The 115,343-nt window shown below is 40.0% G+C and carries 99 protein-coding genes, 3 pseudogenes and 2 riboswitches (2 of these 104 running past the window's edge); of the genes and pseudogenes, 25 read left to right on the top strand and 77 right to left on the bottom strand.

The annotated features are described in order from the left end of the window. The 6 genes from LC455_RS17105 to LC455_RS17080 all read right to left on the bottom strand — a co-directional run. Positions 1-132, bottom strand: the 5' end (the start) of a protein-coding gene (locus LC455_RS17105) for a hypothetical protein (RefSeq protein ID WP_223592547.1). The gene continues 2,379 nt to the left of window position 1, outside the view; 132 of the gene's 2,511 nt are visible here — the first part of the coding sequence; it begins with the start codon at positions 130-132; its stop codon lies beyond the left edge, outside the window. Between the two features lie 180 nt (positions 133-312). Next, on the bottom strand, positions 313-1,875 hold the full coding sequence (locus tag LC455_RS17100) for a response regulator (protein WP_223592546.1): 1,563 nt from the start codon (positions 1,873-1,875) through the stop codon (positions 313-315). Then, entirely contained in the window at positions 1,868-3,634 is a 1,767-nt protein-coding gene (locus LC455_RS17095; protein WP_223592545.1) for a cache domain-containing sensor histidine kinase, read from the bottom strand. Before LC455_RS17095 ends, LC455_RS17100 begins: the two co-directional genes overlap by 8 nt. A 5-nt stretch (positions 3,635-3,639) precedes the next feature. Next, positions 3,640-4,269 (bottom strand): YesL family protein, encoded by a 630-nt coding sequence (locus tag LC455_RS17090; RefSeq protein ID WP_223592544.1) that lies wholly within the window; start codon positions 4,267-4,269, stop codon positions 3,640-3,642. Positions 4,270-4,532: 263 nt separating this feature from the next. Continuing rightward, positions 4,533-5,213, bottom strand: a complete 681-nt coding sequence (locus LC455_RS17085) for a helix-turn-helix domain-containing protein (RefSeq protein ID WP_223592543.1) — start codon at positions 5,211-5,213, stop codon at positions 4,533-4,535. Between the two features lie 421 nt (positions 5,214-5,634). Next, positions 5,635-6,915: an alpha/beta hydrolase-fold protein gene (locus LC455_RS17080; protein ID WP_223592541.1), complete on the bottom strand. Its 1,281-nt coding sequence runs from the start codon at positions 6,913-6,915 to the stop codon at positions 5,635-5,637. A 319-nt stretch (positions 6,916-7,234) separates the two neighbouring features. Between LC455_RS17080 and LC455_RS17075 the strand changes: the two genes are divergently transcribed. Next, the gene (locus LC455_RS17075) at positions 7,235-7,927 is read left to right on the top strand and encodes an aspartate/glutamate racemase family protein (protein ID WP_223592539.1); all 693 of its coding nucleotides are present in this window, start codon (positions 7,235-7,237) and stop codon (positions 7,925-7,927) included. A gap of 104 nt (positions 7,928-8,031) precedes the next feature. Here LC455_RS17075 and dgoD read toward each other — a convergent pair whose 3' ends face one another. The 7 genes from dgoD to LC455_RS17040 form a co-directional block, all read right to left on the bottom strand. After that, entirely contained in the window at positions 8,032-9,180 is a 1,149-nt protein-coding gene (gene dgoD, locus LC455_RS17070) for a galactonate dehydratase (RefSeq protein WP_223592537.1), read from the bottom strand. 35 nt (positions 9,181-9,215) lie between these two features. Continuing rightward, positions 9,216-10,238, bottom strand: a complete 1,023-nt coding sequence (locus LC455_RS17065) for a 2-dehydro-3-deoxygalactonokinase (RefSeq protein ID WP_223592535.1) — start codon at positions 10,236-10,238, stop codon at positions 9,216-9,218. A gap of 25 nt (positions 10,239-10,263) precedes the next feature. Continuing rightward, on the bottom strand, positions 10,264-10,908 hold the full coding sequence (locus LC455_RS17060) for a bifunctional 4-hydroxy-2-oxoglutarate aldolase/2-dehydro-3-deoxy-phosphogluconate aldolase (RefSeq protein ID WP_223592534.1): 645 nt from the start codon (positions 10,906-10,908) through the stop codon (positions 10,264-10,266). A 61-nt stretch (positions 10,909-10,969) separates the two neighbouring features. Beyond that, complete coding sequence (locus LC455_RS17055) at positions 10,970-11,794, bottom strand: carbohydrate ABC transporter permease (protein WP_223592532.1); 825 nt, start codon at positions 11,792-11,794, stop codon at positions 10,970-10,972. Further along, positions 11,791-12,669, bottom strand: a complete 879-nt coding sequence (locus LC455_RS17050) for a carbohydrate ABC transporter permease (RefSeq protein ID WP_223592530.1) — start codon at positions 12,667-12,669, stop codon at positions 11,791-11,793. The genes LC455_RS17055 and LC455_RS17050 overlap by 4 nt, the downstream gene beginning before the upstream one ends. 123 nt (positions 12,670-12,792) lie before the next feature. Beyond that, positions 12,793-14,115, bottom strand: coding sequence for an ABC transporter substrate-binding protein (locus LC455_RS17045; RefSeq protein WP_223592529.1), 1,323 nt, complete (start codon positions 14,113-14,115; stop codon positions 12,793-12,795). Between the two features lie 218 nt (positions 14,116-14,333). After that, on the bottom strand, positions 14,334-15,086 hold the full coding sequence (locus LC455_RS17040) for an IclR family transcriptional regulator (RefSeq protein ID WP_223592527.1): 753 nt from the start codon (positions 15,084-15,086) through the stop codon (positions 14,334-14,336). A gap of 272 nt (positions 15,087-15,358) precedes the next feature. Here LC455_RS17040 and LC455_RS17035 point away from each other — a divergent pair, with 272 nt between their 5' ends. Both LC455_RS17035 and LC455_RS17030 read left to right on the top strand, forming a co-directional pair. Continuing rightward, positions 15,359-16,135 (top strand): class I SAM-dependent methyltransferase, encoded by a 777-nt coding sequence (locus LC455_RS17035; RefSeq protein WP_223592525.1) that lies wholly within the window; start codon positions 15,359-15,361, stop codon positions 16,133-16,135. Between the two features lie 319 nt (positions 16,136-16,454). Next, on the top strand, positions 16,455-17,273 hold the full coding sequence (locus LC455_RS17030) for a HipA family kinase (RefSeq protein ID WP_223592523.1): 819 nt from the start codon (positions 16,455-16,457) through the stop codon (positions 17,271-17,273). Positions 17,274-17,384: 111 nt separating this feature from the next. Here the strand turns inward: LC455_RS17030 and LC455_RS17025 are convergent, their stop codons facing one another. Beyond that, positions 17,385-18,767, bottom strand: coding sequence for an L-cystine transporter (locus tag LC455_RS17025; protein ID WP_223592521.1), 1,383 nt, complete (start codon positions 18,765-18,767; stop codon positions 17,385-17,387). 210 nt (positions 18,768-18,977) lie between these two features. Between LC455_RS17025 and LC455_RS17020 the strand changes: the two genes are divergently transcribed. Continuing rightward, entirely contained in the window at positions 18,978-19,145 is a 168-nt protein-coding gene (locus LC455_RS17020; RefSeq protein WP_223592520.1) for a hypothetical protein, read from the top strand. 55 nt (positions 19,146-19,200) lie between these two features. Next, the gene (locus tag LC455_RS17015) at positions 19,201-19,434 is read left to right on the top strand and encodes a hypothetical protein (RefSeq protein WP_223592519.1); all 234 of its coding nucleotides are present in this window, start codon (positions 19,201-19,203) and stop codon (positions 19,432-19,434) included. A 332-nt stretch (positions 19,435-19,766) separates the two neighbouring features. On the opposite strand, the gene LC455_RS31930 is transcribed toward LC455_RS17015, so the two are convergent. From LC455_RS31930 to LC455_RS31925, 3 genes and pseudogenes are all read right to left on the bottom strand, one after another. Beyond that, positions 19,767-19,823: a hypothetical protein gene (locus LC455_RS31930; RefSeq protein WP_223592744.1), complete on the bottom strand. Its 57-nt coding sequence runs from the start codon at positions 19,821-19,823 to the stop codon at positions 19,767-19,769. Next, positions 19,824-19,916, bottom strand: a pseudogene (locus LC455_RS17005) (hypothetical protein); the annotation flags it as partial. Continuing rightward, positions 19,903-19,998: a hypothetical protein gene (locus tag LC455_RS31925; RefSeq protein WP_223592518.1), complete on the bottom strand. Its 96-nt coding sequence runs from the start codon at positions 19,996-19,998 to the stop codon at positions 19,903-19,905. The gene LC455_RS31925 and the pseudogene LC455_RS17005, both read right to left, overlap by 14 nt. A 123-nt stretch (positions 19,999-20,121) precedes the next feature. Between LC455_RS31925 and LC455_RS16995 the strand changes: the two genes are divergently transcribed. Then, positions 20,122-20,631 carry a GNAT family N-acetyltransferase gene (locus tag LC455_RS16995; RefSeq protein ID WP_223592517.1) on the top strand — a complete coding sequence of 170 codons (510 nt, stop codon included), beginning with the start codon at positions 20,122-20,124 and terminating at the stop codon, positions 20,629-20,631. A gap of 982 nt (positions 20,632-21,613) precedes the next feature. Here LC455_RS16995 and LC455_RS16990 read toward each other — a convergent pair. Then, on the bottom strand, positions 21,614-21,760 hold the full coding sequence (locus LC455_RS16990) for a hypothetical protein (protein WP_223592516.1): 147 nt from the start codon (positions 21,758-21,760) through the stop codon (positions 21,614-21,616). Between LC455_RS16990 and LC455_RS16985 the strand changes: the two genes are divergently transcribed. Further along, positions 21,747-22,514: a TSUP family transporter gene (locus LC455_RS16985; RefSeq protein ID WP_223592515.1), complete on the top strand. Its 768-nt coding sequence runs from the start codon at positions 21,747-21,749 to the stop codon at positions 22,512-22,514. The genes LC455_RS16990 and LC455_RS16985 overlap by 14 nt on opposite strands. Before the next feature lie 44 nt (positions 22,515-22,558). Here the strand turns inward: LC455_RS16985 and LC455_RS16980 are convergent, their stop codons facing one another. The 3 genes from LC455_RS16980 to LC455_RS16970 form a co-directional block, all read right to left on the bottom strand. After that, positions 22,559-22,885, bottom strand: a complete 327-nt coding sequence (locus LC455_RS16980; RefSeq protein WP_223592514.1) for a hypothetical protein — start codon at positions 22,883-22,885, stop codon at positions 22,559-22,561. Positions 22,886-23,059: 174 nt separating this feature from the next. Next, positions 23,060-25,165 carry a HAMP domain-containing sensor histidine kinase gene (locus LC455_RS16975; RefSeq protein WP_223592512.1) on the bottom strand — a complete coding sequence of 702 codons (2,106 nt, stop codon included), beginning with the start codon at positions 25,163-25,165 and terminating at the stop codon, positions 23,060-23,062. Next, positions 25,140-25,826, bottom strand: coding sequence for a response regulator transcription factor (locus tag LC455_RS16970; RefSeq protein ID WP_223592511.1), 687 nt, complete (start codon positions 25,824-25,826; stop codon positions 25,140-25,142). Before LC455_RS16970 ends, LC455_RS16975 begins: the two co-directional genes overlap by 26 nt. A gap of 413 nt (positions 25,827-26,239) precedes the next feature. On the opposite strand from LC455_RS16970, the gene LC455_RS16965 reads away from it, so the two are divergent. Beyond that, complete coding sequence (locus LC455_RS16965) at positions 26,240-27,037, top strand: HAD family hydrolase (protein WP_223592510.1); 798 nt, start codon at positions 26,240-26,242, stop codon at positions 27,035-27,037. A 634-nt stretch (positions 27,038-27,671) separates the two neighbouring features. On the opposite strand, the gene LC455_RS16960 is transcribed toward LC455_RS16965, so the two are convergent. Both LC455_RS16960 and LC455_RS16955 read right to left on the bottom strand, forming a co-directional pair. Next, positions 27,672-28,103 carry a VOC family protein gene (locus LC455_RS16960; RefSeq protein WP_223592509.1) on the bottom strand — a complete coding sequence of 144 codons (432 nt, stop codon included), beginning with the start codon at positions 28,101-28,103 and terminating at the stop codon, positions 27,672-27,674. Positions 28,104-28,255: 152 nt separating this feature from the next. Beyond that, positions 28,256-29,200 (bottom strand): aldo/keto reductase family protein, encoded by a 945-nt coding sequence (locus LC455_RS16955; protein ID WP_223592508.1) that lies wholly within the window; start codon positions 29,198-29,200, stop codon positions 28,256-28,258. Between the two features lie 504 nt (positions 29,201-29,704). Between LC455_RS16955 and LC455_RS16950 the strand changes: the two genes are divergently transcribed. Continuing rightward, entirely contained in the window at positions 29,705-32,290 is a 2,586-nt protein-coding gene (locus tag LC455_RS16950) for a penicillin-binding protein 1A (RefSeq protein ID WP_223592507.1), read from the top strand. Between the two features lie 193 nt (positions 32,291-32,483). Then, a complete protein-coding gene (locus tag LC455_RS16945; protein WP_223592506.1) occupies positions 32,484-33,026 on the top strand; it encodes an undecaprenyl-diphosphatase in 543 nt (180 codons plus the stop codon). Positions 33,027-33,069: 43 nt separating this feature from the next. Here LC455_RS16945 and LC455_RS16940 read toward each other — a convergent pair whose 3' ends face one another. From LC455_RS16940 to LC455_RS16930, 3 genes are all read right to left on the bottom strand, one after another. Continuing rightward, the gene (locus tag LC455_RS16940; protein ID WP_223592505.1) at positions 33,070-33,843 is read right to left on the bottom strand and encodes an alpha/beta fold hydrolase; all 774 of its coding nucleotides are present in this window, start codon (positions 33,841-33,843) and stop codon (positions 33,070-33,072) included. Positions 33,844-34,359: 516 nt separating this feature from the next. After that, the gene (locus tag LC455_RS16935; RefSeq protein ID WP_223592504.1) at positions 34,360-34,926 is read right to left on the bottom strand and encodes a TIGR00730 family Rossman fold protein; all 567 of its coding nucleotides are present in this window, start codon (positions 34,924-34,926) and stop codon (positions 34,360-34,362) included. Between the two features lie 110 nt (positions 34,927-35,036). Beyond that, positions 35,037-35,936, bottom strand: a complete 900-nt coding sequence (locus LC455_RS16930; RefSeq protein WP_223592503.1) for a DUF6843 domain-containing protein — start codon at positions 35,934-35,936, stop codon at positions 35,037-35,039. Positions 35,937-36,113: 177 nt separating this feature from the next. Here LC455_RS16930 and LC455_RS16925 point away from each other — a divergent pair, with 177 nt between their 5' ends. The 3 genes from LC455_RS16925 to LC455_RS16915 all read left to right on the top strand — a co-directional run bounded on the left by LC455_RS16925 (position 36,114) and on the right by LC455_RS16915 (position 39,181). After that, on the top strand, positions 36,114-36,893 hold the full coding sequence (locus LC455_RS16925) for a PhzF family phenazine biosynthesis protein (protein ID WP_223592502.1): 780 nt from the start codon (positions 36,114-36,116) through the stop codon (positions 36,891-36,893). Positions 36,894-37,856: 963 nt separating this feature from the next. After that, positions 37,857-38,117, top strand: coding sequence for an aspartyl-phosphate phosphatase Spo0E family protein (locus tag LC455_RS16920; protein WP_223592501.1), 261 nt, complete (start codon positions 37,857-37,859; stop codon positions 38,115-38,117). A gap of 67 nt (positions 38,118-38,184) precedes the next feature. Next, positions 38,185-38,268: riboswitch (ZMP/ZTP riboswitch) on the top strand. A gap of 73 nt (positions 38,269-38,341) precedes the next feature. Continuing rightward, positions 38,342-39,181, top strand: coding sequence for a bifunctional 5,10-methylenetetrahydrofolate dehydrogenase/5,10-methenyltetrahydrofolate cyclohydrolase (locus tag LC455_RS16915; protein WP_223592500.1), 840 nt, complete (start codon positions 38,342-38,344; stop codon positions 39,179-39,181). 84 nt (positions 39,182-39,265) lie between these two features. Here the strand turns inward: LC455_RS16915 and LC455_RS16910 are convergent, their stop codons facing one another. Continuing rightward, complete coding sequence (locus tag LC455_RS16910; RefSeq protein ID WP_223592499.1) at positions 39,266-40,108, bottom strand: helix-turn-helix transcriptional regulator; 843 nt, start codon at positions 40,106-40,108, stop codon at positions 39,266-39,268. Positions 40,109-40,228: 120 nt separating this feature from the next. Between LC455_RS16910 and fabF the strand changes: the two genes are divergently transcribed. Then, positions 40,229-41,464: a beta-ketoacyl-ACP synthase II gene (gene fabF / locus LC455_RS16905; RefSeq protein ID WP_223592498.1), complete on the top strand. Its 1,236-nt coding sequence runs from the start codon at positions 40,229-40,231 to the stop codon at positions 41,462-41,464. 381 nt (positions 41,465-41,845) lie between these two features. On the opposite strand, the gene LC455_RS16900 is transcribed toward fabF, so the two are convergent. From LC455_RS16900 to LC455_RS16870, 7 genes are all read right to left on the bottom strand, one after another. Next, the gene (locus tag LC455_RS16900) at positions 41,846-42,511 is read right to left on the bottom strand and encodes an AraC family transcriptional regulator (protein ID WP_223592497.1); all 666 of its coding nucleotides are present in this window, start codon (positions 42,509-42,511) and stop codon (positions 41,846-41,848) included. Between the two features lie 90 nt (positions 42,512-42,601). Then, complete coding sequence (gene lsrF, locus LC455_RS16895; RefSeq protein WP_223592496.1) at positions 42,602-43,381, bottom strand: 3-hydroxy-5-phosphonooxypentane-2,4-dione thiolase; 780 nt, start codon at positions 43,379-43,381, stop codon at positions 42,602-42,604. 3 nt (positions 43,382-43,384) lie between these two features. After that, the gene (locus LC455_RS16890; RefSeq protein WP_223592743.1) at positions 43,385-43,753 is read right to left on the bottom strand and encodes a cupin domain-containing protein; all 369 of its coding nucleotides are present in this window, start codon (positions 43,751-43,753) and stop codon (positions 43,385-43,387) included. A 19-nt stretch (positions 43,754-43,772) separates the two neighbouring features. After that, entirely contained in the window at positions 43,773-45,335 is a 1,563-nt protein-coding gene (gene lsrK, locus LC455_RS16885) for an autoinducer-2 kinase (RefSeq protein ID WP_223592495.1), read from the bottom strand. 456 nt (positions 45,336-45,791) lie between these two features. After that, positions 45,792-46,823, bottom strand: a complete 1,032-nt coding sequence (locus LC455_RS16880) for a S66 family peptidase (protein ID WP_223592494.1) — start codon at positions 46,821-46,823, stop codon at positions 45,792-45,794. 368 nt (positions 46,824-47,191) lie between these two features. Further along, positions 47,192-48,499, bottom strand: a complete 1,308-nt coding sequence (locus LC455_RS16875) for a serine hydrolase domain-containing protein (RefSeq protein WP_223592493.1) — start codon at positions 48,497-48,499, stop codon at positions 47,192-47,194. After that, positions 48,500-49,441, bottom strand: a complete 942-nt coding sequence (locus LC455_RS16870) for a LysR family transcriptional regulator (protein WP_223592492.1) — start codon at positions 49,439-49,441, stop codon at positions 48,500-48,502. It abuts the gene before it with no gap. Between the two features lie 148 nt (positions 49,442-49,589). Between LC455_RS16870 and LC455_RS16865 the strand changes: the two genes are divergently transcribed. Beyond that, positions 49,590-50,102: a GNAT family N-acetyltransferase gene (locus LC455_RS16865; RefSeq protein ID WP_223592491.1), complete on the top strand. Its 513-nt coding sequence runs from the start codon at positions 49,590-49,592 to the stop codon at positions 50,100-50,102. 55 nt (positions 50,103-50,157) lie between these two features. Here the strand turns inward: LC455_RS16865 and LC455_RS16860 are convergent, their stop codons facing one another. The 30 genes from LC455_RS16860 to solA all read right to left on the bottom strand — a co-directional run bounded on the left by LC455_RS16860 (position 50,158) and on the right by solA (position 93,396). Beyond that, positions 50,158-51,267: a lactonase family protein gene (locus tag LC455_RS16860; protein ID WP_223592490.1), complete on the bottom strand. Its 1,110-nt coding sequence runs from the start codon at positions 51,265-51,267 to the stop codon at positions 50,158-50,160. A 331-nt stretch (positions 51,268-51,598) separates the two neighbouring features. Beyond that, on the bottom strand, positions 51,599-51,814 hold the full coding sequence (locus LC455_RS16855; protein ID WP_223592489.1) for a hypothetical protein: 216 nt from the start codon (positions 51,812-51,814) through the stop codon (positions 51,599-51,601). A 228-nt stretch (positions 51,815-52,042) separates the two neighbouring features. Then, positions 52,043-52,294 carry a hypothetical protein gene (locus tag LC455_RS16850; RefSeq protein ID WP_223592488.1) on the bottom strand — a complete coding sequence of 84 codons (252 nt, stop codon included), beginning with the start codon at positions 52,292-52,294 and terminating at the stop codon, positions 52,043-52,045. A gap of 498 nt (positions 52,295-52,792) precedes the next feature. Further along, positions 52,793-53,248 (bottom strand): Gmad2 immunoglobulin-like domain-containing protein, encoded by a 456-nt coding sequence (locus LC455_RS16845; RefSeq protein WP_223592487.1) that lies wholly within the window; start codon positions 53,246-53,248, stop codon positions 52,793-52,795. Between the two features lie 151 nt (positions 53,249-53,399). Next, positions 53,400-53,585 (bottom strand): hypothetical protein, encoded by a 186-nt coding sequence (locus LC455_RS16840; protein WP_223592486.1) that lies wholly within the window; start codon positions 53,583-53,585, stop codon positions 53,400-53,402. A gap of 166 nt (positions 53,586-53,751) precedes the next feature. Next, positions 53,752-53,946 carry a DUF2187 family protein gene (locus LC455_RS16835; protein WP_223592485.1) on the bottom strand — a complete coding sequence of 65 codons (195 nt, stop codon included), beginning with the start codon at positions 53,944-53,946 and terminating at the stop codon, positions 53,752-53,754. Between the two features lie 269 nt (positions 53,947-54,215). Beyond that, on the bottom strand, positions 54,216-55,163 hold the full coding sequence (gene manA, locus LC455_RS16830; protein WP_223592742.1) for a mannose-6-phosphate isomerase, class I: 948 nt from the start codon (positions 55,161-55,163) through the stop codon (positions 54,216-54,218). Positions 55,164-55,259: 96 nt separating this feature from the next. Beyond that, positions 55,260-57,080: an ABC transporter ATP-binding protein gene (locus tag LC455_RS16825; protein WP_223592484.1), complete on the bottom strand. Its 1,821-nt coding sequence runs from the start codon at positions 57,078-57,080 to the stop codon at positions 55,260-55,262. A gap of 7 nt (positions 57,081-57,087) precedes the next feature. Beyond that, complete coding sequence (locus LC455_RS16820) at positions 57,088-58,842, bottom strand: ABC transporter ATP-binding protein (protein WP_223592483.1); 1,755 nt, start codon at positions 58,840-58,842, stop codon at positions 57,088-57,090. Positions 58,843-59,115: 273 nt separating this feature from the next. Continuing rightward, positions 59,116-60,003, bottom strand: a complete 888-nt coding sequence (locus tag LC455_RS16815; protein ID WP_223592482.1) for an ROK family protein — start codon at positions 60,001-60,003, stop codon at positions 59,116-59,118. A gap of 20 nt (positions 60,004-60,023) precedes the next feature. Continuing rightward, positions 60,024-60,932 carry an ROK family protein gene (locus LC455_RS16810; RefSeq protein ID WP_223592481.1) on the bottom strand — a complete coding sequence of 303 codons (909 nt, stop codon included), beginning with the start codon at positions 60,930-60,932 and terminating at the stop codon, positions 60,024-60,026. A 46-nt stretch (positions 60,933-60,978) separates the two neighbouring features. Next, positions 60,979-62,391, bottom strand: coding sequence for a glycoside hydrolase family 1 protein (locus LC455_RS16805; RefSeq protein WP_223592480.1), 1,413 nt, complete (start codon positions 62,389-62,391; stop codon positions 60,979-60,981). 17 nt (positions 62,392-62,408) lie between these two features. Continuing rightward, the gene (locus LC455_RS16800; protein WP_223592479.1) at positions 62,409-63,917 is read right to left on the bottom strand and encodes a response regulator transcription factor; all 1,509 of its coding nucleotides are present in this window, start codon (positions 63,915-63,917) and stop codon (positions 62,409-62,411) included. Then, entirely contained in the window at positions 63,910-65,712 is a 1,803-nt protein-coding gene (locus LC455_RS16795) for a sensor histidine kinase (RefSeq protein ID WP_223592478.1), read from the bottom strand. Before LC455_RS16795 ends, LC455_RS16800 begins: the two co-directional genes overlap by 8 nt. Positions 65,713-65,837: 125 nt before the next feature. Then, positions 65,838-67,295: an ABC transporter substrate-binding protein gene (locus LC455_RS16790; protein ID WP_223592477.1), complete on the bottom strand. Its 1,458-nt coding sequence runs from the start codon at positions 67,293-67,295 to the stop codon at positions 65,838-65,840. A 23-nt stretch (positions 67,296-67,318) separates the two neighbouring features. After that, a complete protein-coding gene (locus LC455_RS16785; RefSeq protein ID WP_440446410.1) occupies positions 67,319-68,197 on the bottom strand; it encodes a carbohydrate ABC transporter permease in 879 nt (292 codons plus the stop codon). Positions 68,198-68,344: 147 nt separating this feature from the next. After that, on the bottom strand, positions 68,345-69,274 hold the full coding sequence (locus LC455_RS16780; protein WP_223592475.1) for an ABC transporter permease: 930 nt from the start codon (positions 69,272-69,274) through the stop codon (positions 68,345-68,347). Positions 69,275-69,546: 272 nt separating this feature from the next. Continuing rightward, entirely contained in the window at positions 69,547-72,657 is a 3,111-nt protein-coding gene (locus LC455_RS16775) for an alpha-mannosidase (protein ID WP_223592474.1), read from the bottom strand. A 26-nt stretch (positions 72,658-72,683) separates the two neighbouring features. Further along, positions 72,684-74,564 carry a beta-N-acetylhexosaminidase gene (locus LC455_RS16770; protein ID WP_223592473.1) on the bottom strand — a complete coding sequence of 627 codons (1,881 nt, stop codon included), beginning with the start codon at positions 74,562-74,564 and terminating at the stop codon, positions 72,684-72,686. Between the two features lie 246 nt (positions 74,565-74,810). Further along, positions 74,811-75,422 carry a YesL family protein gene (locus LC455_RS16765; RefSeq protein WP_223592472.1) on the bottom strand — a complete coding sequence of 204 codons (612 nt, stop codon included), beginning with the start codon at positions 75,420-75,422 and terminating at the stop codon, positions 74,811-74,813. A 29-nt stretch (positions 75,423-75,451) separates the two neighbouring features. Continuing rightward, positions 75,452-76,771: a glycoside hydrolase family 125 protein gene (locus LC455_RS16760; protein ID WP_223592471.1), complete on the bottom strand. Its 1,320-nt coding sequence runs from the start codon at positions 76,769-76,771 to the stop codon at positions 75,452-75,454. An 11-nt stretch (positions 76,772-76,782) separates the two neighbouring features. Next, positions 76,783-79,488, bottom strand: coding sequence for an alpha-mannosidase (locus tag LC455_RS16755; protein ID WP_223592470.1), 2,706 nt, complete (start codon positions 79,486-79,488; stop codon positions 76,783-76,785). Positions 79,489-79,690: 202 nt separating this feature from the next. Continuing rightward, positions 79,691-82,696, bottom strand: coding sequence for an endo-beta-N-acetylglucosaminidase (locus tag LC455_RS16750; RefSeq protein ID WP_223592469.1), 3,006 nt, complete (start codon positions 82,694-82,696; stop codon positions 79,691-79,693). 98 nt (positions 82,697-82,794) lie between these two features. Further along, positions 82,795-85,470 carry an endo-beta-N-acetylglucosaminidase gene (locus LC455_RS16745; protein WP_223592468.1) on the bottom strand — a complete coding sequence of 892 codons (2,676 nt, stop codon included), beginning with the start codon at positions 85,468-85,470 and terminating at the stop codon, positions 82,795-82,797. Positions 85,471-85,840: 370 nt separating this feature from the next. Then, the gene (locus tag LC455_RS16740; protein WP_223592467.1) at positions 85,841-86,458 is read right to left on the bottom strand and encodes a class I SAM-dependent methyltransferase; all 618 of its coding nucleotides are present in this window, start codon (positions 86,456-86,458) and stop codon (positions 85,841-85,843) included. Positions 86,459-86,681: 223 nt separating this feature from the next. Further along, positions 86,682-87,251, bottom strand: a complete 570-nt coding sequence (locus LC455_RS16735; protein ID WP_223592466.1) for a hypothetical protein — start codon at positions 87,249-87,251, stop codon at positions 86,682-86,684. Between the two features lie 27 nt (positions 87,252-87,278). Further along, positions 87,279-87,362: riboswitch (cyclic di-GMP riboswitch) on the bottom strand. Positions 87,363-87,730: 368 nt separating this feature from the next. Then, complete coding sequence (locus LC455_RS16730; protein ID WP_223592465.1) at positions 87,731-88,915, bottom strand: AraC family transcriptional regulator; 1,185 nt, start codon at positions 88,913-88,915, stop codon at positions 87,731-87,733. A 92-nt stretch (positions 88,916-89,007) separates the two neighbouring features. Further along, positions 89,008-90,564: a histidine ammonia-lyase gene (hutH, locus tag LC455_RS16725; RefSeq protein ID WP_223592464.1), complete on the bottom strand. Its 1,557-nt coding sequence runs from the start codon at positions 90,562-90,564 to the stop codon at positions 89,008-89,010. Positions 90,565-90,594: 30 nt separating this feature from the next. Then, a complete protein-coding gene (locus LC455_RS16720; RefSeq protein ID WP_223592462.1) occupies positions 90,595-91,974 on the bottom strand; it encodes an MFS transporter in 1,380 nt (459 codons plus the stop codon). Between the two features lie 261 nt (positions 91,975-92,235). After that, a complete protein-coding gene (gene solA, locus LC455_RS16715) occupies positions 92,236-93,396 on the bottom strand; it encodes an N-methyl-L-tryptophan oxidase (protein ID WP_317851447.1) in 1,161 nt (386 codons plus the stop codon). A 160-nt stretch (positions 93,397-93,556) separates the two neighbouring features. Between solA and LC455_RS16710 the strand changes: the two genes are divergently transcribed. Continuing rightward, positions 93,557-93,877 (top strand): YbjQ family protein, encoded by a 321-nt coding sequence (locus LC455_RS16710; protein ID WP_223592461.1) that lies wholly within the window; start codon positions 93,557-93,559, stop codon positions 93,875-93,877. Between the two features lie 3 nt (positions 93,878-93,880). Then, positions 93,881-94,105 carry a hypothetical protein gene (locus tag LC455_RS16705; protein ID WP_223592459.1) on the top strand — a complete coding sequence of 75 codons (225 nt, stop codon included), beginning with the start codon at positions 93,881-93,883 and terminating at the stop codon, positions 94,103-94,105. A 184-nt stretch (positions 94,106-94,289) separates the two neighbouring features. On the opposite strand, the gene LC455_RS16700 is transcribed toward LC455_RS16705, so the two are convergent. Next, entirely contained in the window at positions 94,290-94,973 is a 684-nt protein-coding gene (locus LC455_RS16700; protein ID WP_223592457.1) for an ArsR/SmtB family transcription factor, read from the bottom strand. A 93-nt stretch (positions 94,974-95,066) separates the two neighbouring features. Here LC455_RS16700 and LC455_RS16695 point away from each other — a divergent pair, with 93 nt between their 5' ends. Continuing rightward, positions 95,067-95,675, top strand: coding sequence for a flavin reductase family protein (locus LC455_RS16695; RefSeq protein WP_223592455.1), 609 nt, complete (start codon positions 95,067-95,069; stop codon positions 95,673-95,675). A 165-nt stretch (positions 95,676-95,840) separates the two neighbouring features. After that, positions 95,841-96,167 (top strand): hypothetical protein, encoded by a 327-nt coding sequence (locus tag LC455_RS16690; RefSeq protein ID WP_223592454.1) that lies wholly within the window; start codon positions 95,841-95,843, stop codon positions 96,165-96,167. 531 nt (positions 96,168-96,698) lie between these two features. Here LC455_RS16690 and LC455_RS16685 read toward each other — a convergent pair. The 3 genes from LC455_RS16685 to LC455_RS16675 are packed head-to-tail and all read right to left on the bottom strand — an operon-like array spanning position 96,699 to position 98,397. Further along, on the bottom strand, positions 96,699-97,442 hold the full coding sequence (locus tag LC455_RS16685; protein WP_223592452.1) for an SDR family oxidoreductase: 744 nt from the start codon (positions 97,440-97,442) through the stop codon (positions 96,699-96,701). A gap of 48 nt (positions 97,443-97,490) precedes the next feature. After that, positions 97,491-97,793 (bottom strand): Dabb family protein, encoded by a 303-nt coding sequence (locus LC455_RS16680; protein ID WP_223592451.1) that lies wholly within the window; start codon positions 97,791-97,793, stop codon positions 97,491-97,493. A gap of 34 nt (positions 97,794-97,827) precedes the next feature. Then, complete coding sequence (locus LC455_RS16675; RefSeq protein WP_223592740.1) at positions 97,828-98,397, bottom strand: NADPH-dependent FMN reductase; 570 nt, start codon at positions 98,395-98,397, stop codon at positions 97,828-97,830. Positions 98,398-98,592: 195 nt separating this feature from the next. Between LC455_RS16675 and LC455_RS16670 the strand changes: the two genes are divergently transcribed. The 3 genes and pseudogenes from LC455_RS16670 (at position 98,593) to LC455_RS16660 (ending at position 101,187) form a co-directional block, all read left to right on the top strand. Then, positions 98,593-99,465, top strand: a complete 873-nt coding sequence (locus LC455_RS16670) for a helix-turn-helix transcriptional regulator (protein ID WP_223592450.1) — start codon at positions 98,593-98,595, stop codon at positions 99,463-99,465. A 440-nt stretch (positions 99,466-99,905) separates the two neighbouring features. After that, a pseudogene (locus LC455_RS16665) lies at positions 99,906-100,397 on the top strand (IS110 family transposase); the annotation flags it as partial. A 343-nt stretch (positions 100,398-100,740) separates the two neighbouring features. Next, positions 100,741-101,187, top strand: coding sequence for a hypothetical protein (locus LC455_RS16660; protein ID WP_223592449.1), 447 nt, complete (start codon positions 100,741-100,743; stop codon positions 101,185-101,187). 391 nt (positions 101,188-101,578) lie between these two features. Here the strand turns inward: LC455_RS16660 and LC455_RS16655 are convergent, their stop codons facing one another. From LC455_RS16655 to LC455_RS16635, 5 genes are all read right to left on the bottom strand, one after another. Then, positions 101,579-105,082, bottom strand: a complete 3,504-nt coding sequence (locus LC455_RS16655; RefSeq protein ID WP_223592448.1) for a S8 family serine peptidase — start codon at positions 105,080-105,082, stop codon at positions 101,579-101,581. A gap of 414 nt (positions 105,083-105,496) precedes the next feature. Next, complete coding sequence (locus LC455_RS16650) at positions 105,497-105,787, bottom strand: hypothetical protein (protein WP_223592447.1); 291 nt, start codon at positions 105,785-105,787, stop codon at positions 105,497-105,499. Positions 105,788-105,958: 171 nt separating this feature from the next. Next, positions 105,959-106,303, bottom strand: a complete 345-nt coding sequence (locus LC455_RS16645) for a cupin domain-containing protein (RefSeq protein ID WP_223592446.1) — start codon at positions 106,301-106,303, stop codon at positions 105,959-105,961. Between the two features lie 1,247 nt (positions 106,304-107,550). Continuing rightward, the gene (locus LC455_RS16640; RefSeq protein WP_223592445.1) at positions 107,551-108,216 is read right to left on the bottom strand and encodes a carbonate dehydratase; all 666 of its coding nucleotides are present in this window, start codon (positions 108,214-108,216) and stop codon (positions 107,551-107,553) included. 231 nt (positions 108,217-108,447) lie between these two features. After that, positions 108,448-109,014 carry an MOSC domain-containing protein gene (locus tag LC455_RS16635; protein WP_223592739.1) on the bottom strand — a complete coding sequence of 189 codons (567 nt, stop codon included), beginning with the start codon at positions 109,012-109,014 and terminating at the stop codon, positions 108,448-108,450. Between the two features lie 506 nt (positions 109,015-109,520). Here LC455_RS16635 and LC455_RS16630 point away from each other — a divergent pair. Together LC455_RS16630 and LC455_RS16625 are read left to right on the top strand one after the other, a co-directional pair. After that, positions 109,521-110,525 carry a DUF3231 family protein gene (locus LC455_RS16630; protein ID WP_223592444.1) on the top strand — a complete coding sequence of 335 codons (1,005 nt, stop codon included), beginning with the start codon at positions 109,521-109,523 and terminating at the stop codon, positions 110,523-110,525. Between the two features lie 267 nt (positions 110,526-110,792). After that, on the top strand, positions 110,793-111,077 hold the full coding sequence (locus tag LC455_RS16625; RefSeq protein ID WP_223592443.1) for a hypothetical protein: 285 nt from the start codon (positions 110,793-110,795) through the stop codon (positions 111,075-111,077). 135 nt (positions 111,078-111,212) lie between these two features. Here LC455_RS16625 and LC455_RS16620 read toward each other — a convergent pair. The 4 genes and pseudogenes from LC455_RS16620 to pbp4b form a co-directional block, all read right to left on the bottom strand. Next, positions 111,213-111,476 (bottom strand): annotated as a pseudogene (locus tag LC455_RS16620) (putative zinc-binding protein); the annotation flags it as partial. A 23-nt stretch (positions 111,477-111,499) separates the two neighbouring features. After that, positions 111,500-112,384, bottom strand: coding sequence for an N-acetylglucosamine kinase (locus LC455_RS16615; protein ID WP_223592439.1), 885 nt, complete (start codon positions 112,382-112,384; stop codon positions 111,500-111,502). Between the two features lie 20 nt (positions 112,385-112,404). Then, positions 112,405-113,301, bottom strand: a complete 897-nt coding sequence (locus LC455_RS16610; protein ID WP_223592437.1) for a MurR/RpiR family transcriptional regulator — start codon at positions 113,299-113,301, stop codon at positions 112,405-112,407. A 140-nt stretch (positions 113,302-113,441) separates the two neighbouring features. Next, the gene (pbp4b, locus tag LC455_RS16605; protein WP_317851446.1) at positions 113,442-114,719 is read right to left on the bottom strand and encodes a penicillin binding protein PBP4B; all 1,278 of its coding nucleotides are present in this window, start codon (positions 114,717-114,719) and stop codon (positions 113,442-113,444) included. Between the two features lie 301 nt (positions 114,720-115,020). Here pbp4b and murQ point away from each other — a divergent pair, with 301 nt between their 5' ends. Further along, on the top strand, positions 115,021-115,343 hold the beginning of the coding sequence (murQ, locus tag LC455_RS16600; RefSeq protein ID WP_223592436.1) for an N-acetylmuramic acid 6-phosphate etherase. 571 nt of this gene lie beyond the right edge of the window; 323 of the gene's 894 nt are visible here — the first part of the coding sequence; it begins with the start codon at positions 115,021-115,023; its stop codon lies beyond the right edge, outside the window.

Genomic DNA, 115,343 nt, shown 5'->3' with positions numbered 1-115,343 from the left:
AAGCCAGCGATTTAAATCCCCTGTGAAATCCATGGTGATCTTTTTAAAAGATTTTTCTTCTTCAAAAGTCCCTGCGACCAACCAACGATTAATAGGCTTAAGATGATTTAATGGATAGATTATCTGATTCATATATTCCCCTCCCCCCGTTTGATAACGCTTGCATTATTCTTAATTTTTATTTTATTTGATAACTCACGGAGAGAATGGTTGAAATATTTGTATTAGTTGTTGAAAATTTTGATATTTACTTTTTCGACCGAAAAAAGAAAAACCCCGATGGATATTCCATCATGGGTATGTGTCAATGAATCATGGGAGTTTCTTATAGTCTGAGGGTGTGGTTCTCATAATTTTTTTAAAGACTTGACCAAAATATCTCGCATCTAAAAACCCTACTCTTTTTGCCACCTCGTTGGTCTTTAAATCCGTAGTAATTAATAGTTTTTGGGCAATCAGCATCCTTTTTTCTGTAATAAAATTACTTAGATTTTCACCTGTCTCCTTTTTAAAGGAGCGACTTAAATAGCTAACGCTTACATCAAGCTGGTCAGCAATAAATTGGGTGCTTAAATCTGGATTGGCATATTCCTTTTCAACCATTCTTTTTGCCAGCTCGACGACGCCTATATTATTTTGATTCATCATTTCATAAAGATGATTTTTTATCGATACACACGTTTGTTTCATGAAATCTTTGAGTTCATCAAAGGTTTGACACTGTTCAAGTTGCTCATAGCCAACAACCATTTTAAATTTCCTATCCCATTTTGCCACTACCAACCCCAGTTTGATTAATAACTCTAAGCATTGGTTTAATACTAACCGCTTATCATACGTATACTTAATCTCCTTGAAGATGGTCTCTAATTCATGAAGAATTTCCTCCTGTGTCCATTCTTCAAACATTTCGATAAACCTGGCTGATTTTGTTGAGAAATCGTAATTCGTCATTCCATCGTTGATCTCATCATAAAAATGTATTTTTCCACTACCGATAAAAAAGCTCTTCGTTAACGCCTTTAAAGATTGTAAATAAGAGGTATGGATGGAATGAATAGAAGTATAAACGCCGCCAATCCCGATCAGAGCTTTTATTCTATTACCCTCTATAGAATAGTTAAAAATACTATTAGACAAATCTTTTAAATGAGTTTTGATTTCTTTATTATTGTTGCGAAATGGAAAAGCAGGAAAGACAAGGAGCTGCTGATTATGATTCACAAACCGTACTGTAAGGTTGTTGCTTTTACATAACTCCTCAATAGAGGTTCGTAGAGCTTCAAGGGCTTGTTTACTCTGTGAATCACCATATACTTCGATGGTAATAACGGCCCCTTTTCCAAGCGTAATATTAAAGTGATCAATTCGTTGGCTTACGTTTTGAGTATTCACGATTCCTTTAACGGAGACATCATGTAATAATGATTGCTCAATGATAGGAATGCTCTCCTGTAAGGCAGACTCCAAATATTCATATTTTTTCTCTTGATCTCTTTTTTGTCCAAGAGCCTTTACAGCCTTTTTAATTACATTCATGACCTCATCGATCACCGTTGGTTTAAGTAAATAATCAAATACACCATATTTTAGTGCCTCTTTGGCAAATGTAAATTCATCGTAACCTGATAAAAGTATGATAATCATATCTTTATAGTTTTGATGAACATAATCAGCCAATTCTAATCCTGTTTGGCCAGGCATGACAATATCCGACACTACGATATCTGGTTTAAGCAAATCTATTTGTTCTTTTCCCTCGTATCCATTCGAAGCTATTCCACAAATCATGCAGCCTAAACTAGCCCAATCGATTTTTTCAGATAAACCCTTACTGATAAATGGTTCATCGTCAATAATAAGCACTTTATACATTTCTGAATCCCTCCCTTTGAACAGGTAAAATCAGCTCAAATAAGGTTCCAACATTGATATTACTTTCAATCTTTAGCCCATTTTCTTCCCCAAACAATAACCTGATCCGGTTCTGGACATTTAAAACACCATTTCCAGTCCCTTGCTTTTCATCAAGATGAACATAGCTTCCTTCGGAAAGGGCGTGGATGGTATGTTCATCCATACCTACTCCATTATCGATTACTTGTATGTGTAATTTGTTACCTTTTATATTTCCATTGATAAATAAATACCCGTTGTCTATCTTCTTTTCAAGACCATGAATCATAGCATTTTCAACGATTGGCTGCAAAATAAGCTTTGGCACCAAACAATCGTTAGCCTCTGGATCTATATTGATCGAAAAATGAATTTTGTCTTGAAACCTAATTTTTTGAATCGTCATATAATCTTCAATATAATTCATTTCTTCTTCAAGCCGGATAAGCTCTTGATTATTTTTAATACTCGTTTTTAACAATCTACTTAATGAAACCGTCATTTTACTGACTTCATCCGTTTTTCCAAACTGCGCCATCCAATTAATCGCATCTAATGTATTATAAAGAAAATGGGGATTAATCTGGGCTCGAAGCGCTCTCAGTTGGGCGTCCTTTTCATTTATATCCTTTTGGTAGATATCGGAGATTAAGGTATTAATTTTATTCATCATTCTATTAAAGCTTTCTCCAACTCTACCAAGCTCATCTACACGGTCGATTTCTACCTGAGCATTGAAGTTATCTTTTTCAACTTCATCCATCACCAAACTTAATGTATTTAATGGTTTGACAAAATAATTTGTACTTATCCAAATAAAGATAATACCGATTATGATGGCCAGAATTCCAATTAAAAAGACAGACTTTCCAATAAGAGCAGGGCCTTCTGAAATCTCATTCAAGCTAACTAAAGAAATAATTTTCCACCCTGTTAAATTAGATTTGAACGTGCTCACAAACATTTTCCCGTACTTCGGTATCTCAATAAATGAATCTTCATCAGTTGATATATTTTTTGAATTAGATAGCCACGATGTAACTCTTTTCAGTTCTTCATCATTCGAATTCGATAAAACCACATTATTTTGGCGATCTAGGATAATGAGATGTCTTTCTTCAGTTGGATCAAATTTCTGAATTCGATCCTGCAAATACGATTTGTCCATTGACATGGTTAAGTAACCGATTACTTTCATCCGATAAGAGTTTGTATCGTAGATCATCCGATTAGCTGTAATGACAGACTTCTCTGCACTCCAAGTCACTTTTCCACTCTCATCATACAATTCTGGATGTAATGTTTTAAAAAACGGATAATCATTGTTATTTACGCTTCTTCTTAAATTCACTCTTAAGCTTTCCATGTCATAAAGATAGATGAGGTCTACTTCATCGAACATCATCGTTTCGTCTGTAACTTTAGAAGATAAGTATCTATTTAAGAGATTCTTGGCTTTATCATTTTCATATTTGCTTTGTAAGAGACTTTGTACATCATTGTTAAACGATACTCCATCCATAACACGATTAAAGGAATCCACCATATTATCGATACTTTTACTAATTTGTGTTACCATTACGGAATTATATCTGACTGCATCCTTAATCTGGATATGGATGGCGATTGTATAGGTGACAAGCGCTGTTAACCCGATAATGAAGGTGATTCCCAGAGCATGTTGGAACAACAATTGATTCTTCAAATGACGAAACTTGGGAAAACGTATAAATCTCATTTGCCCTACACCGTTTCTTCGGTTGGATATTTATTTTTCATCTTAAAAAATGTGCTTCTTGACACCCACATCATCATCATACTAGTCAGGCTGCCTCCAAAGAATACGAGAACTGGCGAGAAAGTAGAAAATAGGAAATAAAGCAGACTACTCCCCAATAAAATCCCAATTGTACTAAGCGGCCGATATACTCCTAATAAACAGGCAAATTTAATAGTTTGGAATAAATTAATTTCGTATGTTACAAAAACAGGGAATATATAAATTAATAGAACAAAATATATAATAGATACCAACATTACTAAGGCAGTTAGCACCTTAAACGCAAAACCTTCAAAGCTTGAAAAAAAGCTAAAATCAATATATAAAAAGATTCCTGTTATGGCGACAACAGTCCCCAGCAAATTTGCTTTGACAAAATACTTTTTATACGCAGCCCAGAAATACTTAAATATTGGGATATCTGTCTCTCCTTTAAGCCACTTTCTTGTGATTTCGAACATAGCAGCTGTTGCTGGAAAAAAACCTAGTAAAATGGCTCCCAGTAAAGAGAATACAACCCAAAGAATGTTTAAAATAGCTAGACGCATTATCCATTCACATAGTGTATACAAGCCTTGAAGTAAGCCTTTCATCCATTTGCCCCTTTCTAAAATATCGACTGTTGAAATGTTCCATTTATATTAAATATAACAAAATATTAATAAAGCAACCTTAACTTTCTGAACATTAGCAAAAAGTGGCATGTTGGAAAGACATGAAATATAATGATTTTTTTGACTTTTTGGAGGTCTATTGGAGTGACGGTGACAAGCGTTACAACGTAATTTGTGGGGTAAGTCAATTAATTGATCATCTCACCATCTTGCCAAGGAATGAGTGCTGCAGAAAAATTAACTTACTCACTTTTATGGCGATTTAACTTTCTTATTTTTTTTTGATAAGTTAAAGGTGATAAACCAGTAAATTTCTTAAATGCCCTGCTAAAATAAGCAGGGTTATTAATAAAGCCTATTTTTTCTGCTACATCACAGATCTGTAATTGGTTAGATTGAGTGATCAGTTCCTTGGCCCTAATCATGCGATAATGCATCAAATATTCGGTAAAGGTTTGCCCTGTTTCTTTTTTAAATTGCTTACCTAAATAGTCCTTATTCATAAAAAGTATTTCTTTAGCAAGCCACTTTAATGTTAATTCAGGATTACTTAAATGTCGATCAATCTCATCAATAACTTGATTTATAACCCTGCTATATTGTTTGGCATTTTTTCGGTATACTCTTCCAATATCGTTTGTAATGTTCATTAATTCTGTTTTGATACAGTCTAGATTATCCGTTTGGAAAATAACAATCATTTTATTCAGATATTCATTACTTTTATCAGAGGATGTATGACGTATGAGTACATAGATTAGCTTTAATATGTTTAATTTAGCATAGTCTTTTCCATACCTATTTTTGATAAGAGTCTGAAAAAAGTCATGAATCATTTCACTAGCTTTATCTATGTTGCCTTCAGATAAAGCAAGATTAAAGGGCTCAAAATTAAATTCTAACTTTTCCATAACGTTAAACATTTTCAGCCCCCATTTAGTAACAGTATTTTTCCATATGTATTTCTGTTCGATTGCGCTCCAGATTTATCAGATAACTATCTGATTCATATTTCCCGCCCACTGAAACCGCTTACTAATTTAATCAAAACTAAATATTCCCTAAATTTCATGATATCAAATAGTAAAAGGTTGAGTTGGTGGAAGATTTTGAATTATCTGTTGAAAATATTGAACTATTTTCTTTTAAGCCGAGGGTGTTGTTTAATGGGCGTAAAATAAGTTCGATTTCTTGAAGAGCGATTGACTCAGATACCAGTGGAATAAAAAAAAGATGACCCCTTACAGAGATCATCTTCTTAAGCTGCTTAGGCTTTTTTTAAAGCCCTTTATTAAGGGGACACTTTATTAACTTTTGGGGCTGCAAGTTACATTCCCTGTATCTTTACTCAACCTTCCACAAATGATCCTTTACAAAAGCGGCATATAATAACTGCCAAGTTTCCCAGTCATGCGCACCAGGAACCTCAAGATAAGAGTGGTCGATTCCCTTATTATTTAGGGCCTGGTCCAGACCTTTCACAGGTTCTAGCCCAAAATCCCAAACACCAGCGCCTAACATGACGGAAGGACGATCCAAATTGCTGTAATTATTGATATTTTCAAGTTCAGCTCCCGTAGTTGCATAACTCCAAATACCAAAATAAGCAAAATCATCCGCATGGTTGAAATACATCCGATTGGTGGTTAATCCCCCCATCGATAAACCTGCGTAAGCACGGCCTTCAGCGGTATTATATACATTATAGTGAGATTCAATATAAGGCATAATATGGTTAAACTGGTCTTCTTCAATTTTACTATAGTCCCAGCCAAAGTCCTGATTATTCATGGTTACTACAACAAAGGGCTCAGTTTTTCCCTCTGCTATCAGATTATCCGTAATATTAGCCACTGCCCCCTCGTTCATCCAGCGAAGTTCATTGCCATACTTATCGCCGGAATTGCCATGGGACAGATAAAGCACCTTGTAAGGTTTCTTGCGGTTTTCATTGTATCCTTGTGGCAGGTAAACAGCAAGCCCGCGTTTATCACCGGTAGCGCCTGTATAGGCTACGGTTTCCACTTTGCCAGTCTTATTTTTGCCGGGAAGCTCTACTGAGCGATCCAGCCATTTTCCTGTTCCCATTGTTTTTGAATTATACGGAACATAGACCATGCTAGACAGGCTATGAATACCTGTTGCAGTATTGGTTAGCGTCGGATTGTTGGGGTCATCCAGTCTTGCCTTTGTAGTTCCATCCGGATTGGTGATGCGGAAATTGTAGACAAAAGCGCCGCTGGACAGAGGAACTCTGGCTTCCCATAAATTTTTCCCGAGCTTTTTCATTGATAAATAATAGGTTGTATCAGCATTACCGCCAGCAGGGAACATACCCGCACTATACTCCTCCGGTTTATAAGGGGTTGTGAATCCACCTTCAATTGTGAAAAGATTGAAGCAGTCACTATATAGTTCAATCTTTGTTGCTGCTGCCGTCTTATCCTCATAGATAAACGTTGCATAATAGCCAGTCGGTGAAGCAGCATTCGCCTCCACCGTTACGCCGGGTTTATATTTAGCGTAATCAATTCCAGAAGTGCCTGAAGCTGAGACAGGCATGTTGCCGCTAAAGATCGAGGACAACATGAGTAAAATCACTCCTAAACTAAATACTTTTTTCATTTCCTTACTCCTTTCTCTCATACAAAATCTGTTAGTATTGTATAGTTATATCAAGGTGTGATTTAATCTTATAATTTTTCAAAATTGATGTTAATGCAAATAAAAGAGGTTAATTTTCACAATAAAGAGGTGTTATTTTAATTAATACGGCTAAATTCTATTAACATATAAAAAATAAAAACTGTAGATATTTATTCTACAGTTTTTATTTCCCCCCAAAAAAGAATGTCGAATTAATTCGATACCATCCCTTTAAATGATGGACTGTGCGGTTTATGATTAGATTAGATTAGTTAATTATGATCATTGGGGTGAGGGTATGAAAATAATTGGTCTTATTGGCGGTATGAGCTGGGAATCCTCGGTTGAATATTATCGGATTATTAACGAGGCGGTAAAAAGCAGATTGGGGGGGCTCCATTCAGCAAAGTGTCTGATGTATAGCGTAGATTTTGCCGAAATTGAACGCTGTCAGTCTGAGGGTAACTGGCAAAGAGCTGGAGAAATCTTAGCCGCAGCCGCCATTTCTTTAGAAAAAGCGGGTGCTGACTTTATCGTTATTTGCACGAATACGATGCACAAAGTAGTCGATGCCATTCAAGAAAAGATCACAATCCCTATTCTACATATTGCAGACGCGACAGCCGCTCAAATTAAAAAAAGTGACATTAGTACTGTTGGCCTGCTCGGAACAAAGTATACAATGGAACAGGATTTTTACATATCACGGTTAGAAGCAAATGGGATAAATGTGATTGTCCCTAACGATCACGAACGGGAAATGGTAAATGACATTATCTATAATGAGTTATGTTTAGGGAAAGTTCTTGATTCATCCAGAACCGATTATAAAAAAGTAATAAATTCTTTAATGGAAAACGGCGCGGGTGGAATAATCCTAGGTTGTACAGAAATTGGGTTATTAATAAAACAAGAGGATTCTAAGGTACCGTTATTTGATACTGCATCGATTCATGCGATTGCTGCGGTGAATAAAGCATTAGAACAATGAATTCCTCAATATTAAAAATGATGTGCCTTATCAAGTGTCAAACACTTGATTAAGGCACATCCTTGCTGTTTATATATATATGACCAAGAGAACCGTCTCCAATGTTACCATTCTGCGATGCTGCCATCTTTGTGACGCCAAATTGGGTTTCTCCAATTGTGGCCCACTTCTGCTTGTTTTCTTACAAATTCTTCATCAACCTCAATTCCTAATCCGGGACCTTGAGGAATCGATACATAACCGTCCTTATATTCAAAAACCGATTTATCCTTTATATAATCCAGCAGGTCACTGCCTTGATTATAATGAATCCCTAAACTTTGTTCTTGAATAAACGCATTATGTGAGGTCGCATCCACTTGAAGACAAGAAGCAAGCGCAATCGGTCCCAATGGACAATGCGGGGCAAGAGCTACATCATAAGCCTCCGCCATCGAGGCAATCTTTTTACATTCCGTAATTCCGCCTGCATGCGACACATCTGGCTGAATAATGTCTACATGCCCATCAGCTAGAACAGATTTGAAGTCCCAGCGGGAAAACATCCGCTCACCCGTCGCAATCGGAATCGAAGTATGCTGGGCAATTTCCTTTAAGGCTTCATTATTCTCGGCCAGTACAGGCTCTTCGATAAACATCGGGCGGAACTGCTCGAGTTCCTTTGCCAGAATCTTGGCCATTGGTTTATGAACCCTTCCGTGAAAATCAATCCCGATTCCCACATACTGCCCTACGGATTCGCGAACTGCGGCAATCCGTTCCAATACCTGATCAATTTTTTCATAAGAATCCACGTACTGAAGCTCTTCCGTTCCATTCATTTTTACAGCCGTAAAGCCAGCATCAACGACACTCTTTGCCGCTTTGCCCACATCCGATGGACGGTCGCCGCCAATCCAAGAATAGACCCTGATTGAATCACGGCACGCTCCTCCTAACAACTGATACACAGGGGCATTAAAATATTTTCCTTTAATGTCCCAAAGCGCTTGGTCGATTCCCGAAATGGCACTCATCAGGATCGGACCGCCACGATAAAATCCGGAACGGTATAACATGTTCCAATGGTCCTCAATTCGCAAAGGGTCCTTGCCAATTAAGTATTCCATTAATTCCTCTACACAAGCCTTCACCGTGGACGCTCTTCCCTCAATCACCGGTTCACCCCAGCCAACAATCCCTTCATCGGTTTCAATCTTTAAAAATAACCATCTTGGAGGAACTTGGAAAAGCTCGTAACTGCGTATCTTCATTCGAAACACTTCCTTAGATTTTTAGATTACATCTGTCAATCAATTAAACTATTTAACTCGCTGCACCTGGATATAATCTCTTCAGCCCCCAAAACGACTGAGTATTCTACCTGCGAATCATCCGCCTCGAAGATTTCCCACTCCTTATTCACAAAACTTAACAAATGGGTAAACACTTTTCGAAGAGGGGCGGATCCCCCAACAATGAACCATTTAATCTCATCAATCTCCTCTATGGATTGAAAAAGTGCCTGCAGGTCATTATAGATAACGGCACCAGCGAAATAGTTCGCCCGTTGGTTCGTATCCAGATCAGCAAATAAATGAAACAGGCGTATATGATAAAAAGTTCTTGTTAATCCATATTTCTTCGCCGCTTCAAACCCAGATTCAAGCATTTCCTTGTCGATGCTTTCCACCAGATTTTGTTCCAGTGAACTAGAAAGAATGGATTCCTTCTGGAGCGCATGCAGGGTCTCCCCGCCTAATGTCGATAAACAATATTGCAAATCCTTCTGATCATCGACAGCAACAAACTTGGTATGAGAACCTGGCAGAACCATCATCCCTTTACCCGTCACATCAAATTGCTTCAATAATCCAAAGGATTCCACTTCTTCTCCGCGCATGACATCATAATCATTAATACAGGAATACACATCATTCGGACTAGCATGCTTGGCCGAATTTTTCATCCCCGGAATAAAGAGACACGGGATATCGAAAAATTCCTTAAGCTTGATAACTTTTGAATACTTCGCAATGTCCTCCATTCCCGCAGGACTAGGGACATGAGGGATTTCATAGATTCCTAGATTGGAGGTAATCATCCCTGATGCAGCCATATACCCAATATCAGCGGGTGTTAAGTGATTTTTCGTTAGTAATCTCGCTATTCCATCACTTATTTGGGCTTTCAGATGGTGATTATTCCCTGAAATAGCTGTATCTCTTACGCCAACTCGAACCTTTTCAGAATCAAGAATTTGGCTGTTTTTTTTATCATATAGCCTTATTCTAGAATTGGTCGTTCCAGAATCAATCAGGATTACCTTCAAATTCAACACCACTTTTCTATTGAATTTATTTTGGTAATTGAACGTTTTGAGCAATCTCTACGAATCTGGCTGCCCGTCTTTCAATTTCCGAAAAATCTCCTTGCTTCACTAGCTTTTCATCCACGAGTGAACTGCCAATTCCCAACGCACTCGCTCCTGCCATTAAATAGTCCGCTGCATTCTCTAACGAAATGCCTCCGACCGCCATTGTTTCTACAAAAGGTATCGGTCCTTTCAAGTCAGACAAATATTTGGGCCCAAGATGACTGATTGGAAATATTTTGACCATTTTGGCCCCATATTCATAAGCCGTTAACACTTCAGTGGGGGTCATGACACCCGGGATAATCGGTACATTATAACGGTTAGCTGTTTCAATCGTTTCTTTTTTTAACGTTGGGGTGAGGAGATAACCAGCACCAGACAGAATGGCAAGTCTTGCAGACTCTGAATCTAACACGGTCCCTGCTCCAATCAGCAATTCCGGATACCGCTCTTTCATCCGTTCAATACCGCTAAGAGCCCCAGGGGTGTTCAACGTGATTTCAACTGCACGGATGCCGCCTTGAAAAAGACTTCTAACTGTATTCTCAAGCCCCTCAAGGGACTGACTACGGATGATTGCCACTAGCTTTGTTCTTCGTATTTCCTCTAATGGTGAGGCTGTCATTCTACTCATCTCCTATTAGTTTGTGATTAAGGCGACCTTCTAAATATTGATTAGACTGCCCTTACCCCTTTACACTTCCGCCTGTTAATCCCGCAATAATATAGCGCTGCGCAAACAAGGCCAATAGAAGGACTGGTGCTGTAATCGTAACGGAAGCTGCCATTAAGCCACCCCAGTTAATATCCGAATACGAAATGAAATTAAATACCGCAATCGGCAATGTCTTCGTATTATCACCGGCAAGAATTAAAGAGAACATAAAGTTATTCCATGAAAAAATAAACGCTAAAATGGATGAAGTGACAATTCCCGGGCCAGAAATTGGCAGCATTACCTTAACAAAGGCAGTAGGAATGGAACAGCCATCCACCCGTGCGGATTCCTCCAGTTCATGCGGAAGTCCTTCAAAAAACGGAATCATCACCCAGATGATAAACGGCATGGTTACAAGCATATGACTAAGAATTAAGGATGTATACGTGTCGATTAAATGTAATTTTGAGAAAATAATAAACCAAGGGATAAGGAAGGAAATTCCTGGAACAATTCTCGCCACAAGAATTAACAGCCCTAAACCTTGCTGCTTGTATTTCGCAATCGCGTAAGCTGCAGGCAAACCAAGAATCAGTCCAAAAATGGTTGCCCCAATCCCAACGACAAAGCTATTCCAAATAAATTGAAGAAAAGAGTATTCTTTAAAGATGCTGATATAATTATTGAAATTCGCTGTAATCTCAAAGATCTTTGATGTATTCAGGATTTGTACTTGTGTCTTAAACGACGCCAGAACCATCCATAGGAAAGGCAGCAAAAACAAAAACAGGGCAAAGTAGACACCAACATGAGTAAGGGCGACGCTTAACTTTTTTGGTTTTTTTCCACTCATAGGTTAACCCCCGCTCTTTTACGTAATAATATGGTAAAAATACTGATAGATAGGACAATGACGAAAAATACCATAAGTAGTGCAGAAGCCTGACCAATTTTAAAATATTGGAAGCCTAAAACATACCCGTAAATATTAATCGTTTGTGACGATGTACCTGGTCCACCTTGGGTGGTCGCATAAATAATATCAAAGGTTTTTAACGCATCAATCATTCGAAGTAAAATAGCTGAGTAAAGTGTTGGCTTTAATAATGGAAGCGTAATTTTGCTAAACGATTGCCAGGTGTTTGCTCCATCGATCATCGCCGCTTCATACGGATCCTTTGGAAGAGAGACGAGTCCAGCCAGTACGATTAAAGCAATCATCGGCGTCCATTCCCAAACATCAATGAAGATTAACGAAGGCATAACGAGGTTCTGTGACGTTAACCATTCTTGGCCCGGAATCCCTAATTTTTGTAAAAAGACGTTCGCAATCCCGATGTTTGGCTCGTAAATAAGCACCCAAATTAAACCTACAGCAACTGGAGTCGCCACCATCGGCAATAGAAATAGTGTTTTTACTAGTCCTTTACCGACGATATTTTGGTTCATCAGGATGGCAAGACCCACACCCAACACCGTTTCAATGGCTACAGATGCAATCGTAAAGTAAAACATCAGTTTCAAGGATTTTAGAAAAAGTTCATCATGAAAAAGTTCTGTATAATTTTGTAACGCTACCCATAATGGGGGCGTAACGTTCGACATATTCCAATCATGGAAACTCAGCCAAAAGGTATATCCCACAGGCATAACCATCATGAGTCCTACAAAAATCACAGCTGGCATTGTAAAAACCCACTTGATGTTACGATCAATCCAGTTTGTCATTTCTTCTGCTCCTCCTTACCAGTTGTTTACTGCTTGTAAAACAAACGGCCTTCGAGAGCCCTCCGGTAAATCAAACCCAGATTGCTAACCGAAAGCCGTTAAGAATTAGGTTAAATCAATTTCTTATTTCTCGCTGTCAAGGATCTTTTGGAATTCTCCATCTGCTTTTCCAGCAGCTGCCTTGACGTCTTTTCCTTCAATAGCTGCAAGGATGACATCACCAATAGTGTCGCGTGCATTTCCTACGTTGATTACAACTGGACGGTCATAAGGTGTACCTGACTTCCCGTTTTCAGCAATCGCTGCTGCTAAATCCTTAGGGAATTTTGCCGTTCCTTCTGGAGAGTTCCAAACAGAAATACGTGCACCAGGGTTTCCTTCAGCTTGAAGCTTCGCAACCATCTCTTTACTTTCTACCCATTTAATAAACTTCCAAGCGGCATCTTTCTTTTCAGAGTTAGCACCGATACCAAGTGCCCAAGAAGTAACAACGTAAGGCTTAGTTCCATTTGGACCAGCTGGGAATGGAGCAAATCCTACCTTGTCAGCTACAGTTGATTTAGAAGCATCTGTTGCATTCGTGAATAAAGAGGAAGCATCTGTGTAGAATGCTGCTTTACCTTGTGTGAATACAGCCATCGCTTCTGGCCAGCTCATATTTAATGTCCCTTTAGGACCGTATTTGTTTAAAAGGTTGCCATAATAGTTAAACGCTTCAATTGCTTCAGGTGATGTAAGAGCAGACTTTCCATCCTTCATGAAGTCCCCGCCAAAGCCATACAAGAAGCTGGAGAACTGAGTAACCGCTGCAGCGCGCTTTCCACGTGCTACAAATCCAGAAACTCCATTAGCCGGATCATTTAATTTCTTCGCTGCCACTTCAAGCTCGTCAAGGGTTTTTGGAACCTCAATGCCGGCTTTTTCTAAAAGATCCTTACGGTAGTAGAGAACTTCTGTCTCGGTTACAAGTGGTAAACCAAATACCTTTTCTCCATCCTTAACACTTCCAAGGGAAGAAGGAATGAAATCATCTGTGTACCCCTTCTCTTTACCTACATAATCAGTCATATCAGCAAAGTAGCCGCTCTTATGGAACATCTTACCGTCTTGAAGTGGACGGAACATAACCACGTCAATGTTCTTTGAGTTAGATGCAAACTCTACTGCCGTTTTTTGTGTTAGCTGGTCTTCAAAGTAGCTATCAACTTTTACTTTAATACCAGTTTCTTTTTCAAACTCTGGCAATAAGGCTTTAATAGATTCTGTCCATGGATGGTTCGCAGCAACTACGCGAATTTCCTCTACCTTTTTCTCCGTCTTGCCTGTTGAGCTAGATCCTGATGATGTATCTGATCCAGAACTACAGCCCACTAATGAAGAACTAATTCCAACCGCTAATGCAAGGTAACCAGCAGCTTTCTTAAAACCTACGAAACTCTTTTTCATAATCTTCCCCCTCTATAAATAGACTAAAAATTACAAAATTTGATAACGTTTTCATTATATGATAGAAATTTTTGAATTACAACAATTTTCGGAAAAATATTTTTTCATAATCAAATGTTTAGTAAACTTTTTTTCAAATTGAAATTAGTCTAGGAATTTTCAAAAGGTAACCGTTTTCATTTTTTGCAAAAATAAACTAAACCGATTTAAAGTCTGATTTAGATGGGTCCGTATCCGATACTAGTTGATATTTTCCCAGCTGTATCAAGCAGCTTCTCAACGATACTTTCTTTTTGTTTCAACATTCTTTCTTTCGGCCCTGCTACACTGATCGCAGCCTGAATGGTATGGTCTACCCCATATACAGGTGCAGCAAGACAGTACAGTCCTTCTTCATTCTCTTCATCATCAATGGAATAACCTAGTGCAGCAAATACTTCTAACTGCTCCACAAGCGCTTCTTTATTGGTGATTGTCTTTTGAGTAATTGGCTCAAGCTTTAGCCCATTTAAAATTTCTTCTCTTCTTTTTTGAGGAAGAAAGGTTAAAAAGGCTTTTCCCAAACCCGTGCAGTACAAAGGCTTGCTTTTTCCAGGTTCGGCTGTCGTTCGGATGGACCGATTACTATTGATTTTCACCAGATACGCCAGTTCAGAATGGTGAAGCTCTGCCATAAATACGGTTTCCTGAACCTCTTCCATTAACTGTTTTAGATAAGGAGTTCCTTGTGCAGAGATTTCTAAGGAATCCATGGCTACACTGCCAAGCTGAATGAGCTTGGGTCCAAGTTTGTATTTTCTAAATTCATCCGTTGTCAGGTAGCTGTTTTTAAACAATGTTTCGATCAAGCCAGAGGTGCTGCTTTGCGGAAAGGAAAGTGTTTCACTAATTTCCTTTATCGTTAATCCCCCTGGATACTGGGCTAGCAACTCAAAAACTCTTAACACACGTTCCGCTGACTTTACAGACATCCTTTTTCCTCCCCAAATCACATATGTGATGTTAAATCATATATATGATTTACATCTATAATGTTACTATAGGTCTTTATTCCTTGCAACATTCTTTTTTAAAAATTCAGATAAAATATTTTAAATGCGAACCCACAGAATACACAGGGACGGTTCTCATGGTTTATGATGATGTTAGTTCCCACCGTAGGAACCGTCCCCATTGTCTTCCTCTGTAAATGATGCACTGTACGGTGTATGATTAGATTAGTTAATAAATAGATTAATTTAGGATGGCAGATAACTTGGAAACAAAACCTAAATATCAAACCTGGATTCGAATTTACAAACTAGTTATTTTTCTGGGAATTTCACTCCTGCTTCTTTTAGTAACATTATTACCTGTGAATTTATATTTGCGAGTCCTTTCAGGAATTTTAGCGTTGCCTTTTATTTATATAGCCTTTATCCTTTCTTATTCTGTTTACCAATTCGCCGTATTTGGGGGAAATTATCAGTCAAAAATCCATGATTTAATTTTGGCCAAAGTGAATGGGGATGGAAGAGGAAAAATACTAGATATCGGAACAGGCAGTGGTTCACTGATTATTAAACTAGCAAAGGCTTTTCCGGAGTCCCTTTTAACTGGAATTGATTATTGGGGCGGAAATTGGGAATATACGAAGGCTCAATGCCAACAAAATGCTGAAATTGAAGGGGTCGCTGATCGGATTGATTTTCTGAAAGCAAGTGCTGCAGAACTCCCCTTTAATAATGATGAATTTGAAATCATTGTCAGTTGTCTCACCTTTCATGAGGTAAAGGATAGAAGAGATAAAACAGAAGTTATCAAAGAGGCATTAAGAGTGTTAAAACCTGGTGGTGAATTTGTCTTCTTAGATTTGTTTATGGATGAAAAAATATTTGGGGAAGAGCTCTTAAATGACTTAAAGAATCATGGTGTATCTGAATTGAATAGCTACAAGCTGGATAAAGCCATGAAATTGCCGAAGCTCTTATTGAACAAAAAAGTATTAGGAAATGCAGTGATTTTGAGGGGAAGGAAATGAGTATCCCCATAACTAGAGTTAGGGGTTTCAAAAGAATATCGAAGCCCCCCTTTTTTTATCGCAAAAATTATGATTTAGCGGATTCAGCTAACTGCTCTTGAATTTCCAGCAGTGTCGGCAGACCGTCATAGCGCCTTTTTTAGATATAACAAGAAAGCACCGCATAAACGGTGCTTTCTTGTTATATTTGGTGTTCGCACATACGGATAATAATGAAGACTTTCACAAAAATACGTAAAAAATATGCGTTTGTCCAATTCCAATGTTATCTTCTTTTAATTTACTGTAATTATAAAAAACAATAATGGAGGTAATTAACATGGAATCGATGGGACTGTTGAAATATCCGGTTAAGTTCGTACAAACATTAAGAGGTGGTACGGCACATGTCATTCTTTTTAACGACGGTAAAAAATATGTAGTGAAATGGAACGGCACTACAAGAAAGAGAGCAAAAGAAGCAGTAAATGAGTTTGTGGCAGCTCAACTCGCAACACTCCTTGCCCTTCCCGTTGTCCCCTTCGAGCTAGTATACATCCCAGATGAATTCATAAAGAAAAACCCTGAATTACAATCCAAAATATACAAATTCAGACCAGGATGCCAGTATGCGTGTTTATTCATCGAAAACAGTATTGTCTTAAAAGAACTAGAAACACTTCCATCCAAGACGGAAGTGAAAAATCAAGATATGCTTGCCGCAATGGCGGTATTCGATCAATGGGTGTATAATTCCGATCGAACTATGAGCAATTGGCTTTTGGAACGTCTTAGTGACGGCAGCTATTATTTCCACATGATCGATCATGGAAAATGTTTTCCGGGCGGATACAAATGGTCTCCAAAAACGCTTCGTCAGAAACAAAAATATAATATGAAATACCAAGAATCTTACCAATGGATTTTCTCTATTCTCAATAAAGAAGATTTTACATCATATGTAGAAAAAATTATCTCCATTCCAAACAAATTAATCTATGAAGTTATTCAATCCATCCCCGAAGAATGGGCGGTATCAAAAAAGGAAAGCGAAGCCCTGTACTATTTTCTTGTAAACCACAAAAATTCCTTACCGAAGGTCATAGACAAATTCATCAAAAAATATAACAACAATTCATCTAATAAGAAAAAGAGATAAGTAGAAAAAGAGATGTTTTATACTTGGTAAAATAAAAAAGCAGGATAGCCCTCTTATAAGGCTATCCAGCACATTGTTTTTATTAATCTTACTAATTAGGAAATTCCCTTTTTATGCCTCTATCACTCTCGTCTGTTGGTAAACCTCATTTTCCAATTCACCCGTAATCTTACCAGTCAGCACTCCAGCTGTCATGCTTCCGCTGACATTCAAGGCTGTACGTCCCATATCAATTAATGGCTCAACAGAAATCAATAGCCCAACGATAGCAATTGGAAGGTTTAATACAGATAAAACGATCAATGCAGCAAAGGTCGCTCCGCCGCCAACACCAGCAACGCCAAAGGAACTAATGGCCACCACCAAAATAAGCGTAATAATAAACGATGGGCTTGCTGGATCGATGCCTGCAGAAGGCGCCACCATGACGGCTAACATTGCAGGGTAAATACCGGCACATCCGTTTTGGCCGATGGAAAGTCCGAAAGATGCCGCGAAGTTCGCAATCCCTTCCGATACACCAAAGTCTTTTGTTTGTGTTTTAATATTCAATGGTAATGTTCCTGCACTTGTACGCGATGTAAAGGCAAATGTTAATGCCGGCAACGCTTTTTTCACATAATTTACAGGACTTAATTTTGCTAGTAATAAAAGCAACAGATGGACGATAAACATCGCAATTAAAGCCACATAGGATGCAATCACAAACTTACCTAATTTCGCAATTGCTTCATAATCACTCGTTGCCATCACTTTTGTAATTAAAGCAAGGACACCATATGGCGTTAAACGAAGGATAAGAGTTACGACACGCATGATAATAGCATAAAAAGTATCAATAATTTTAGCAAAAAATTCTCCGTGTTCCGGATCCTTTCTCTTTACGCCAAGGTACGCCATACCCACAATCGCGGCAAAAATAACGACAGCGATGGTAGAGGTTGGACGGGCACCCGTTAAATCTTGAAATGGATTACTTGGAAGTAACTCGACGATTTGTTGCGGAATCGTCATATCTTTAACACCAACAACCTTTTCTTCCAACATAGCATTTCGAGCTGCTTCTGCTTCCCCTGAACTTAAATGAATTCCTTCCAGGCCAAATCCCAATGCAGAGCCGATTCCGATCGCCGCAGAAATGGCAGTTGTTCCAAGAAGAATACCAATAACTAGGAAACTAATTTTTCCGATATTTTTAGTCAGTTTTAATTTTGTAAACGCTCCAACAATCGAAATGAACACAAGAGGCATGACAACCATTTGTAATAGCTTCACATACCCTGTTCCAACGATATTAAACCAATCTATGGACTTTACGGTTATATCAGACGTTGTCCCATAAATGAAATGAATGATAAATCCAAAAACAATCCCCAAACCTAGAGCAGCAAAAACACGTTTTGAAAAAGACACATGCTTCTTCTGCATCGCAAACAATCCTAAGACAATCAGAAGAAAAACTGCAATATTAATGATAATCAGCAAGGTATTCATGATACTCCCCCTTAAATATTCTATATATGTAATAAACACTACTATAATATTATTAATCCAATCGGTCAAGTCGGAATAACCAAAAAAACAAAAACAAAGGGGAAGGTCCTCCTGGTTCAAATGAGGTTAATACCAACTATTTATTTACAGGAAAATATACCCTTTAGTAAAATAGTACTAGAAAAAATTAATATCAGGGGGTAATTTTTAGTGTTTAAATTATTAATGAAGTGGTTTATTGAGATTGCTTGGCCTGTAATTAGAAAATTATTGGTGAAGTATGCTGTAGAAATACTGGATTTTATTTTTAGTAGAATAAAAGATTATATTAAGGATTGGATTATGGGAATGAGTAAAGTAGAAGAATCAAAAAGCTGAAGAAAGTTATAAAAAGGCCCAAGCTTCAACTGATCCTGAGGAAAAAAGAAAATATATGTATGAAGCAGAGTTTTATAAAAGAGAAGCAGACTCATATGCTCAAAAATTAAAAGAGATGGAAATAAAATTTGAAGAATTAAAGAAAAAAACAGAACAAGAAATTAACATTAAAACCGAGAACTTAAAAGCAGATGATTTATTTGAAACAAATAAAAAATCACCTGATTCACTTATATTAAAACAAAACAATCGCATTTTAATGTTAGAAGATAATTCGAATAAACATTAATTTAACGAATCAATCGAGGTAATTTTTATATGTGATATTTAACTAGGCTATGTTAAAGCTTAATATTGATTTTGCCTCGTGTTGATTTTGAGGATGAAGGACAAAGCCGCCCCTTAAAACAGGAGAATGGTCAGTAAAAAGGGGTTCATAATGCCCTAACTCATCCGGGAAGTGAGAAAAATGTCCTTCATGATGCAGATGTATGAAAACCAAGTTTAACAGAACCTTTAAATTAAAAATTGGATAGCCTTTTTATTGGCTATCCAATTTTTTCATTTAAATCATTTATTGATGTTTTTGCTAGTCACAATCGTCCTTGGTCCATGGTCCTATTACTTCACCCAAACCCCATTAGAATTAAAGTAATACCACTTTCCACTGATCTTCACTCAACCAGTTTCCATTACTCCATTTCCATCGAGGTAGTACCATTTATTATTGTCTTTTAACCATCCAATTGCCATTGCATCAGTTGACTTTAGGAAGTACCACTGTTTCTACCTTTGCCCCTGTTTGGTTGAGGTAGTACCAAGTGCCTTTATCCTTTATCCAGCTAGTTGCCATTGTAGCATAAGTCCTATTTTACATTTGATGGCAGATTGCCACAATATTATATTAAAGATGTGCTAAAATAATGGGGCTATCAAAATTAGAAAAATTTTTACAGCTGATAATGAGGTGTTTTTAATGAAAGTAATGGAAACCGATAGATTAATCCTCCGATGGCTAACACCTAAAGATGATGCCTTTATACTTGAACTTTTGAATGATCCATCTTGGATCCGTTTTATCGGAGATAAAGGTGTGAGAACGCTGGAGGATGCAAGAAACTATATTTTAACAGGTCCAATGGATATGTACACTCAACAGGGATTTGGTCTTTACTTAACGGAGCTTAAAGACGGAGGAGTTCCGATTGGCATTTGCGGCTTGATTAAAAGGAATTCTTTAGAAGATGTTGATATTGGCTTTGCCTTTTTATCAAGATTTCAATCTAACGGCTATGGATACGAGGCAGCCTCTGCTACATTGGAGTATGGGATTGAAAAATTAGGACTCCATCGAATCGTGGCGATCACCTCTAAGGATAATGACCTTTCCTCCAATCTACTAGAAAAAATCGGAATGAAATTTGAGAAACTCGTTATTCTTCCTCCAGACACTGAAGAGCTTAAATCGTTTGCTTTTGAAAAGTAACAATAGGGATGCCGCCACTGGAACCGTTATCATGGTCTCCCGAATGAATTTAAAGTATAATAAAAGAGAAGTGCTAGGAACACTTCTCTCTTCATCCCTACCGCCAAGTAGGGTAATATTATTTCTCTGAGGCCATCCTGTTGCTTGCCACATCTAGGATGGTTTTCTATTTTTATTGAAGGATTTCAACCTATTAACCATACTATTTCACCGTGTGGTCATTGGCAATTCCGTCATTCTAGATGCCCCCTTCCTTGGCTATTTTTCAAATAAAAATTACATAAATGAATTGATCGAAAAATATAACTAGCAAACGATCAACCCAATCGTCCTTAAGGTGACAGTTGATTTTGAAACACTTAAACAAAGGATGGAAGCTAGAGCTCTTGAAAGAGATACCTGGAAACTGACCAACTGGGAGACGTATGTTCAAAGCATCCAGGAAAAACAGTGTTTATGGGAAAATATTAAAATGGTATCTTTTGATAATAGCAGCGACACGGTCGATACCGAAAAACTCTTTCAAATGCTGGATTTTAAAAGTGGTATCACTATTAAATAATTCTCGTGGAGAGTTCATGAGGACAACCGGCGATAAATTTTGATGGAACGTGTCCACATTGAAGGCTTATGAGGACAGAATCCGCTAATTTTTGATGGCACTTGTCCTCATGGAAGGCTCATGAAGACAGAATCCGCTGATTTTTTGATGTAACTTGTCCTCATGGAGGGCTCATGCGGACAGGGGCTCCCTGTTTTTTGATGGCACTTGTCCTCATAGAAGGCTCATGTGGACTGAGTTTCCCTGTTTTTTGATGATTTTGTCCTCATGGAAGGCTCATGTGGACTGAGTTTCCCTGTTTTTTGATGATCTTGTCCTCATGGAAGGCTCATGTGGACAGAATCAGTTGAATTTTGAAGATTTTTGTCCTCATGGACTCTAACTCCACAGGGTACGGTTCTTGTTATTAAATGAACATCATCAAAAACCAACGGAACCATAGCCCCAAATCGTCGAAAAGGCTTCAAGTTCATCCATATCGTCACACATCAAAATGACAATTAGTCCATAATCAGGTACTATACTAGTAGTCACCAAAGGAAAGGCTGATTGTATGCATCTAGACATAGAACCCTCGTTATTAATGATTTTGATTATTTTTGGATTTTTAGCTTCCTTTATTGATTCAGTTGTAGGGGGCGGCGGGCTAATTGCATTGCCTGCGTTACTATTTACAGGACTGAATCCAGCATCAGCAGTTGCTACGAATAAATTGGCAGGAACGATAGGTTCTTTAACGAGTACCATTATGTTTTATCGTTCTGGCAAACTCGAGATAAAATCAGTGTTGAAATTATTTCCACTTACTTTCATTGGCTCGATGATTGGGGCTTGGACTGTTCATTTAATGAACCCTGAAGTGCTTAAGCCATTAATGTTGTTCATGCTCGCAGCGGTCACTATTTATACTATTTTCAAGAAAGATTGGGGCAGCATATCAGCGCCTAAAGAATTGTCCCTCCGCCGCTATATTATGTTTATGCTGGCGATTTTTGCAATTGGCTTCTATGATGGATTTATTGGTCCTGGAACAGGTTCATTCTTAATTTTTTCTTTTTTATTGATCGGATTTGATTTTTTAAAGGCGGCAGGAAACGCGAAGTTTTTAAATTTTGGCAGTAATATTGCTGGATTATTGATGTTTATGTTTTTAGGACAAGTCCATTACACGTATGGACTCATAATGGGGGTTGCCCAACTTGTTGGGGCGATCTGTGGCTCAAAGTTTGCCATCAAAAGAGGAAGCGGTTATGTTCGTGCCCTTTTTATTGCCGTAACCTGCTTATTGCTGGCGAAAAATATTTATGATTATATTCATTAACTTCTAAAAGTAAAAGCCGATATGATAAATCATATCGGTTTTTGTCAATGTATATTATACCATCCATGCCCTGAGGCTTCTATGACCCGAATTTTCCTAACAAGATGGTTATTTATAAAAATCTCTACAGTTGTAGAAAATTTGTCAAGAATCACTCTATTTATACTCCATATTTTACCTAACCCCTGTATACAGTACATATCTTCCAGTCCGGGTTTTCTTCCCTCTCTAAGAAAAATTCGAGCAGAACTAATTCCAGTACCCGGATAATGTCCGAGTTCTACTATTTCATCACATCTTGTGGGCAATTGACCAATGAGCTTTACCGTAATAAAACCGTCTGTTCTAGATGCATCAGCTTCTGTAAGCATAAAATTTTCTCCTCGTATACATTTAATAAATTCACTTATTATATGTAATCACCCATGGCATGGTACTAAGTTTATTAATTAATCTCTCTTAATAATGCTAAAAGCAGTGCGATTTCGGATGTGAAATCCACTGCTTCTATACTTGTTTTTATAATAGACTGAACGTCATTTACATTAACTTTCTTCCACAACTTTCGATTGCGAATCTATCATCTTAGGAAAAGTAATAACCGCCTTAAATAAATCTCCGTCGACGTGGATGTTAAATTTCCCCTTTTGAACTTCAATCAGGCTTTTCGCAATCGATAACCCAAGCCCGCTGCCTTGGCTGGATCTGGATTCGTCGCCACGCTTAAAGCGTTCCATTAATTCATCTGCTGAAATATTTAACTCATAGGCGGAAATGTTCTTAAAGGTAATCTGAATTTCATTCCCCGCATCCTCGATATCGATATATACTCTAGAACCACTGAGCGCATATTTAAAGATATTCGATAATAAGTTTTCAATGGACCTCCATAGTAATTTTCCATCCGCGCTAATATAGACCTTATCCTTGGGATGATTCAGCTTGAATTGCAAATTCAAGTCTTCAATCTTATCATTCACTTCGCCAAGTCCTTGGGTAACTAAAGACACGATATCAATTTTCTCAAAATCAACAGAAATATTTCCACTCGTCGCTTTGGCGGCTTCAAACAAATCATCCGTTAATAGTTTTAGTCTTTTTGATTTTTGATCTAAGATATTGATATATTCGGCAGCCCTTGGCGTAACCTCTTCGCCTTTTAGTAAATCCACATAGGTGATAATCGATGTTAATGGTGTTCTTATATCATGAGAAACATTGGTGATTAACTCCGTTTTTAACCTCTCCCTTTTGAGCTCACTGTCAACAGCCTCTTTCAGTCCATCTGTGATGCTGTTGATATTGGTGGCAAGGGTTTTAAATTCTCCACGGTTAGGCACATCGATTCGATGATGAAGACTACCGGCCTTAATTCTTTCCACTCCATCCTGGATGGCTTGAAAACTCTTAACCTTTTTATATGCAAACCAGCCTGCCAGACCAATAGTAACCGGGAACATAAAGAACGTTAATGCAATCAATATGGGGTAACCAATGACGATTAATACCGTCTTGACCGCGACATTCCCTGTCTCATAGACATTTCTTACAATAGTTACGACCTTACGAATGATGGCAAAAATCAAGGTATGTTTCAGCAATGTTTTATTTTTAAAATGTTTAACCAGTGAGAGAATCAAAACAAACACGGCTGCTGAGATCGGGATGGTGATAGGAATGGCTATTCTATCAATGCTTGTGTGTGCCACATTATCCATCAATGTAATCCAAATGGCGATTAGGCTCATACATAGAAAGATATTGATATCATTGTATAGTTTGTTCACAGGATAAAGGTGTACCTGATCATCTTTAAATGACCTTCTTCCCGCGACGAGGATGAGATAGCCAAATGATAGAATGAAACCTAGCAAAAATGCGGCTAAAATATAAAGGTTTTTTGTGACAACGGTTTTATCTTCTTTCCACTCGTTTATTTTCTGGCTTAAAAAGTTGTCTGTAAACGCTATATAAACCACCGTTTTGTCCTGGTTCAATTCCTCAATTGGATCTGTAATAAATTGAAATTGTTCATTCTCTTCGATTTCTTTCGGATAAACCTCTCTCTTATAATCCCCAAACACCAAATAAGCAGGGTACTCTTTAAACTGGCTTATTTCTGTCTCCGTTGTGTTCGTATAGACATTTACACCATCACTGGCATAATACAACGGATTTTTCTGATCTGAGAGCTCTTGCAATACCGCATGATAATTCCTTAAATCCTCCTTTATCAACTTTTCCCTAGCCTGAGCAATCTTGTCGGCATACTCTGTTTTAAAGGCGGAATAGTTCTCTTCTTCCCTTAAATCAGGCCGATAGCTCTTAGAAAATTGCTGAAAATCCAAATATAAATTCTGCTCTTCCATCCTCAACCTTTCTTCACTAATCGACCCGCCCTTTAAAATATTGTCCTCACTCTTGTACTCTCTGAGAAGGGTAGCGAGATTGCCCACGACCTTTTGATTTTCTCTAACAAATGCCTGGCTGAGAAAGTAGTCATCTTCCATAACCATGCTAAAATAACCATCGTTGACAACTTCAACCTGGACAATCGCTTTGATGATGCCCGTAAAACAACCGACCGCGATCATAAATACAATGATTTTCGTTGTTAATAAGTGACTATATTTTTTCAACTTTATATCCAACTCCCCACACCACCTTTAAATATTTTGGCTCCTTCGGATTGATTTCGATTTTCTCTCTTATTTTTCGAATATGTACGGATACGGTATTTTCTGGACTAAACGCCGTTTCATTCCATACCCTTTCATAGATATCCTCAATCGAAAAGACTCTTCCGGCATTGGCCGTCAGCAATTTCAAAATCTTATATTGCACCGGTGTAAGATGGACCACTTCCCCATCGACTGTGATGATTTTACTTTCATCATCTATGACCAGTCCCCCTGTCCGAAAGACATTCTTCTTCGTTTCAAGACTTCCCAATGTGGTATATCTCCTCAACTGGGACTTTACCCTTGCAATCAACTCCAGCGGATTAAACGGTTTGGTTATGTAGTCATCTGCCCCTAAATTCAATCCGATAATTTTATCCGAATCCTCCGATTTAGCAGAGAGCATAATCAATGGTATATTATTTTCTTCTCTAATTTTCATCGTAGCCCTTAACCCGTCCATCTTGGGCATCATAATATCCATGATAATAAGATGAATCTCATGATCTTTGATGATATCTATGGCTTCCAACCCATTAAACGCTTTAAATATTTGATATCCTTCATTTTCTAAATAAATTCCGATCGCATCGACAATCTCCTTATCATCATCACAAACCAACAAATTCATGGATATTCACTCCCAACTCTGGCGGTTACCATTTCTATCACCCTTTAGTATGACTACAAAAAGAATCTTATCAAGCAAATCTTAACAAAAACATGATGTAAATCTTAAGGTTTTCTTAACGTCTCTATTTAAAAAAAAGAAAAGAGCCTAAGTTTTTAGGCTCTACCTGCGTATTTTGGCTCTTTTTACATTTATAACGGTAAGTAAACACGAGGGTCACTTCCTTCAAATAAAATGAAAAAAATCTCTTCAAACTGAGGAGATTTTTTTCTTTTAAAACGCCACGAGTACGTTTCTCCGTAATAGTGACCGGCACCAGAATAATAAACTTCATTCAAACTATACACTGAGTTTACTAACCATTAATATTCAGATGATATGATTGGTTTATCACGAATGAGGAGGCAGTATAGATGAATGTGCGTGCAATATTTATTGATATGGATGGTACACTACTAAAAGCCTCAAACAACATTTCACACCGAAATAAGGAAGCAATCTATAAGCTCATTAATCAGGGAGTTAAAGTTTTTCTAGCCACGGGTCGACACTACGAAGTAACCGCTCCTTACCATAAAGAAATTGGATTACGAACACCGATTATCTGTTTAAATGGTGCTGCTATTCACGATGCAGAGACAGGAAGAGTATTGCAAAAGAAAACCGTCCGATTGAACGAAGAACGATTTCACCATCTGACTGCAGAAAATCCTTGGAATGTTATCATCCATACAGCAGACGGGGTTTATTGTAAGGAAACAAATGAAGAAATCGATTACTGGACAAAAGTTGGGCAAATTCCGCCTCAGTATATTGGAGATTTAAGACAGGCAAATTATCAAGATGTGCTTAAATATAGTGTTCGAACAGGTACGGCTAGTCCGAAAATTTCCGCTTTGTTTAAAGAGGAAGCAGAAGTCGTCGATTGGAATGACGGGTTTGAGCTGCTTGCTCCTAATGTTTCCAAATGGTCAGCTATAAAAGGCTTACTTACCGAACTTCGAATTAGTCCAAATGAAGTGGTAACCATTGGAGACGGACCCAATGATATAGAGATGCTTCGTCATGCTGGTACTGGTGTAGCAATGGGGAACGCTAGCGATAAGGTTAAAGCAGCTGCTGATTTTGTTACCGGACACCACGAAAATGATGGATTAGCTGAGTTTATAGAACGCTATCTTCTTAAATCATACGAATCATATGCGATTTAAAAACTACAAGATCTTTCCCCCCCAAAAAAATAGCCCTCAAGACTGTTCGAAACAATCCTCGAGGGCCCAGAATAATATATAAGGGGGTCTTGAAAAAGCTTGTCTTAATAATAGCTATTTATTCTTAAGAAAAACTTAACTTGTGCAGGAATTTCTTTATTAAATTTATTCTGAGCCTATCGACAAATCGATTTTATTTCATACATCTGCATTTTGAAGGACATTCTCTCGTTTTCATGATGGGATGGAGTATTAAAAACCCCTTTTATTGACCGTTCTCCTGATTGCTAGATGGGTTTTGTCTTTCATTTCCCCTATGAAGGACGTTTCTATCACTTCCCGGATGAGTTAGGGCATTATGACCCCTTCTTATTGACCGTTCTCCTCTTTTTAGGATCGGCTTTGTCCTTCATTTCCCCTATGAAGGACATTTCTCTCACTTCCAAAATAAGTTGGGGCATTATGAACCCTTTTTATTGACCGTTCTCCTCTTTTATGGATCGGCATAGTCCTTCATCCTTAAAAGAGGCTAAATTAACAGTAAGCCTTTAATTAAAATGCATATAAGTAAGCCTCCTGTCCATTCTCGGTACAGGAGGCTTTGTTTATTTTCGGAGCGGAAGTTTGTGTGCTATTACTGCTGCTGCTCCCCTGGGACATTCACTTGGAAGGTTACGCCGAATTTGTCTTTTACGCTCCCGTACAAGGGGCTCCAATCCGTTTTTTGAAGGGGCACGACGACCTGTCCCCCATCTTCCAAAGCGGCGAAGATTTCTCTCGCCCTTGCCTCTTCTTTGGGATGGAGGGCAATCTGAATCGAATTACCAGGCTGATAAGGCATGCCCGCGAACGTATCGGAGAACATTAGATCTGCGTCACCGACTTTCAAGTGCGCATGCATAACTCGATTCTTCATGTCTTCGGTCAACGGATGATTCGGATCCGCCGGCATATCCCCGAACGTCATTATTCCCATCACTTGCCCACCAATTGCTTTCTCGTAAAAATGAACTGCTTCCCTTGTGTTGCCGTCAAAAATCAAATACGGGTTTAAACTCATTGACATGATTCATTCGCTCCTTTAGATCAATATTGATATCACCAATCAGCATTCACCAAACAGGAGCTGTGTAAACAGTTTTTTGTCACGGAAAGACCACAAGGACGGTTCTCACGGTTAGCGAAAACCACATGAACCGTCCCAATGGTCACAGATCCTTATCTTAAAATATCCTCAATTCGAGCGAGGGTTTCAGCATTTAACTTTACGCCCGCTGCTTTTACATTTTCTTCTAGTTGTTCAGGACGACTTGCACCCACAAGAGCACTGGATACATTTTGTTGTCGTAAAATCCACGCTAATGCCAGGGTGACAAGTGACATGTCATTGTCTTTGGCGACCTCTTTTAATAGTTCCACTTTATCGAGATTCTCATCAGTGAGTAATCCAAAAAGGTTACTGTATTTTTCCTGTGATGCACGGCTTCCTGCAGGAGCCTGAGCACCCTTCTGATATTTACCAGTTAAAATACCTTGGGCAAGAGGAGACCAAACGACTTGGCCAATGCCATGTTTTTCACTTACTGGGATGACGTCCTTTTCAATATACCGTTGAAGCATGCTGTATTGCGGTTGATTCACAACAATTCGGTCAAGGAGCTTTTTATCTGCAAGATGAACCGCTTCTGTAATTTGTTCAGCTGTCCATTCACTAACCCCGATATACAATACCTTTCCTTGGCGAACAAGGTCATCCATTGCCCGCAATGTTTCATCCAGCGGCGTTTCCTGGTCAAAACGATGGCAATAATAAATGTCTACATAATCGGTGTTCAGGCGCTTTAAGCTCGCATGACATTGTTCTATGACGTGTTTTCGGGATAACCCCCGGTCGTTTGCCCCATCACCCATTGGCCAGAATACCTTTGTGGCTAAAACGTAGGAATCACGCACGTACTTCTTAAGTGCTTTTCCGACTACAACTTCTGCCTCGCCGCGCATATAAACATTGGCAGTGTCAAAAAAGTTTATCCCTAAATCATAGGCCTTATCGATAGAAGCCGCAGCATTTTGTTCCTCTACGTACCCACCATATGTAAGCCAGCTGCCTAAACTTATTTCACTCACTTTTAGTCCTGTTTTTCCTAAACGACGGTATTCCATGTTCATCCCTCCCAGAAAATTTCGTGACACAAAATAAAAATACTATATGATTTGGTTTTATGTCCATTATTTGGTATGACATTTAAAAAAATTCCTCTAGGCCTAGTGGAGGTCAGCCCCTTTTAACTAACTCTTATTGAATTTTTTACGTTTCTGTCATCAGTTCTTAATAAATGTTCGCTAGAATATTCAAAAAAGGAGTGTGATGTTTATGAAAACTGTAAAGTGGTTCATGCATCAAATTATTATTAGTTACTACAAAACTAGAATCTCCTACAATGATGAAAACAGTGAAGTTATAAGGAAAAGGTTACGGTTTCATAAAATTAAGCAATACCTTTTAGAAAATCAATAGAATTAAAAAAGTTTATCGACATAAATTAGGGGCTGTTATGAGTCTCTTTTTTTTTGGAATAAAGCATTGAGTTTTTCTAAAAGGGAATCATTAATATAAAACCAACAGTAACGTCTCTATGGCATTTTTGAAAGGCAGGAGAATGGAACATGTCAGAAGAGTATAGTTCTCGGACTGAACGAAGAAAAAGCATACAAGAACAGCAACAAAATTCTTCAAAACAAGAAAAGAACAAGACGCCAAGAAGAGGATTTTGGAAAAAGTTCTTATATATTTGTCTTACATTAGGAATAGTTTTGTTCCTGGCAGGAGCCGGAGCTTTGGCATGGATTATAAAAGACGCTCCGAAATTTAACGAAACGCTATTAAAAGATCCTTTATCTTCCAAGTTTTATGCTAGTGATGAGAAAACCGTCATTGCCGAAATCGGTAAAGAAAAACGGAATGAAATTACGATTAAGCAAATACCTGATGTCTTAAAAAATGCTGTTTTGGCTACAGAGGATGCCCGTTTTTATCAGCATCATGGAATTGATGTAAAACGTACACTCGTTGCCATTTGGACGAATATTACGACTGGCTCCTCTCAAGGTGGCAGTACGATTACACAGCAGGTTGTGAAAAATTCTTTTTTATCCATAGAAAAAACCCCTACAAGAAAGGTGCAGGAATGGTATTTAGCCCTTCAATTAGAAAGAAAGTTCTCGAAGGATCAAATTCTGGAGATGTATTTTAACAAAAACTTATATGGCAATGATGTTTATGGCGTTGCAAAAGCAGCCGAAAGATTCTTCGGACTTGGTCCTGACCAGTTGAATAAATTAACACTGGAACAAGCTGCACTCCTTGCCGGGATTCCACAAAGTCCAAATAACTATACACCAACGGTTGAAGGTAATCTGGACGCAGCCAAAAAACGCAGAAATATGGTTCTTTATTATATGAACAGGCATGGATATATTTCTAAAGCAGAAATGGAGAAAGCACAAAGTACACCAATTGAAGGCACCTTAAATATTCAACAAGCACCACCCAATAAATATCAAGCCTTTGTTGATACGGCCATTACAGAAGTACAAGAAAAAACAGGGGCAAATATTTTTGAAGATGGATTGGAAATTTATACAACTATTGATCCCAAAATCCAGCAAGTAACGGAAGATGTTCTTTCAACAAATAATTATATCAACTTTCCAGCAAATGATAAGCTGCAAACAGCGGTGGTCATTGCAGAGACTCAGACTGGAGCCATTAAAGCCATTGGCGGAGGAAGAAATTATAGTACCGGCAAATTTAACTATGCAACAAGGATTAAACGTCATCCTGGTTCTACGATTAAACCCATTCTTGACTATGGCCCAGCCATTGAAAAATTCAAATGGTCTACTGGGCACATAATAAAAGATGAAAAGTATCAATATTCAAATGGAGCCCCGATTCGAAATGCAAGTCATACCTATGCAGGAGATAAATCGATTAGGGATCATCTGAAATGGTCACGTAATATTCCTGCATTAAAAACCTATCAGGAAGTAGGGGCAGACTATGCCACTGATTTTGCCAATAGCCTTGGTTTTCCGATTACAGATGCCCAAAAAGCAAATGAATCGAATGCGATTGGAGCGATTGATGCAGCATCTCCTCTTAATATGACGGGAGCGTATACCGCATTTGGCAATGGCGGTTACTATGCAAAACCATTTACTGTTTCCAAAATCATTTATCAAGATGGAACGGAAATGAGTTTAGCTTCAAGTAAGAAGAAAGTAATGGAAGATTCTACGGCCTTCCTCATCACAGATATGTTACGTACAGTTGTAGATTCAGGTACAGGAACGATGGCAAATGTTCCTCGTCTTGATATAGCCGGAAAAACCGGAACAACCAGCTTCGATCAATCTGCAATAACGAAATATGGTTTACCCAATGATGCGACAAGAGATGCCTGGTTTGTAGGATATACACCGCAGTACACAGGTGCTATTTGGACAGGCTACACACAAACTACTTCTTCAGATGACTATTTAGGAAGCAAAAGCGCCAACTTCTCTAAAATAGCGTTTAAAGCGATTATGTCTAAAGCAGCCACCAGCACGGAAGGATTTACGCAGCCAAGCAGTGTTGGAAAATTAGGCAAGGAATACTATGTAAAAGGCGGAGAAAAGCCACAACCACCTAAGACTAATAAACCAACCAATGTTCAAGCAAAATATGATGAAGCTTCAGATAGCATTCAATTATCATGGAATTATGCTTCTGAAACTAGTTCAGAACCAACCTTTGATGTTTCTTATACAGTGGATGGAAATACAACAAAATTAACATCTACAAGTAATAGGCAAGCTGCACTTCAAAGCCCGGAGAGAGGAAAACCATATACATTTACGATCGTTGCCAGCTCTGATGGAATAAAAAGTGATCCAGCTTCTGTTTCCATAACCGTTGAAGAAAAAGCAGCAGCAGCACCAATCAGTCCAAGCAATTTACAAGCTTATTTTGATAAAAACTCTAATAATATCGTGATTACCTGGACCAACAATAATGACCTTACTCAAAATGTCCAATTTACTGTTTCGTTTACGGTGAAGGGCAGTACGTATAGATTGGCGCCCACCTCAGAAACACAAGCAACGTTAAGCGGTCCGGAGCCAGGTCAAACGTATATCATTTCTGTGACAGCATCAAATGCTGCAGGTACAAGTGCCCCAGCCGGTACTTCCGTTACAGTTCAGTAGAACAACCACAGGGACGGTTCTTATGGCTAAAGTTCGTGCCAGCCACAAGAACCGTCCCGTTCTATTTTTTGTACCAAGTTGCTGCCTGTGTGATATTGCATGTGCAGAATTTCTCCTTCAGACGAGGATACATATTTACTTTTATGACGGAGAAACTATCAATATATTTGATGGTTAATAAGGAGACTTTATTATGAACAACAGAATATTTAGAGCCATTAATCAACTAGCTGGCCAATATCGACCGATTGATTACATTATGATATTTATTTCTAAAAAAGCTCGATACTTGTTTTTACTCTTATTAATTTTCATGTGGATTCGTAATAATTTCAGGAAAAACATAATGTTAAATGTGGGCATTTCGGTTGGATTAACCTATTTTATCACTTTTTTCATTAAACAGATTAACTTTAAACCACGGCCTTTTTTAAAACATAGTGTACATTTAATTCCGCCATTTCCGTCAAAAAAGAATTCTTCATTTCCAAGTAAACATACAACACTAGCTTTTGCGTTAGCTACTTCCGTATTTTTTTATCACCGGGTAATTGGATGGGTAATGTGGCTTTTAGCCTTCTTGTCAGGATTCTCCCGAATTTGGATGGGACAACATTATCCCTCTGATATTATAGGAAGTGCATTCCTTGGAAGTTTAACAGCTTCATTTGTTAAAATTTTTGAGCCTATTTGGAATTCTTTTGCTACTCGTACGATCGGTTCTAAAAACAGGTAAAACTTAAGAAATAAACCCTATTTGTTATAAAAGAATTTTCTGCTTACTCGGTTTGAGTAGTAAGCAGAAAATCATCAATCAATTGATTTAGTTCTATCGCCGACTTTGTGGGAATTTGATGTTTCTCATTAATAAACTTTAATTGATTATGAGGTAATTTTTCGTGTAAAATCTGGGCATATTTATGAAAGGATTTATCTTTTGTGCCGAAAACAAGTAATACCGGCTGATCAATGGTCTCTAACTGATTGGTACAATTATATTGTAAACTATAACGGTAATACTGCTCGATATTTCTGGCATCCCCTTTAAGAGCTTCTCTATACATGCCCATAAAAGTTTCTTTTGTATTCGAATTGCCCCATGAAATGACTAGACTTAATAAACGAATGGTTCCCTCTTTTGATAGCAAAGATGCTAAGGAAATCCTTTTCTCGAGATACCAATCACACACCTCAGACATTCCGCTAATAACAATGCCTCCAAGTGCCCGAGCAGAATGAGTCTTTAAAAATTCCAAAACGATTGAGCCCCCGGTTGAATAACCACATAGGAAAGCTTTATCAATTCCTAAATGATCTAATAAATGTCTCATGTCATCAACAATGAGAGGATACGTGATAGTTTGTACTGAATAATCACTTCTTCCATGACCTCGTATATCAAAAGTTATGACTTTAAATTTTTGAGACAATTCATCTAATTGGTAGTAGAAATTCGCACTTGTGAGTAATGGCGGGTGAATGAAAACAATTGGAGTCCCCTCTCCTTTAACTGTATAAAAAAGGCGGATGCCGCCCAAATCCAGCAATGCCATGGCGATGATCTCCTCGCTAACACACTAATTGTATTTCCAAATTCCCTATTTCTATATTTTTTAAAACATACCTTTTTAACATTATTTAGCATTACACCAGATGAGGTTCTTATACATTTCAGTTGCCCTCGAGTTTAACATCATCGAAACTTCATTTTTAAATCATTCTTCGAAAAAGTTCGATCGATTACAGGCACCTTAAACAGTACGAAGGAGAAAAAAGTCCACAGGGACAGTTCTACTAGCATTAATAGCGAGCAGAACCTTCCCCATAGTCTCTTAATATGGAAAAAATTAGCCTATGAATAGATATTGAATATGTAAGCGTTTTTATGTATAATTATACTGGGTTGGATGGTTAATGTGAACATCACCGTATTTAGCGAAGGTGGGGCTAATACGAACAAAAGTAAGAGCTTATTAGCTCTTTTTTTATTGGCTTAATTGTTCAAATATTATCTATTTTTGTATTATGGATAATGAATAAAAAAAGAGAAGTGCACGAACACTTCTCTCCTATTTGAAGGTTTTGATCGAGGGCGGTACATATTTGGAAAACTGATCAAGCAAAACATCTGGCTGTTCTTCGAATATGGCCATAGAACGGAATTTCTCCTGTAAAAATTTCTGTTCGATCATATGATCAATCAGACTGATTAGCGGGTCGTAATAATGATGAATATTTAGAATGCCGCATGGCTTTTGATGCAAGCCAATCTGACCCCAAGTGAAAACTTCAAAAAACTCTTCAAGTGTTCCGGCCCCTCCAGGCAGCACAATGAATCCGTCTGCCAGTTCTGCCATTTTTGCTTTTCTCTCATGCATCGTTTCAACCGTATGCAGCTCAGTCAAACCTTTATGAGATATTTCACGTTCTTCCAATACTCTGGGAATAACACCAATTACATGCCCGCCTTCTTGAAGTGCAGCATCCGCCACTGCACCCATCAAGCCGTTACTTGAGCCGCCATAAACCAACGTGATGTTCCGTTTAGCCAACTCTTTTCCCAATTGAACGGCTCCATTTTTATATGCTTCTGAAGCACCGAAACTTGACCCACAATAAACCGCTATACGTTTCACTGTTACCTCCTTAGATTTTTTTACTGTCTGCTTTCTCATATTTTTCCCATTCATTAATACTGCTAATCACCATTAGCCAACAAAGGGACGGTTTTTCTTGGCGGTTCAAATTAGTTTTCTTCCGATATCTTGTTCCTCCAATAATCATGTACCTCATCCATTTGAGTATAATAAATGTCTTTACCATTAAGATAAAACTGCTCACTACAATTGGTCTTTGTGATTTGAAGAGTCCTATATTGAATTTCCTTCTCATCATCAGCTGAAAAAGAACCATTGCTGCCATATGAGGTGCAATATTGGTCTATTTCCGTTCTTTTTCCCGTTTCGTCTACGTAATAATATTTATCATTAATGGTAGCACCTTCGTCATTCATAGGTGTAGAAGTCAATGTAATACCATATTGTTCTATATCTGTGTCCGCTAAGGCTTCTAATTTCTCTACTTTTACGGGAATAACTGAAAATTTGCCTTCTTTCTTTAAAGGGGGTTCCTTCGAAACATCATAGTAAACCACAATAGAACCCTCATAACCACTAGGAATTAAATAGATTTGATTTGTTTCCTTTTCAGAATTTGTGCCCATAGAATGCCATAACCCATATATCCCTAATGAGAACAAACTGATTGTTATGATCCCGTTGATAAAGATTGTTTTTCTTTTGACTTTGTGTTGTGAACGGTTCTTCCTTTGCAGTTCTTCAAATAGGAAGAAGAGCAGGGAGCAAATCCCAGCAAATACACCCAACCCTTCAATGACAAAAGCGGTTAAAAAGCCAAATAATATATGTATGAATCCTGCCACTATGAACCTTAATTTCATTAATTTTCTTGTAAGAATATCTGATAAAAAAGAAACAGGAATGCCATAAAGAAAGTTTCCCACTGCGGCAAAAAACAAAACGACAATACTAAATCCTCCAACTGATCCCTCAATGACTCCTGACAGAAAAAAGAATCCACTCAACATCAGCGTTGAGAATAATGCTGATTTTAACTTTCTCCCCATATTTATCTCCTTTATATGTGTAACTTAAATATAAAATGCATCTATAATTATCCAACTCTATTAATCTAATTATATAATTTCAAGTATTCTTCTACTAGTTAATAAAAACCTTTGCTGTTTGAATGTTATACTTATCTCAATTGTAAATACCAAAGGAACTCACGGAGGGATGAATTCATGAAATATTTTGTAGTTGATGCCTTTGCGGAGAAAATTTTTGAAGGCAATCCTGCAGGAGTTTGTGTGATGAAAGATTGGCTTTCCGACGACTTGATGCAGAAAATTGCAATCGAAAATAACTTGTCTGAAACTGCCTTTGCTCTTAGAGAAGGAGCTCATTATCGGCTGCGTTGGTTTACTCCAGGGGGAGAAATCAACCTTTGTGGTCATGCAACCCTCGCCACCGCTTTTGTCATTATGAATTATTATGAAAAGGAACTGGCTTCCGTCCAGTTTGATACGATGAGCGGATTGCTAACTGTAAATAGAATCGATGATTTATATGAATTAGATTTTCCCGCAGTTCCATCCGAAGAATATCCAGTAACGGAACAGATCATCGAAGCTTTGGGTGTCACACCAATCGAAGCCTATATCAATAGGGACCTGGTATTGGTATTAGAATCGGAAGAAGCCGTGATCAACGCTAACCCAGACTTTGCAAAGTTGGAAAAATTACCGGATGGCCTCGGTGTCTGTATCACCGCTAAAGGAACTGAATATGATTTTGTTTCCAGAGGATTTTTTCCAAAGTTAAAAATAAATGAGGATCCCGTAACAGGTTCTTTGCACTGCAGCTTACTTCCATATTGGGCAAAAAGACTAGACAAAAAGGAAATGACTGCCAAGCAGGTATCCAAAAGAGGCGGTACACTCTACTGTAAGTATGAAGACACACGTGTAAAAATGGCAGGAAAAGCAGCCCTCTATTCGGTTGCTGATTTATATCTGGAGTAGGCTAGAGGGACGGTTCTCGGTCTGCCTGACTGGGTTTTCCCCTCATGAACACTCTATGAAGTCAGTTTTAAGTTTTCCTACCTAGGATTTGTCCTCATGAACGCTCCATGGGGACAGTTTTCGTTTTGCCGGTCTTGGGGTTGTCCTCATGAACGCTCTATGAGGACAGTTCTCGGTTTACTAGCCTTGGGGTTGTCCTCATGAACGCTCCATGAGGACAGTTCTCGGTTTACTAGCCTTGGGGTTGTCCTCATGAACGCTCCATGAAGACAGTTCTCGGTTTGCCAGTTTGTCCTCATGAACACTCTATGAAGACAATTCTCGGTTTGCCAGTCTTGGATTTGTCCTCATGAACGCTCTATGAAGACAATTCTCGGTTTACTAGTCTTGGGGTTGTCCTCATGAACGCTCCATGAAGACAGTTCTCAGTTTACTAGCCTTGGGGTTGTCCTCATGAACGCTCTATGAAGACAATTCTCGGTTTACTAGTCTTGGGGTTGTCCTCATGAACGCTCCATGAGGACAGTTCTCGGTTTGCCAGTTTGTCCTCATGAACACTCTATGAAGACAATTCTCGGTTTGCCAGTCTTGGATTTGTCCTCATGAACGCTCTATGAAGACAATTCTCGGTTTACTAGTCTTGGGGTTGTCCTCATGAACGCTCCATGAAGACAGTTCTCAGTTTACTAGTCTTGGGGTTGTCCTCATGAACGCTCCATGGGGACAGTTTTCGTTTTGCCGGTCTTGGAATTGTCCTCATGATAACGCCCCACAAAAACCTTCCCCATGTCACGCATGGCACGTGTCGAAAACCTAAACTCTTCGTCTATTTTTGTCTCCTTTTATCTTGTTTTATCGAATCTATTCCATATTCGGTAAAGAATGCTATAATTCATCTCAATTAAGATTAGTCTGCTAAAGGTTTACTAAAAGTTTACTGAAATTTACGAGGTGATATCTGCAATGAGACTGGAACACTTTGAAGCGGCAATAAATGAGAAAAAGGCCGAAATGATTCATTTAGGAATGACAAAAGGACTTCAAGATGAAGAAACTATCTATTGCAGCCAAGAACTAGACAAACTACTAAACGATTATAATAGGTTATTATTGGACGATAAAAATTCTAAATTTATAAATCATTACGTGGACCTTCCCTCTATTCTTATTCAACAACTACATAGGATTTTATCGATTCATTACAGATATTTTTTTATTAATTGAAAACAGCAACGTCCACTTGGTCTTCTTGACATTTTTCTTTTATATGTTATCTTTTTGTTATAAATGAAGCAGTCACAGTAACTGACGACATCCGTGGAAAAGACCACAAGGAAGCTGTGATTGGTATTGTCGGGTCGTCTGGGCAGAGATAAGGATATTATCCTTTTAGAGATAAGGATATTGTCCTTATCTCTTTTTTATTATCATTCCTGGAGGCGAAAAAAATGGAGAAAATCATTTTGGATGGAAATGTTGTAGCTCAAAATATAAAGGATCAATTAAAAGGACGAATTGAATCATTAAAAAACAATGGGGTCACACCATGCCTTGCCACGATTTTAGTTGGTAATAATCCTTCCTCAGAAACATACGTAAGAATGAAGGGGAATGCTTGTAAGAAATTAGGTATAAATTCTATTCGTGTACATTTGCCTGAAGAAACAACGACAAACGAATTGTTAGAAACAATTAGAGAATTAAACGAAGATCCAACTGTACATGGTATCCTTTTACAACATCCAGTTCCAGCGCAAATTGATGAACGAATGGCTTTCGAAGCAATTGATATTCGCAAAGATGTAGATGGTGTTACAAGTGCTGGGTACGGTCAGACTGCATTAGGATTTGGAAATTATCCTTCATGTACTCCAGCAGCCATTATGGAAATTATAAAATATTACAAGATTTCAATCGAAGGTAAACATGCCGTTGTTGTTGGCAGAAGCCCAATCCTAGGTAAGCCTGTTTCTGCGTTGCTTCTTAACGAAAATGCTACTGTTACAACATGTCATTCAAAAACGTCTAATTTACCTGATATTTTAAAACAAGCAGATATTGTGGTAGCTGCCGTTGGTAAGCCCCAATTTATTCAAGGAAGTTGGCTAAAGGAGGGCTCCGTTGTCCTAGATGCTGGATATAACAAAGGAAATATTGGAGATATAGATTATGAGAGTTGTTATCAAGCTGCAGGTGCCATAACACCTGTGCCCGGTGGTGTAGGCCCTGTTACCATTTCCATGCTGCTGAAACACACTGTTGATTCGGCTGAGAAATACAGTTTTTAAAGAAAACCACAGGGACGGTTCTCTTGGTTCAAAAAAGCCGAGAGAACCGTCCCCATGGTCCACCCATGGTCCACCCCAGGATTTTTAATGTTCCATTAGGCGCTTTAACTTTATTTCTGTTTCAGTGTTTTCAACCGGTGTATAGACACTGCATCTTAAATCATTAATTCCCTGAACTTGTAAAGAAGTTAAATTGAAGATCATTTTTCCTGCCTTCGCATGGCGGAATTCAATTTGTATTTCCGGTGCTGAACTCACTTCACTTTCATTCCACAATTGATGAAACTCCGGATAGACCTGTTCCATCTCCTGTATAAACTGGTTGTACCATTGATCTGCCACATATTGACCGTAATACGTCCGAAAAATGGCGATGAACCCCTTTACGAAATGGGCCCAATTAACGGCTAAACTTCTAAATTCCTTTCTTGAAAATAACAACTGGATGAGATTCCTCTGCTCCATTGGAATCAGTTCAAAATCCAAAAACACATTGGCTGCTGCCTGATTCCATCCTACAATAAAGCATCGCCGATCGGTAATGATGGTGGGACAATATCGAAGCTCTTGTAAAATCCTTTTTAAAGATGGGCTGATGATAATTTCTTCTGTATTGGAGAATGCAGGATTGGCCCCACTCCCTTCCTCCAAAGCTAAAGCATACAAATACTTTTTTTCATCATTACTTAATTTCAGTGCATCTGATATAGCGTCTAAAACGGAAGTAGAAACTTTAATATCCCGTCCTTGTTCTAACCAGGTATACCAGGTGGTGCTGACACCAGCTAATTGAGCAACCTCCTCCCTCCTTAGACCCGGTGTCCTTCTGCGGGTTCCCATTGGCAGTCCCACCATTTGTGGATTAAGCTTCGAACGTTTTGCTTTTAAAAATTCTGAAAGTGCTTCAAGTCTGGTTTCAGGTTTCATTTTCCCTTCCTCTTTTCGTTCGATTTATCGTAGTACTAATTATACTATGATAAACAACAACTTGTAATAGGATAAAAATGAGCTACAATGATAGAAAATGAACTGAATGGAGGAATGAAGATGAATAGAGTGGTTATTACAGGAATGGGGCTCATCTCGCCTCTTGGCAACGATGTGGACACGTTTTGGGACTCCTTACTAAAAGGGAAATCCGGAATATCAACGATTGATACTTTTGATGTATCCAATTCCAAAACTAAAATTGCCGGTATAGTGCGTAACTTTAATCCGGAAGAACGCTGGGGGACAAAGGAAGCTAGAGGATTAGACCGTTTTACACAGTTTGCTTTAGCTGCAGCCGAGGAGGCTCTGGAAAACTCGCAACTACAACTAGAAAAATTAGACCGGGAACGCTTTGGCGTGTATGTAGGATCAGGGATCGGCGGAATCAACACCTTTATTGATAACGTGAACCTCCTAAACGAACGTGGACCGAGAAGAGTAAGTCCTAATCTGGTTCCAATGATGATTTCCAATGCAGCGGCTGCACAAATAAGCATAAAATTTGGAGCACATGGGCCATCGTTATCGCCAGTAACGGCATGTTCAATCGGCAACACGGCAATTGGCGAAGCCTTCAATACCATCCGCTACGGTGATGCAGATGTTATCTTTGCAGGTGGAACGGAAGCAGCCATCACCACTTTATCCTTAGCGAGTTTCGGGAATGCCAAAGCATTATCTACAAGAAATGAGGAGCCAACACTCGCAAGCCGCCCGTTTGATTCCGAACGAGATGGTTTCGTCATGAGTGAAGGAGCTGGAATATTAGTGTTAGAGTCTTTAGAACATGCTGTTAAAAGAAATGCACCGATTTTATGCGAAGTCATCGGTTATGGAGCCAGTTCCGATGCCCATCATATGGTCGCTTCACACCCTGAAGGAAAAGGCGCCTATTTAGCGATGAGAAATGCTTTGCAAAAAGCAAACATTTCAACGGATGATGTTGATGTGATCAGTGCTCATGCGACAAGTACACCAGTGGGAGATCGTTCTGAAACGATGGCCATAAAAAGTTTATTCGGAGAACACGCCTATCAAATACCAGTTACGGCTAATAAATCTATGACTGGCCATATGCTTGGTGCTGCCGGCGGAGTGGAGGCCATTGCTCTAGTTAAAACTCTACAGCAAGGGATTGTACCTCCAACCATAAATTTAGTTACTGCAGATCCAGTATGTGATTTGGATTATGTGGCAGAAGGAGCACGAAAGCTTCCGTTATCAATCGGTTTATCCAATTCCTTTGGCTTTGGCGGACATAATTCAGCGATTGTATTGAAACGATACGAATGAAACTAGGGCAATTCTCCAGCAAAAAAAGATTCATTTCAAAAAAAAAATACTGATTCTAAATTTAAAAAGTAATAAAAAAACAGCCCATTCTAAAGAATGCTGGCTGTTTTGTTCTGATTGCCGCCCTTTTGCCCTCATTCGTATGATTAATTCTTCTAAAAAGCTTGATAGATAAGCAACCTATTCACTTTTACAAAAATTTAATGTCGAAAGAAGCTGTTATTTCCTCAGAATATTTTACACCTTTCTTTAAATTTTATTTCTTATAATTTGCTCGTCATTAATGAAACGCTTTGATTCGTTTGCTGAGTGTGTATCGGAGCTCGATATACGTTACCTTAATTGTTCTACCCTTTAGGTGGTTTCCAGAAAAAAAGGAGGTTATGAAGTTGTTTTACGATGTGACTTAATAATTTCGAAGTATTGGGTATCTCCTAACCCATAATCTTTGAATTTTTCTATTAGGGTAGGTACAAGTTCTTTTTCCGGAACATTTTGGTGCTTTTGAATATACAACAGAAGATCACTTTCTTTATTAAGGTAATTCAAATATAGTTCAACTCCCTTCTTTAAGGGAGCTGGATGGATATATTTAGGAAGTGTTTTATGTATTAATACTTGTTTGTAAAATTGATAATATCCATTCGCTTTCAATTTGAAGGAATCCACCGGTTCAAACTTATCTCCGACTATATGAAGGTCAATCCTACCTTTATGATTTTTTTGGTCCAACCACGCAAGAATGGTGAGGAGATTAATTTGACAAAACATGTCTAAATCAAACCATAAGGCAATGCGAGTAAAATCTTCCCTAAAAAGAGGATCTAATGGTTTAAGTGTGATTTCAGCATATTGTGCCTGCGTTACTTGATGAACCTTTGCACGCATTTCGACAAATTTCTGTGAAAATAGATCGTCGCACGTGTTTCCATAACACATAGCTTCATTAAAAGGAATCATCCACTCCTGTTCGAGAAAATGTGTCTTTTTAAAATAATTATACATTTCTTGCCCGTTAAGAATATGCAATGTATTTTTTCGAATCATCGATTACACCCCCTGTTCCATATAATTAAGGGTACCACAGGGACGGTTCTCATGGTTCAAAAAACCGTGAGAACCGTCCCCTTGGTCTCTTTATAAAGTGGATTCATATAAATCTACCGCTTCTTTGACAGTGAATCCTTTATGAACGATGGAATGTATTGCTTGGATCATGGCAAGAGGATGCTTAGATTGCCAAATATTCCTTCCCATATCCACCCCAGCTGCACCTTGCGCCATAGCATTATAGGTGATTTCAAGTGCTTCACGAATGGTATCAAATTTGGGGCCGCCTGCAATAACAATCGGAACCGGACACTTACTCGTTACCTGTTCAAAGTTGTCACAGTAATAGGTTTTAACAATATCCGTTCCCATTTCTGCAAGAACTCTTGAAGCCAATGCTAAGAACCTAGCATCCCGTTTCTCAAGCTCTTTTCCGACTGCAGTAATTCCAAGTACCGGTATTCCGTAATCATGAGCATCCGTTACAACATGAGCTAGATTTGTTACGGTTTGAGTTTCATAGTCAGATCCGATAAAAACCGAAACTCCTACACCAACAACATTATGGCGAATGGCTTCTTTTATGGAAGTAACGATCGTTTCATTCGCTAAATCCTTTCCGAGCGTTGTAGGACCGCCAGATACACGAAGAACCATTGGTTTTTCCGTATGATTGGGAATACATGCAGCCAGTGTACCTCGGGTTAAATAGAGGGAATCCGTATAGGGAAGTAAGTCTCTGACCGTTTCCTCAGGCTTTTCTAAACCCCTTATTGGACCTAAGAAATAGCCATGATCGATGGCAAGCATGACTGCCCGCTTATTTGGCAATATTTTATTTAATCGATTTTGAAATCCCCAGCTCACGATCTACTCACTCCTTTCATTGATTTCCGGATTCTTAATGTTTACAACATCTCTTTCCAAAATATGCGGTGATTTAATGAAGAGGGCTTTAAAGGTTTGATCAGTTTGATTGATAAGGTAATGAGCATCGCCTGGGAGGCATTGAATCATATCACCGGGTATGACAGGAACTTTAATCCCATTTATATAAAAATCGATCTTCCCTTCGAGGATATAGAAAATTTCTTCGCAAACACTATGATAATGGTTTTGGAAATCTTGGCCTGGCTTCAATACCACCACACCAACATCTACATTCGGACCTTTTGTTAAATATTTCGGCCCATTGTCACCAAACCGATATTCGAAGTCATTTTCGTGAACTTTCTTCATTCCTTCACCCACTTTCAAATTATTCAAGTCCAGGTGCCTTCCACATATGAGTCGTTAAACCTCGATCAGCAAGCTGAAGTTGTTCTTGATAGACATTTCTCCATTTTTCATAGATTTCTAAGTATTGGACATGGTTTTCATTGTTAGGGAGATGGGTCCTCTCCCACTTTACAACTTGGTTAACTGCCTGCTCGATATTCTTATAAATTCCTGCGCCAATACCTGCAAATAGCGCTGTACCCAATGCTGCTGCTTCTTTCACTTCAGGGACTTTTACTGGTACTCCAAGAACATCTGCAAGAGTTTGACTCCAAAGCTTTCCTTTCGAGGCTCCGCCTGCAAAAATAACTTCTGTTGGATAATAACCTGTTTCTTCTTCAATAATCTTTAAGTTTCCTAGAGTAAGAAGCGCCGCATTTTCTTGAATGGATTTAAACATTTCTTTTTTACCCGTTTTCAGAGGATCTAAAGTGAGGTTAACAAACGATGGGGATGCATGGCGCCAAGAGCGATAATTCATCGTGTCTGAAAAGATTGGAATAATCCCATTTGCCCCGATTGGTACATTCCTTGCCTTTTCTTCTAAAATTTCATAGGGGTCCCGACCGGTCTCTTTTGCTTCGCTTTTTTCCAAATCACAAAATGCATCACGGAACCATCTCATGACAAGACCGGGGAAAAAAGCAATGGTTTCTAGCTGCCACAGTTCAGGCACGGCATGGCAGTTAACCCGGATACGGCCGCTTTTGTCAATCAAAGGCTTTTCCACATTGACTTCCTGCTGCCAAAATGATCCACCTGATACAACCGCTTGCCCCGCTTTTACCGCACCTACACCAACAGAAGCCATTTGAGCATCTCCGCCTCCACAGATAACCAGAGTTCCTGCATTCAACCCAGTATACGCTGCTGCCCCATCCGTCACGTGACCGATGACAGTCCCTGCTTCATTAACCGCCGGGAATAAATTATTTTTTAGTCCGCACATTTCTGCTGCAGCACTTTCCCAATTCCTTTTTTTAATATCAAAAATCCCTGTCGTACACCCATTTGAAGGATCGACCTGTAGTTTCCCTGACAATTTATAAAGAATCCAATCATTAATCATTGTCATGGAAGCGGCATTGTCATAAATCTCCGGTAAATGATTTTTTATCCACAAAAGCCTGGGTAGTGCCCCTAATGCAAACATTTGGCCTGATAATCGATAAATCTTGTATTCTAATTCAGGATCTAATGCCTTTAACGCCTTTACCTCATCCGAAGCTCGAGCATCTACATTTGCACAAGCCCAAATCTCCTTACCTGTTTTATCATAAAGGATAATTCCTTCCCTCATACTCGTAGCACTTATCGCTTTAATTTGTTTGGCGTCTACTCCTGTTTCCTCTATAACAGTCCTTACACACTGAACGACCAGCTTCCAGTTTGTTTCCCAATCAAAGTCCATAGATCCTGGATACTGTTCATTTGATAAATGGTTCCATTCTATTTGTGAAACCCCAACTTGATTACCTAATTGATCAAACAAAACAGCGCGAATACTGCCAGTACCAGCATCAAATGCCAGAATGTACGCCATGATATCTTTCACCTCCATACAGAGTAAGGAAATAGCTGCAGCTTCATCTGTCTATAACAGAAATATATCCGTAATTTTTAATAATCAGAACTTTTAGTATGGATTTCCGGCCAGGATACCACTAGAACCGTTACATGGTCTATAAAAATAGGAACCCCGAATAGGGATTCCTAAAATCGTCTGGGTCTACTTCAAACCCCCATTTTTATCAAAAGTGTACCATATCCAGAAATCTACGCGTACTGACTGAAATGGCTCAACAAAATCCTCCAATATTAAAACTAATCAATCGTTTGATTAAAAGTGCAGTAAAGCCTTAGCAAATAAGGATTTTATTTATTTAAGGGCAAATTTTTTGTCATTTAATCAAACGTTTATTTAAAAGTGGCTCCAGCACGTTCCACTACTGGGTTTTTCCTTTCAAAACGCAATGAAAGATGTCGAAAGCTGTATTTCCTATTCCACTCCACTTTCTAAAATCGTGAAGGTCTTCTTCTCACAATTAATTTCTGCCCTTGCCCCATATGGCAAAATAAATTTCGGTTCGGTATGGCCATAGTTCAGGTTATAAAGAATCGGCAAATCCTCCAAATGAAATTCCTTCATGACGTTTTGAATGACTTCTTTATATTCATCGTAATACTTCTCATCTTGCGGTTTGCCAAAAATGATGCCATTTGCTTTATGTAGAATTCCTTGTACCGCATAATTTCGCAGCCAATACTTAATTAAATGTGGCTCCGGCTTTTCTTCAGATGTTTCAAAGAAAAGAATACTATCGTTCCAATATTCCTGATCAGGCCAAAGTTCTGTTCCTTTCGCAAACTCCAGCACTTCCATACATCCGCCAATCAAACGTCCTTGTACGACACCTGAGCCTTGAAGTACCTCGTATCCGGTATTTTGCCGCATTGTCCGGCGGCGGTTCTTATTCTCTTCTATCCATTCTAACCGCTCACTCGTCCATTCATTGGCCAGTTGAATTTCGCCAATGATCTCATTTGAAAAAAGCGTTCGATTTACCATTTCAATCGTATATGGATCCATCTCAACATTTTCCGCAAAATCGGTTAAAATGGCTGGACCGTAAAAAGAAGAAATTCCTGCTTTAAGGCAAAATAAATGGGAAATGGTCACATCAGAGTAACCCATAAAAATTTTCGGGTTTTTACGCAGAACTTCAAAATCAATATATGGAAGTAGGCGAATACTATCTTCTCCGCCAATATTGGCAATGATTCCTTTAATATTTTCATCCTTAAACGCTGTCATCAAGTCTTCCGCACGAGCTTGTGGATTTTTATAGAGATAGTCACTCCCTTTTAAACTATTCGGCATTGGGATAACTTTCAATCCAAATACTTCTTCTAATCTCTTTACACCTTGTTCATATCGCCATCTGAGTAATGGATCACCGGCCCCTCCCCAGGACAGACTTACGGTTGCAACACAATCCCCCGGCTGCAATTTCTTTGGCTTTATTAACATTTTTACTCCCACCCTTGTATGATTCGATATCCCCACAGTTCCGCGGGAACGGTTCTCATGGTTCCTAAATCCATGAAGACAGGTTTCAGTTTGCCAGTCTGGGTTTTGTCCTCATGAACGCTCTATGAAGACAGGTTTCAGTTTGCCAGTCTGGGTTTTGTCCTCATGAATGCTCTATGAAGACAGGTTTCAGTTTGCCAGTCTTGATTTTGTCCTCATGAACGCTCTATGAAGACAGGTTTCAGTTTGCTAGTCTTGATTTTGTCCTCATGAACACTCTATGAAGACAGTTTTCAGCGCTCCTACCTAGGAATTGTCCTCATGAACGCTCTATGGGAACCGTCTCCCTGGTCAGCATCTCTGGTCTCTTATTTCTTTAAAAGCATCCTTAACCCCATAAAAGCTGCCCAAGTCTCCCCGTTGGAATCAAAATAAAATTGAATCGGCTTTTCTTTTTCAGTGATGACAAGGGTTGCTTCCCCACTTGCCCTCAGCGAAAATTCCTTATCATTAATCTTGGCTTTTACAGTATTATCCTCGATAATAATCCGGAGACAATCCCCTTCTTCACTTTGGTACTTTCCAACAAATTTCTTCAGTTGTTCTTCTGAAAGGTCAACGGACAATTCCGTATTACGCTTCTCCTCCAAAGGTATTCCTAGAGCATAATTTACAGCCTCCAGCCAGATGTCTTTTGCAGAAACATCCGATACATTGGTTAACACAGCTGCGATAAGGTTATGCTCTGGAATAAAACCAAAATTAGAGGAAACGCCTGGCTGTCCTCCGCTATGCTCTACCAATGTGAATCCGTGGTAATTAGGTGTCACTTCGAAGGCATACCCATAATAAGAACTTCGATTAATTGGATAGATTGGCTGCCACATTTTCTCCAATTGTTTCTTAGAAATAAAGATTTTATGATCTAGTACTCCTTGCTGAATATAAAGTTCGCCATATTTCACTAAATCAAGGACATTAGAACGAATCCCCCCACCTGCTTCATAGTTTCCTAGAATAGGCCAGGATTGCTTTTCAAACCTACCATCCTGTGAATAATAGACAAATGGAGTAGATACATCCTCGAATTTATGTAGTTCTTCAAGACTGAAGGTCGTGCGATTCATCCGTAATGGGTACAGCAGCTCTTCCGTTATAAATCTCCTAAATAACCGCCCGGTTACCCGCTCTATTATGGCACCTAGCAGCAAAAAACTATCATTACAATAACTAAGGTATTCACCCGGCTTGCCCAAAATAGGGTGAGGGTACTCAGCTAAATAGGCCAGGTGTTCTTGGAACCGATTCAGTTCTTCCCTTCTTCTTATCGGCGCTAGTCCAGTCGTATGGGTCAATAAATGATGAATTTTAATTGATTCCATCGAGTCTACGGAAGGGATAGAGAATTCAGGCAAGTATGCAATGACTGGGTCATCAACCGATAGTTTTCCTTCTTCCTCTAGCTTCATAATCCCTAAGGCAGTAAAAGATTTCGTTACAGAGGCTGTTCCAAAAATCGTATTCGGGGTAACACGCTCATTTGTCCCCAGATCTTTCATACCAAAGCCTTTTTGATAAATGACTTTTCCATTTTGGCTTACAGCAACGGCAGCTCCTAAAATATGTTCTTTTTCCATTCGTTCGTGGAGTTTTTCTTCAAAAAATGTCCAATCCATCTAGTTTGCACCTCTATTCATTAAAGTCTCTTTTGGTATAGATTTTTCCAAAGCTAATTTTAAAAAATCAATATATACGAGAACCTCTTCTGGCAAAAACACATCGTTTCGTTTCACCAAGCCCACTTGAATTAGATTGCCCCCTTCCAAGGGAATCGAGTTAATATTGGGGTTCATATAATTATTCACGATACAGCCTGTTCCCAGATTGTAGCTATCTGTATTTGACAGGAGATTATTCATGGCCCCTCGATCCTTGAGATAGACTAGTTTCCCGATATTGTCTACATTCAGGGCTTCTTCGGCAAAGTGCAGCAGCATGTCGTCCTGCTGATAGGTCAGATAAGGATAGTCCCTTAACTGCTCCAGGGTAATGCATTCGAGATATGCCAGGGGGTGCTCTTTTCGTAGAAAGACGTGCTGTTTCAATGTAGCAAGGGGAGTAAAGGTTAGTAATTTTGAGGTGAAATAACGCTCAAAAAAATGCTTGTTTAAATCGCTCAGAGATAAGATTCCAAGAATACTTCTGCTTGCATAGACGTCATCAATCACATCGGTTGTCTTACCCTCTCGAATCGCCAGCTCATATTTCCGCTCAGCAAAATAATCCATTAAATTTGCTACAGCCTCTATAGCGAAACCATAATGTTGAGACGAAATAGAAAACTTTGTTACGTTTATTGTTTTCTCTTTGTTAAAATGATGGACCACAGACTCCATCTGTTCTAATAGCTTTTTTGCGTAAAATAATAACTCAGTGCCTTCTTTTGTGAAGACGACGCCTTTATTCGTTCGATCGAGAATAGTAATCCCTAACTCTGTTTCGAGTTCACGGACCGCTTTGCTGATACTCGGCTGCGTTACGTAAAGTGCAGAAGCAGCTTTACTAATTGAATTATGCTTGGCAATCTCCACTATGTATCGAAATTGTTGGGGCGTCATGTCCTCACCTTCCCTTATATGAATATACTGGATGCTTTGCTATAACTTTATCCTATAGCAAGAGGTTAAAAAGTTCAATTTTACGTTTTGTATGGAACATTCTACAATAAATTGAGAAAAGGAAATTTATTATGAGAGGAAGAAAAACATGATAAGGGAAGCAACGCAAAAAGATTTAGTGGACATCTTAGATATCTATAATGATGCCATTCTTAATACTACAGCTGTATACTCCTATAAACCCCAAACCCTTGAAAGCAGACAAATTTGGTATGAACAAAAGATGGCTGAAGGTTATCCAATAATAGTATGCGAACAAGATCATAAAGTGGTTGGATTTGCGACATTCGGTCCTTTTAGAGCATGGCCCGCTTATAAATATTCCATTGAACATTCTATTTATGTAAATAAGGAATATAGAAAAAAAGGAATCGCGACTTCTTTAATGAAAGAATTAATCGCTATTGCCAATGAACGAGAGTATATGACCTTAATTGCTGGAATTGATGCAGCAAATGAAAAAAGCATTGCCATGCATAAAAACTTTGGCTTTGTTCATTCAGGTACAATAAAAAAGGCAGGTTTTAAATTCAATCGATGGCTTGACCTAGCATTTTATCAATTAGAACTTAACGGACCTAAAAGTCCTACGGAAGAATAAAAAAAGCCACAGGGACGGTGCTCGGTCTGCTCCATGAGAACCGTCCCTATAGTCTTTAAAGAACCGCTAACCCCTGCGATCCAAAATAAAGAATATTAGTCCAAGCAGCAACCTGCAATGGTACTAGAACGCCATCATCTTGGATCGTAAATGCGGAGACTGTTCCCTGGTTTCCGTTAAGGGTGTAAAAATGCCGTCCATCTTTACTCACTCCAATGTCCATTGGAAATCCGGCAGGTGTGCCAGCCGGTGTACTGGTAATGTGCCTTACCACCGTCAATGCTCCTCCCGGATCGATTCGATAAGTAGAGATGGTGCCGCTTAAGGTATTGGTGGTGTAAGCAAATCGTTCATCTCTCGTTGTCGCGACCCAGCAAGCCGTCACATATCCATTCGGTACCGAACCGCTGATCACATGAAGGGTCCCATCGCGGCTCAATAAATAGGATGACAGCGCATTTGATACGGCTTCCGTAACTAAAAGGATTCCAGAGGATAAAAAATAAGCACCCAGTGGTCCCATTCCATTAGAATTATTAACGATTGGTCTAGTAACCGTACCATTTTGATTTACATGGAAAATACTGAGACGGTTGGAAGTAAGCTCGGAAACAAGGATTTTACTGCCATCTGGAGTGAAGAGAACCTGCGCCGGCTGAGCATTAGGGGTGCTTAGTGAATGGGTGGATCCAGGAATAGGAGTGAGGCGTCCGTTAGCGTCTATATGAAAACCTGTGATATTGGATGCAAAATTATTAGTGGGATTCCCTACATTGGAAACATAGAGAAGATTACCAAACACAGCTACACTATTGGGCTGAGCGCCTCCTGATGGCTTCACATCAATGAGAACAGGTGCCCCGCTTTCAGGTATGATGAAACTGCTGATACTATGGCTGCCAGCGTTAACGGCAAGCAGGAAACGTCCATCACGGGACAAAGTTAAGGAGCCTTGTGACGCAAGGGGATCGACACCATCGTTTGCTGTTGCAGTGGAGACCTCCTTTGTACCTGTGCCCCTTCCATAAGTTGGGTAGGAGCCCATAAAGGTGAGCATTCCATTCATGTCCCGACGAAAGGCAATGATTTGATTCATTACTTCATTATTGGTCATCATGTAAACCATACTCGCCCTAGCACGAAAATAGTTATTCATCATATGCATTCCATGACTCTCCTCCCTTCATAATTTTATATGGCGCTTAAGTCATTTCAATTCCCTAAATTCAAAAGGGACGGTTCTGCTGGCAATAACAGCCTAAGAACCGTCCCCATATTCTTTAATTATTCCACTCCACTTTCTAAATTCTTGAAAGTCTCCTTATCACAATTAATTTCTGCCTTGGATCCATATGGCAGTATAAATTTCGGTTCAATAATGAATTATCCCTCGCCTCTACATTTCTAAAAGAAACAGGCGTGTCTACTATTAGAGACACGCCTGTTTCGCCGAAAACTTCTTTTCATTATTTTTTGGACGGTTTTATCAGCAAACCTTAATATGGATATTGATAGTGGTGATGGTGGTGATATGGGTAGTAGTGATGGTGGTGATATGGATAATAGTGGTGGTGGTGATACGGGTAGTAGTGATGGTACTGCGGATAGCCCAAACTAAGCCCTGGAGCTCCAAATCCAACTCCTGGTGCAAAACCAAACCCTAAGCCTGGTCCACCTACACCAATCCTTGGGGCATAATTATTTGAAATCATCACATTCATCCTCCTCATTTAATTGTACAGTAGAGTTTATGTGTTTTTGGGTAAATGTTCTTGGGTATTTGTCTTGTATTCTAAGTATTATTTATATCAGCATATGTCAGATCAATAATTATAATTTAGGTCAAATACCCAAGACCTTTCTTCTGGGATTATTATCACTCAATAAAAAGCTTGCTAATAGCAGTGCCTTTTATTGACTAACCTGCCATTGATTGGCTTTTACCAATAGATATCATCCATTGGGGGAATTGGCCGGTTTTCTATTTCTTGTACTACCTGAGTGATATCTTCTGATCCGTTAACAATCACCTTTTTAATGACCATTTTGCGACATCCGCTTTCCCTTTTTTTGTCTTGTATGAATTGATAGGCTACCTTTGGAATTTCGCTTTTATTTCTTGCAAAAAAATATCCACCTGTAGAAACACCTGAGCCTTCGATAATTAAACTAACATCCATTAGGAACTCCATAATATCACCTCTCCCTTATTATAGAACATACGTTTGCGTTCTAACACAGAAAAATTGCCCTCAAGACTGTTCGAAACAATCCTTGAGGGCGTCCAATAATAATATATAAGGGGGTCTTGAAAAAGCATGTCTTAAAGATAGCTCATTATTCTTAAGATATTCTTAACAAACTGCAGTAGTGGAAAGTTTTCTTTATTAAATATTCCCGCACATGGCTCCTCCAAGATATCAGATAAAACGACAATATTCCCCAGGGAATGATTAGATTCTTACCAACCTACTTGATTCTACAATTTATCTTCTTTTCCTACACTACACAAACGTTTGATTAAAGAATACTTAAAGCCTGTCTCCTATGGGTTTCTTCCATGTAAAACGGTGAAAAGATTGTCGGTTTCTCCATCACATTTCTTTGTCGAGGGTGTATCGCTGCCCGATATACGGTTACCTTAAATTGTTCTGCCCTTTAGATAGTTCCCAATAAAATTCCGCAAAAAACTAAGGTTTTGGAATGGGAATTTCTAACGTATCCACTTTTGAACCATCTTTCGCCGAAAACACAAATAATTCCAATTTGATATCATTCGTAGTTACTAACTTCTTTGCAAAGGTTATTTCAAATTCTCCCCAGGCAGGTGCACCCTCTGTTTGGTACTTATTTTCGAGCAGCACTTTTTCTCCGTCATAAAGAGCATATTGAAACACGCCTTCAAAGACTTGAGCCTTCCCTGTTACAATGATGTTATCTCCTGATTCAGCTACGGCTACATCTTTAAACACTTTGTTTGCATAAACCTTATCCTCTGGTGCATGTGATTTAGGATCATTTTGATTTGTCTTTTCATTTTGATTTGTCTTTTCATTTTGATTTGTCTTTTCGTCCTGATGTTGGTTACACGCAGTTAACCCAATAATGGCTGTTAATATAGCAAACAGATACGCGATTTTTTTCACTATTTGCCCCCCCTTTATTAAATTTTATTCACATTATCATAGGTGTATAATAATGTTTTACTCTCCACAAAAAAACACACGATATTTTCCTATATGAAATGCCGTGTGTTTCTCCGTGTGATAGTAATGATTATACCCTTCAATAAACCCGTTAGTATTTTTCCTCCATATTCATTTGCAATTTACTATAATAGATAAATAATTCGTTCAAGATGAATTCAGCGTTATATCGCTTTGGGTCTTTTACGTGTAAATCAAATAGTTTCTTGGTAACGGTCCCTAATGATAATTGTTTCAATTTCTTTTCGCTTAGTGGATAGGATTGATCATTTTTCATTGGTCGTTTCCTCCTAATTGTTATATTCCCCCCCAAGGTCCAAAGTCATTAAGTTATTTTCTATTTGTTCATCAGACAATAGAAAACGCTTACATATTTAGAATTTAATAGAATAGAGAAAAAAAAAGTTTCATATAAGATTGAGGATAAAGGATTTCCTTTCGCTTCATGCACAATCAATTACTTTGTAATTTTTATGTGAAATAACGGTTCTATTTCCTGCAAACTCCAATTCCGTCTTATTTTCGATTATATTTACAATGACTGAATTTTCATTGACCTTCTCAACGACCCCAATGATTCCATTTTTAAAAAAGATTTGATCCCCTATTTCTGCGATCTTCTTTGCCTTGAATTTCATACTATTCCCTCCAGTTTAAACTTTATCATTCATTTCAAAGCCTGTTGTTAGTTGATTTTTTTATGACCCTCGTATAGAGAATCTCCATTAAAGTAGGTCCTATAATTATAGAATAAAAAATATAAAATTAGAATATGTAAAATGTATTGTTTATTATGAAAAATCCAAATTTTGAGGAGAGAATACCTATGAAATGCCATAGGGACGGTTCTAAAAGTTTTTGACGAGGAGTGTGTCAGCCACAAGAACCGTCCCTTTGATTTTAAAAATTAGGTATGCGAAACAATAATCTCGCATTCTCCATCTATTTCAAACTCCCCGAAGCCAACAGGAATAATAAAATGGGTTCCCTTCCCTAATTCATATTTTTCACCATTACGGACGAGTGATCCCTGGCCCTTAATCACACTGAAAAGCAAGTATTGCTCATCAAATGAAAAGGAAACTTTCCCGTGGATATCCCATTTATAAACAGAGAAAAACTCCGATTCCACAAAAGTCGTAACCTTGGCATTTTCGACTTCCTCCACTCGCGGCGAGCTCATTGCATCTTGATGAGGCACTGTCGTTACCTCAATCGCCTTTTCCAAATGCAAATCGCGCAGGTTCCCTTCCGCATCCTTACGATCAAAATCATAAACCCGATAGGTAGTATCAGAACTCTGCTGTGTTTCCAACACCAGCGTTCCTTCACACAAAGCATGGATTGTACCACTTGGGACATAGAAAAAGTCACCCGGCTTGATTTTAACGCGGCGCAACAGGTCGTTCCATTTCCCCTCATTAATCTGCTGGATTAGTTCTTCCTTTGATTGGGCGTTATGCCCAAAGATCATATCTGCCTCTTCTTTGCAGTCGATGATATACCAGCATTCTGTCTTTCCAAGTTCACCGTTTTCATTTACCTTGGCATAGGCATCATCGGGATGAACCTGCACGGATAAATCCATATTGGCATCCAAGATCTTAGTAAGAAGCGGAAAAACCTCTTTCTTTGGACTTCCAAATATCTCAGGATGCTCACTCCATAGATTGTCCAAGGTCATGCCGGCATATGGTCCGTTTTCGATAACCGAAGGGCCGTTTGGATGAGCGGAAATAGCCCAGCATTCTCCTGTTAGTTCTGATGAAATTTCATATCCAAATTCCTTTTGTAATGCCGTTCCGCCCCAAATTCTCTCTTTAAAAACAGGTTTTAATAATAATGGCTCCAAAATAGCTTCCTCCTAATGATGTAAATTAGACACCACGGGGACGGTTCTCCCGGCTCCGAAAAGCCGCAAGAACCGTCCCCATGGCTCACCCACTCATGGTCACCCATGGTCAAGCATTTTGTATTGGGCTTTCACTAGTTCATAATAGATTCCTTGTTTAGCCATGAGAGTTTCATGGTTTCCCTGCTCCAGGATATTTCCGTGATCAAGCACCAAGATGTTGTCGGCTTCCCGGATTGTTGATAACCTGTGGGCAATCATAATCGCTGTTCTTCCTTTTAATAACGTCCTTAATGCCTTTTGAATCTTGACCTCTGATTCCGTGTCAATACTTGCGGTGGCTTCATCCAAAATGAGAATTTTCGGCCCAGCGAGAAGGGCCCTAGCGAAAGAAAGGAGCTGGCGCTCACCCACCGACAAGATATTGCCACGCTCTTCCACCTCCGTTTGATAGCCATTCGCAAGCTGGTTAATAAACGAATCGGCTCCTACTACCTTCGCGGCAGCGATCACTTCCTCGTCACTGGCTTTCGGATTTCCAAAACGAATATTTTCCATAATCGTTCCTGAAAAGATAAACGTGTCCTGCAGGACCACGCCTATTTGCGAACGGAGGCCCGCAATCGACAATTCGTGAATGGGATGGCCATCGATTTTGACAACACCTGAGGTAGCATCATAGAAGCGGCTGACCAAGTTGGCAATGGTCGTCTTCCCGGAGCCCGTATGGCCAACAAGCGCAACCGTCTCTCCCGCTTTTATCGAAAAAGAAATACCGTTTAACGCCTTCCTTGATGTATCATAGGAAAATTCCACATTTTCAAAATCAATCTGCCCTTTAATAGAAGAGAGAATCATAGGTTTGGAAGCCTCTGACACAACCGGCCTTTCATCTAAAAACTCAAAGATCCGCTCCGAGGATGCCATCCCAATCAGCAGCTGATTATAGAGCTGGCCCAGACGTGAAATCGGCTCCCAGAACATCCCTAAATAAAAGGCAAAGGAGACAAATTCCCCGATTGTACTTTCACCTCCCGAAACAAGAAAAGCCCCGCACCAGATGAGAATGGCCGTCCCGAAAGCGTTGGTGATCTCGACAAACGGTCCAAACATGGCATTTTTATGGACTGCTTGTTTCCAAGTTTCAAAGTTTTCCTGGTTGACTCCCTTAAAAAATTGAATGTTTTCTTTTTCTTGAGTAAAGGCCTGCGTGACGCGGATGCCTTGAATGCTTTCATTTAAATGGGAATTGAGCTTCGACTGGACGAGTCGAACTGATTGCCACTGCAGCCGGATTTTTTTTCGCAGGCTGGTGGAGATGAAAAACATGATTGGCAAAATCACCATAATCGCAATCGTTAATTTTACATTCAAAGAAAATAGGATAATAATGACCGACAGCAATAGGAGAAAATCGGTTAATAGATTAATAACACCACTTGTAAACAACTCCTGCAGGGAATTAATATCATTCATAATCCGCACAAGAATCGACCCGGCCGAACGCTGGTCGAAGAACCTGTGTGATAAGGACTGTACATGTGTAAACAAATGCTGCCGCAAATCATAAATGACATTTTGCCCCAGCTTATTCATCCAGCGGATTCTTAGCAAATTGATAAAATAGGATAAAACATACAACCCTGAAATGATGAAAATCAGCTGGAGCAATAAGGTTGTATCTTTTTCAACAATCGCCTTGTCTAGGGTATAGACACCAATTAAAATCGGGATGATTAACCGGATGGCTGTCGAAATGATCACAGTCAAAAACGAAAGGGGCAATAAATTTTTTGTATAGGGCTTTAAGTATTTCAGCAAGCGCCACATCTGTTGCCAGTTAAACGATTTATCAATCACTTGATCCTGAGAGTAATGAAACCGCTCGAGGATGAGTTGTTTCCTTCGTTTTTCTTCCATGTTTCACTTATCCTCCCGCCTTTTGCATAATCACTGCCTGATCCTGATATTGGATGTTGTAGATTCGCCGGTACGCTCCATCATGGGAGAGCAGCTGTTCGTGTGTGCCACGTTCGATGATTCTTCCCTGATCCAGCACTAAAATTTCATCGGCATGCTTAAGCGATGAAATACGATGGGCAATAATAAACGTCGTTCTCCCCTTCATGACCTCTCGGAGGGCCTTTTGAATATGAAATTCGGTTTCCATATCGACTGCACTTGTGGAATCATCTAAAATGAGAATCGCCGGATTCATGCAGATGGCTCGTGCAATCGCAATCCGTTGTTTTTGCCCCCCGGAGAGCCCCATTCCCCGTTCTCCCAGCTTCGTGTCGTATCCATCAGGCAGCTCCATAATAAAATCATGAGCCTGTGCCCGTTTGGCCGCATCGATAATTTCCTCCATCGCCGCATCTGGCTTTCCGTAAGCGATATTTGCCTTGATGGTGGATGAAAACAGAAAGGTTTCCTGTAAGACAACGCCAATTTGCGAACGCAGCATTTTCAACCCATATTCCTGAATAGGACGATTATCAATCACAATCCTTCCTGCCGTCGGTTCATAAAAACGGGACAGAAGCTGAATTATGCTGGTTTTTCCAGAACCTGTTGCGCCAATAATCCCGATAGTTGTTCCTGGAGGCGCAGAAAAAGTGATTTCCTTGAGTGCGGCCGCCTCTTCCGTTTGATAGTGGAACGTGACCTGATCGAAGTTCACCTTCCCTTCCATTCGGCCGGTATTCCTAATGTCATCGCCATCCATAATCGTTTCATCTGCTTCCAGTACTTCAAGAAGCCTCTCCCCGGAAGCTTTTGCCTGTGAGAACATATTGATGGTGAATCCCAGGTTCATGATCGGCCAAATAATATACCAAACCAAACTGTAGAAGGCGACAAGCTCCCCTGGCTTTAAGGCTCCACTGATCACTTGAAATCCGCCATAGGCCAGTAAGGCGACAACGGAAATATTACCGATCAGCTCCATCAGCGGAAAATATTTCGACCATACCCCTGCCGTAGCCAGCTGCTTGGTCCTGTACTCCTGATTGGAGGAGTTAAAGCGCTTCGTTTCCTCCTTCTCTTTTGACAGGGCTTTAACCGTATGGATCCCGTTAATATTTTCCTGCACCATGGTATTTAAGCGCCCGAACGATTCACGAATCCCGCGGAACGCCGGATGGACGGCTCTATCGAACCTATAAACCACCACACTTAAAAAAGGCAGTGACATCATCGTGACCAGAGTCAGAGAAACGGAATAATAGAACATCACACAAAGGCTGGTACCCACGACTATGACAAAGCGAAGGACCTCGCTAAAGCCGAAGGATACAAAAAAACGAAAACCTTCCACATCCGCGGTCAAACGCGACATCAGATCCCCTGTCTTTGCGTTATCGTAATAACTGAATGATAGCCGCTGCAGCTTTTCATATAGGGCATTTCGGAGCAAATACACGGATTTAATGCCGAACATATCCGCCAAATAATGCTGGATGAAAGTAGAGAAGGCTTTTATCCCCATAACCACGATAAACCCCAAGGCAATCCACGGGACCCAGTCATACTGCCGCCCAAGCACGACGTCATCAATGGTTACCTGCAAAATGACAGGATAGATGACGGTAATTGCTGCAACAATCAGCATAAAGAGCAGTGACCAGATAAAATCCTTTTTAAAAGGAAGATAAAACGACTTTAACTTTTTAAAAACGAACATTTTTTCCTCCTTATGCAACCTATAAATTTACATACCTTACATTTATATAGATTTAAGTTAGAAATATTTCGAAAATCGTTAAATTGAGTTGTCTAATTTTTTGATAAACTTCACCTCTTTTAATGCCATAAACCGGCCCCATGTAAGCCTTTCCATTATTTTAGCAGTGCGATCCCCTCCATCCTATTGGCAAAAACATAGGTTTATTGGCTAAACTAAAGTCTTTTGCCCACAAAAAAACGTACCACCCTTCAAGGTGGCACGTTTCTTCTATTAGTATTGTTTATTGTATTGTTTATTGCTCTCAGTCAATGCCTGATCGGCCAGCAAAAGCGCCCCTGTAATCCCGGAATCGTTGCCTAAACCAGGGCTTACAATATATTCTGACAGCTCCGGCAATGAAACATAATCACGCAGAAACTCCTCCAACTGCTGATTGATAGAAGGGAATACCTGTTTCTGGTTCATCACGCCGCCGCCCAGGATAATCTTTTTCGGTGAAAGAATCAAAATATATTGCATCAGGGCCTGGGCGATATAGTAGCCTTCTAATTCCCATACTTCATTCCTGTCCACTAACTCAATACCCTTTTGTCCCCAGCGCCCTTCAATGGCGGGACCGGCCGCCAATCCTTCCAGACAGTCACCGTGGTACGGGCACCGCCCCTGATAGGGATCCTCGGGATGACGCCTAACCAAAATATGCCCCATTTCCGGATGAGAATGCCCTTGAAGCATATGCCCCTGAACGAGCGCTCCTGCTCCAATTCCTGTTCCAACCGTTATATACAAGCAGCTATCCAGCCCTTTGGCTGCACCAAAAGTTGCCTCGCCTAACGCAGCGGCATTCACATCCGTATTAAATCCGATGGGAACCCCAAATTCATCCTCAAACCCTTGCACAAAGGGATAATCCTCCCATCCTGGTTTTGGTGTAGACGTGATGTGCCCGTATGTGGGACTTTCCCGGTTAACATCAATCGGACCAAACGATCCAATCCCGATGGCTTCGATTGGATATTTTTTAAAAAATTCAATAACCTTTGGAATGGTTTCATTCGGGGTAATGGTAGGGATTTGAAACCGGTCCACAATCGTTCCTTTTTCGTCTCCAACGGCACAAACAAATTTTGTTCCGCCCGCTTCAATCGCACCAAGCATTCGCGACTCCTCCTAATCTATTATTCTTCAAACCGGCCTTCGAGCTTCAGGAAATGAAACAATGCCCCGATTAAGTTGGCATCATTACCAAATTGACACGCTTCGACTTCAATATCTAACGTAGAAATGTCATCCCTTAACCTCTTCAATTCACGATTGATCCCGTCAATCACTTCTGGCCGCTTGCTAATTCCGCCGCCAATGAGGATTTTATGTGGGTCCAAGGCATATTTTAAATTATAAATTCCGATGGCGAGCCGTTTATAAAATTCTGCAACACACTCTTTGGCAATCGTGTCGCCTTCATCGGCAAGAAGAAATACTTGTTCACCGTTCAACGTTCCTTTTGCCAGTGACTTTCTCCTGGCAACCTCCTCTACTAACGCATAGGTCGAAGCAGTCTTGCTCCAGGTTTGATCAAGCGGATTTTTAGACTGTGCCCCCATGATCATGTAACCGAACTCCCCGCCGTGAAGAGAAGCCCCTCGTAAGATCGATTGGTTCATGACGATACTGCCGCCAATTCCGGTACCTATGACAATACAAATATAGTATTCCGTGCCTTTTGCTGCACCTAACCATCCTTCCGCCAAAGCAGCGCAATTGGCATCATTTTCAATCGATACGAAAAGACCCGTTCGTTCTCTTATGAGGTCAGTCATATGAACTCCATGTATATACGGAATCGCACTGGCACCGCCAATAAACCCTGTTTTGACATCTACAGCACCGGGTGAGCTTAAAGCAATTCCTTGCAGTTGAAATAAATTCGAATACTCTTTTGTAACCTGACTAAGTTTCTGCAAGAAACTGTCTAATCCTTCACAAGGAGTTGGAAACTTCCCACTTTCTAATATCTTTCCTTCTTGATCCATAACAGCATATTTTATATAGGTGCCGCCCATATCGAATACCATGTATGCTTTCATCCGACTCACCTTTTTTAATCATTTTCGTCCTCTGCCCATCTAATGGTTAAAACCCATTGTTTTCGGACAACTGTTTATACCATTTCCCTGATTTTTTAACCGTTCGAGATAATTGGTTCTTCAAATCTACTTCCACTAATCCATATCGGTTCTTATAAGCGTTCGTCCATGACCAGTTATCCATGAAAGTCCATAGGTGATATCCCAAGCAATTCGCTCCCTCTTCAAGCGCTTTATGCACCCATTTTAAGTGTTCCTGGATAAATTCAATCCGATAATCATCCTCAATGAACCCTTCCACATTGCGGAACTTTTCTTCCCCTTCAACCCCCATTCCATTTTCCGAAATAAAGAATGGCAGATTACTATAGTTGTCACGGAGGTCAATCATAATATCATAGATAACTTCCTCGCAGATTTCCCAGCTGCGGTGCGGATTGATTTTCCGTCCTGGCATGATATACGGATCAAAGAGATGTTCAGGCATAAACGGAGCATTCTCCGGCTCAGGCTTCTCTTTCGATTTGACACGGCGCGGCTGGTAGTAGTTCACGCCTAAAAGATCAATGGGATTATCCCTAATCACTTCCAAATCACCGGCCTCCACGGCTGGAAGCAGGTCTCTTTCTTTTAAAATATCAACCAAGTCACGAGGATATTCCCCCTTTGTGACCGGATCAAGGAAGCTGCGATTAAAGAATAAATCAGAAATATGGGCAGCCTTTACATCTTCAGCATCCTGACTTCGCGGATAAGATGGTGTGAGATTTAGGATGATGCCAATTTTCCCGTCAACCTTTAATTTTTTAAAGGCCTCTACTGCCTTCGCATGGGCCACAATGGTATGGTGGGCAACCGTTGCACCCCGTTTGAAATCTGTTACATTAGGATAATGCCAATTATATAAATACCCTGCCTCAACCGGGACGATCGGTTCGTTAAAGGTAAACCAATATTTCACACGTCCGCCAAATAAGCGAAAGCAGGTCTCCGCATAATTCACATAGGCATCGATGACTTCCCGGCTTTCCCATCCGCCTTTTTCCTGCATGCACATCGGCATATCAAAATGGTATAAATTCATAAATGGTTCGATGTCATTAGCAATCAATTCATCAATGACCTGGTTGTAAAAGGCAACGGCCTTCTCATTTACTTTACCGGTTCCATCCGGAATTAAACGTGACCATTGAATCGAGGTCCGAAAGGAGTTATGTCCTGTTTCTTTCATCAGCTGGATATCTTCTTTAAACCGATGATAGAAATCCGAAGTATGTTCCGGGCCAACCCCATTATGAAAACAAACTGGCTCCATGCTGTACCAATAATCCCAGATACTTTGCTTTCTTCCGTCCATCAGCGCTGCGCCTTCCGTTTGCGGACCTGATGCGGCACTTCCCCACCAAAAGTTTTTTGGGAAACGATAGGTAAGGTTATGTTCATGCAAACTAATTTCCATTGTTCATCTCCATCTTTTTATTTAATTTTTCTCCATTCGCTCGGTGTGGTTCCGACACTTTTTTTGAACTGTTTATAGAAATAAGCCGTATCCGAATACCCGACCTTTTTGCCAATTTCACCTGCACGGTAATGGGTGGTTTTGAGGAGTTCCTTTGCCTTTTCCAAGCGGTATCGGTTTAGGTACTCCGAAAAAACCGCCCCTACTTCTTTTTGAAATAATTGTCCCAAATAGATGGCATTGACATGAAACTGCTGGCCCAAAGTTTTTAACGAAATTCCTTCATCATAGTGGGCATGGATATAATCAAGGACATTTTGGACAATCGGACTTCGATTATTGACTTGTTTGTGGATCGAAAAAATTAATTCCTGGCAATATTCCTTCAAAATGGCTTTCATCTCGTCAATATCAGAGCTATACACTATTCTTTCGATTGCAGCTGTATGATAGGAGAGATCGTTCGGCTGCAACGAATAATGGATATACGAAAGTAAATCGAAGATATATTTTCTGGCAGCTTGCGGGGAGATAAATCTGGAATTCTTGGTGAGATCCTGAAAAAATGATTCAATCCGTTGTAAAACTTCTCCCTCTACTTTCAATAGCTGCTTTACAATCGTTTCTTTAAATTCTTGCTGTTTTTTTAATTCCTCATGCTTATCAATTGTCAAATGTTCGGAAATAAGCACATTTGGGGATGAATAAAGCTGCAATAAGCTAAATTCCCTTGCCATCATAAAACTGTCTTCTAATTCGTCTACCGTTTTTACTGGCTTTCCCATCGCTAAATAGAATAAACCGGCCCCGCTTTTTTCATCTTTTAAATGCTCAACCAGGCCTTGGTTAAATCGATATAATTCCTCTTCCGTTTCGCTCCCCAAAATAATGACCAGGTCTTGATTTGGACTAAATAAACAAACAGCTGAGAAATGATCCTCAATAAAGCCTCTAATTTCCTTTACAACTTCAACCCTGTAATAGTTTTCAAAGCTTAAAATAGAGACAGCATAATACGGCTGAGTAAACTGGATATCATATAATGACAATCTTTCCAGACAGTCATTCTTCTCAATCTCGCCATTTAAAAACCGCCATAAGGTATTATCCAATAGGGTTGACGGTTCCTGTGCCTGATTACCTCCTGACACTGCATTCATTTTCCGGCCTACATTTTGAATGGTCGTTAATAATTCTTCCTCATCCACAGGTTTGACTAAATAGTTTTCGATTCCTAATAACAGACCTTGCTTAATATACTCGAACTCTTGGTAACCAGTTAAAATAATACATTTCACCTTCGGCTGGATTTCTTTCACTTCTTCAATTAAGTCTAAACCGGACATTTCTCCCATTAATATATCCGTAATAACCACGTCGACTGGATGTTCTTTAAGATAAGCAAGCGCCTCTTCTCCGCTCTCGGCACGCGATACAATTTCAAACCCATAGTCCTCCCAATCCAGAAGAGCTTGAAGACCTATCGTTATTAACGGTTCGTCATCGACAAGAAGCACCTTATACATGGCTGTTCCCTCTTACTGGAATAGAAAGTATCACAATCGTTCCTTTATCTTTGATACTTTTCACAGAAATGCCGAAGGTGTCCCCGTATTTCAGTTTTAAACGTTGATGGATATTTCTTAATCCAATTGAATCCATTTCATCTCCCTCTTCACAATTAAGATGCTGGACAATCATTGCAAGATCCTCCTCCGTTATCCCCTTACCATTATCCTCCACTGTAATTTCCAACGTTTCCCCAAGCTGATTAGCACGAATGTGTAACTCATTGTCAGAACGGTCCTTTCTAAAACCATGAACAAAATAATTTTCAATGATTGGCTGCAAAATGAGCTTTTGCACGGGTGTTTGATCCACATCACTAGGTATATCAATATCAACCTGTAATTTGTTTGGGAATTTAAATTGCATTAATTTTAAATACTGATTTACATATTCAATTTCTGTATATAAAGGCACCGTGTCTTTTGACTCTAGCGAGTAGCGGAATAGCTTTGATAAATGGAAAATCATTTTACTTGAAGTTTTAGAACCCTCTACGACAGCTACCATCCGTATTGCCTCTAACGTATTAAATAAAAAATGAGGATCGATTTGTGCCTGAAGCGCTTTCAATTCCGCTTGCTGCTGCTTTAAATTTAATAGGTAAAATTGTTCAATATAATTATTCAATTCATCTAACATCGAATTGATATTGACGGCAATCCTTGATAATTCATCTTCATGTTTGGATTCTGGTATCCTGGCATCCAGATTTCCATTCTCAACCTGTCGAATAATCGAAACAATCTTATTAATACGCCTTGAATAATTTCGAGTAAAGGAATATGAAATTAAAATGGAAATAATGATGAAGAATATAATAACTCCCCACATGGTTCCCCTAACAATCGTCAGCTTTTGCCACCCTCTATCGGGAATAGCACTGACATACGTATAATCCCCCTGGTTCGCAATGGTACTTATATAAAAATGGTCATTCTTCCACTTTATTTTTTTCTCATTTGTTTCAGGCTTTATCTGTTTGATCATATCTAAGGGAACATCACCCTTATTTACGGAATAGATGATTTTGCCTTCAGCATCCATGATAAAAAAGGAAGCAGGCACTCCATCGCGCTTTTTGACCATTTTGTCTAGACGATTAGTAGAATAAAAAATAGTAATCTCACCTATTTTTTTCAAGGTCACTGGATTGTTAACGACAATCTTTTTGGTAAAGGTATCTGTTAGTTGCCTGACTCTTGGAATACCATCCCCGCCAAACCTAGGAATCCCTTCTGAAAGAAGGGGCTCGCCCGCATACATGGAATGATCGATGATGCTTTTATTCCATCGTAAATATTGATAAATCAGCAGGTATTCTACAGAGGGGGTTTCTAACGAACGTAAACTGATCGCATTAATATCGCTATCTTGACCGAAATAGGCATTGAAATACGTATCAATATTATTTGGTACAAATGACTTTGCCTCAGAAAATTTATCGAGGCGGTATTCCAAATATTTCGCATATCCGTTTTGAAGGGCAAAAGAAATATCGTCAATGACATCCCCTTTAACATAAAAATCCCTTTTAGATCGATTAATATCTGCATCTTTAGCGGAAAAGTAATCCTCCACCCGTTCCATCGTTCTGGTATTGACGTTCACTTCTTTTTGAATAATAACTTCGGAGTAATAGTTAGTAATCGTAACGATTAAAACAATGATGGTTACAATAATAGTGATAGATGATGCCAAGAATAGTTTGTTAAATATCTTTTGAGTAAAACGTCCTTTTCTTCTTAATTCCATTTTGATGTCCTCAAATTATATTTATTTTTTTTTCTAGTCTACCACTGGTTACGAATCCGCAACACCCTGCACGGTTTCAAATAAAATCAAGCTGAGATTTTCCACCCAGCTTGACTTTTTTGTTATTATTTTTGCTTGCTCTTCCACTCGTCAAATTGCTTTTGAATTTCTTTTAAGACTTTGTCAATTCCAGCTTCTTTTAACTTCTTATTATATTTTGGCAAGTACTCTTCTGGGTCAACAGAGCCTGTTGCCAATGCCGGATAGAATTCTTTTGAAATATTCGTAATCGATGCAAGCTCAGATCTTACTGGGTCGCTGTTAAAATGAAAACCAAGTGTTGGCGCTGTTTTTGCAGATTTGTTAAACTCTGCGAATTTATCCCATTTATCTTTAGGGTCATTTTCATACAAATCCAAAATGAAGAAGTTTCCAAGTGAATAAGACGGTACATTATAACGATCTACACGTGCCGGAAGGTCTTTAATCGTTCCATCGTCATTCTTTTCGTAATGAACACCTTCAATCCCTTTGTCAACAAGGTTACGGAGGTATGGATCAGTGTTAAGCAGTGTCAGGAATTCCATTGCTTTCTCAGGATTCTTGGAAGTTGCTGAGATGGCTTGAATGGAACCGGATACAGAATCATTAATCGTAATCGGATCTTCAGCCGGAACGGAAACAACATCATACTTAGCAGAGCGAGACCACAATAAATCAGCATATGGCTGAGAATCACCCATACGGACAAACCAGTTTTCTACATCCATCGGCCAGCTGTCTTTACTTGTCGCTGCATCTTCTTTAAGAAATCCAGCCTTATAATATTGATGCATGGTTTTATAGGTTTTCATGGTTAAATCAGTTTCAAATTGGTTAATTACATGGTCTCTATCGCCTTCCATAGCAAAGGCAAATGGCATTTCATTATTAAAGATATAATCGTATGGCAGATAGGCTTTAAATGTAGCCATTGGAGTGACGCCAGGTTCATTCTCTTTAATCGTTTTTAGCATCGGTTCAAGGTCTTCCAAGGTTTTTACTTTTGAAAGATCAAAGTGGTATTTGTCTACAAGGCGTTTATTAAAGGTATAAACCGATTGTCTTGCTGCCTCTTTATTAGTAGGAACGCCATAAATTTTTCCATTAACCTTAATTCCTTCTAACAGGGCCGGATTAAGTGTCTCTTTAAGCTCTTTGCCTTCTTTTCCTAACATATCGTCTAGGTCCTTAAATGCACCTTTTTGGGCATTTTGAACGTAAGAGGTTCCATTTGTAAAGATAATATCAAAGGGTTCCCCTGAATTGATCATCACCTGTGATTTTTGATCCCAATCACCCCAATCAATTTGGGTCATTTTTACTGTGGCATTGATTTTTTTCTTTGTGTACTTGTTGACTTCTGCAAAGACTTTTTCAGTATCTTTTTGCGGGGTTCCAATGGTGTACCATTTAATTTCATAAGGTTCGCCATTTTTACCGCTTTTTTCTGATGTGGCACTGTCTTTGCTTGTGCAGGCAGATAGAAGGGTTCCAGCTGCCAGAACGGATGCGAGAATAATGCCTAACTTCTTTTTCTTCATTCCTCTTCTCCTCTTTCTATTGATTATTCTTTAACGCCGCCAATCGTCAGTCCGCTAATAAAGTACTTTTGGAAGAACGGGTACGAGACTGCTATCGGCAGGGTGGCGATTACAACCATAGCCATTTTGGCTGATTCTTGCGGAATCGTATCAAATAAACTTTTCTGCATGAGAGCGACATCCATATTTTTTCTCATAAATTCAAGATTTGCTTCAATTTTCATGAGTAAAGCTTGAAGCGGCACCAGATTGGGGTTATCAATATAAAGCAAGGCTGTAAACCAGTCATTCCAATAACCCAGTGTACTAAACAAGGCGATCGTGGCAATTCCCGGTAAGGAAAGCGGGAAGATGATTTGGAAGAAGATTCTCCATTCACTTGCCCCATCGATTCTGGCCGATTCCAAAATCGATTCAGAAACAGACTTTAAGAAGAAGGTTCTCATGATGATAATGTAAAACGCATTCATCGCAAGGGGCAGGATTAGTGCCCAAACGGAATTTTTCAAATGCAGAAACTGGGTGACAACAATGTAAGTCGGCACCAGCCCGCCGCTGAATAGCATGGTAAAGAATGCCAAGAAGGTAAAAAATCTTCGATACTTAAATTGCGGTCTTGAAATCGCGTAGGCATAAAAGGTAATCATGAACACACTGATCAAGGTACCGATAATGGTAATAAAAATCGTCACACCATAGGAGCGGAAAAAGGACTCCTTCATACCCCAGAGATAATGATAAGCATCCAGGCTCCATTCCTTCGGGATCAGTTGAAAACCGTTCCTGACAATACTTTCTTCACTTGTAAACGAAATGATAATGACATAGATAAAAGGAAAGACACACGTAAATGCGAGAATCCCAAGCAGTACACTAATAATAGCATTTGCAGCCGGATGCATATGTTGGGGGTCCCGATACTTCTTAACCTTACCCCTTTTAATTTCTTCTACTGGTTTTGAAATAAGCAGCGTTGATTGGGTTTGTTCTAGTTTTGGCATATCCTTAGCCGCCGGGCGACTTTTCCTCCCTTCGTAAAGAAATGAACATTAAAACAAGGCACTTTCCTCATCCACTTTACGGACAATGTAGTTGGTAATGATAACGAGGATAAATCCAACAGCCGACTGATATAGACCTGCTGCCGTACTCATGCCGATATCCCCCAGATTCATAAGACCACGGTATACGAATGTATCAATTACATTTGTGACTCCATATAAAGCTCCCGAATCTCTTGGCACTTGATAAAACAATCCGAAATCCGAGTTGAATATCCGGCCAATATTCATGATGGTCAGGATAATCATTAATGGCTTAAGCATTGGCAGGGTAACATGTTTAATCTGCTTCCATTTTGAAGCGCCATCAATCATCGCTGCCTCATAATACGTCCGGTCAATTCCGACGATAGAGGCTAAATAAACAATACTTCCGTATCCTACACCTTTCCACATGCTCATGAATACGAGAATAAACGGCCAATATTTCGACTCGCTATACCACGAAACAGGGTCAACATGGAACCAGCTAAGAATATGATTTAACAAACCGTGTTCCGTACTTAAGAAAGTGAAGACAAAGTAACTGCCGATAACCCATGAAATAAAATGCGGGAACAAGATAGAAGTTTGGTAAACCTTAGACAGCCTCTTATTGATTAACTCACTAAGCAAGACAGCTGTTGCTACCGCCGTTACCAGCCCTAATACGATAAAGACAAGATTGTAGAGGATGGTATTTCTAGTAATGATCCATGCATCATTTGTACTGAATAAATATTTGAAGTTATCAAAGCCAACCCATTCACTATTCATGACGCTGGCAAAAAATCCATCGGGATCAATCCGGAACTTTTTAAAGGCCAATACTTGCCCAAACATCGGCAAATACGAAAATAATAGCAGCCAAATTGTTCCTGGTAACACCATAAGCAGCCAAACTCGATTTTTATAGAGATCGCTTAATATCCTTTTCATATTTCTCCTCCCCCCGAATTTTTATGTAAGCACTTCCATACCTTTATTTTAAAGGGAAAGGAGACCTAATTATAGTTGACTAATTTAGGATTAAGTGCAAAAATCTTAGAATTTAATACAATTGGCTTTGTTAAACTGGGATGTTGATTTCCACTCCAGGCGCTTCGCTTTCCGCTCCAATCAACAGGGGTAAAAAATCAACAATAATCATTAACACAGCCATACTAAAATGAGAGAACCGACTGAAGCGGTCTAGTCGGTTCTTTTTTGTCCTATAAAACTCTAAAAGTCTTAATCTCATACGGTTTGATTTCAACCTCAATCGGCGATGCAGATTCAGCTCCGATCGGTTCTTCCATTAAATTGGTCTCCACCCATGAGGTGATGCCTCTTAGAATATCGAGGGAAACCTTGCCTCTGCGTCCTTCATATTCATGAAGGCGGATAATGATCCCGTTGCCATCATAGGCTGGTTTAATGGCATCAATCCAAACATGATCCGAAGCCATTTCGAGGAAAGACTCTTCCTTTGCCCATTTCCCTTCGAAAGCCACAACAGGATCGTTCAAATCCCATGCTGTCTCCACCGTCTTCGCTATGCGCCATTCCCCGATATGCGGATAAAGCGAATATACGAACGAATGGATTCCCTGATCTGCTTGTGGATCAGGATGAATCGCTGATTTTAATAAGGTGATCCGCATGATATTTTCTTTAATGTCGTAGCCATATTTGGAATCGTTCAGTAAGCTTACCCCATAGTCTGGCTCTGACAGATCGGCCCACTGATGGCCGACTGTTTCAAATTTGGCCATATCCCAGCTTGTATTCCAATGAGTCGGGCGCTTCACATTTCCATATTGAATATCATAAGTGGCCTCGGTGGCGCGGATATCCACTGGGAAAGCGGCCTTCAGCAGTTTTCTCTTTTCATGCCAGTCCACCGTTGTTTCAAAATCAATGCGGCGGTCATTTTGATAAAAGACAATACGCTGGGAAATTTCAGAATGGTGATATGTCCACTTGGCAAGAATCGTAAGCGTCAATTCCCCATTTTCCACGACTTCAAATCTGATTAAATCACGGATTTCTTCCATTTTTTCTTGATAAAAGAGATCGATATCCCAAGCATCATGGGCAAGCGGCTTATCTTCGAAAATTTGCAGGATATTCCCCTTTTGATTCTCAGCGAGAACCTCGCGGCCTGCTTCCTTATCAAAGAGGGACGTCATTTGGCCAAATTCATTCCATTCAACAAGGTAATACGGTGTTTGCAATTTCCGGTCCCGATAGCTGAAATTCGATTTCGTTTCCTGAACGGCTGCCGCCGGCTCAAAATATAACGTCTTGGCCCCAAAGGAAGGAAGGTTGTCGACCTCAATCAGCCAGCCATTATCCCGTTTTTGATGGGTCAGGACTTCTCCCTTGCTGTTTTTCCAAACCCCTCCGGCAAAATCAGCAAATTGCTGGACAGCTACATTTTTCTTGCCCTGATGGTGAGTCGCATGAAAGAGCACGACAGAGCGGTCATCCTGTTCGATTCCGTGCTCAATGATACGGGATTCCACGTTTCGGGCTAGCTCGTGAGCTTCCTTGTATTCTTCTTTGGCATCCTCATAAACCTCATGGATGGAGGAGCCGGGAATAATATCATGGAATTGGTTGCGCAAAATAATCTTCCAGCCATTTTTCAACTCGTCCGTTCCCAGCCATTGGCCGTTTTCGGAAAGCCATGAGGTGAGGAATTCAGCCCGTCGGTATAGCAGCTCCAATTTTCGATTCATCTGCTTCATAAACGCCTGGCTTGTATAGGTGCCCCGGTGGTACTCAAGGTACAGCTCGCCATCCCATTTATGAATATAGCCATCCGATCCGGAAACATTCTCGTGAAGCTTGTTAAAAAATTCCCCGGCTGTCGACGTTTTTACCTTCGGCATCCCTGGCAGCGCATCAAATCTGCGGCGCATTTCAAGCATATGCCGATTGACACCTCCGCCGCCATCACCATATCCATAGGAAAGAAGCAAATCTTTCGATAACTCTTTATCACGGTAGCCCTTCCAAGCGCCATTCACCGTTTTCGCGGTAATATATCCATTATACGTATAGAACCAAGAGTCCGGAGAATTCCATGGCTCCGGCGTCGTAATAAAATGCGTTAAAATTTCGGTACCATCGATTCCTTTCCAGTAAAAAGTATCGTGCGGCATCCGGTTATACTGATTCCAGCTGATTTTGGTCGTCATCATTGTTTTAATGCCTGATTTTGTTAAAATCTGCGGCAGCGCCCAGCTGTAGCCGAACACATCCGGAAGCCATAGGTATTCGCAATCGACACCAAACTCTTCTTTAAAAAAGTTCTTCCCATGAAGGATTTGGCGGACAAGTGATTCGCCGCTTGGAATATTGCAATCCGATTCTAGCCACATGGCGCCGCCAGCTTCCCATTTCCCCTCTGCCACTCTTTCCTTTATTTGAGCGTAAATCTCAGGATAATCCGTTTTGATATAGTCATAGAGCTGCGGCTGTGTCTGCAGGAATAAATATTCAGGGAATTGCTTCATTAAATGCAAGACCGTCGAAAAAGATCGAGCAGACTTCTCACGTGTATTTTTTAACCGCCAAAGCCAAGCTACATCAATATGGGTATGGCCGACAGTATGGATCGTAATGTCTGATGTTTTGGTGAAGGACTGAATCGCCTCCGTAAGGCTTTCCTCAGCCGCATAACAGGACTGATAAAATTCTGAGCTGCCGGGCTCCGTCCAATTAATCAAATAAAGGGCATCCGAAATCAACTTTTTCAAAATGGTATAGGCGGAGTCGGACTCACTTGTTTCTTTTATCACTTCATAAGCAGCTAATAGGGTGTAATAGAGATTATCTACCTGGCGATCCAGCCAGCCGATCGCGGCCGTTTGCAGTTTAAATTCATTTTCTCTCGGAACTCCTCCACCCTCAAGTCCTGACCAGAGCCTGAAATCCAAACGCATCGGCCCTTTGGCCGTTTGGTTATCGAAGAGAACTTCTTCATGGTTGGAATCGACACCCTGATAGGGTTTGCCATTGACAAATAGAAGCGACTCAAAACCTGAATTATTGCCCCCGCCCGTTTTTCCAAACGAGAATAGACCGACAATCTGCTGATCGGCATATGGCAAATGAGTATCGATGTCGGCATGAAGCCAAATATAGTGATCGCGTCCTTTCCAGTAGTCGCCGATATTCATCACCTTTTGTTCATCATACGCTGCAGGTGGATAGGCACCGATTGCACCATCATCCTCCTGGGCGAAAAATTGATGAATTCCCTTAAGGTCCCGGTACCGGTAACCCTCTAATTCCCTGATGCGTTCTTCAAATTTCCTTTCCGTTAAGAACATGTTTTCACCTCATTATGACTAGTTTTTTACAATGAAAAGTTGCCTGCAGTGACGATCCGGTGATAGACATTACCGCCAACCAGCCCATCCACGATTTCCCATGGCCCATCATGGTGCAGCCGTTTTTCTTCCAATTCTTCCATCCGGGGAATCCTTCCCTCGAGCCACGCCTGAATCCGGTATTTGACGGAATCTATCCGGGTAATGACGCCGCCATAACGAATATCGATTACTTCCCAGCCAAATGGTTTGTACGCTGCAAACCAGATGTCTCGGTGCTTTTGCCTTAAAAGGTCGACATTCTTCTTGATTCGATCCAAAGTAAGTAGAATTGATTTCATTTGTTCATAATCGTTGTTCTGATACGCCGCTAGGATCTTGATGCCGATTTCCGCTTTGTCAGCCAGCACCCTTGCCAGCTGTTCATAAAAATCAAACAAGGATCCCCATGCTGGATTTTCCCGTTTGGCTTTTTCAAGCACGGGCATCAGCTGCTGATAGTGCTCCCCTAAAGAAAGGCCGCGGACATTCTCGTCATATAAGCCTATTAAACTATCTTGGTAAAGCAGCACTTTCGAAGTCATCGAGCTATTCATGTTATCCCTCATGACACCCGGTGTTTCATCCAATAATTTCAAATTCATAAAATCGGCAAAATGCCCGTCAGCACAAAACGCAAAGCGCTCTGACACCTTTTCAATGGACACTTCCTTCTGATAAGTGTGCTCGGCAAATAATTGCATGATTGGGTAAGCTGTTGCAAAAGGCGTTTCTGCTCCGTTATCCCCCCACAATGTTACAAAGATTTCGCCGATACCTTCCTGTTTACAGGCGGCCAGTGCGGCTTCTGTTGTCACAATTGCCTTGCCATAATTCGGCGCCAATCCATTCCATGTCCAAGCCCCGCCGGCAAAAATCGGCGTGGAGCCGAGCAGCTTATGGTTTTGAAAATCTCGTTCATACACTTCTTGTTCTTTTCGGTAATAGTTCCAATAAACAAGCTCGACATCCGGAATTCCTTCCAATATATCCTCGCGGATGCTGCCGTTTTCATCCTTATAAGGGCTGTTTTCTGCAAACAACGGAAAGTACATATCGCTCCAAATCATCGGTTTTAACCCCAGCTTATCGGTAATGGAAACTACCTTTTGCAGATGCCGGTTCATGAGATCGATATGGTTCTCATAGCCATGCTTCGCCAAATATTTTCCTAGTCCAAGCTGAAACGTCTCGTCCATGCCAATATGAATCCGTTTGCTCCGAAATGGCTTGGAGGCCGCTTTTAGACAGCTCTCTAAAAACTCATACGTTTTGGGCTCATCCACGAGTAATATATCATCTGTGTCTTTTACGCCTGCGGCATAATTCCATTTCAGGGCTTCACGCAAGTGGCCCAAGGTTTGAATGCAGGGGATCATTTCAATTCCGAGCTTCCCGGCATATTCATCACTAGCTTTGAGCTCCTCAAATGTATATCTTCCGCGCATATATCCAAAGTAAGGATATTCCTTCACCTCATACGTGTCCTCCGTATAAAGCATCAGGGTGTCTAATCCCATTACCGCCATGTGCTGCAGAAGCTTCTCGATGTCCGCAACTGTGGGAACCGCATTTCTAGATGCATCCAGCATCACACCACTCATGTTAAACTGTGGATTCTCGGTGATATCGAATTCGCCACTTTTTTGAAAATTCTCCAGCCACAATCCGATCGCCCGGAAAAAATGAACCGGCTTTTCGAATGAAATTTCTCCCTGGCCGTTTTTATTCACGATCCGTAACGGCCCTTGCTGATTTATCACTTGTATTGGATACCCATCAGTAGAAAGTTGAATCTTTAATCGTTTAGAAACAAGTTCAAGACCATCTGCTATAGCAGATGTGTCCCCCTTTAAGTACAATTCCACTTGTATTCCCCCTGTTTTTTCTCCGAATTCCGATCAGGTTAGCACTTTTTTCGTAAACTTTGTTGTTTTTAAATACAACAACGCGAAATCTAAGTGTATTTTTACACCAAAAAAACAAGTTGATAGATTTATCGGCGGATTTTTACCTTTTATCAGCGAATTTTTGGTTTTATCAGCGAATCTAAGACATTTATCGGCGGATTTCGTAAGTTTATCAGCGAATCGGAAATAGCAACAATTTTACCTCTAGCAGACCCTTTCTAATCGAGCAAATCTGCTAAGACAAACCTTCATCATCCAATAAGCAGGAGCAACCGCAGAAATAAACGGGATAAGGCCGGGGACCTGATTTATCAGGTAGCCAATGACAAGAAATCCGGCGCCAATCCAAATGGTGGAAGGCAGCCCCGTTAAGGTGATAAGAAAGGACTGTTTGATATATTCCTTACTGGAAAGCTCATAATGGACATAGACGGCAAAGAAATGGCCGACTGCCAATAATAGGATGATCAACAGGATGTAAAGGATGAGCGAAAGAAAGCTGGCAAAAACACCCGACATAAAGGTCTCTGTAATCCTGATATCGATAAAAAGAAAAAGGCCGATGCTGTAAAAAACAAGGCCTATTCCATTGCTTCTCTTCCATTCTTTCAAATACACTTGCTTAAACGTCTTCCAAACAGGTACATCGGTATCTTTTCTTAGCCATTTGCGGACAATCGTAAACAGGGCAACCGTTGCCGGGAAAAAGCCAAATACCCCGAGTCCCAAGGCGGTAAAGGCAATCCAGCATATATTTGCGGAGATTGCCCTCCATATCCATTCACAAACAACGATCATCCATGAACCTTTGTTCATACGGCACCACCCTTTCCAATGAACTTTAACTAGTTATTGTTCATCAAATGATGATAAAGCGGACTTCCTTTTACGGCTTTACCGGTTAAACTCAGCACGAATTCACTGAACATCGTGTTCGCCCACGCGAACCAATCTCTTGTAAATTCCTCCGGACAGTCGGCGTTAAAGCCTTCGTGCATAAAATTCGTACCGCCATCGGTGTTTTTAAAATAAGCCAAAATTTGCTGTTTTTCCGCTTCGCTTACCGCGGTCATCCCCTGGATAGCCAAGGCAATATGCCAAATATAGTGATCCGGCGTATGTGGGCTGCCGATGCCATTGGCATATTTACCCTCGTAATAATAGGGATTATCCCTGCTCAAAAGGAACTTTCGTGTATTGAGATACGTCGCATCATCAAATGGCTGGTACCCTAAATACGGGGCTGCAAGCAAACTTGGAACATTGGCGTCATCCATTAAATTTACGCGTCCTTCCCCATCGGTTTCATAGACATACATCTCGCCGTAGATCGGGTGGTCCAATTTCGCATATTGTTCAATCCCCTGCCTGATTTCCTCACGCAGCTTTAAGCACTCTTCTTTTAAGGAAGAATCCTTTAGCACCTCATCACACATTTCCGCCGCATACCCTAACACGACAACGGCAAACATATTCGCCGGGATCAGGTATCCGTAGGTGCAGGCATCATCACTTGGGCGGAAGGCGCTCCACGTCATTCCGGTCGGAACCACACGCCCTCCTTTTCCTTCGCGGATCAAGGTATCGGACAGGCGCACATCGGCCCGTTCAAACCTGTAAGGAGACTTATTTTCATGATCCTGCTCCGTCCTCCAAACATGGATAATCGTCTCCAAAACTTCTTGGAACGTTTCTTTTAAATACGCAGTACGTCCGGTTGACTTCCAAAAAAAATAGGCAAGCTGGATCGGGTAGCATAAGGAGTCAATCTCGTATTTTCGTTCCCAAATATGGGGCGTCATTTCGGTAAGATCGGTTTGATGCCCCCTTCCATTCTCCGTTTCATTAAACGCATTGGCATACGGGTCATGTAAGATAAAAGCGAATTGCTGGCGGATCACCCCTTCGAGTAATTCGGCCAGTTCCTCATCCTCCTCTGCAGCCAGCAAATAGGGGCGAACTTGTGCTGCTGAGTCTCTTAACCACATCGCCGGAATGTCACCGGTTACGACAAAAGTTTTTCCATCTTCCAGTTTTTTCAGCGTCGTGGTATACGTATTGACAAAGCATTGCTCAAACATTTGGTGTAATTTTTCATCCCCAGGAAAACATTCCTTCACATGTTGGATCAATTTTTGCATCGATCCTGGAATTACTGCTGTCATCTTTCCCTCTCCTATCGCTTATTTTGAAAACCAAGGGTAATAATTTCATAGCCAGCGACTTCATACTGATCGCTAGAATCATAGGTTTGTTCTTCAAGTATCGTACTCTTGTAAGATGTAAAATCCGGCTGGGCGGGGATGGATGCCGTGAGAACTTTACTCGCTGGAGCTGGATTGAACCAGCGAATCATCACGTCATCACATTCCTCCGCCACTTTCATCGATGACCACGCAAGGCCCTCGGACTCCCAGTTCACAAACTGATGGTCAGCCGGCAAGGTTCCTTCATGGGCGTTTGTCTGAATAACCTGAAGAGGAACTTTATATTGATAAGCCTCCACAAATGCGTTTGAGGCAATCACATCTTTTTCATGCATGAGCACTTGCCATTCGGCTGTTTGTGTCCCGATGCACTGGGCCTCCGGTGTCGGGAAGTAGCCCCAGTCACCAAGCTCAGCAACCGAACGAAGTACGGTGAGGGCAATCGTTCCGTCCGATGGCAGGATTTCATATTCCTGAAGGCCGTCCGTGGCCACGGTTAAGCCCATCTCGTCACCGTTAATGCTGGCGAAGCGCTGCTGATGATGACAGAAGCTTGGATTTTCCCATTCCTTTTCCGGTGAATTCGGGCGTGTCACAATCTCGAAAATACTGTCGGCCTGGTGTGTTTCCGTTTGCAATCCTGTCGGGAAAAGAACACGCAGGCGGTGGTCGGCAGCTTGATTGTCAATGGTCAGCTTGAAAGCCGGACCCTTCATTCCTTTTTCCAGAGTGACAACGGTACGCAGTGTAATGGTCGTCATTTCGTTCGATCTGCCTGCTTCCCTTTCCTTATGCCAAATCAAGCGGTTCCGTTCGATGGCTAATCGGTCGTCCGCTGAAACCGGGATGGTTAAGGTATGCGTAAATTCAAGCTCTGTTCGAAGCGGTGATTTTTCAATCAAGCGGAATACGGCTTGAACACCCTTTGTCGTAATCGGATCCTGTCCTTTTGCTTCCTTGAACATATATTCATTCCCGACATCCCCTGTGTCCTCATAAATGCCGAGACGATAGAAGGTCCTGCCGGCAGCTTTATTCGTTAGATCATAGGTGCCATCCTCATGAAACAGGAGGTGAACATATTCATTTTCCATCTCCATGCCGCCATCCGCCTTGTTTTCTGGACGCTGCCCGGCCGGCTGCTCCTGTGGAATAAGATAGAATGTCTTGTAGCCGAATGCAGGGATCTTTTCTGCAAAGAAGGAAAGCTTGGCGCGCTTAGCAAAAAACGGCTGGCGGAATTTGTCATCCGGTAAATCATAGCCAAACTCAACCACCGGGTTTTCTAGATGACATTCGATGGTATTGCCGGCTTGATCGACCAGCTTGTAAGCTGGCAAATCTTTATCCTGTAAATACATTGGAATTTCTTCAAAATGCATTTGGGAAAAATACACCTTTTCCAGATCGACTGTTTCCGTAACGACCTCGTCTTTGTTCCACCCCGTTGTATTCAAGACAACAAGGGGAATTCCGCCCTTTGGTGCGCCCGTCGTATCAATTTTACCGGCAAGCTCCACCGCTTGCTCCGATACAAACACCTCTCCCATTTGCGAAACCGTTTCAAAGCGAGTCACCATTTCGCGGTGCACCTCATCCACGCTGCAGCCGCAAATGCTGTCATGCGGGTGATTCTTCATCAATGACTTCCACATAAAGCGGAGATATTCCCTTGGGTACGTCCCGCCTGCTAAAAAGGCCATGCTCGCAAGCGGCTCGGCGATTTTTTCCAAAAGGGTTTGACAGTAGTTGTTCCATTGCTTCAAATAAATCCGGCTGGATGCGGTATTGACAAGCGTCGACCAGCCATCGGTCCGCTGATTGCGCAATTCGCCATCAATGACCTGCAGCTTCTCAGGAAGTGCTTCTTTTAACGCCCCTATATATTCATCAAAACTGGAATGCTTAAAGGTGTAATCAGGATATAAACTAGCTGCCGTTTCAATCGCCTGTGGAATCGTTTTTTGCAGCGGCTGGTGGTCGCATCCATTCATAAACAATAACTGATTGGTGGACGCATACTTTTCGGCATCGCGGAGCTTAAGGTCCCAGAATTTTTTCGCTGCCGCTTCGTCCACTGGGATTTCATTTCCGTTCGAGTACCAATTGGCAAAAAGAATTCCCAATACATCCGAGCCGTCCGGTGATTTCCAGATCATCTCGGAATAGGGAGATTCATAATCAGGAGAATCCGACACCGTGTTATTAAAGCCGGTTGGTTTTACTCCCCTCCCGAAAGCCGCCGTATCAATCCCCGCTTGCTTTAAAAGCTGGGGCGCCTGCCCATAAATGCCGAAAGTGTCAGGAAAGTAGCCAATTTTTGATACATGCCCATAAGCTTTGGAATCTTGTAAACCGATTTGCAGGTTCCGAACATTGGCTTCAGAGCTTGTTAAGAAAGCATCCTGGAGCACATACCACGGTCCGATATACAGCTTTTTCTGTTCGATTAATTGTTTGACAATCTCCCGGTTTTCCGGATGAACGGCAAAATAATCCTCCAAAAGAACAGTCTGGCCATCCAAATGGAACGCTTGAAACGCATTTCCATCTTTTTTGAACTGGTCTATCAAATCATTCATCAGTTTAATGAAGTAGTAACGGTGCTGTTCAAAAGGCAAGTACCATTCCCGGTCCCAGTGGGAATGGGAGATAATATGTGCAGTTTTATTCATTGATTCTTACCCGCTTTCCTTTATTTCAGTTTCGCGAAAACGCTATCATTTTGCTTTGACTACATTTTAACAAGCCAGAATTTTGGGGCAATAGATTGCTAGAAAGTCCTATGGATTTTACAGTGTATCTAAAAATAGTTCATGAAAAATGGGGGCAGCCGCTCATTGCTTTCCTGCAATGAGGGCTGCCCCCTTCTCTTATTTAATTTCCATTATTAAAGTCCTTTTTTAATTCCTCCATCCGATCCATTAACTGAACAAGACGGTCGTAGTTTGTGACCTGTTTTCTTAAAGTTGGATGAAGCTTGTTGTAGGCCACTTTACAGTCATTGACAAGATGCTTATCAGCTAACGTTAATTGATCCACGTCAGGAAGAGCATTGATTTGATGAATGACTTCGGTTACCTTTTCGTTCAAGTAAGCGGCACTATATCTTAAGCTTTCTCTTTCATCCTCCTGCTGAACGGTATAATAGATTCTTCCGGCCTTAGTACCGAAATCCAGCTGTTCAAAGGCGATCGGTCCGTCCTGGTCAGCCTTCTTTTCAGCCAGAACTTCCTTTGCATCTAAGGATTTATACAGTCGAACAGTTTGACCATTTTTCACTCTTTCAATCGTTACCTTATCTTCGGCTCCAGCGTTGTTTTCCGCCTTAACAAAATGCATCATCACGTTTTCTGTTCTCGGCAGTGCGGCACTTTCAAACATCTGCCAGTCATAGATACGGATCGCACCCCAAGGAGAAGTACCGCTATTATAAATCTGCAGCTTGAATTCCCTTGCTGTAACTGGCTCATCTAACACCACATCTGTCACAGCTTTCGTATTATCAGTAATTCGTTTAGCACTGATCCATTCGCCGGTTTGATTTTTATAAAGGAGCTCAAAATCGACGGTGTTCATGTTATTGGCTTCCCCGCCATATTCCGCATGCTCCACACGCCAGCGGCGGATGGTTTTCTCCTCACCAATATCAATCGTCATATAACCGGTTTTCATATTGGTTGCGCACCATTTACTATTTGCGAGGGCTGTTCCGTCCAGTGCTTTAGAGGCCGGTTCTGCCGCATTTTCCGCAGAGACTGATGTTACCTTGGCCTTTAGCGCCACATTGGGAGAAGTAGGGTTTTGTTCGATTTCTGTTGCATCCGTCCCCATGCCCCAGTCAAAAGAAACTGTGGCGGCTTGACCGCGTACATAATCCTGATTGACCGGCACCACTTTCAGTTTCGTGATGTTATCGGCCGAGGCATTTTCCATCGTTCTCGTAATATTTGGCGTATAGAAATAGTTATTCGGTGTTACCCCTAAAAGTGTTTCAATACCATCAGCATTCTCCTGGTAAACCTCATAATGCAGGACATTCTTCTGCTCAGACCAGCTAAGGCGGGCTTCCGCCTCGAAGGCTGTTTTCGGCATTTTTTCTAAAATTTTCACATCAGAAGGTTTCGTCAGCACTGCAGCCGCTGCATCATAGACGGACAGCTGGCCTAAATGAATCGAGTAGTTTTCCATTTTTTCAGCATTTTTAACTTTCAGACTTAATGCATAGGCTGTTTTCCCGGCATCCTTTCCAAGGTCGACAACCGCTGTCTGCCAGCCATCACCCGACTTAGGCAGCGGATAATATTTGATGTTGCTTTGTGCATAGTCTTCACTAAAGGCCACACCCAGTGACACATCCGCTCCCGATTGGTTTTGGTAAACGACACGGACCTTGGTTGTGTCCGTAACGGGAAGTTTGGAACTGTAAAGCATCGTGTCATTGACAGAACCCGCCTCGAGCGCACCACTGAATTTCAGCGAATTGCCACCGTTATAGGCTTTATCAAAATCATAGGAAACTTTGATTCTGCTGCCTTCACTGCGGGTCCACCAGCGCCAGGTCGGCATAATATCCTGGATGGAGCGGTTATTCCACTCAAGGCCGCTGGCGATTTTTCCGTTCACAAAGTATTGTTTTCCGTGGCCGCTGTTAAAGTTTGTCGTAAAGGGCTTCGACTGAATAACGGATGCATCCGTGACAAAACGTGCCATCCCTTTCCAAGCAGCCGAATCATCGGCAAGGGTAGGATTGCCCTGCGGTCCTGTCCATAATTCTTTTTCCTTTTCATGGAAGTCAGCAGGATCAGCCGCTAATCCCATGGTCGAGTTTGGCGCATAAAGGGCAATGGACACTTTCGGCTGTTTCTTTTCATCGAGCAGGGCATCGGTATTAATTTTGGTATTATAGGAATTCTGTTGAATTTCAAAACCGGCATAGGCATCAAATGGGCTGCGGTTATGACCTTTCATTGTCTCTACGGTGGTGTTAATCTTACTGGTAGTCCAGTTATAGTTTAAAAAGAACTCATCAACGGCATATTCCCCATCTTCCGCCGGTTTCACATACATATCATTTTTGCTGTTGATAGAATCCTGATAGTTGATAGCTCCGGTATTGTCCTGCGCGTCATACCAACTGACATTCAGGTTGGAATTTCGCTTAATATAGCGCATCATTTCATTCATACGTTCAGCTGTGGCCTTACTGACACCAGACGTTTCCTGATTGAAAAAATAACCGTCAAAACCATAGTACTCCGCCACTTCGATCATCTTGTCGGCAACTGGGAAACTTCCATCCTGTTTCTGTTGGGTAAACTTTTCGATTTCAGCGACTCCCTCGGCAGAGCTGCCCCATGGGAAACCAAGCGTGGCATAAACAGGCACCCCATTCCGGTGGGCCGCATCGACAATATCCGGTGTAGGGATGGCAAAAATCCCTTCATTGGTTCCCGACCAGTAAATATAGGAATCTAGTAATTGCCAGTTATCAAACGCGTATACATTAAAATCATTGCTTCCAACGGAGCTGGCCTCATCATGATTCCAGTTCGTAATCGCCGCAGAGGTGATGCCAGCCTTAGGATTAGCCAGTGGATTTACCTGGGATCCTTTAAAGCGATTTTTGTTTAACGGAATGCTGGCCCGGTTTATTTCGGCATCCGGGTCGTTTTCAGGCGACCAGTTCAGAAGGGTTTCCACCCTGAAGGCCGGAGCCAGCGGCTTTAGACTGAGCCTGTCCGCATAATTTTCATTGACGACGTCCGTCCCGTCTCCATTAACAGCGGCTTCTGCCCCGGGGACACCCAGTGAACCGAGTAACATGAAAGCAGCCGATACAGATAAAATTCGGCCGAACAACCTGCTTCTATTTCTCCTCATCTTGCTCCTCCTCTTAATCTAGTTAAGCCACCGGGACGGTTCTCATGGCTTTCGCCAATGGTCACTAGCCAAAAAAACCAGCGGAACCGTCCCCATGGTCACGGATTTAGAAATCCATGGACTTCAAATTCAAATATCCTTGCAGCCGTATCGCCGCCTTGGGTTGGTTTGTCAATCCACAAACGGACGTAGCGTGCGTTTGTTAACGCGATGCTGTGCTCTGAAACCGCCGCTGTATTATCGGTCACTTTAACAGCTTCTGTCCAATTTACTCCATCCGTACTTACTTCAATCCTAAACGCCTGGGTGTTAAAGGCTTGCGGTTCCCCGCCCGCTTGTGCATGGCGAATGACAAACTTGGAGAGGGCAAACTGGTTGCCAAGATCAACTTGCAGCCAATGAGGGGCATTCCCCAATGTGCACCATTTACTGTTGTCCGTTACTTTGCCATCGAACGCATACTTCGCTGCTTCAGTCGGAGCACATTGTCCGCTGGCGATCGCATTCTTGTTCAACGCGACATTTTGAATGTCCTTGGCTGCTTCAGAAATAGTAATCATCGCCTCTTTTGTTAGAACACTTTCACCCTCGCTGTTCTTGGCAATCAGGGTAACCGTGTAGACGCCTTCTTTCTCATAGGTGACGACCGGATTTTCCTCATTACTCACTGCTGGAGTCCCACCTTCAAAATGCCATTCCACTTCTTCCGTTACTTCTGATGACTGATTAAGAAAATGAATTTCCTGCCCTGGAGCCGCTACCGTTTTATCGGCACCGAAATCCGCTTCCGGCTTTGGATAAGGCGGCCAATCGAACGTAACAGCTGTTGGCTCGCTGCGTTTAAACTCTTTGTTCACTGCAACAATTTCCAATGTGGTGCTGCTTTCTTTGCCACTTCTCTTCAGATTGGATAGGTAATACACCTTATTAGGGGTAGCACCAACAAACTCTTTTTTATTATTCGGCAGTTTCCGATAAATTTCATAGTGGATTACATCAGGATCAGACGGCTTCCAAGCAAGCGGGACATCAGCGTAGATTCCTTTATTAAACACAATTTCATTTACCGTTCCATCGTTCGGAGCAGGGATAGAATTGTGTTTTTCCTGCTTGTTATATACCTTGATTTCACCAATATTGGTCGTAAAATCTTTCACTTCCTCGTCACCCTCCACCAAAAGCGAGATGGCAGCGATTTTTTTATCACTGTATTTTTTTAGTTTAAATGTGTCGGTCGTCCATGGTTGATCCGTTAGTTTTTTCACATCAAAGAACACAAATTGGTCGGGCTTGTCAGTAAAGCTGACTCCCAGTTTCATGTTTGGTTTTTTCAAATCTGTTTTGTATGTCAGCGAGATTTCCGTATCCTTTTGAATCGGCAGATTGGTTTTATAAAGCTTGATATGCGTTGGATTGTCCGCTTCAATTGTTCCTGATAGCTTCAACGAGCTGCCGCCGTAATAGGCCGTATCCCAATCGAAATCGACGTTAACAGCCTGCCCGCCTTCTTTCAGCCAGCGCCAGGTCGGAAGGATATCCTGGAGACTGCGGTTATTCCAGGACTGATTGCTTACCGTCGTTCCATCTGCGGCGAAAAACTTGCCGCTTCCTGTATTAAAGTGCGTCACAAAAGGGAGCTCCTCGATCGCCGTTTTAGCCGTAAAATAGTGGGCCATCCCTTTCCATGCCCCGTTATTGCTGGTTGCTGCAGGGTTTTTGGACTTTCCAACCCAGAATTCATTTTCCTTTTGATAAAACTCCTCCATGGTCTCAGCCGTTTTAAAGGCCCAGTCCGGGCGATAAATGCCTAATGAAGTTAATGGTGCTTTCCCCTCAGGGAAAATCCCCTCCCAAGCAACGTTGGTGCTTGTCCCATTTGCTTCCACATCAATCCCGGTAAATAAATCATACGGGCTTCTGCCAATTTCCTGAGCTTTGTTAACAGAAGACTGCTGGTTACGCCACCAGAAGTTTAAAAACATACTGTCAGAAACACGTGACCCTCCGTCCTGCAGGAAGCTGCTGTTTTGATCGGTCAACGCATTTTGCCAGCTAACCCTTCCGTTCTTCGTCATCGAATCGTACCACATGATATGCATGCCTTCACTCTTATGCTGCTGTAGATAGACAAGGAAATCCTTCATTTTTTGAGCTGTCTTGGCATCTCCGCCTTCGGTTTCTTGATTAATAAACCAGCCGTCAAATCCGTAATAGCGTGCCGCCTCAAGCAGCTTGTCCGCCGCAGGGAAGGAGCCGTCCTCCCGTTGGGTCAACATTTGGTTCAGCCATTCAACCTTTCCGCCATAGACGGTCGGTGGAAAGAAAACGTTTCCCAAAATCGGTACGCCGTTTTTATGGGCAGCGTCAATGACGTCCGCACTTGGCGGCACGATAATGCCTTCACCGGAAGATCCTGCCCAATACACCATGATGTCAACGTATTGCCAATAACTGAAGGTATTCGTCAAAAATTCCTTCCCGCCTTGGGAAGGTACGCCACTCGTTGTGGGGTTGAGCGCAGACAAAGCTACTACCTTTGCATCTGACTGGGCATGGTCATTGACTTTGTATAACACTTCCCGTTTGCCCAATGGAATTTGGCTGCGGTTAAACACTGCATCCGGATCGTTCTCTGGTGTCCAATTCAATAATTGCTCGGGATACCAATAAGATGATTCTGGCTGTTTGGCATAGCTTGTGTTGGGTGATAACCCCACAATAAAGATGCCTAAAAAGAAAACAAGCCACAAAAAGCTCTTTTTCACGTTTTTCACTGTTTCTCCTCGCCTTCTATCTATTTTTTATATTGAAGCTTAAGTAAGCATGCTTCCCTTTTCCCTGAATGGAACTACAGAATGATAGCGCTGCCAATTTTACCTTCGATGATGTTCTTCCGTCAGTCATTCCGATTTGACTCTTTTTTTCACATCTTATTCGGAGCAGTTTACTCCGTCAACGAATGCACAAAATGTGATATAGTTTTTCCATAATCTCTAAGGTTTTTCCAGTCTACGGGGTGTCCATGGGGAGGGTTCTCCTGGCTTTTTTAAGGGGACAATCGGAAGTTTTGCGCGTTAAAAAGCCCGACTAGCTGATAGGAGCTAATCGGGCCTAAGTCCATGGGGTCGGTTCCCCCTATGTATTTTAATCATTAAAAAACATGGTTGCATTAAATCGGTCCTTTCGGTATGGGTCATAAAATCCATCAGTAATGGTCCAACCAGAAAAGTCTTCTTTTTTAAATAATTTATGTTCTGATCGATGTGAACGCATTGGGAGTTCACCAATCAGAAGAGCTTTTTTTGCTACTCGTTTTAATTCACTAATAGCTTGTTGTACGTATTCATCGGAATCAAAGTACAAAAATACTCCATAACAAATTACTTTATCAAAGCTTTTATCCTTAAAAATAATATCATTTGCTTCTCCAACGATTACAGAATTACCTAGGATTTCAATGTGCTTTTTAACAAGAGTAGGAGAGTAGTCCATTCCTACATAATCGCAATTTAAATATTGAGCTAATGCGCCCGCGCCACAGCCAACTTCAAGAACCTTATCGGTTGGTTTGATATCTAATGCTTTTACAATTTGGGCTGCTACCTCTGGCATATTTACCTGTGTAGCTTCATATCCGTTATAGGCAAGCAAATCTTCTCTTGAGCCAGATACTTTACCTTTTCTGGTCCAGATTTCTCTCCATGTTTCTTTCGGTTGTTCTAAGTTTGAGTTTTGTGACTCTACTTTTTGTGTTTGATTCATGTACATATCCTCCTTATATTGGGAATTCTAGCCTTTTCTTATTTATTTTAGAAAAGCTCTTTTTGTGTTCAAATTTTGAACATAACTAAATTATAAATAAATTTATGCGTGTAAAGAAGAACTTAGTTCAAAAATTAACAAAGAAAAAATATTAAATAGAAGGAATAAAAAAAGCCGATTTCCATATTTGGAAAACGACTGTAATATTGGCTTGGTTTAATTATTATTGAATTGGATCTACTGGAGTATTGGGCATTGCAACATTTGTTCCATTATAGTGGGCAAACAATCCACCTTCGCTCTTTGTTTTTTCAACAGCTGTGACAGTTGCATGTACCCATGTACCTGTTTCATCATCAAAAACTTCACGATTGCCAGTCAAAGGATCGCCTACACTTGGTAAAGTTCCTTCAGTTACTACTGTTCCGAAATTATTCAAGTTAAAGCCATTGATTTGATTAGCTTTACGAGCATCAAATGCTACATCAGCACTAACAGATACATGTTTTGGTATTGTTATTTCATGAGTTACTATTTTAGGTTGTTTACCACCAGTTAAATCTTCCCAATATTCTGTTACAGTATATGTATCTTGAGCTTCGTAAGTAAAAGTAAGACCGCTTGCATTTTTCTGTAAAGCAGCATTGTTCCAGCCAAATGCTAATTGTACATCTCCTTTACCTACAAATCCTGTTCCTGTTGCTGAATCAAACGCTACCGATGCACTTGCAGAACCGACCGCAATCCCAACTGTTAATAACCCTGTTAATGCTAATCCCATAATTTTTTTCATAGATTCACATTCCCCTTTTAAGTAAGTTTTTTAAAAGGTCGGTTACACTACTAGCTCCATATGATCCAAGTGTCCAGATACAAATCATACTTCCTTGCTCCCTTATACAAATTAAAGTATAAACATTTTAGGTATATAGGTACATTGGGGGAATTTCCATATTTTTAAACGACAATATGCACTATTTTTTTGATTTTATTTAACCAATATTAAATTAGATATTAAGAATATAACTATTTTTGGGGAGAAATTCACAAAATATGTCGTTTTTTGAGTTTAGTTTACTAATCAAATTTGGGGGAATTTTATGCAAAAGACCTCAAAACCTACAAAAACAGCCTTTTTTATTTCCAAAGAGACCATTATGTTAAGACGATTTTTAATCAACTAACCTCACATGTTAGTTCAATAGGCATATGTATTTTTTAATAGTTTTATCAATTTAACATCATTGAAACGGATTGTATCAGTTTTAGGATTCAACTTCGTGCTAATCGATAATCGGTAGGGCTGAACTGCATGTACTTTTTGAACATACGGCTGAAATAGTTGGCATCTTGGAATCCTGTTCTGGCAGCGATCTCGCTGATGGGTAAATCCGTCATTTCTAAATACGACAAAGACTTGTCAATTCTCAAGCGATTCAAATAGTCAATCAGACTTAACCCTACTTCCTTTTTAAACAAATGACTAAAATGATACCGACTTAAGCAGCAATAATGTGCTACCTCATTCAGAGTAATATTCCTCTGATGGTTTTCTTTAATATAATCGATCGCTTGTTGAATTAAAGGAGTGACTTCCATTTGATTCGTGTTCAAGGATTGCTCTGTAAGCCAAACCGCATATTCACAAACCTGATTAACAAATTTATCGTAACGAATGATATGATACAAGTTTTGAATAAAATTTGTATTGTTTGTAAGGATGGTTGTTGCATTGGCGCCTGATTCCATCACCCTTTTAGACATTAATAAAACAATGGACACTACTTCTGTTTTGAAAATATCCTCATTAAAATGACAAGCCTCCGCTATTTTTTCCATGAGGTGTTTCAAACAATTAATGCTCCCCTCTACATCCCCAATTTTAACAAGGGCCAGCAGCTCTGCCTTTTCTTCACTAAACGGATTGATGAATGACGCCTCTTGATTCCGTTCCATTTCGCAATGAAAGATTAATTGATTTCCTTGAAAAAAACGTCCCGACATTGATTTCCTTGCTTCAATAAAGGATTGGTAAAGGAGGTATGGATTTTCATAATATTTTCCGATTCCGATTGATACAGAAAGGTCACCCGAATTAATAGAAAGTTGAATTTCCTTTGCCATATGAAGCATTTTTCTATTAAACTCCTCTTCTGAGTCCTTTTCATCCAACTCCAAAAGCAGGGCAAGAACCCCTTCCTCAATCCAATTCCAGAGAAATGGAATACGGACTGTCTCTTCCATTTTCCCCACTAGCTGTTGACCAATCCTTTTTCTCCACTCTAAAGAATTCCTACTTGCTAGATCGGGATAACGATCGATTGAAATAATCATCACTAAATGGGGTTGAATAAATATCCCGAACCTTTGTTGCAGCTCTTCAAATGTCCCTTCATGAACAAGCGTTCCAGAGAGCAGAAGATGGGAAAAAGCAGCGCTGTTTGAATTTTGCTTCATTTTCATTCCCCCTCGTTCATCCTATCTTCTAATTGAAAGAAAAAGAAGCCGCTTTTCTCTGAAGATACAGTGGCTTCCTCCTTATATGTTTACTATTCTATTTCTCCAATTAACTCTTCGACTAGTATAACGATTTCTCCTTCTTGGATGTGTTGGTAAATAATCTCTATATCAGGATGGAAAAATCTGTCCTCTTGTACAGTTGGTACTTTCTCCCGAATAAACTGATGAACCTTCCCTGTTACGGGGGATGGATTCAATGATTCATAGAAATCTAACGCCTGCGTGCCTAGCATCAATTCAATCGCTAAAATATATTGAAGTTTCTTGGATATTTGATAGGCTTTCTTAGCCGCAAAATAGGCAAAACTCACCACATCCTCTTGATTCGCACAAGTGGAGACATTATCAATGGTAGCTGGATGAGAAAGAACTCTGATTTCATTTAATAAACCGGCAGCTGTATATTGAGGAATCATATATCCATTATTTAAACCAGGATTGACCACTAAGAAGTTTGGCAGTTCACTTACATGATAATTCACCAATCGATCAATCCGGCGTTCCGCAATCTTGGCTAAGTTCGCCATCGCGATACACATGGCATCAGCATCCATTCCTACATAGGAACTGTCGAAGTTACCTCCACTTAGGGCGACTCCATCGTCACCTTCAGGCCAGATGATGGGATTATCACTAACGGACTGCATTTCATTCATTAGGTTTTCCAGCGCATTTTTCAATACCCTCTTTACGGCACCATGGACCTGCGGAATACAGCGCAGACTTAGCGCATCCTGCAGCCGATAATCTTTGTACTGTTCGGCAATTTGACTCCCATGAAGAATTCTGACTAAATTCCGGGCTGTTTTACCTTGCTCCTCATGTTTTTTTACCGCATGCAGGCGTGGATCAAAAGCTTTAATCGTCCCTTTTAGCGACTCGAACGACATGGCTCCCGATATATCAGCCGTTTTGACAGCTTGAATCGCATTATATAAGGCAAGCGCGGCAAACGCTGAAACGGAAGTAGTACCGTTTAGAAGTGCCAGTCCTTCTTTACAACCTAAAGTAACTGGCTTTAATCCGGCCTTCTCTAAAGCCTCGCAACCTGAAAGGAGTTCGCCTTTATACCAAGCTCTACCCTCCCCCATTAAAACTAAAGCAATGTGTGCTTCAGGGGAAAGATAGGCCACTGAACCATCACCAGGTACAACCGGCAAAACATCATGATTCAATAATCCGGCCATAAGCTCTAAAACTTCTAAACTGACTCCCGAAAATCCATGCCCTAAATGGTTGAGGATCATGAGCTGAATCGCTCTAACGACTTCTTTTTCCAGTGGCTCCCCTACTGATACAGCATGGGATCGAACAATATTCCGTTGGAGGATTTCGGCATCGTCCTTCGAAATCACTTTTGTGACATTACTGCCAAACCCAGTTGTCACTCCATATATTGCGCGTTCTTCCTGCAAAAACTTTTCGATTAACCCGCGTGATGCTTTGACCCTGCTGCGGTAGGAAGCTGTAAAGGAAACTTTTGCTGAATACCTTGCTACAGCAACCACCTCATCAATCGAAAGCTCATGATCTCCAAGAATAACTTCTTTTATATCTCTTGGGTGTAAGGATTCATTGTTGGTCATTTAACGCACCTCTTTATCTAAAAATAAAGCTTATGATAAATTTCTTTTTCCTGAAAGCGATGAATTGATGTTTGGAGAGCTCCCCGTTTCAAGTTCTGGCTTATTGACATCGCTCATCGACAGATACTTTGTTTCTGGAGCCCATGCGATCGAGACAATTGTTCCAATCAATAGAACCACACTCATCGCGATCATCGATGGGCCCATTCCCCATGAACTAACACTAACGGGCAGCAGAAAAGTTCCAATCGCAGAACCAATTCGGCTGACAGCCGTCGTGACACCTACACCTGTTCCACGAATTTCTGTAGGGAAAAGTTCGGCAGGATAAATTAACGTTAGATTGGAAGCGGCAGACATCACAAATGTGAAGGTTGCAAAAATAATGATCGCAATCGTATGCGAATCTTTAGGCAATACACTTAAAAGAAACAAAGAGACGGTAAGAATGATAAACGTATAAATGGTGAAACCTCTGCGCGTAAGCTTTTCCGTACACCAAACCCCAACGATGGCTCCAGCTAAAAGGAAAAGGTTAAGCTGCATATCAACACTGAAGGTCTCTTCAAATCCCATTTTACTTAAGATCGTAGGAAGAAACGTATAAATGGCAAAATACGGAACAACCTGACATACATAAAATAATGATCCAAAGGTTGTTCGTTTCCAAAGCTGTTTACTAAAAAGATCGACCATACGGAAAGCCTTTTCAGAATGAGATTTAATTGTTTCATCCATAATGGCATTCGGTCCAATATGTTTTCTCACGATGGCACGCGCCTCTTCCACACGCCCCATTTTAATTAACCAAAGTGGCGATTCTGGAGTACCGATACGTAATATTAATAAAATAAAAGCTGGAATAGCAGCACTCATCAGCATCCATCGCCAAGATTCCGGGCCTGCTTTTTGTAAATAAAAACCGACAATATTCGAAACAACATAACCGACTGTCCAGAGGACATTTAAAGAAGAAAGCAATAATCCTCGATACTTTCTAGGGGCAAACTCAGCGAGTAAAGTCGATCCAACCGCGTAGTCTCCTCCTAAGGCAATCCCTATCAATAAGCGTAAAATGAACAGCGTCCATGGATCATTCACAAAGAACTGTAAAGCAGAGGCAATCCCGATAATCAGAAAATTAGCTAAGTAGATTTTCTGTCTGCCAATCCGGTCGGATAACCCTCCCAATAACAGGCTCCCGAAAAAGAGGCCAATTAAAGCGGAGCTTCCAATTAATCCTTCCCATATGGCGCCTAGTTTCATTTGTGGCCCTAATAAAGAAAGCGCCATTCCAATAATCCCTAAAGCATAACCATCCGAAAAATTAGAACCGAACGTAAGGGCGGTAATCCGAAGATGAAATTTATTAAGCGGTGCATCATCGATTAAATATTTTTGATTGCTCATAAAAGGCTCCTTTTCTGTATTTATTTGACTTTTCAGATTTCTCTCGATAAAAAAATAACTCCCTTTTCACTTCCTTTCATTATGCCTGTATGCGTTTTCACTTTAGTATACTAAATTATAATATGTTAAAAGAAAGATGGCTCTAGAGGATAATTCGATTTATTAGCACAATATTGCTATATTTTGTGATGATCGGCCAAACAAAAAAACAGGGAAAACACATAGGTTTTCCCTCTTTTTCAGCTGCACATGAATATTAATCTATTTATTTTTACATTCATTTGAAAAACGATGAAGTGAAAACATGGAAATATCATAGGATGTTTTACCTTCGTTAACGAGATCACAAATAATTTTTCCTATGACACTTGCAAATTTAAAGCCATGTCCGGAAAAACCAGCCGCTATCATGACATTTGAAAATGCCGGGTGCCGGTCAATAATAAAATGCTCATCAGGAGTAAGGGTATAAAGACATGTTTTGCCTTTAATCAAGCGCCCATTGGCTTTTGGCAGGTACTTTTGAATAAAATTCCGAGCCTCATTCTCATCTGATGAGGCCGAACCATATTCCCGGTTGAAACAATCCGGGTCTACCTTTTCACCCCCATCATGTCTTCCAATCTTTACCCCGCTTCCATTTAAACTTGGAAAACCATAATAATGTTCATTTCCTACATCAATAGAGAAAGCCGGAAAACAGTTGGAATCATAGAGATGCTCATCACATTCAAACCACGAGACTGTCTTACGTGTCGGCTGAAGAGGAAGGTCTACTCCTGTTCCCTCAAGGATTTTCCCTGTCCAGGCTCCTGAACAGACAACCACATACTCAGCCGCATATTGTTCATTTTCTGTATGTACAATGGCACCTTCAGCAAACTTCTCTATTTTCTCCACCTTTGTATAAGGTATGATGGTCATCCCATTCGCTAAACCTAGCCTGCGATAAGCACGAATACATTCTTCACTATATAGGACTCCAGAGTTCATTTCTAGACAGCCAACGTATCCTGGTGGTAAAGTGATGCCTGACCATCGGCCATTGATTTCTTCGCTTGATAGGATTTCAAGCGGCAACGAAAATTCCTTGGCACTTTTGATGACTTCTTCGATAAATGAGGAACCCTCTTCACCTACACACAACACTCCCTTACGAGAAAACAATTTCATTCCTGATTCTTGTTCCAGTTCACTCCATAATTCCTGAGCTCCGAGTGCAAGAGGAACATAATTCCTTCCTTCTCCATAGGCATGACGAATAATTCGAGTATCCCCATGATGGCTGCCTAAGCTATGAGGGGGATCATACGAATCTAGTAATAATGTTCTTTTCCCAAGCTTTGATAAGTAATACCCTGCAGCCATACCCATTGACCCGGCTCCAACAATGACAACATCATAGTGGTCCTTCAATCTCATACACATCCTTCCAAATATGAAATTATAATATCAGAAATTTCTTTCTAGTTGGCGAGTTTTTCTTCACATTTTGATGGACGTAGCCGAAAACAATGGTATTTATAACCAATTAAGGGTAAAATTAGTATCTAATACTCGTTTTTTTAAAGGGAGGATACATATGATCATCGTTACAACTGAAAATATTCCGAATCACAAAGTTACAGACGTATTAGGTCCAGTATTTGGCTTAACCGTAAGGGCAAGGGGAATTGGGAAAGATATCATGGCTTCTTTAAAGGGACTGGTGGGAGGAGAAATAAGCCAGTATACAGAAATGCTAGAAGATGCCAGAAAACAAGCAATAGATCGTATGGTGAAAAATGCAGCAGCAATGGGGGCCACCGGTATTATTATGATGCGCTTTGACTCAGGTGAAATCGGCCAGAACATGAGTGAAATTGTCGCATATGGGACAGCTGTAATGGTGGAGAAGGAATAACACATGAAATGGATTTTGGGATTCTACGGTATCCAACTCGTTATTCTGCTTATACTAATCTTTTTATCTTGGCTTATTTGGGACCGCCGCTTCAAAGCAAAACATGGCAAACAAATACCTAAAGGATTTGTCCGAACAAATGAGGTATCCATTGATCCAACCACAAATAAAAGATTAGTTGTTTATTATAACCCGGAAACCGGCGACCGCTTTTATAAAGAGGAATAACGAAAATGACCGACAACAACATAATAAAATTGAATTTTTAAACATCAGTAAGCTGATCGGAATTTTTAAAAAGGAACATTGGCAAGCCGATGAATTGAAAATGTACATTGCTAAGTCTAATCAGGGACGGTTCTCAGGGTTTCTAATGAGGTCAGTAAAAACCAGAAGAACCGTCCTCATGGTTTTAACCGAGATGGATTGATAATTGCTTTGCCAGTTCCATTCTTCCTTTGGGAGTGACCTTTACTGCACGAGTTTGCGGCATACGTGAAAACCACTCAAGTTCAAGCATCTTTTCTAGCAGAGCATTCCCCAAAGCTCCAGCAATATGGTGCTGCCGTTCGGTCCAATCTAAGCAGCAACGGGCAAACGTCCTTCGTTTATTAGTAAGCTCCTCCTCATTAATCCCAAACTCTTTTAAAAAACAAGCCCCCTTTGTGGTTACTTCAAAATTCATATCTTTTTTTAATAGTATACCTTGTTGAACTAATGAATTAGTGATTTGTACACCAACATAACCCGCTAAATGGTCATAACAGGTTCTAGCAAAATGGATTGCACTCTTTTCTCTAGCCTCTTTGAAGGAATTGACGGAGGCACTCGGTGATATATTTAATAATTGCTCTATTACTTTCGCAACTTCGCTGTTTTTCAACTTGTAATAACGATGCCTTCCGTGCCTTTCAACGCTTACAAGATTTGCATCCAGCATTTTATGTAGATGAAAACTTGCAGTCTGTGGTGTTACTTTAGCTATATTTGCAAGTTCACTGCTAGGGTGGACCGTTCCGTCCATTAGACTAATTAATATTAAAGACCTAGTGGGGTCAGATAATAGTGAAGCAATTTTTGAGATATCTGGATTCATATTTTTCCCCCTTGCAATCATATTTCGATGAACATTGAATTATTCAAGTTTTACAATTACAGTGTAACTCATACTTTAGGAGTGATTCAAAAAATGAACATTGTTAACTTTAAAGAAATCAAGCCAAAAATAATGTATTACGGGACACCAACCCTGCTCATAACTACACTAAATGAGGATGGCTCAACCAATATTAGCCCTATGTCTTCATCATGGGCTTTAGGGGACTGTATTGTTCTTGGAATTGGATTAGGCGGCAAAGCTATTGAAAATCTTAAAAGGCATAAGGAATGTGTCATCAATTTACCTAGTCCTAATCTATGGAGGAATGTGGAAAAGATCTCTTCCTTTTCGGGTATGAGGGACATTCCTGATTATAAAAAAGAGATTGGATTTACCTATAAAAAAGATAAATACCAGGCAGCGGAATTAACACCTTTAAAGTCAAAAACAGTCCTGCCAACACGAATCAAAGAATGCCCCATACAGATTGAAGCGGTGGTCAAGGATATTCGCATCCCAGAATATAACCCACAATTTGCTATTGTAGAGACACAAGTGTTACACTTCCACGCAGAAGAAAATATTGTTCAACATGAAAATTATATTAATCCGGTTGAGTGGAGCCCACTCATTTATAATTTCAGGCATTATTTCGGTCTAGGAAAAGAGCTTGGAAAAACTTTTCGTTCTGAGACCTGAGCCGCGAGGGAGCCGCGAGGGACGGTTCTCTTGGTTCTGATTAGGTAAGTTAAAGACCAGAGGAACCGTCCCTCTGGTCTTTCCTCTGGTCTTTTCCATTAAGGTGCAAATTCGCCCCCAGCTAATTTAAGGCGTTCAAGCTTATCTCAAAATAGGGGTGTTCTTATGATAAATGAATGGTTTGCTAAACAAAGAATGATAGCCGCCGTCTTCCAGATATTTAAGAATGCCGATTTAGGTATTTCCTACTCTTACGGAGATAACAAAGGCAAGGTTTACCCCAAGATTCGAAAAATACAATTTGATTATGAACGAAAAACCATAACCTGCTATTTCTCCCTTCCTACAGGCATGGATCCAAAAGAAATCAAGAAGAAAGAGTATTGCTTTCAACAAGTCTTTGGCCAAAGCATTGAAATAAAAGGAGAAGTGAAGGAATTTAAGCTCACTGTTTTCGCAGCTTCCCTTCCATCATTTCCATTTAATTCTTAAAAATTCCTTCTTTACTCCATTAAATGCTCCTTTACATAAAGAAAGGCACTTTCCTTGTTTCAGAAAAGCGCACTATTATGGAAGATCATTTCTTAAATCTGATTCAATATAACACCAATTTATTCAATTTTAAAAGTTTTCCTTTGTCCAGGACTTTTTCGTTTTTAAAAAGCTGCTGCCTTAATGGCAGATCTTTTTATCTTCATGACCAACACGATTAATCCCTCCGAATTCACATATTAGCTCTAGTTTTTCCGTGAATTGAGAGGGATTAATCTGTATTATTTCTATTTTAATATTTAATACAATATTAAACTATCCTACCCGTTAATTGAACGACTCAACGTGCGGCCAGCCTCATCAGTTCGAGTTTACTACTCATCGCTATTCCTAGACTCAAGTTTGAACTTTCCGATGTCGTTCTCGGGAAATTAAAGTTTATCGTTTACTCAACCGGACAGCTTCTAATTCCTTTCATACCCGCTCTTGAAGCTATTATGCTGCGGATTCGGTTTTCATTTTTCCTTATTTCTAAATAAATCCACCATTTGCGCGGATTGTTTGTCCTGTTACCCACTGCGACTCTTCGCTTGCAAGAAAACGGACGACTGCTGCGATGTCCTCGGCTTCCCCAAGACGCCCGAACGCGTTCATGTTAGCAAGCCCTTGGATTTGTTCCTGCGTTTTACCAACCGTGAAAAGCTCGGTATTGACAGGACCCGGCGCTACAGCATTAATCGTGATTCCTTTCTTTCCAAGCTCCTTCGCCAATTGACGTGAAAACTGTTCCACCGCTCCTTTGGAGCCAGCGTACAAACTGTAGGCTGGGAACATCTGCCCCGCCACTGAAGTGGAAAAGTTGATGATACGGCCGTTCGGACTTACATGCTTGGCCGCAAGTTGACATGAAAAATATGTTCCTTTCACATTAATCGAGAACAGCCTATCATAGTCCGCTTCCGTGATCTCGACAATCGGTTTGGTAATAATGATCCCAGCGTTATTGACAACAATATCAAGCTTTCCAAAGGCCGTAAGCGTTTCTTTATATAATCTCTCCAGCTCGCTCAAGCGGCTGATATCAGCCTGGACCGCCACCGCTTCTTCCCCGTTTTTTTTAATGGACTGTACGACCTCGGCGGCTTGCTCCGAACTGCTAGCAAAATTTACGACCACCTTCGCGCCATGTTGTGCCAGATCTTCGGCTATCCTCTTGCCGATTCCTCTGGATGCGCCAGTGATTAAAGCCACTTTCCCGGCAAGCTTCTTTACCATTCCAACCATCTCCTTTTGCGGATTCTAAAAAACGATAATGGGATGCGTTCATGCAAACGGGTAGTCCATGACTACGATCCCTTCCACCAATGGGCCGATTCGCTGTAACAAATTCTGATGCAGCGGATGTTGGATATAATCCCGGCAAGCCTGCCGATTCGAAAAGGTTACCCGAATGCCTAACGTATAACCCTGCTTATGCTCCACTTCTTCCGAGACGTTAATTCCGGCGCTAAGGTCTACAATGCCCGGAATTGTATCCTTGAATGCATAAGCGTGCTTCACCGCTTCTTCTTGTTCGTCGATTGTAACGTTAGGCCCCAGTTTCAATAATACGATATGTTCATACATATTCCTTTCCTCCTTAGTTCTTGTTTGAGAATATTCATTTTGCGTCTTGCAGCCCTTTCAGTCGGGATTGCTCCTTCATCCATTTCACGAAGTTTTCCGCTACGAGATCAAGATACTGAATAGTAGGTTCGTCCGTCAACTCACCCTTTCCATCAAACTTTTCATGAACCAAGCCAATGTACACTTCATTTCCCGGCAGAAGTGGTGAGGAAATGCCCGACGCGAACAGAATATCGCGCAGATGGCCCTGCCCTTTTACCGAACCCAGCATCCCCATGGAAGACCCTACGATCCATGAGGGCTTTCCAATCATGACTCGATCCACGCGGGATAACCAATCAATCGCATTCACCATCACGCCGGGAATTGTCGAATTATACTCTGGGGTTACCCATAATACCGCATCTGCTGCTGCAACCTTCACCTTAAAATCGATAACCGATTGCGGTGGAGCAGCCTCAATATCCTGGTCATAAAAGGGGAGCTCCCGAATGTTTAACACCTCCAACTGGAAAAAGTGCTTGTAACGGTTTTGGATGTAGCGGGCCAACTTCATATTATACGATTCCTTACGAATACTTCCGACAATTGCTGCTACTTTCATTTTGATCACCTCAATTATTTTGGTTCGAATGGACATGAACAGGTTCAAACTCTGACCTCTGCCCCTTTCTATTCTTGCTTCATCCCGAAGGATGATATAATCTAGTGTATACGCACCCGACAAAGCCAGGAAGAGATCTGGTTATCGTAGGATTGGGAATCCTACTTTCATCATTTGATAGGAGGCATGGTAATCATGTCGATCAAGCTGGATCGTTATGAGGAATTAGCCCGTTTTTTACGCATCCGCCGGGAACGGATTACCCCTAAGCAAGTGGGATTGCCGGAGTCCGGACGCAGACGCACGCCTGGACTTCGCCGCGGCGAAGTTGCCTTGTTGGCGGACGTGGGATTGGACTGGTATACCTATTTGGAACAAGGCCGCCATATCAACGTATCTTCTGAGGTCCTTGAGCGAATTGCCGTTGCGCTTAGGCTTGATGAATCGGAACGCAGGCATCTGTTTTTTCTTGCACGCAAACAACTCCCCTTAGTAGAAACGAAGGTATCTGCTCAGGTGAGCCGGGCGCTTCAAAGTTTTTTAGATAGCCAAAACACTTCCCCGGCGAATGTCATGGATGCACGCATGAACATCATTGCCTGGAATGCTGCCTACTGCGCATTGAACGGGGATCTCGCCATCTTGTCGGAAAAAGAGCGAAATTTTGTTTGGATGACCTTTACTTCTCCCCGTTTTCGCTACATCAAGGGAGACCAATGGGAACTGCATGCGCGCCGGATAGCCGCTAAATTCCATGCAGGGTATGCGCGTCACGTTGACGACCCTTGGTGGTCTGAACAGTTCGATGCGCTGTGTCAAGCCAGCCCTGAATTCCTGGAATTTTGGGAGTCTCATGAGATTCTAGAAGCCATTGATGCCCCAAAGGCGCTTCGTTGTCCGAATCTCGGGATCTTAAACTTCGATCTTGTTTCGTTTCAATATTTGGAGGATCCAAGCTTGACGGTTTCCATCCACGTCCCCCATCCGGACGGTACGGTGGAAAAAATGCAGCGGTTGTTAAGCGATTACCAGCACCATCATTCGGGATTATTTGCTTCTTCAACTTAAAAGCGACTAACAAAAGGATACTCAATATGGGCGCTTAATGTTTAGTGTTATTAGCGTAATCTGCCCGGTATAGTTCAACGCCCAGCAGTACATTGTGTAGATCTTTGATAAGCAGAAAGAGACCCACAGCAACGGCTGCGGGTCTTAATTTTAAATAATTATAGGCAAGGTTCATTAGTAATCCAAATGAATTATGTATAATTTTATTTATGTACAGTTAGAAAATCGTATAAGTTCTCCTGAAAATAAAGGGTAAAAGATATAATTGGATATTTTAGTACAGCCCTATCTCAGAAAGGGTGTGAATGCTAATTACTTTTTCTTTGAGGTTAACATTGTAAGAAATAATTTCATTATCGCTAATATTTAACACAATTTCATTTCCTAAATGGGTTCAATTTACTTACATTACTGTTATACTATCCTGCCTCGTAAAGATTGATCTTCAATATGAAGAGCACCTATCCAACATTGCGAATGAAATAGATGCTCTCGCTAAAGAAATTGAAGAATATGAGATACTCCAATCTATCCCTGGAATCGGAGAAAAAATCGCTGCAACGATTATTTCTGAAATTGGAGAGATAGATCGGTTTAACGATGCCAAGAAGTTAGTTGCATTCGCTGGAATAGATCCTAGTGTGTACTCTTCTGGAAAGTTTACTGCTTCAGTAAACCGAATAACCAAACGTGGCTCGTGTAGACTTCGTCATGCCTTGTATATTGCTGTTCAGAGTGGCATTCGGGATGCCCATAAAAAGAAAACAAACGATGAGATCATTCCACGCAATAAAAGACTAAGAGAGTTTTACGACAAGAAACGAGAAGAAGGAAAACCCTTCAGAGTAGCCATGATTGCGTGTGTAAATAAGCTCTTACATTGGATTTATGCCTTACTAAAAAGCAGAACTACTTTCCAAGATATATCTTAAAAACTATATCCAACTAAATAAAACAAAACCTTCCAATGGTTTTAAGGAAGGTTATTTAGCATGCAGATTTTTAGTATATCATTTTCAGTTTTAACTTTTTATTGAAAAATGTTGACAAACTATTAGCTGGTTTACTTTAAGTACATTATTTCACAATCAATTTTACACTTTAAATGTTTTTAAAGAAAAATAAATGAGTTACTTAATTTCATTCATATTAGAAGAAAATTGTGTACTAACAATTCATTAGAATTAATGGTCACTAAACAGCAAACGTGTAATACATAAAATCACCACATTTTGTTAAAAATGCAATATAGAAGTATTAGGTGGTGTGAATATAATGTCCAATAAGCTGATTTTATGGTTACTATTAATTATTCCATGGTTAACATTATTTTTTATGAAAAAAGAGGGTATCAAAAGGTACATGCCAGTAACAATATTTACTGCATTATTAGTAACCATCGTCTATGAAATAGGATATACATATAAGTTGTGGCAAATCAAAGAAGCGATAGTGCCCTGGGGATACATAACAAGTGTGAGCTTTGCGTACGGCGCATTCTTCATAACTACAATATGGGTTTTTTATTTTACATTCAGAAACTTTTGGTTATACCTTGCAACAAATATTGTTATTGATGCGTTTGGTGCTTGGGTGATACTTAAATTTGTTGAAGCAAGGAAATTGACTCACTTTACAATAAGTAGTTTAAATTTATTATTAATTTTTGTTACAATAGCCTTAATTGCTTATGTTTTTGAAATATGGTATGAAAAGGTTTAAAATATTAAAATAGCAGTGCTTTTTTATTGACTAACCTGCCCTTTCGTAAAGAGACTTATCTAACTAATAAATATTTTAACTTTACATAATCATTATTCGGTTGATTAAATTGGCTCTAATGAATTTGTTATTTATGAAAGAGCATTAAATATCAAGTTTACGGGTGCCAATCCAGATTTATATAGCGGATTCAAACGTGACTTCTTCGACAAACCTTGAAATAACAATAAAAAAGCAGAGCTAATTCATACGCGAATTGCTCTGGATTATAGATGCTTTTATATGTGTTTTTTTAGGTGCGGGTACCTCAAAAGAGAACGGCTTAGTATTCAACAGGGGTCATCTTATTTAAATTCCATTGGTATCTGAAATTATATTATGATTTCGTTTATTAAGGTTTCACTACCGTCATATAACGTTCTCTTGCGCTGATCTTTAGACCCGTCTCATCTTCCATCTCACAGGTTACTTTATATTTCCCAGCAGGCATATCAGCAGTTGGGGTCCATATTTTATAAGCAGTTTCTGTATTTTTTTCTGTCCAAGTTTCGATCACTTTTCCTGATGGATCTGAGATTGTAAATTTCCAGTTTAGTTTTTTCACGCCTACTCCTAAAATATGACCTGGTTCTTGTGGCGTTATTGGTCTTTGCCATACATCTAACACTGAAAGGAATAACTCCTCTTTTAAATTTGAGCGATCTCCATATATTTCATAACTAACATTACCTGCCCAGTCAAATAGCATAAAGATTATACTTTTCGGTTCATCATTCACTAGCAGGGATGTTTGTGTTGGCGAAATATTCTTATAACTGCCATTGACATAAGCAATGGATTTAGTTAGGCCGCTTCCCCCTTCATTATCCTTCATGTCCCAAGTAATCAAATACTTATTTTCTGGTGTTTTGTTAATTTGAATATTTTCTGCTTTTGGTCCAACAGAATCAACACTAATCGGAAGCTTAATCTTTTGAAGTCTTGCTCCCTCATAATCTAATGTGCTCTCTATAACAAATTGATACTTTCCATCTGGGACCACTTTTCCATCTACTGTTTTCAAATCCCATCCATATCCAGGCTGCCAGTAGTCGCCATTTGCCATTACATTTTTTCTAAACTTCCATGGTTCTCCTGTTATTTCACTGTAATCTCCAAGATCACGAACTAGATTACCAGAGGCATCTTCAATATACTGGTGTACCTTTTTTACATTGCGCAAGGTTGTAAAGATCCCATAAATACCTTGATTTGCAGCATATGGAGAATCAGCCATTCTTTGTTCGTCAAATGTTTTTGCCACCTTATCATAACCAATTGGTATATTTGTTGGTTTACCTAGCCAGTTTTTCTGACCCCAATAAGGAAATAGAGCTGTTTCAAGTACAAATGCATTTTTGTCCCACATCGGTGCATCTAAGTTCTGAGGTTCATCCCATTCACCATAAAAGCCCATATATGGTATGGATAAAGATGGAATCGAAGCTTGATCTCCATTTCTTGGAACAAAGCGAACATATCCTTCTACAAATATATTTTTCTTCAATCCATCTGGAAGTTCAATATCTACAGCTAAATCTTGCAGATGACCTTTTTTCACAGTAAAGGTAGCAGGTATGGTGTCGCTAAAATCTTTTCCATTAATTTTCGCTGTTGCCCCTTCAATTCGCTTATCGTTTAGCTTTAACACTTCCTTCGTCCGTTCGTTCTTCAGATCATGATTTATATCAAGATCTTTCTGCTCGGTATCGTCTGTTAAAAGATCTAGATACACATCATAAGTAATCTCGTCTGGAGAATCTTTACCATTTAACGCCTCTAACGAAAGCATAAATTTTACCTTATCCTGCTTAATCTCTTTTAATTCCACAGCAGCTGCATTTTCTGGCTCAGCAAACTTATTTTTCACTAATACAGGTGTCTTTAGTGTATTGGCAATTTGCATCATCCCTGAGCCTTGTTTACGTGGTGAATATGGAATTTTCCCATCTGTTGCCGGGTCCATTACGATTTGAGCCGTATTCATCAAAGCTGTTTTCGTTTGATAAACAGCATTTGCACCTTTGGTGACGCCTTTTTCATAGAGTGACTGTAACACCAAAGCTCCTGCACCTGCTACGTGTGGAGTAGCCATCGAAGTTCCGCTATAAGTATCATATTTGTTACCAAAAACAGTAGAATAAATTTTACCACCAGGTGCGCTAAGTTCAGGTTTAAAATCAAGGGTATGAGGTGCACCATATGATGAGAATCCAGACATCGTTCCCTTGGTTTTATTATCGATCCAAGTCCCCTTACCCACGCGAACTGTAATTTTTTCATTATTTTTCAAACGTTGAATCAAGGCTTGTCCTTCAGCGACTTGCGTACTAGCCGCTACACTGTTTAAGTTGGCATAATCCCCTTGTGCCGCTAAAGGAACCACAATTACTCCCTTTGCTCCTTTCTGGAAAGCAGGTATGTAGGCTTCACTGCCCGCATATTGTTGTTCAGCCACCACAATTTTACCTGAAACATCTTTTGTGAAATCCTGAGTACGACCATAACCTACATAAACTAACTCAAGCTCTTCATCTTTAGCAAAGACATCTCCCAAAGAAAAACCTTGATTGCGTTTGTAAATAAGTGACTTCCCATCTGAAAGAGTAAGGGTGTCCATATGGACTTGATCACTTTCATAAGAGGCTACTTGTAAAGCATACGGACTTGAACCAGGTGCCCCTACTACTCCAATATCAGGATTTTCTGCATATGGTGGATGAGTATATTTCGTGTCTCCACCTTTAGTACTGTAGAATGCGTTCCCACCTGCTGCTACTACTAATACTCCTTGCTCCGTAGCATTACGAACTGCTTTTTGTATCGGATTATTTTCATCCACAAAATCTGCGTCAGTCCCTAAGCTTAAGTTAATGACATCGGCATCCATTTCAACCGCATGATTGATTCCAGCAATAATATCGTCTGCATATGCCCCTGAATAATAATCTGAAAAGACTTTTTCCGCTAAGATTTGCGCATCAGGTGCAATCCCTTTTACTCCGTCAATTTCATTTGTTGCATTGCCGCCAATCGTTCCTGAAACATGCGTTCCATGCGAGGAAGCATAAGGGAGAACATCTTGGTCTTGGTCGGCCCAATCGTAACCAGTTGGCACTTTATCTGTATACCAACGCTCATCTACAGCTGTTTCGGCTAATTTTTCTTTTATACTAGTAGAGGTTAACTTTTCTTTTGCTTTTCCTGTGTTAGACAGGGTTAGATCTTGATGGCGATAGTCCACTCCGCTATCAACAACAGCAACCAGCATTCCCTCACCATGGTATCCTAACTCTTCCCATACTTGTCTCGCTTGTACCATAGAATCGCTAGAGTTCATCGCTGGTTGAAAGACTTCAGCAATTTCAACGCGAGCCACTTCAGGTAATTTTTCGATTTCTTTAATATTTTTGTACTGTGTATCTAAACTGAAGCCATTAATACCTGTTACAAAGTGATGGCGCTCTTTCACATTCAACTTTTTCGTTTCTTTAATCTCTTTGATTAAGGATTGTTGAGCTTGCTTTAATTTTTTCTTTTCAGATTCATTTCCTTTGCCACTTTGTACAGGATCTCCTGTCATTTCTACAATCACTCGTACTGAATCGTTAGGAGCATACTCAAATGGCTTGTGATTTTGATCTACTTCCACCTGCTCTTGATCAGACTGCTCGTCCTTTAACCAATTCATTTCACGCGCTTCTTTAATAAAAGATTGTAATGCTGAATCATCTGTAGTGACTGTGTTGGTTGAATTATCATTCGTTTCCGCAAAAACTGTCAATGATGAAAGAAGTAAGGTTGTTACAGCTGCAGTAGTCATCACTTTAAATGCCTTCAATTTACTCTTAGTCATTAACTTTGCCCCCTTTTTATTTGATTTAATTTTTATATTTATTTCTCTACTTTTATGAGTTTAGTAAATTAATAGAAATTACCATTTACCAACCATTCAGAGTAAATAAATACAATTAGAATTGTACATACACCTTAAATCACAGTAAATTGGGGGATTAAAGCATAGTTCGATAGACTTATATGTGACAATTTCAGTTTAAAAGATAGTCGATTAAACAATCATAAAATAGAATTTTAAGTTATTATCAGGAAAAATATTAATAATTTTGTCGAAACCAATTTTTTTAGCGGAGTATTTTCTCTTAAAATTGGGGGAAACAAACATAATTTGTGGAATTTTATGAAAATGCAAAAAATAATTAATTAAAATGTCCGCTCCTCCTTATCAACCATACGTGCAGTTTTTCTATGGCTAAATATTCATTTGAAAGCCTTGCTTTTTGGCAAATTCATTAATTATTTTCATTAAATCATCCCTATAAATTGATGTAGAACCAGGAATAATTCTAGGGTTCTTATCATCAGGAAATGTGTACTCTAGAAAAATTATAAAGTTTGTATGGTCCATTTTTTTTATTACATACTCATTGCACTCATATTCACCATTCCTGATATTATTATTTGTTATAAAATCGATTATCCCATCATAAAAGTCTTGATCTTTTATTTCGGTTTCTAAAAAACCATTAATAACTTTATCCATAATAAATCAATACCCTCCTCGACTAAATTTCACCATAAGATAATCATCTAATTTGAGTGAATCTTGTTAAGCTAAACTGCTTCGTTAGTCGAATAAAGAAAGGGATCGCCGCAGCCATCCCAATGTTTAACTCTTGAACCCGTTTAATTTCAACTTAATTGATGGTAACAATCAACTGTTGGTTCCATTTATATCATTACTTACCTTTTCAAAACATATATTAACTGTCCGTTCGTTTGAACGAGTCCGATGCATTGTATTAGCAGGTACAGTAAATATTTCACCTGGTTTCAATGAAACTGTTTCATCATTTTCTAAGTCTATGAAAAGTTCACCTTCCAATACATAAAATAATTCATCGCAATTCTCGTGTTTATGCCAGTGAAATTCTCCATTAATCACTGCTATTCTAAGAGCGTGGTCATTTATTTCACTTACAATAAAATTTGTGTAGTCACATTGGTCTTTTATTAATTCATTTAGGTTAAAAACCTCTAATTGTCCTTTTTTCTGCATCTTCATTCTCCTTCAAATCTAATCATCCTAAATTGACCTAATTCGACAATGGAACGAAAATACCTTTTTCTTACTAAACTATCCTGCCTCGTTCGTATTATAAGGTTAACCAGAATGCTAAATATTTCTGGTTGACCTTATTTATTTTGGTCTTATTATATCAGTAGCCAGGGTAGAACGTAACTGCCCGTGGGGCTTTGACCCCGTCAGCTAAACGGTTCGCCCCCTACTTGTAGAAACATGATTGAGGCTGGTTGGGACTTAGATCTCGTATAACAAGCTAAGCTGTGATACTGCATGGAGGATTAGGGGTTACTGGCAAATTACTAGTTTAGGAGGAGATTTTAGAATGAATCCAGTCATTGGTCTGGATGTTTCAAAAGGTGAAAGTCAAGTTCAGGCATTTTTAGATAAAGGCAAACGGTGGAAACTATCAAAAATATTAATGTAAAAGATAAAATTATAAAAGACCCTAAATAATCAATCAAAATAGTTCATTCTCCTTTAATATCATATTACTATTTTAATGGATATTCTTGTTTGTTTTGATAAAAATCTCTTGAATCCTTTTTATAATAAACCTCTTCGTTAGTGCAATAAAAAAAGGGACCACCGCAGCCATCCCAATATTTAACTCTTGCCCCCTTTAGTTAAACAAGAAAGTAGTGTTATGCAATCTAAAAAGTAGCGATAGACGAAGCCCGATCTCCCCATCCCAGTCGATGTAAGTTACTTTCGTCTGAAGAAAGAGTCAGTGTTTGTCCTTCAAAGTTAATGTGCTCATGCAATCGTACAAAAAAACGATATGATGTCCAATATCTGACCGAAGAAATTTCATCATTCCAATTCCCAAAACCGAACAAGCCCATGTTAACTTTCCTCAAATCGTTGTAACCTTGGCCCTGCTGTAGGTAGAAAAATTCTCCATCAAAATTAATGTGTTCACAAAATTGGACAGTAGGACGACTACTTCCTGGTTGAACAAACCCACCTGGATATGGTGTCATTGGTTGAACAGGTTCGGGTGCACCCCCACCCGGTTGCGGCCCAGTAATTATGTGAGGATTTAAGTGACTAGCAGCAGGAGGAGGTGGTTGCAAATGAGTTCCAGTAATATTGTGAGGATCGAAGTGACCAGCAGGACCAGGAATAGGTCTCGATTGTACACGATATCCAGATATCTCGTGGTGTGCCAATCTTAATTAACGAGTCAAACTGTTGTTGGCAAATAAAAAGGCAGTATGTTTTCAACAGGATAACCCGCATGAACATCTATTTTCACCAAAAAACAATGAATAGGCTGAAGGAAATTCCTGATTGACCCTTTGTACTTCCTTAGCAAATTTCTCCTCACTTATAGGAACTTGGGATAATACATTTGCTTTTTCCTGTGTATCAATGCTGGCTCCTGGAGGTACAAAGCTATTGGGCTTAAGCTTTACCCCGCCCGTAACAACTGAACCTTTGGAAACAAAGCTACCCTCGCCTATCCAAGCGTTATAAACAATTGCATTAAATCCAATAAAAACATGATCATCAACTCGACATGGCCCATGAATCATGGACCCGTGGGCACAAGATACCCAATCGCCAATATAGATCGAAAACTTCATACTGTTAACCTCCATGTATTTATTTTTCAACCCATGAAGGATTACCCCATCCTGCAAATTAGTATTCCTCCCAATATAAAAAGGCGTTCCTTCATCAGCACGAAGACTTACGAATGGAGCAATATAAGTATTTTTCCGAATGGTAACGTCCCCGACGATAAAAGTAAAGGGACTTAAGAAAGCGGTTTTGCTGATTGTTGGATACTTTAAAGAGGGGTTAACAGATGTTTGGGGATTGGGACCTACAAAGTAACTATAAATATTTAGGGGGTAAAATTGATTACTTGAATGATTCCACATTTTTTCTCCTTTCAAGTTAAAACTTTTTATTTAATAAAAATACGTAATTTTTCTGAATTTAATACCTGATTAAAACGCTTTTCCTAATAAAAGAAAACGAACTTCCTCAAAGCCGCAGGGACGGTTCTCTTGGTTTCTGATGAGGTTGGTTAAAGCCAGGGGAACCGTCCTTCTGGTCTTTTCCACAAACAAGATAAATTGCATTAAGGTGCAAATTCGCATCCGGCTAATTTAAACGCGTTCAAGCTTTTTAAATGGTTTAGGAGGTAATTCAACACGGATGGTATCACCTGGTTTCACTTCTCCACTCTGCAAAACTACTCCCATTATTCCTGCTTTTCTTATAAGATTTCCGTCTGAATCCTTATCCAAAACAGCCTTTAATAGACCAGGTTTAAAATTATCAATTTGAGCACAAGGATTGCGTAAGCCTGTTACTTTAATCATTGCAGACTCACCTATAGATAATATCGTGTCAGTTGGTAATTCAAGAAGATTTATTCCGAGTGTTGTAATGTTTTCACCCATTTGTCCTGGTTTAATATTAAAATGGTCTGCTAACTCTTCGAATAACTCATTTTGAATTAAATGCACTTGTCTTAGGTTCGGTTGATTTGGATTTTGTGCTACTCTTGAGCGATGTTTAACTGTTGAGCCAAAGTGTGCATCGCCTTCAACCCCTAATCCCTTCACTAATTTTATAATCTCTTGATTTTCTTTACTAAACGTATGTTTCTTACATAAACTAACTGCTATGACTGTTCCTAAAATTGAACTCTCTTCTTTTTCATCAAACATCAATTCTCATAGCCTCCTTTATTAAACTCCCTGTTGTTCATATTCAATAAAGGTTTTATTATTCCTACTTCCAACCTGACCTTTAGCACAAAAAAAGCCACCAGAATGACAGCTCCGTTTTTGAACTCTTGCACTCGTTTGTTTAGGTATATTTTTTCACAATTTTGTCAAGAGCTGCGGACCATTCGTCGTAAAAGTATTGATCTCCGGGGTGATCAACTAGTCCGCGCAGGTGGAAAAGTATGTTGTTGCCGTTGCTAGAGAATTACTTGGCTTTAAGTACACCCTTTACAAGCTAAATCCGAGAGGATTGTTGATCTATAGGAATAACTCTATTCATACTGAATAAAACACCAAATAAAAACATTTTGGGTGTGGTGGGTTGACAGTTTCGTTCATATCAGTTCAACAAGAATCTGCTCAACTATTATCATCTAAAAGGTTTAAATATAAAGATACGCATATCTTTTCTATATCAGTAAAAAATACGGAAGAGGTGAGAACAAATGGAAAATGATCATTTAAAACTTACATCTTCTGAAATAGGAACACTATGGGGGGAGTATGTAAACGGAACTATGGCCGAGATAGTAAATAGGTATATGATTTCTATTTTGGAAGATGAATCAATAAAAAAAGTTTTTGAAATTGCCATTGAGACATGGGAAAAGCAAAAGAAGCAGCTTGTTTCCTTCATTGAGAAAGATGGTTTTCCAGTTCCCATTGGATTTACTGAGTCCGACCTTAATAAAGGTGCAGAGAGATTGTTTTCTGACACATTCTGCTTAAATTATTTACATATTATGACGATACATGGTTTGTTGGGTCATACAACTGCTTTATCTGTTTCTGTCAGAAAGGACCTACGGGAATTTTACAATTCATGTGATAATGATGCAAAAAGGATGTACGATTTAACCATTGAGTTATTGCTTAAAAAAGGAAAATTCCAACGTGATCCATATTTCTATCCTAACGAGAGCCCTGAATTTATTTCTACTAAAGATTTTACTGATGGATTCTTCGGAAAAGGGAGGCTTTTATCTGCTACAGAAATAATCAGTATTTCTCTTAACATTAAAAAGAGCATTATGGCAAAAACGCTTTCAATCGGGTTCAGTCAAGTCGCTAAATCGAAAGAAATAAGAACGTTTTTTGAGGAAATAGGAAAAAAGGCGGATGATAATATACAAGCCCTTTCAAATATTATGCACAAGGATAATTTGCCAGTACCAATGTCGTGGGAATCAGAGGTTACAATGTCAACAGATCCTCCTTTTTCGGATAAATTAATGTTGTATCATATGGGTTTCTTGGCTCAAACGGCACAAGTATATTACGGGACAGGTCTAGCCGGAGCCATGCGAACAGACCTAGCTGTCGTTTATGAATCAACCATTCTAAAAACATTAGCAATTACAAAAGACTGGTTCGATATTATGGTGGAAAACAAGTGGTTAGAACAGCCGCCGCTTGCTCCCAATAGAAAAGAACTTGCACAAGATAAATAAGATATCCCCCTCATTAGTGAGGGGGATATCTTTAATTAACTTTTTAATCTAAGAGATAATTGCAACATAAAGTAGTTATTTCCTTCTTCGACTAAACTGCCCCGCTCGTACCATAAAGTAAGACCGCCACAGTGATCACTGTCTTTAACTCTTGCACCAATTAGCTGAAGAAGGATCAACAATACTTCTTACTGTTCACTCCATCAATGTGCTCACTATTATTTTTCTATAATAAGGACATAATGTATGTAAAAAGGTGTGTTCCAAATGGATTTCCCCACGATACATACTAATTTTTGGGATGCTGTAATAGCAGTCCCGTTAATAATGATTTTTACTGAAATACTAAAAGTGATTCTGAAGGTCCCAAAAAAGTTTGTACCAACTATTGCTCTTATTTTAGGATTAAGTATTTCAATTTTTATAAGTCACAGACATCATCTAGTAGCAGGTATTTTTATGGGTTGGTTCTATGGATATGCTGCTATAGGTTCCTACGCGTCATTGAAAACAGCTTTATTATCATTTAGGAGTGGAAGAAAAAATAAATAAATTTTCTTATTGGCACCCTTTTCCAACAACTTGATATTACTAGTTTATCCAATTGGATACATCTATAACTCAAGCACTTAAGTACCCGTTAATTTCTCTTGGTCCCATAATGTTGTTCAGAAATAAAATCAACGATTAAGAATGATTATTAATGAGCTCAAAAATACGTCTATATGCACTTATATAAGTGTTAGAGTCAGGGTCTTTACCATTTATCTTTGGTACATCAAAGTCAGAAAGTACAAAATGATGTTTGGGCTGAACTTCATGTCTAGCTAAAGAACTTTTGCAACAGGATAAGGAGCAACCATCAATTGCAATGATATCTCTTCCTGATTTTGCTGTTCTAACAAGTGGTTTGACATCACCCCCGACACCAGCGATACAGGACAGAAAAGCTGCCAAATTGACAGCTTCGATCTCTAACTATACAATACGCCCTCACAAACATTACGATCTTCTCGTACAAGCTTATGTTTCGGCAAATCTTGACTAATAATGGTCTCAAAGGAATCATAGACGATATCATTTTTTAACAACAGACTACCAGATACAGCAATCTCCATTTGAAAATGTAAAGAATTCGGAATGGTTAGTGCACGCTTTACAAGCTGAGCTAATTGTTCTCCAGCTTCTCGTAAAATGGTTATAGCTGGTTCATAATTCTTTTGTGCAACATCATAAACGAGTTCTGATAGTGTAGCAATTTCTTGTTTAGAGGCTGCATAAACAAAGCTTTTAATATCAGACATGTTCTGGCCTTTTATCGAGTTCAGAATTGCCTGTGTTAATACATCATGGTTATTTTTTGTTTCCAATTGGAACATGGCAAATTGTAGGGCCTTTATACTGATCCAATATCCGCTTCCTTCATCACCCAATAAGTACCCCCAGCCACCAGTACGCCATTCTTCACCATTATATCGGCCTAAAGCGATCGAACCCGTTCCCGCAATGATTAAAATGCCATCTTTCCCTTGAAGAAGGGCAGTATGGGCAAGTTGTGCATCATCAATCACAGTAAGCTTGCAATTTAAAGTTTGCCTAAGATCAACTTCTATTTGTTGACAAATCTCTTTCGAATGGGCACCTGAGGCTCCTAAGAGAATCCGTTCTGGTTGAATCCCGCCCATCTGTTCTATACATAATTGGATTGACTTTCGAACCTGCTCGATGCTGCCTTGATATTGAACTGAGAAATTAGCAGGCCCCGTTTGAACTGAAAAGAGGGTCTTCCCCGTTGTGAGATCAAATGAAGTGGCCTTTGTTTTTGTACCTCCCCCATCGATTCCGATCATATATGTCATGTTCCATTCCCCACCGTCATCTATGATTTTTCATAAAAAAATTTCTTTTTCCTATTTTTCATGCTTTCCGTTAAAAAACCAATGGCTTCTCTTGTCTCATCTATATGTGTGAGTGTTTTCTCGTATTGTTGAGAGGCGACACACATAAAAAGAATATCCATCATATGCAATTGGGCGATACGTGAAGATGTCGCTCCGCTTCGGAATGCTGCTTCTTTTGTTTTTGAAGTGTAAAGCCGAATGTCTGCTTGTTCAGAAACCAAAGAAGGGCCGTATTTTGTTAAGCTTATAGTTTGTGCTCCTTTTCGGTTCGCCAGTTCCAGAATTTTTGCCACCTCAAATGTATTGCCGGAAAAGGAAATCCCAACCACTACGTCATCCTTATGGGCAATAGCCGCTAAAGAGGCTGCCATATGGAAATCTGTGAATGCTGTGGCAGATTTATCAATTCTCATAAATTTTTGCTGCGCATCTTGCGCAATAATGCCGGAGGCTCCTACGCCAAAAAAATGAATGGTACGCGCATTTTGTAAAACTGTAACGGCTCTCGATAATTCATCCGGACTTATTAGCTCAGCTGTTTCATTTATCGCTTGAATGCTGTTGCTCGTCATTTTCTCAATAATCGAAAATGAGGATTCATCCAGCTCGATATCCCGAAATCCTTGAACTGCAGCCTTTTGTAAATCACCGGCAATTCGTAACTTTAAATCTTGAAAGCCCTTTAAATCCAATGATTTACATAATCGATTGACAGCCGCTCCACTGGTGAGACTTCTTTTCCCAATTTCATGTGAGGTTAGCGAAAGGGCCTCTTGGGGATTCTCTAAAATGTAGGTGGCAATTTTTTTCTCGGAGGGAGGCAGGATTGGAAGCATTTCTGAAAGCCTTACTAGTCCGCCTGTCAAAAAAGACATATGAATCAACTCTTTCTTTTCATCTTTTTTAATGCAATATTCAAATAAAAATTGGCTCCATTTTTAATCAATAGTAAAGATGATAAAACCTGTATAGATAAGACTTCTATACAGGTTTCAGTAGCCTCAAACGCGATTTATTAAGATGGAGCTGCTATTAAAGCTTCATAAATGCCAGTAACCACACTGCCGTATTTTCCGGTATTGAACGCATCCCCGGCAAAAGTGTTCGGATCTTTTATTGGGTCTATAACCGATGAATGCTTTTTATTGGTCAGTAAAGCAATCCCTAAATTTTGTTCGAAATCAATAATAGTAACTGTACCTGTCCAACCTGTGTGTCCAACTGCGGTCTCGCTTGCATGCGGACCAAACATCCACTTCATGCTGCTATTCCCGTTTCTTCGCCACCCGAGTCCATACGTTGGATTTGTTGTAGAAGGACGGACGAAAGTATGAATGGTGTGCTGATCAAATACTTTCACTACTCCGTAGCCGCCCCCATTTAACATCACTTGCAATAACACAGCTAAGTCGTCTGTAGTAGAGAAAAGTCCTGCATGTCCAGAAATACCATCCATAGAATAGAATGCTTTTTCATCATGCACCTCACCTTGTAATGTGTAGGTTCGCATATTGGGAAAATTTATGACTCCGTCACGAGTATTTCCCATTAATTCAGTTGCAGCAAAATCCTTTTGTTTAAAACCTTTTTGAAGAGGATTAAACATTGTGTGCATAAGGCCTAGTGGTTTGTAAATGTTATTTTCAACATAATCGTCAAGCAATTGTCCGGTCACTTTTTCAACAATATAACCTAATAGCATATAATCCACATCACTATATATGTTCTTTGTGCCTGGTTCATATTGCAGAGGTGTTTTAGATAACATTTTCAGCGTCTTAACGCGATCTTGCGAATAAAGCTTACCGGCTGCAGTGGGATTATGATATTGAGGATCCGCTGGAAAACCCGCACTGTGATGCAGAATGTCGATTAGGCGCAGCGTATCCTTTCCTTTGATCCTAGCTCCCGACTCATCCTTAAATTCAGGTATATATTGCTGCACCCGGGCATCTAAATCGATTTTCCCTTCGCTGACAAGCTTTTGCAGGGCAAAATTGGTTGCATACATTTTGGTGTTTGAAGCCAAATCGAACATGGTATCGGCCTTCATATGCTCAGCATGACTCATTGGCGTCTGGCCGTCATACTTTTTCGCATATCCATAAGCCGTGTTCTTTACTATTTTTCCATCTTTGATAATCAGTAAAACAGCGCCTGGAAAACCATTGTCTACATCTTCTTGAATCCATTCATCAACCTGTTTCAGTTTCTCTGAAGAAAATCCAACTTCTTCAGGATGTTTCACCATGCTCAACACTGGAAAGGTATCTTTATATCTAGCTTGCTTCATCACATTCATCCCGTCTTGAAAAATAAAACGATATTTCATCATTTACCTAATTTTAATTAATGGAAAATTTTAAATATTATTATAGATTTGAGATTCGTAGTTTGTAAAGTGTAAATTTCGCAATAAAAGGCTCGTGCTCGATGGTTAACTTGACGCAGTTTTCGTACATCCAAAAGATACAAGAGCGCATTACTGGTTCAGCAAGCAAAGTATTATTTATTGAAATTTTTTATTGATTTAAAAATTCAGATTGTTATAATAATTTCATGAAATAAAATTTTAAACAAGAGAGGTGATATCCATGTTAGAATCCCTAACGACCGAGAAATCTAATCTCCAGACAATAAATCTCGATACCATGAACACTTACGATATCTTGTCTATCATGAATGACGAAGATACCAGTGTTCCTACGGTCATCCGCGGCCAAATTTCCCAGATTGAAAGATTGGTAAAACGTGTAATCTCGTCTTTTCAAGCAGGAGGAAGATTGATATACGTCGGGGCGGGCACGAGCGGCCGTCTTGGTATTCTGGATGCAGCAGAATGCCCTCCTACCTTCAGTACCCCGCCTGAGTTGGTCCAAGGATTAATCGCGGGTGGTACCAGTGCGATCCAAGTGGC

This window comes from Neobacillus bataviensis (assembly GCF_019969725.1).
This window is presented reverse-complemented; position numbering and strand designations above follow the sequence as displayed.

Excerpts from the sequence above, each read along its gene's own strand:
- LC455_RS16740 (WP_223592467.1), bottom strand. The coding sequence starts at position 86,458 with ATGAATCAAACACAAAAAGTAGAGTCACAAAACTCAAACTTAGAACAA.
- LC455_RS16660 (WP_223592449.1), top strand. The coding sequence starts at position 100,741 with ATGTCCAATAAGCTGATTTTATGGTTACTATTAATTATTCCATGGTTA.
- LC455_RS16850 (WP_223592488.1), bottom strand. The coding sequence starts at position 52,294 with ATGGAGTTCCTAATGGATGTTAGTTTAATTATCGAAGGCTCAGGTGTT.
- fabF (WP_223592498.1), top strand. The coding sequence starts at position 40,229 with ATGAATAGAGTGGTTATTACAGGAATGGGGCTCATCTCGCCTCTTGGC.
- LC455_RS17075 (WP_223592539.1), top strand. The coding sequence starts at position 7,235 with ATGAAAATAATTGGTCTTATTGGCGGTATGAGCTGGGAATCCTCGGTT.
- LC455_RS16785 (WP_440446410.1), bottom strand. The coding sequence starts at position 68,197 with ATGCATCCGGCTGCAAATGCTATTATTAGTGTACTGCTTGGGATTCTC.
- LC455_RS16920 (WP_223592501.1), top strand. The coding sequence starts at position 37,857 with ATGAGACTGGAACACTTTGAAGCGGCAATAAATGAGAAAAAGGCCGAA.
- LC455_RS16915 (WP_223592500.1), top strand. The coding sequence starts at position 38,342 with ATGGAGAAAATCATTTTGGATGGAAATGTTGTAGCTCAAAATATAAAG.
- LC455_RS16855 (WP_223592489.1), bottom strand. The coding sequence starts at position 51,814 with ATGATTTCAAATAATTATGCCCCAAGGATTGGTGTAGGTGGACCAGGC.
- LC455_RS16930 (WP_223592503.1), bottom strand. The coding sequence starts at position 35,936 with ATGGGGAGAAAGTTAAAATCAGCATTATTCTCAACGCTGATGTTGAGT.
- LC455_RS16955 (WP_223592508.1), bottom strand. The coding sequence starts at position 29,200 with ATGGAATACCGTCGTTTAGGAAAAACAGGACTAAAAGTGAGTGAAATA.
- LC455_RS17035 (WP_223592525.1), top strand. The coding sequence starts at position 15,359 with ATGGCAGATAACTTGGAAACAAAACCTAAATATCAAACCTGGATTCGA.
- LC455_RS16720 (WP_223592462.1), bottom strand. The coding sequence starts at position 91,974 with ATGAGCAATCAAAAATATTTAATCGATGATGCACCGCTTAATAAATTT.
- LC455_RS16690 (WP_223592454.1), top strand. The coding sequence starts at position 95,841 with ATGATAAATGAATGGTTTGCTAAACAAAGAATGATAGCCGCCGTCTTC.
- LC455_RS17025 (WP_223592521.1), bottom strand. The coding sequence starts at position 18,767 with ATGAATACCTTGCTGATTATCATTAATATTGCAGTTTTTCTTCTGATT.
- LC455_RS17060 (WP_223592534.1), bottom strand. The coding sequence starts at position 10,908 with ATGACAGCCTCACCATTAGAGGAAATACGAAGAACAAAGCTAGTGGCA.
- LC455_RS16800 (WP_223592479.1), bottom strand. The coding sequence starts at position 63,917 with ATGTATAAGGTGCTTCTTGTCGATGACGAACCGTTAATAACGATAGGT.
- LC455_RS16765 (WP_223592472.1), bottom strand. The coding sequence starts at position 75,422 with ATGAACAAAGGTTCATGGATGATCGTTGTTTGTGAATGGATATGGAGG.
- LC455_RS16645 (WP_223592446.1), bottom strand. The coding sequence starts at position 106,303 with ATGCAGAAAAAAGGACAATTAGAGGTTTTTAACCTAAATGAATTAATA.
- LC455_RS16790 (WP_223592477.1), bottom strand. The coding sequence starts at position 67,295 with ATGAAGAAAAAGAAGTTAGGCATTATTCTCGCATCCGTTCTGGCAGCT.
- LC455_RS16870 (WP_223592492.1), bottom strand. The coding sequence starts at position 49,441 with ATGACGCCCCAACAATTTCGATACATAGTGGAGATTGCCAAGCATAAT.
- LC455_RS16990 (WP_223592516.1), bottom strand. The coding sequence starts at position 21,760 with ATGTCTAGATGCATACAATCAGCCTTTCCTTTGGTGACTACTAGTATA.
- LC455_RS16630 (WP_223592444.1), top strand. The coding sequence starts at position 109,521 with ATGGAAAATGATCATTTAAAACTTACATCTTCTGAAATAGGAACACTA.
- lsrK (WP_223592495.1), bottom strand. The coding sequence starts at position 45,335 with ATGGCGTACATTCTGGCATTTGATGCTGGTACTGGCAGTATTCGCGCT.
- LC455_RS16625 (WP_223592443.1), top strand. The coding sequence starts at position 110,793 with ATGGATTTCCCCACGATACATACTAATTTTTGGGATGCTGTAATAGCA.
- LC455_RS17045 (WP_223592529.1), bottom strand. The coding sequence starts at position 14,115 with ATGAAAAAGAGTTTCGTAGGTTTTAAGAAAGCTGCTGGTTACCTTGCA.
- LC455_RS17085 (WP_223592543.1), bottom strand. The coding sequence starts at position 5,213 with ATGTTTAACGTTATGGAAAAGTTAGAATTTAATTTTGAGCCCTTTAAT.
- LC455_RS16810 (WP_223592481.1), bottom strand. The coding sequence starts at position 60,932 with ATGAAAGCATACATGGTATTCGATATGGGCGGCACCTATATAAAATAT.
- LC455_RS16980 (WP_223592514.1), bottom strand. The coding sequence starts at position 22,885 with ATGCTTACAGAAGCTGATGCATCTAGAACAGACGGTTTTATTACGGTA.
- LC455_RS16805 (WP_223592480.1), bottom strand. The coding sequence starts at position 62,391 with ATGGAAATTAGTTTGCATGAACATAACCTTACCTATCGTTTCCCAAAA.
- LC455_RS16750 (WP_223592469.1), bottom strand. The coding sequence starts at position 82,696 with ATGAGGAGAAATAGAAGCAGGTTGTTCGGCCGAATTTTATCTGTATCG.
- LC455_RS16780 (WP_223592475.1), bottom strand. The coding sequence starts at position 69,274 with ATGAAAAGGATATTAAGCGATCTCTATAAAAATCGAGTTTGGCTGCTT.
- LC455_RS16865 (WP_223592491.1), top strand. The coding sequence starts at position 49,590 with ATGATAAGGGAAGCAACGCAAAAAGATTTAGTGGACATCTTAGATATC.
- LC455_RS17095 (WP_223592545.1), bottom strand. The coding sequence starts at position 3,634 with ATGAGATTTATACGTTTTCCCAAGTTTCGTCATTTGAAGAATCAATTG.
- hutH (WP_223592464.1), bottom strand. The coding sequence starts at position 90,564 with ATGACCAACAATGAATCCTTACACCCAAGAGATATAAAAGAAGTTATT.
- LC455_RS17055 (WP_223592532.1), bottom strand. The coding sequence starts at position 11,794 with ATGAGTGGAAAAAAACCAAAAAAGTTAAGCGTCGCCCTTACTCATGTT.
- LC455_RS16615 (WP_223592439.1), bottom strand. The coding sequence starts at position 112,384 with ATGACATATATGATCGGAATCGATGGGGGAGGTACAAAAACAAAGGCC.
- dgoD (WP_223592537.1), bottom strand. The coding sequence starts at position 9,180 with ATGAAGATACGCAGTTACGAGCTTTTCCAAGTTCCTCCAAGATGGTTA.
- LC455_RS16735 (WP_223592466.1), bottom strand. The coding sequence starts at position 87,251 with ATGAAAAAAATTATGGGATTAGCATTAACAGGGTTATTAACAGTTGGG.
- LC455_RS17080 (WP_223592541.1), bottom strand. The coding sequence starts at position 6,915 with ATGAAAAAAGTATTTAGTTTAGGAGTGATTTTACTCATGTTGTCCTCG.
- LC455_RS16940 (WP_223592505.1), bottom strand. The coding sequence starts at position 33,843 with ATGGCATTGCTGGATTTGGGCGGCATCCGCCTTTTTTATACAGTTAAA.
- LC455_RS16860 (WP_223592490.1), bottom strand. The coding sequence starts at position 51,267 with ATGCATATGATGAATAACTATTTTCGTGCTAGGGCGAGTATGGTTTAC.
- LC455_RS17030 (WP_223592523.1), top strand. The coding sequence starts at position 16,455 with ATGGAATCGATGGGACTGTTGAAATATCCGGTTAAGTTCGTACAAACA.
- LC455_RS16960 (WP_223592509.1), bottom strand. The coding sequence starts at position 28,103 with ATGTCAATGAGTTTAAACCCGTATTTGATTTTTGACGGCAACACAAGG.
- LC455_RS16635 (WP_223592739.1), bottom strand. The coding sequence starts at position 109,014 with ATGTTTGATGAAAAAGAAGAGAGTTCAATTTTAGGAACAGTCATAGCA.
- LC455_RS16985 (WP_223592515.1), top strand. The coding sequence starts at position 21,747 with ATGCATCTAGACATAGAACCCTCGTTATTAATGATTTTGATTATTTTT.
- LC455_RS16840 (WP_223592486.1), bottom strand. The coding sequence starts at position 53,585 with ATGAAAAATGATCAATCCTATCCACTAAGCGAAAAGAAATTGAAACAA.
- LC455_RS16655 (WP_223592448.1), bottom strand. The coding sequence starts at position 105,082 with ATGACTAAGAGTAAATTGAAGGCATTTAAAGTGATGACTACTGCAGCT.
- LC455_RS17100 (WP_223592546.1), bottom strand. The coding sequence starts at position 1,875 with ATGTATAAAGTGCTTATTATTGACGATGAACCATTTATCAGTAAGGGT.
- LC455_RS16815 (WP_223592482.1), bottom strand. The coding sequence starts at position 60,003 with ATGCTTGGTGCGATTGAAGCGGGCGGAACAAAATTTGTTTGTGCCGTT.
- LC455_RS16825 (WP_223592484.1), bottom strand. The coding sequence starts at position 57,080 with ATGGAAGAAAAACGAAGGAAACAACTCATCCTCGAGCGGTTTCATTAC.
- LC455_RS31925 (WP_223592518.1), bottom strand. The coding sequence starts at position 19,998 with ATGGCAACTAGCTGGATAAAGGATAAAGGCACTTGGTACTACCTCAAC.
- LC455_RS16945 (WP_223592506.1), top strand. The coding sequence starts at position 32,484 with ATGAACAACAGAATATTTAGAGCCATTAATCAACTAGCTGGCCAATAT.
- LC455_RS16680 (WP_223592451.1), bottom strand. The coding sequence starts at position 97,793 with ATGTATGAACATATCGTATTATTGAAACTGGGGCCTAACGTTACAATC.
- LC455_RS16705 (WP_223592459.1), top strand. The coding sequence starts at position 93,881 with ATGAAATGGATTTTGGGATTCTACGGTATCCAACTCGTTATTCTGCTT.
- LC455_RS16760 (WP_223592471.1), bottom strand. The coding sequence starts at position 76,771 with ATGACAGCAGTAATTCCAGGATCGATGCAAAAATTGATCCAACATGTG.
- LC455_RS16950 (WP_223592507.1), top strand. The coding sequence starts at position 29,705 with ATGTCAGAAGAGTATAGTTCTCGGACTGAACGAAGAAAAAGCATACAA.
- LC455_RS17015 (WP_223592519.1), top strand. The coding sequence starts at position 19,201 with ATGTATGAAGCAGAGTTTTATAAAAGAGAAGCAGACTCATATGCTCAA.
- LC455_RS16610 (WP_223592437.1), bottom strand. The coding sequence starts at position 113,301 with ATGTCTTTTTTGACAGGCGGACTAGTAAGGCTTTCAGAAATGCTTCCA.
- LC455_RS16775 (WP_223592474.1), bottom strand. The coding sequence starts at position 72,657 with ATGTTCTTAACGGAAAGGAAATTTGAAGAACGCATCAGGGAATTAGAG.
- LC455_RS16650 (WP_223592447.1), bottom strand. The coding sequence starts at position 105,787 with ATGGATAAAGTTATTAATGGTTTTTTAGAAACCGAAATAAAAGATCAA.
- LC455_RS16820 (WP_223592483.1), bottom strand. The coding sequence starts at position 58,842 with ATGTTCGTTTTTAAAAAGTTAAAGTCGTTTTATCTTCCTTTTAAAAAG.
- LC455_RS16890 (WP_223592743.1), bottom strand. The coding sequence starts at position 43,753 with ATGAAGAAAGTTCACGAAAATGACTTCGAATATCGGTTTGGTGACAAT.
- LC455_RS16795 (WP_223592478.1), bottom strand. The coding sequence starts at position 65,712 with ATGGAATTAAGAAGAAAAGGACGTTTTACTCAAAAGATATTTAACAAA.
- LC455_RS16710 (WP_223592461.1), top strand. The coding sequence starts at position 93,557 with ATGATCATCGTTACAACTGAAAATATTCCGAATCACAAAGTTACAGAC.
- solA (WP_317851447.1), bottom strand. The coding sequence starts at position 93,396 with ATGAGATTGAAGGACCACTATGATGTTGTCATTGTTGGAGCCGGGTCA.
- LC455_RS16880 (WP_223592494.1), bottom strand. The coding sequence starts at position 46,823 with ATGTTAATAAAGCCAAAGAAATTGCAGCCGGGGGATTGTGTTGCAACC.
- LC455_RS16835 (WP_223592485.1), bottom strand. The coding sequence starts at position 53,946 with ATGAAATTCAAGGCAAAGAAGATCGCAGAAATAGGGGATCAAATCTTT.
- LC455_RS16995 (WP_223592517.1), top strand. The coding sequence starts at position 20,122 with ATGAAAGTAATGGAAACCGATAGATTAATCCTCCGATGGCTAACACCT.
- LC455_RS16970 (WP_223592511.1), bottom strand. The coding sequence starts at position 25,826 with ATGAATTTGTTGGTTTGTGATGATGATAAGGAGATTGTCGATGCGATC.
- LC455_RS16730 (WP_223592465.1), bottom strand. The coding sequence starts at position 88,915 with ATGAAGCAAAATTCAAACAGCGCTGCTTTTTCCCATCTTCTGCTCTCT.
- LC455_RS17050 (WP_223592530.1), bottom strand. The coding sequence starts at position 12,669 with ATGACAAACTGGATTGATCGTAACATCAAGTGGGTTTTTACAATGCCA.
- pbp4b (WP_317851446.1), bottom strand. The coding sequence starts at position 114,719 with ATGAAGCAAGCTAGATATAAAGATACCTTTCCAGTGTTGAGCATGGTG.
- LC455_RS16685 (WP_223592452.1), bottom strand. The coding sequence starts at position 97,442 with ATGGTAAAGAAGCTTGCCGGGAAAGTGGCTTTAATCACTGGCGCATCC.
- LC455_RS17090 (WP_223592544.1), bottom strand. The coding sequence starts at position 4,269 with ATGAAAGGCTTACTTCAAGGCTTGTATACACTATGTGAATGGATAATG.
- LC455_RS16965 (WP_223592510.1), top strand. The coding sequence starts at position 26,240 with ATGAATGTGCGTGCAATATTTATTGATATGGATGGTACACTACTAAAA.
- LC455_RS16700 (WP_223592457.1), bottom strand. The coding sequence starts at position 94,973 with ATGAATCCAGATATCTCAAAAATTGCTTCACTATTATCTGACCCCACT.
- LC455_RS17040 (WP_223592527.1), bottom strand. The coding sequence starts at position 15,086 with ATGTCTGTAAAGTCAGCGGAACGTGTGTTAAGAGTTTTTGAGTTGCTA.
- LC455_RS16925 (WP_223592502.1), top strand. The coding sequence starts at position 36,114 with ATGAAATATTTTGTAGTTGATGCCTTTGCGGAGAAAATTTTTGAAGGC.
- LC455_RS16695 (WP_223592455.1), top strand. The coding sequence starts at position 95,067 with ATGAACATTGTTAACTTTAAAGAAATCAAGCCAAAAATAATGTATTAC.
- LC455_RS16910 (WP_223592499.1), bottom strand. The coding sequence starts at position 40,108 with ATGAAACCTGAAACCAGACTTGAAGCACTTTCAGAATTTTTAAAAGCA.
- LC455_RS16875 (WP_223592493.1), bottom strand. The coding sequence starts at position 48,499 with ATGGATTGGACATTTTTTGAAGAAAAACTCCACGAACGAATGGAAAAA.
- LC455_RS16675 (WP_223592740.1), bottom strand. The coding sequence starts at position 98,397 with ATGAAAGTAGCAGCAATTGTCGGAAGTATTCGTAAGGAATCGTATAAT.
- LC455_RS16640 (WP_223592445.1), bottom strand. The coding sequence starts at position 108,216 with ATGTGGAATCATTCAAGTAATCAATTTTACCCCCTAAATATTTATAGT.
- LC455_RS16670 (WP_223592450.1), top strand. The coding sequence starts at position 98,593 with ATGTCGATCAAGCTGGATCGTTATGAGGAATTAGCCCGTTTTTTACGC.
- LC455_RS16755 (WP_223592470.1), bottom strand. The coding sequence starts at position 79,488 with ATGAATAAAACTGCACATATTATCTCCCATTCCCACTGGGACCGGGAA.
- LC455_RS16900 (WP_223592497.1), bottom strand. The coding sequence starts at position 42,511 with ATGATTCGAAAAAATACATTGCATATTCTTAACGGGCAAGAAATGTAT.